This is a genomic window from Pseudomonas gregormendelii (genome assembly GCF_017114825.1).
In the GTDB taxonomy this organism is placed as follows: domain Bacteria; phylum Pseudomonadota; class Gammaproteobacteria; order Pseudomonadales; family Pseudomonadaceae; genus Aquipseudomonas; species Aquipseudomonas gregormendelii.
In genome coordinates, this window is the sequence record NZ_JADEVO010000005.1 from 1 (window position 1) to 114,461 (window position 114,461).

Consider the following 114,461-nt stretch of genomic DNA (forward strand, 5'->3'; position numbering starts at 1 on the left):
GACTCAGTTCAATTTGTTCGTCTTCACTGAGCACGATGTCCTGAGAGTTCATGTGATCACTCCAAGCACTGACTGACCACATAAGCATAGCTCAGGTTAGAAACTTATTTCAGAGACAGCACACTAGGATGGCTCTCATCTGCTTTATGAGGTCTGTCCATGAACCACTCGATCGCAACTGCCCTGACCAACCCCGGCGCCCCGATGAAAGTGCGCGGCGTGCAGAAACGCTTTGGCGCGTTCACTGCGCTGGATAACGTTTCCCTCGACGTGGCAGCCGGCGAGCTGGTTTGCCTGCTCGGTCCGTCGGGCTGCGGCAAGACTACTTTGCTACGCTGCAGCGCCGGCCTGGAGAAACAGGACAGCGGCGAGCTGTACCTGGGCGATCGCGACGTTTCCCACCTGGCGCCCCAGGCCAGGGACTACGGCATTCTGTTCCAGTCCTACGCCTTGTTCCCCAATCTCACCGTCGAGGCAAACATCGCCTATGGCCTAGCCGGCAGTGGTCGCGATGAAGTGCGTAAGCGTGTGGGGCAGATGCTGGAGCTGGTGGGCCTGATCGGCAGTGAAAAAAAGTACCCCGGGCAACTGTCCGGCGGCCAGCAGCAACGCGTCGCCCTGGCGCGGGCATTGGCGCCGGCACCGTCGCTGTTGCTGCTCGATGAGCCGATGTCGGCCCTCGACGCCCGGGTTCGCGAGCATCTGTGCACCGAGCTGCGCCAGCTGCAGCGCAACCTGGGCATTACCACCCTGATGGTCACGCACAACCAGGACGAGGCCATGCTGATGGCCGACCGCATCGCCGTGATGAACAACGGCAAGGTCGAGCAGTACGCTACCGCGCAGGAAATCTACGACCGTCCGGCGACTCCCTTTGTCGCCGAGTTCGTCGGCCAAGGCAACTGGCTGCCGTTCAGCCGCAGCAATGGCAGTCATGCCCAGGTGGGCGGGATGAACATGCGCCTGGCGGAGGGGGGCGCGAAAACCGCATCGGGGCGCTTGTTCTGCCGACCTGAAGCCATCTGCGTCAACCCGACGGTGCATGAGGAAAACCTGTTCCCGGCCAAGGTTCGCGAGATCACTTTCCTCGGCAACCGCTGCCGCATGAGTTTCGAACTCGACCAATTGCCTGGCCATGCGCTGCTCGCCGAGCTGGCGCCTGAAGCCATGCCGCGTCTTGGCGCGCAGCAGATCATGGTGGCTTTGCCACCGCGCAGCCTGCAGGTATTCGCCTGATGAGCGCGAACATCGCCCTGCCGATGCCGCGCAAGCAGGTGCGGCAGACTTCCCGGGCCGAGATTGGCGATAGGCTGTTCGTGGTCGGCGGCAAAGTGGTTTTGCTGGTATTGCTCGGCGTCGCGGTATTGCTGCCGTTGCTGGCGATCTTCTGGCGCGGGTTCAGCGCCGAGGCCGGGCAGGGCGGTGGCCTGGTCGCCGCCCGGGAGTTGGTAACCAGTGCGAACTTCCACTGGCTGTTGGGCAACAGCCTGAAAGTTTCCCTCAGCGTAGCGGCTATTGTCGTCCCGCTGGCCTACCTCTTTGCCTACGCGCTGCAACGAACGCTGATTCCAGGCAAAGGCGTCTGGCGCGGTATTTCCCTGTTGCCGCTGATGGCGCCCTCAATGCTGCCGGGAATCGCCCTGGTCTATCTGTTCGGCAACCAGGGCATGTTGCGCGGCCTGCTCTCGGACAACATCTACGGTTTCTGGGGCATTGTTCTGGGCGAGGTCATCTACACCTTCCCGCATGCCTTGATGATCCTGCTGTCAGCGCTGTCATTGGCAGATGCGCGCCTGTTCGACGCGGCTTCCAGCATGGGCGCCAGTCCGGCGAAAGCTTTTCGCAGCATCACCTGGCCGGCGACGCGTCAGGCCGTGTTCGCGGCGTTCTGCCTGGTGTTCACCCTGACCATTACCGACTTTGGCGTGCCCGTGGTGGTCGGCGGCGATTATCAAGTGCTGGCACTGGAAGCTTATAAGGCGGTGGTCGGCCAGCAACAGTTCGGCCGTGGCGCGTTGATCGGCATGGTCCTGCTGCTGCCGGCACTGCTCAGCTTCGGTGTCGACGCCTGGTTGCGTCGCCGTCACGGCGACTCCATGAGCGGTAGGGCGCAAGTGTTCAAACCGCTGCCATCGCCCCTGCGAGACAGGTGTTACCTGGCGATCGTGATGCTGATCTGCGCGGTGCTGTTGCTGGTATTTGGCATGGCGGTGTTCTCGTCGCTGGTGAAATTCTGGCCGTACAACCTGTCGCTGTCGCTCAATCACTACCAGTTCAACGACACGGCAGGTGGTGGCTGGCTGGCCTACGGCAACAGCGTGAAGATGGCCGTGTGCACAGCGCTGATCGGCAGCGTGCTGATCTTCACCGGCGCCTACCTGATGGAAAAAACCAAGGGCCAGCGCGGCCTGAACCTGACCTTGCGCATGCTCAGCTTTGTGCCGATGGCGGTGCCCGGCCTGGTGCTCGGCCTGGGTTATGTCTTCTTCTTCAATCTCACTGGCAACCCGCTGCATGTGCTGTACGGGTCCATGACGCTGCTGGTGGTGTGCACGATTGCTCATTATTTGACCACCGCCCAGATGACCGCCACCACAGCGCTGCGCCAACTCGATGGCGAGTTCGAAGCCGCTGCGTTGTCGCTCAAGGCACCGCTGTATCGGCACTACCTGCGTGTCACCGTGCCGATCTGCCTGCCCGCGCTGCTGGACATCGTGCGCTACCTGTTCGTCTCGGCGATGACCACCGTCTCGGCCGCGATCTTCCTGTACAGCCCCGACACCATCCTCGCGGCGGTGGCGGTGCTGAACATGGATGACGCCGGTAACGTTGGCGGTGCGGCCGCGATGTCGACCCTGATTCTGTTCACCTCGGCGGGCGTGTCCCTGCTGCTGGCCTGGGCCTCGCGCGGTTTGCTGCGTCGCTCCCAGGCCTGGCGGCAGACCGTGCCCGGAAAATAGATCTGTCCCCATAAAAGGAGCTGCATCATGTTCAAGCCTATGGCCCTGGCCGCTGCTGTCCTCACCGCTTTCAGCCTGAACGCCTTTGCGGCGAAAACCGAGTTGACGGTGTACACCGCGCTCGAAGCGGAACAGCTCAAGACTTACAAAGAGGCATTTGAAAAAGCCAACCCGGACATCGGGATCAAGTGGGTTCGCGACTCTACAGGCATCATCACCGCCAAGCTGCTGGCTGAGAAAGCCCGCCCGCAGGCTGATGCCGTGTGGGGCCTGGCGGCATCGAGCCTGGCGATTCTCGACCAGCAAGGCATGCTGCAGAGCTATGCACCCAAGGACCTGGACAAGATCGGTGGCAACTACCGTGACGCCGCCAATCCACCCGCCTGGGTCGGCATGGATGTCTGGGCCGCGACCATCTGCTTCAACACCGTCGAGGCCGAGAAACAGGGGCTGACCAAGCCGGTAAGCTGGCAGGACCTGACCAAGCCTGAGTACAAAGGCAAAATCGTGATGCCTAACCCGGCGTCGTCCGGCACTGGTTTCCTCGACGTCAGCGCCTGGCTGCAAACCTTCGGCGAGAAGCAGGGCTGGCAGTACATGGACGACCTGCACCAGAACATCGGGCAATACGTCCACTCCGGCTCCAAGCCTTGCAAGCTCGCCGCCTCCGGCGAATTCCCGATCGGCATTTCCTTTGAATACCCGGCCGTTCAACTCAAGCGCCAGGGCGCTCCGCTCGACATCATCCTGCCGAAGGAAGGCCTTGGCTGGGAGATCGAAGCCACCGCGCTGATCAAGGGCTCGCAGCACGAAGAAGCGGCGAAGAAGCTGGCTGATTTCTCTGCCAGTCCGGCGGCGATGGAGCTGTATAAAGAGAACTTTGCGGTGCTGGCTCAGCCGGGAATCGCCAAGCCACAGACCGAGCTGCCGGCGGATTACGAGCAGCGCTTGATCAAGAACGACTTTGCCTGGGCGTCGAAGAATCGCGACGAAATCCTGACCGAGTGGCGCAAGCGCTATGACGGCAAGTCCGAGAAAGTGGCTGCCAAGTAGGATCTTTATCGGCTGACAGGGCCACTTCGCGGGCAAGCCCGCTCCCACAGGTTTCGAGGTGTTCGCGAATTTGGCGTTCACTACAAACCCTGTGGGAGCTGCAGTGAACACCACAGAGCCTGTGGGGCCTGGCAAGCCAGCTCCAATAGGGATTTGTAGTGAACACAGATGTTGTGAACACCAATGAACCTGTGGGAGCGGGCTTGCCCGCGAAGGCTGCTTCGAATTCAGGACAAAACCCATGACACAACACAGCGACATACTGATCGTCGGCGCCGGCATCCTGGGTCTGTCCCATGCCTACGCCGCCGCCAGGCGCGGGCTCAAGGTCAGCGTTTTCGAACGCAGCGAAACACCCCTGGGCGCCTCGGTGCGCAACTTCGGCCAGGCCCTGGTCACCGGCCAGCCACCCGGCCCGATGCTCGAACTGGCCAAGGCCAGCCGTGATATCTGGGGCCAATGGGCGCAACTTGCCGGGCTGCAGCTCAAGCGCAATGGCTCGTACCTGTTCGCCCGCACGGAAGCCGAAGAGGATTTGCTCGAAGCCTTTTGCGCCGGCCGCGCGGTGGAACACGATTACCGCGTCGACCTGCTGCGCGGCTCAGCGCTACGCGATTTGTATGGCGGTCAATTCCGCCATCACCGGGCCGCGCTGCATGGCCTGGAGGATCAGCAACTGTATTCCCGGGAAGCGATCCCGGCATTGATCGACTACCTGCGCCGCGAGCTGGGCGTCGAGTTTCATTTTTCGACGCTGGTGCGCGACATTGAACCGGGCCGCGTGCACAGCACTGCGGGGGTGTTCAGTGCCGGGCAGATCATCGTTTGCTCCGGTCATGATTATCAGACCCTGCTGGCCGGCCCCATCGCCGAGCTCAACCCGCAAGTCTGTCGCCTGCAAATGCTGCGGGCGCGGCCGCAGGTCAACCTCAACCTGCAACATGCGCTGCTCACCGGCCTGAGCTGCGTGCACTACGGTGCTTTTGCCGATCTGCCCGAAGCTGCGGCAGTGCAGGCGCAGATTGTGCGAGAAACACCCTACTTGCACGAAAACGGCATTCACCTGCTGATTAGCCCGACGCCTTACGGCGAATTGATCATTGGCGACTCGCACCATTACGGCAACGATGCCTCACCCTTCAATGCCGAGCAGGTGGATGACTACATGATCGAACTGGCCGAGCAGACGCTTGGCTGCAAGATCAAAGTGGTGGAGCGCTGGCAGGGCGTCTACGGTTCACGTGGGCCGGCGCCCTTTTCGTTCCTGCGTCCTGCCGGCGGGCTGAGTGCAGCGCTGATGCACAGCGGGGTCGGCATGAGCGTCGGGCCGGCCATGGCTGAGCGCAACGTGGCGATCTTGCTGGGGGAATAATCATGGAGCGCAATGAGCAAGTGATTGGCGAGGTTTTCGCCCTGTACGAGCGTTACGGCGCCAGCGACTACATCGGCGAGCCGGTGTCGCAGATCGAGCATATGTCACAGGCCGCCGAACTGGCCATGGCCGAAGGTTTTGACGATGAGGTGGTGCTGGCGGCGTTCTTCCACGACATCGGGCATATCTGCGCTGCCGATGACGCCAGGAACATGGGCGGATTTGGCGTGGTCAGCCATGAGCAGTTGGGTGCCGATTATCTGCGGCGCGCAGGTTTCAGCGAGCGCCTGGCGCGGCTGGTCGAGTATCACGTTCAGGCCAAGCGTTATCTGACCCTCAGGGAGCCTGGGTACTACGAGCGATTGAGTGAAGCCAGTCGCCGGACCCTGGTGCATCAGGGTGGGGTGATGTCCATTGAGGAAGCTGAGGCATTCGAGCGTGATCCCTTGTGCGCCGTGAGCCTGCGCATGCGGCAGTGGGATGAGTTAGCCAAGGAGATGGATGTTCCGGTGATTGATCTGGGGGTGTTGAAGGCCAAGGCGTTGCGGCTATTGGTGATCTAGGGCAGACGGACCGCGTTGCTTTCTTCGTCGAACCGCCGCCCTGAGCAAGCCCGCTCCCACCTGGTTCAGGGTTGGTCACATAGTGTGTGTCCAACACCGATCCACTGTGGGAGCGGGCTTGCTCGCGAAAGGGGCTGTACAGTAACCAGAGGTCTAAAGCTGCTGCGCCAGCACCTCTATCTGCTCCTGCCGCTCCGCCTGATTCAACTTCGCATGGGGGTTGAGCGACGACCACTGGGGATAGGCCCGGGCCTTGTTCAGTGCTTCCGGCAACTTGCCTTCGCGCCAGGTCTTGTCCTGTGGCGTGGCGACCTGGATGCTCTCCAGCGCTGCATGCCCGCGGGCATTCAGGGCCAGCAGCAGTTGGCGCTGGCGTAATGCCAACAGCCGCAGCACGCTGTCGTCGACAGTCAGTTCTCGCTGGCCCTTGATCTTGCCCAGCAGGCGGCTGCCGTAGCTGCGCGCGGTTTGCAGGGCGCCGCCGGCAATGGCGCCGGCCAGTGCCGCGGCGCCCAGCGTCAGACCACCGACCAGCAAATCCACACCGGCACCGGCGGCTGCGCCGGCGGCGATGCCACCGCCAACCCGAACGCCCAGTTGCTTGAGGGTCTCGGGATTGAACAGGTCATCGCCCCAGCGGCCATCAAGCAACGGCAAGTCGCTGGCGGCGGCATCTTGCGGGCGGAAAGCGTAGAGTTTGAGCAAGGCTTCGACGCACCGCTGTTCCCGCTGGCGCACGGCCTTGCGCAGTTCGCTGATCGCCTGCTGTTCCTGCTCGGCCTCGGCGGCGACGCTGCGTCGACACGCGGCGCAGTCGATCAACAATTCGGCTATCAACCGCGCGGCGCTATGCTGGCGGGCCAGGCGCTGGGCTTGCTGATCGGCGATCAGGCGTTCCAGCTGCGGCCGGGCGTTCTCCAGCAGCAGTGCCAGGCTTTCATACAGTCGACGTTCGCCATCTTCCGGCGGGGCGACGCTGTCGAAGCGTACCAGGGCATGCAGACCCAGCCGCGCCAATGCTTCGCGCCAATCCGGTTCACGATGGTTGGCGCTGCTGACGAAGTTCAGCACCGGCAGCAGGGGTTTGCCGCAACTGGCCAGCACTTCGAGCTCGTCGCGGTATTTGGATAACACCGGTTCGCGGGCATCGATGACATAAAGGCCGGCATCACAGGTGAGCAACTGGCGCAGTACCTTGGCTTCCTGCTCGAAACGCTGCCGGGCCTCGCTGCCCTCAAGGAATCGGGCCAGGCGTGCCGGGCCGTCGAGGCGCTCGCCGGGGCGCTCCAGGCGCTCGAGATAATCGAGCAGGGCGATGGCATCTTCCAGGCCCGGAGTGTCGAACAGGTCAAGCAACGGCTCGCCGTCCACCGACAGGCGCGCACCTTCGACATGGCGGGTGGTGCTGGGCCGATGAGACACTTCGCCGAATCCGACATCCCGGGTCAGGGTTCGCAGCAACGAGGTTTTGCCGACGTTGGTGTGACCCACCACCGCGAGTTTCAGCGGGTTTTTTCGTGAATCAGTCATGACCGTTCTCCAGCCAGTTCAATGGCGCGCTGTCGGCGAACGGCAGTTCCAGCTGTTGCAGCGCCACATGCCAATCGCCCAGGCGCTCGGCATCCAGGGCCTCGCCGGGTGGGGCCTGCAGCAGCCAGACACGTGTGGCGCTGGCGTTGCGAGCCAGTTCGGCGATGAGCGCCAGGCTGCCGCGATCCGGCGAGCGGCGTGGATCGCAGGCGATGGCCAGGCGCGCGGGGGGAAACCGACTGAGCTGTTCGAGCAGTTTGTGGCGCGATTCACGACTGTCGAGAATCCCCGCGTTGCTGACATTCTTCGGCAACTGCGGCGGCCACGGGCGTTGATCGTCCAGCTCGATAGCGACCAGTAGCGCGCCCTCGCTTTGCAAGTCGCTGGTGCTGCTTTGCACCCGATGCAACCGCTCGGGCGCAGCATCGCTGATGCCCAGTCGTTCGCTGCTGGGCATCAGCCTTTCGCGAAGTTGCGCATAGCCGGCCAGGTTGAGGTCCAGATGCAATTTTGCCTGGCCGGTTTTCCAGCGCCATAGGCAGAACAACGCCAGGAGCAGGCGTGGAACGACCCCGTAGACCACCAGCACGCCCACCAGCCAGGTGGCCCAGGCTTGCCGGGCGCTTTCGATGTTCAGCGCCGCATCGCCACTGGCGCGGATCATCTCGACCGTGGGTATGTTGAAGCCAAGCAAGGCAGGCAGGGCACCCAGGGTTTGAGTCAAGGCGACGAAGGTGTCGGCGCCAAGCAGGGTGGTCTCCCAGACGAAGCCGTAACGCCGGGTGGCCATCAGGGTCAGCAGCATCACCAGTGCGCTAAGCATCGCCAGCAACCAGAGGCCGTTGACCAGCAAGCCGATCGCCCAGCGATTGAGCTTGTGTCGTTGCAGCAACAGCAGCAGCGCGGGCGGCAGTTGCGCGGCCTTGGCGTCCCGGGCGAGTTTTTCGCTGAGCCACAGCCACAAACGACCGAGACTGGCGCCGTGTTCGCCGGCGAACATCAGGCCCAGGGCCCAGCTCAGCAGCAAAATCAGATTGAGCCCGAGCAGGCTGCCCAAGGCCCAGAACACATTGACCGGCATCTTCCCGTCGCTCAGCGCGGCAAACGCCAGGCCGGCGCCGCTGATCACTGCCAGTGCCGCCAGGACAATCAGCGCCAGTCGCGCACCTTGCAGCCAATGGCTGAGGGCGCTGCTCAGCCCGTCACGTTCCGCCAGCCACAGGGCCCGGCGTTGAATCCGTGTCGGCAGGTCGCCGCCTTCGCTGCGGGCTATTCGATTGGCTTCAAGATCGTCCAGGGCCCCGGCATGTTCTTCGCGCAGGCGGATGGTTTCAGTCAGCCAGAGGTTAGTCAGTTCAGTCACGCGGCATCCCGTCGCTTAATTGAGCCGTGAGCATAACCGCTGCAGCGCTTGTCGGGGGCCTGCGTTGCGAGAAGTTGAGGCTCTGGTATCCTCGCCGACATGACTAAATCACTCCCCCTCAGCCTGATCGCAGCCCTCGGTGAAAACCGTGTGATCGGCATCGACAACAGCATGCCCTGGCACTTGCCGGGGGACTTCAAGTACTTCAAGGCCACCACCCTGGGCAAGCCGATCATCATGGGTCGCAAGACCTGGGATTCCCTGGGTCGCCCGCTGCCGGGACGATTGAATATCGTCGTCAGTCGCCAGGCCGGTCTGCAGCTGGACGGCGCCGAGGTTTATCCGTCGCTGGAGTCCGCAGTGGTTCGGGCGCAGGAATGGGCGAACCAGCAGGGTGTCGATGAGGTGATGTTGATTGGCGGGGCGCAGCTGTATGCGCAAGGCATGGCGCAGGCGGATCGCCTGTACCTGACCCGTGTGGCGCTGAGCCCCGAGGGGGATGCCTGGTTTCCGGAGTTTGATTTGATGCAGTGGACATTGGTGTCCAACACCTCGAATCCAGCTGAAGGCGACAAACCAGCGTACAACTTTGAAGTTTGGGAAAAGGCCTAAAAACATCGCCAGCAGGCTGGCTCCCACAGTGGGTTTGAGGTGAAACACAGATTGTGTGAACACCCAAAATCCCTGTGGGAGCCAGCCTGCTGGCGATGAGGCCAGATCAGACGCTAAAGAACTTAAGCGTGCGCCAACTCCGCATGCTCATCCGCGTCCAGCAACTGCTTATCCGTCTGCTGCATGATCTGGCTGGTCACCGCACCAGCTGCAATCGAACCGCTCACGTTCAACGCGGTGCGACCCATGTCGATCAGCGGCTCAACCGAAATCAGCAAAGCCACCAGTGACACTGGCAAGCCCATTGCCGGCAACACGATCAACGCGGCAAAGGTCGCGCCACCGCCGACGCCGGCCACCCCAGCCGAACTCAAGGTAACAATCGCCACCAACGTCGCGATCCATAGCGGGTCCAGCGGGTTGATGCCCACGGTCGGTGCAACCATCACCGCCAGCATTGCCGGGTACAGGCCGGCACAGCCATTCTGGCCGATGGTCGCGCCAAACGAGGCGGCGAAGCTGGCGATGGACTGCGGGATACCCAGTCGGCTGGTCTGGGCTTCGATGCTCAGCGGAATGGTCGCGGCGCTCGAGCGGCTGGTGAAGGCAAACGTCAGCACCGGCCAGATCTTGCGGAAGAAACGCAGCGGGTTGATCCCGGCCGCCGACACCAGCACGCCATGCACCACAAACATCAAGCCCAGGCCGATGTAGGACACCACCACAAAACTGCCCAGCTTGATGATGTCTTGCAGATTGGAACCGGCGACCACCTTGGTCATCAGGGCCAACACGCCGTAGGGGGTCAACTTCATGACCAGACGCACCAGGCGCATTACCCAGGCTTGCAGGGTGTCGATAGCGTTGATCACTTTCTGACCTTTCTCGACGTCATCCTTGAGCAGTTGCAAGGCCGCAACCCCTAGGAAGGCCGCGAAGATCACCACGCTGATGATCGACGTCGGCTTGGCGCGCGCGAGGTCAGCGAACGGGTTTTGCGGGATGAACGACAGCAGCAACTGCGGCACATTCAGGTCGGCGACCTTACCGGCGTAGTCGGTCTGGATGGTCTGCAGGCGGGCCATTTCCTGGGTGCCTGCGACCAGGCCCTCAGCGGTCAGGCCGAACAGGTTGGTGAGGCCGATACCGACAAGCGCGGCGATGGCCGTGGTGAACAGCAGCGTACCAATGGTCAGGAAGCTTATTTTGCCCAGTGACGAGGCGTTGTGCAGCCGCGCCACTGCGCTGAGGATGGAGGCGAACACCAGCGGGATCACGATCATCTGCAGCAGTTGTACGTAACCGTTACCCACCAGGTCGAACCAGCCGATCGACGCCTTCAGCACCGGGTTGCCCGCGCCATAAATGGTGTGCAGAGCTACGCCAAACGCCACGCTCAGTACCAGCGCAAGCAGGACCTTTTTCGCCAGGCTCCAGTTGGAGTGGCGGGTTTGTGCCAAGCCGAACAGCAAGGCCAGGAACACCAGCAGATTGAGGATCAGCGGCAGATTCATGAAAACTCCGAGAAAGACTTGTGCCCGCTGCCTTGCGGGGCAGCTGCGAACCGGCAAGCCTAACAGCTTGAAAACTAATGAATTAATATCAAAAACGCATGATAACTGTCGTTTTCGGAATAAGCGCATGTCGCTTCCGGGAATGCAGTTGGCGCAATGGAGACGTGAACGGTCGCAGGCGGGCGGGGAATGTCACACTTATTTGATAGCGTCGAGCTCTTTGAATCAGGGAGAACTACGATGAAGCTTGCTCCGAAATTTTTGCTCGCAGCACTCTGCCTGGGCCTTGCTGGCCAGGCCTTCGCCACGGATCTGAAACATTGGCCAGCCGATCAGGCCAAGGCGTTGGACGCGATGATCGCGGCCAACGCCAACAAGGGTAATTACGCGGTGTTTGACATGGACAACACCAGTTACCGCTATGACCTGGAAGAGTCGTTGCTGCCGTTCATGGAGAACAAAGGCCTGATCACCCGCGAGAAGCTTGATCCCTCCCTGAAGCTGATTCCGTTCAAAGACACCGCCGAGCACAAGGAAAGCCTCTTCAGTTATTACTATCGCCTTTGCGAACTCGACGACATGGTCTGCTATCCATGGGTCGCGCAGGTGTTTTCCGGGTTTACGCTCAAAGAGCTCAAGGGTTATGTCGATGAGTTGATGGCATCAGGCAAACCGGTGCCAGCCACTTACTACGAAGGCGACGTGGTGAAGAAACTCGACGTTAACCCGCCGAAAATCTTCACTGGGCAAAAAGAGCTCTATAACAAGCTGATGGAAAACGGCATCGAGGTCTACGTGATGACTGCCGCATCGGAAGAGCTGGTGCGCATGGTGGCGTCAGATCCGCAGTACGGCTACAACGTCAAGCCGCAGAACGTGATCGGCGTGAGCCTGCTGCTCAAGGACACCAAGACCGGCGAACTGACCACTGCACGCAAGCAGATTACTGCCGGCAAGTATGACGAGAAGGCCAACCTGGGCCTGGAGTTGACCCCGTACCTGTGGACCCCGGCGACCTGGATGGCGGGCAAGCAGGCGGCGATCCTGACTTACATCGACGAGTGGAAAAAACCGGTGCTGGTCGGCGGCGATACGCCAACCAGCGATGGTTTCATGCTGTTTCACAGCGTCGACGTGGCCAAGGGCGGTATTCACTTGTGGATCAACCGCAAGGACAAATACATGACCCAGATAAACGGCATGATGGCCAAGCATGCAGCGGCTCAGGCCGAGGAAGGATTGCCGGTGACGGCAGACAAGAACTGGGTGATCGTGAAGCCTGAAGAAATCCAATAATCCCAGATTTGTCGATCCCTGTAGGAGCTGCCGAAGGCTGCGATCTTTTGATCTTCAGAGGTCGCGTCCAAGAAAGATCAAAAGATCGCAGCCTCCGGCAGCTCCTACGGGGGATCTTCTGAAACAACAATGCCCCGCGCTTGGCGGGGCATTGTTTTGTTCGACGGTTAAGCCTTACAGCCCGTCGAGCATCGCCTTGTTACGCACCGCGCCCTTGTCGGCGCTGGTTGCCAGCAGGGCATAGGCCTTCAGGGCAGTGGTCACCTTGCGTGGACGTTTTTCCACAGGCTTCCAGCCTTTCTGATCCTGCTCGGCACGCCGGCCGGCCATTTCTTCATCGCTGATCAACAGGTTGATCGAACGGTTCGGAATGTCGATCAGCACCTTGTCGCCGTCCTGCACCAGACCAATCGCACCACCGGCTGCCGCTTCCGGCGAAGCGTGGCCGATGGACAGGCCCGAGGTGCCGCCGGAGAAACGACCGTCGGTGAGCAGGGCACAGGCTTTGCCCAGGCCTTTGGATTTCAGGTACGACGTCGGGTAGAGCATTTCCTGCATGCCCGGGCCGCCTTTGGGGCCTTCGTAACGGATGATCACGATGTCGCCGGCCTTCACTTCGTCAGCGAGGATGCCGCGTACGGCGCTGTCCTGGCTCTCGAAGATCTTCGCATTGCCTTCAAACACGTGGATCGATTCATCGACGCCGGCGGTTTTCACCACGCAACCGTCCAGCGCGATGTTGCCGTACAGAACGGCCAGGCCGCCTTCTTTCGAATACGCATGCTCAACACTGCGGATGCAGCCGTTTTCACGGTCGTCGTCCAGGGTTTCCCAACGGGTCGACTGGCTGAATGCGGTTTGCGTCGGGATGCCCGCCGGGCCGGCTTTGAAGAAATGATGCACGGCTTCATCGTCGGTCTGGGTGATGTCCCACTTGGCGATGCCTTCGGCCAGGGTTTTGCTGTGCACGGTCGGCAGGTCGGTGTGCAACAGGCCGCCACGGGCCAGCGAGCCGAGGATGCTGAAGATCCCGCCGGCGCGGTGCACGTCTTCCATGTGGTACTTCTGGATGTTCGGTGCGACTTTGCACAGTTGCGGCACGAATCGGGACAGGCGGTCGATGTCGCGCAAGTCGAACTCCATCTCGGCTTCCTGGGCGGCGGCCAGCAAGTGCAGGATGGTGTTGGTGGAACCGCCCATGGCGATGTCCAGGGTCATGGCGTTTTCGAACGCCTTGAAGTTGGCGATATTGCGCGGCAGTACCGACTCATCGTTCTCGCCGTAGTAACGCTTGCACAGCTCGACGATGGTGCGGCCGGCCTGCAGGAACAGCTGTTCGCGGTCGCTGTGGGTCGCCAGGGTCGAACCGTTACCCGGCAACGCCAGGCCGAGGGCTTCGACCAGGCAGTTCATCGAGTTGGCGGTGAACATGCCGGAGCACGAACCGCAGGTCGGGCAGGCGCTGCGCTCGTACTCAGCGACTTTCTCGTCAGAAGCGCTGGAGTCGGCGGCGATCACCATGGCATCGACCAGGTCGAGGCCATGGGAGGCGAGTTTGGTCTTGCCGGCTTCCATCGGGCCGCCAGAAACGAAAATCACCGGGATGTTCAGGCGCAGGGAGGCCATCAGCATGCCAGGGGTGATCTTGTCGCAGTTGGAAATGCAGACGATGGCATCGGCGCAGTGGGCGTTGACCATGTACTCGACGGAGTCGGCGATGATCTCGCGGCTCGGCAGCGAATACAGCATGCCGTCATGGCCCATGGCGATGCCGTCATCCACGGCGATGGTGTTGAATTCTTTTGCCACGCCGCCAGCGCGTTCGATTTCACGGGCGACCAGTTGGCCCAGGTCCTTGAGGTGGACGTGGCCCGGTACGAACTGGGTGAAGGAGTTGGCAATGGCGATGATCGGCTTTTTGAAGTCGTCATCTTTCATCCCCGTGGCGCGCCACAGTGCGCGGGCGCCGGCCATGTTGCGGCCGTGGGTGGATGTTTTCGAGCGGTAATCAGGCATGAAGCACTCCGGGCGGCTAATCAGGTATCAAAGGGGAAGTGAGCTTCTATTGACGTCTGGAACACTCAGAAATGGCCGTGTGTCCGGAAGTTGCCGATAACTTTGCGGGATCGCCGCGCGCTTCAGCTTGAGCTCATAAACCCGCCGGGGGATGACTGGCGATGAATGAGGCGATTCTACACGGCTGGCGGCGAGAGGGAATGCCAGAACGCGCACTGGCCGCGCTCACGAGACGTGCGGCCACCCTGTAGGAGCGAGCTCGCTCGCGAAAAACCAGAGGACGCCGCGGGGTGTCAGGCTGCCAGCGTCATCGTTGACGACCATCGTGAGCGAGCTCGCTCCTACAGATAGTGTTTAGCTGTTTGGCAGCAACCGGCAGGTGATGCTCTTGATGTAGCGCGTCTCGGCAATTGCCGGGTGCACCGGGTGATCCGGACCCTGGCCGCCGCGTTCCAGCAGCTGGATGTTACGGTCCAGGTGACGGGCGCTGGTCAGCAGGATGTTCTGCAGGTCGTCTTCCGGCAGGTGCATCGAGCACGAAGCGCTGACCAGGATGCCGTCCTTGGTCAACAGGCGCATGGCTTGTTCGTTCAGGCGGCGGTAGGCGCCTTCGCCATTTTTCATGTCTTTCTTGCGTTTGATGAACGCCGGCGGGTCGGCCACGATCACGTCGAAACGTTCTTCGCTGGCTTTGAGTTCTTTAAGGGCATCAAACACATCGCCTTCGAGGCAGGTCATCTTCTCGGCGACGCCGTTCAGCGCGGCGTTGCGCTCGACACCATCGAGGGCGAAGGCCGAAGCGTCGACGCAGAAGACTTCACTGGCGCCGAAGGCCGCTGCTTGCACGCCCCAGCCGCCAATGTAGCTATAGAGGTCGAGTACGCGTTTGCCCTTGGCATAAGGCGCCAGGCGAGCACGGTTCATGCGGTGGTCATAGAACCAGCCGGTTTTCTGGCCTTGAATGACCGGCGCTTCGAATTTCACGCCGTTCTCCTCCAGCGCAACCCACTCAGGCACCAGGCCAAACACGGTTTCAACGTAGCGGTTGAGGCCTTCGGCATCACGGGCGGCGGAGTCGTTCTTGAACAGAATGCCGCTTGGCTTGAGCACTTGGGTCAGTGCGGCAATCACGTCTTCCTTGTGCGCTTCCATGGTCGCGGAGGCGATCTGTACCACCAGGATGTCGCCGAAACGGTCGACGACCAGGCCTGGCAGCAGGTCGGAATCACCGTAGACCAGGCGATAGAACGGCTTGTCGAACAGGCGATCGCGCAACGACAGGGCAACGTTCAGGCGGTGCACCAGCAACGACTTGTCCAGCGGCAACTTGATGTCGCGCGACAGCAGGCGGGCGCAGATGAGGTTGTTCGGGCTCATGGCAACGATGCCCAGCGTCTTGCCACCGGCGGCTTCGAGGATCGCCTGATCGCCGGCCTTGAAGCCGTTTAACGGTGTGGCGGCTACATCGATTTCGTTGCTGTAGACCCACAGGTGGCCGTTTCGCAGGCGACGGTCGGCGTTGGCTTTGAGGCGCAGGCTAGGCAGGGACATGACGTCGCTCCGGAAAAAAGAGCAGGAGTATAGCGTGTTGGGGGTGGTGGCGGGCTTGCAGGTGATGAAACGCCGGCTCCCACAGCGCTTTGGTGCCGAATGCAAATTATGCATGCACAGCAGATCCCTGTGGGAGCGGGCTTGCCCGCGAAGGCGGCCTCGAACTAATACTCGGAAAGCGCGGCAATCAACTCCCGATTGAACGCCGGAATATCATCCGGCTGCCGGCTGCTGATCAGGTTACCGTCCTTGACCACTTCCTTGTCGACCCAATTGGCCCCGGCATTCAACAGATCGTCCCTGAGCGTCTTGTAGCTGGTCATGGTCTTGCCGCTGACCAGTCCGGCAGACACCAGCAACCAGCCGCCATGGCAAATCACCGGGATAGGCTTGCCCGCCGAAGTGCCGGTCTTGACCAGATGCTGGGCGTCCTGGTCGATGCGGATGGTGTCGGAGTTCTGCACACCGCCCGGCAGCACAATGGCGTCGTAATGGTCGGCGCTGGCACCCTTGAACGTGCCGTCGACCTTGAAATCATCCGCGGGCTCGTCGTGATTCCAGCCTTTGACCTGGCCTTGCTCGGCCGACAGGATATCGACTTGAACGCCGGCGTCCTCCAGAGCCTGTTTCGGACCTGTGAGTTCAACCTGCTCGAAACCATCGGTTACCAGAATCGCGACACGCTTGCCGTTCAGGGAATGAGACATGATTACAGCTCCTGAGGTGAGTACATGTTTGCCCGTGGGCATTACTCAGTCCGAAGCCGGGACGTGGATGAAAGTTCCTCCGATGTGCCCGCTGGTGTGTCGGATCCAACTTCATAAAGGTTAGAATTGCCGCCTGTCCCAGAGCGCGTACTTATGTCCCAAGAGCTGACCACCGAACAGATTCAACAGACCCTGCAAGGCATTAGCGTGCCGGCCCAGCCGCAGATCATGGTGGATTTGCAAATGGAGCAGTACATGCCGGACCCGGACCTGGAGGTGATCGCCAAGCTGATCTCCCAGGACCCTGGCCTGTCCGGTTCACTGTTGAAGATCGTCAACTCGCCGTATTACGGCCTGAGCAACAAGATCGCCTCGATCCAGCGCGCAGTGAATCTGCTGGGTAGCCGTTCGGTCATCAACCTGATCAATGCGATGTCGATCAAGGGCGAGATGAACGACGACACCATCGTCACCTTGAACCGATTCTGGGACACCGCCCAGGACGTGGCAATGACGTGCCTGACCCTGGCCAAGCGCCTCGGCGGACAGGCGGGCGACGAAGCCTATGCCCTGGGTCTGTTTCACGATTGCGGTGTGCCGCTGATGCTGCAGCGTTTCCCCGACTACATGGGTGTGCTGGAGGAGGCCTACGCCAACGCCAGTGCGGAATGTCGGGTGGTCGATACGGAAAACAGCCGGTTCAACACCAACCATGCGGTGGTCGGCTACTACACGGCGAAGTCCTGGCGTCTGCCGGAGCATGTATCCCATGCGATCGCCAACCACCACAACGCCCTGGCGATCTTCAGCGATGACTCGTCCCGCAACAGTCAGTTGAAGAACCTGCTGGCGATCCTCAAGATGGCCGAACACATCTGCGCGTCGTATCGGGTGCTGGGCAATCAGAAAATCGACCATGAGTGGAACAGCATCAGTCACCTGGTGCTCGATTATGTCGGCCTCTCGGACTACGACTTCGAGACCCTCAAGCAAACCATTCGCGACCTCGGCAATCATCGCTGAGTGCTGATCCCTCTCTGACCCAGTCCTGATTCGAGTGCGCCATGCCTGAACTGCCAGAAGTTGAAACAACTCGCCGCGGGATCGCGCCACACCTTGAGGGCCAGCGCGTCAGCCGGGTGATTGTGCGTGATCGACGCCTGCGCTGGCCGATACCCGAAGACCTCGACGTGCGCCTGTCCGGGCAGCGCATCGTGCTGGTGGAGCGGCGCGCCAAGTACCTGCTGATCAATGCCGAAGTAGGCACCTTGATCAGCCACCTGGGCATGTCCGGCAATTTGCGCCTGGTGGAGGCCGGCACCCCGGCGGCCAAGCATGAGCACGTGGACATCGAGCTGGAATCAGGCCTGGCCCTGCGCTACACCGATCCGCGTCGGTTCGGCGCCATGCTCTGGAGCCTTGACCCGCTCAATCACGAGCTGCTGGTACGCCTGGGGCCGGAACCGTTGACCGAGCTGTTCGACGGCGAGCGCCTGTTTCAACAGTCCCGTGGGCGATCCATGGCGGTCAAGCCGTTCATCATGGATAACGCAGTGGTGGTGGGGGTGGGCAATATCTATGCGACCGAGGCACTGTTCGCCGCCGGAATCGACCCGCGCCGCGAGGCCAAGAGCATTTCCCGGGCGCGCTATCTGAAACTGGCCATCGAGATCAAGCGCATCCTGATCCACGCGATCGAGCGCGGCGGCACCACCTTGCGCGACTTTATCGGCGGTGACGGGCAGCCGGGTTATTTTCAGCAGGAATTGTTTGTCTACGGTCGTGGTGGCGAGCACTGCAAGGTCTGCGGAACCGGGTTGCGAGAAGTAAAGCTGGGGCAGCGTGCGAGTGTCTTTTGCCCTCGTTGTCAAAGTTGACTGGCCCTACGGGCTATAGTCTGTGTTCACTGCTCAGCCGAAGGACCGTGCCATGAATTCGTTTCGAACCCTAGTCGTCGTGTTGTTATTGAGCGTTGCAGCGCCGGTGCTGGCAGCCAGCAATGGCAGCGGCGACCCGCGCTACACCATCCAGAATCCCCCGGCCTACGCCATGATCGGCGACTTGCTGATCGCCCGACCCTTGCTGGTGGTGGCGACGGTGATCGGTGCAGGGGCGTTTGTGGTGTCGCTTCCCTTCACCGCGCTGGGCGGCGGCATTGGGGATGCGGGGCAGGCGCTGGTGGTGGACCCGGCGCGGGCAGCGTTTGTGCGGTGCCTGGGGTGCATTGGGGAGGGGTTTGAGCAGCGGGAGTGAGGCCAGTTGCATCACTCCAGAAATCAGACCTTACCGGTAATCACACGATACTTCGCCATCAACTGCTCTTCAGTTTCCGGATGTGCCTCATCCAGCGGAATGCAATCCACCGGGCATACTTGCTGGCACTGTGGCTCGTCGTAGTGGCCGACGCACTGCGTGCACAGGTTGGGGTCGATCACATAGATCTCTTCGCCTTGGGAGATGGCGGCGTTCGGGCACTCGGGCTCGCAGACGTCGCAGTTGATGCAATCGTCGGTGATGATCAGGGACATGCTAACTCCAGCCAGGGTGGAAGACCCAGGCGCTATAAACCAATGCGCGCAATTGTGCCGTATTGGCGCTGCAGGAGCCAGCTTGCTCGCGATGGACGGGAGAGCGCCAAGTTTACCCAGGCAGCCCGCGCGTCATCGTTAACGTTCATCGCCAGCAAGCTGGCTCCTGCAGCCTGCGTTATTTCTTGAAGCGTTCGGTGAGGGCATCCGCCACCGCAGGGTGCACGAATTTGGTGATATCGCCGCCCAGGGCCGCAATTTCACGGACCAGCGTCGAGGAGATGAACGAGTATCGCTCGGATGGAGTGAGAAACAGGCTTTCCACATCCGGTGCAAGCTGACGGTTCATGTTGGCCAGCTGAAATTCGTATTCGAAGTCCGACACTGCGCGCAATCCACGGAGAAAGACGTTGGCGTTTTTCTCTTTGGCGAAATGCGCCAGCAGCGTCGAGAAACCGACCACTTCCACGTTCGGCAGATGCTTGGTGACCTCGCGAGCCAGCTCCACCCGTTGTTCCAGGGGAAACAAGGGGTTTTTCTTCGGGCTGGCGGCGACGGCAATGATCACGTGATCGAACAGGCGCGAGGCGCGTTCGACCAGATCGCCATGGCCCTTGGTAATAGGGTCGAAGGTACCTGGGTACAACACTCGGTTCATCGCGTCGTCCTGGCGGGAGTCCGTTGGGGAGTCGGATGGTATCGCAGCATTCCCGGTCGGCCAAGTCGCCTGTTGGGTAAGAAAGCACTATAGACGATGGGACTATTCCTCGTTTTCACGGATTTTTTAAACGGTCGGCGAGCGCGGTGGCCAGTTGCGCGGTCAGTCCGTACACCGATAATTGAGGGTTTGCACCAATGCTGGTGGGGAATAGCGAGCCATCATGGATCGACAGGTTGCTGATCTGGTGATGACGGCCGAGGCTGTCGGTCACGGCGTTTTTCGGCTCTTCGCCCATGGCGCAACCGCCCATCACATGGGCACTGCCCAGGCGGGTGCGGTAGAGCTCCAGGCTCAAACTGTCGATCAGCGTGCGCGCTTCGGCCAGGGTTTTGACGTGGCGAGCATCAGCATGCATCGGCATCACTGCATTGGCGCCACCGGCAAACTGGATTTCGGCCATGCTGTGGAACGCCCGGCGCAAGCCGTCCCAGGCATAGGCAGAAACCTGATAGTCGAGCACCGGGGTGTCGTCACCGCGCAATTCGACGCTGCCGCCGGGACTATCCGGGTGAAAGCCGTCACGTAGCAGCGCCAACATGGCGTGGGTGTGCGGCAAATTCTCCATGTGTCGGGAATTCTCTTCGCCGAAGCCGCCCAGCAGCGTGGTGGCGAGCGCCGGGTGCAGAGGTGGTACTTCCAGTTTGTAGGACATCTTGCCGCTGGTACCGTCCTGCCACTGGAAGTGATCGGAGTAGATCGACTGCGGAGCGCCGTAGAACGGGTTGATCACCTCATCGAACAGGGCGGCAGACATGTTCACCAAATGCAGGAACGTGCGTTTGCCCAGGCGCTTGTGCGGATCGGGGGCCGCGGAGCGCAGCAGTAGCGCCGGGCTGTTGATTGCGCCCCCGGCCAGTACGTAATGTCGCGCCTTGACCGTGATCGTCCTGCCCGTGGGCGCAACGCAGCGCTCATCCATCGCGACACAGCTCAGGCCGATGACCTTGTCGTCCTTGATCGAGAGCTTTTCAGCGCGAGCCAGATAGAGCAATTCACCGCCTTTTTCCAGGGTGGCTGGAATGGTCGTCACCAGCATTGACTGCTTGGCATTGGTCGGACAGCCCATGCCGCAGTAACCCAGGTTCCAGCAGCCACGAACGTTGCGCGGAATCACGTGCCAGCTGTAGCCCAGTTTTTCGCAGCCTTTGCGGATTACGTCGTTATTGGCGTTGGGCGGTACCATCCAGGGGGCGACCCCGAGCCGCTGCTCCATTTTCTCGAACCACGGCGCCATGTCGGCAGGGCTGTGGCCCTTTACGTCATGTTCCCGGGCCCAGTGTTCGAGCGTCGGGGGCGGGGTGCGAAAGCTCGATGTCCAGTTGATCAGCGTGGTGCCGCCCACCGCGCGCCCTTGCAGTATGGTGATGGCGCCGTCCTTGCTCATGCGGCCGATGCCTTCCTGATAGAGGCTGGCGTAGGCCTGGTCTTCGAGCATCTTGAAGTCGCTGCTGGTCTTGAGGGGACCTTCTTCGATCAGCAACACCTTGAATCCGGCGGCGCTGAGGATTTCTGCCGTGGTGCCGCCGCCGGCGCCGCTGCCGATGATTGCCACGTCGGCTTCCAGGGTCAGGTCCTCGGTCAGTTGCGAGCCGTTGTAGGTTTTCCAGCCGCGGGCCAGGCCTTCACGGAACGGATCAGGTACGGGCATGTTCGGGTTCTCGTTATTGTTTTGGTTTTGTGGTGAGGCTACCGACGCCATCGCGAGCAGGCTCGCTCCCACAGGGTTACGCGATAAAGGTGGGAGGTGAGCCTGCTCGCGATGGCATCCCCCGGTCTCAGACAGCAGGCGGGCCCGGATACCCGCAATGTGCCCACGACTCTTGCCGGCTATACCAAGCCATCATCACCAGCTGCAGCAGTGAGCTATGGCCCATGCGCAGCAGGCTTAACGAACTGTTTTCCCAGCGATCAAGGAACTGCCGGACTTCATCGGCGCTGGCATTCTCCCAACTGCCCCAAACGCCGGTCAGCGGGCCGCGAGTGACGGTCAAGCCGAGCACGTCGAACAACTGCTGGGTCAGCTTGAGCATCTGCGGCGAGAGATGATTGAGGCCGTTGTCCAGATTTTTCAGGGTGCTATCGACGGCGTGCGGCATTTGCTCGGTAGCCACCGCGCCATCAAGCATCACTGGAATCAGTGCTCGCAAAAACAGCAGGTCCCCTCGGCGCAGTATTGCGAAACCGCTGGCCGGCGTACTTGAGGAGCAGCCGCTGAGGCTTGCGCCCAAACCGGCCGTGGCAAGGAAAGCCGTGGCGCCCAAGCTGAATTTCAGCAGGCCGCGACGTGACAGCGCGGGTGTATCGGACAGGCTGGGATTCATTATTGTTATTACCCGGCGATGATGTTTAGCGGATGAACAGCTTCTGGATGAGCTTCTGGATGGCTTTGCCATAAGGCGGATAGATCAGCTTCGCCGCATTGAAGCGCTGCTTGATCAAAACGCCCTTGGCTTTGCTGAACGTCAGAAAACCCTCGTGGCCGTGGTAATGGCCCATGCCGGATGCGCCGATGCCGCCAAACGGCATGTCGTCCTGTGCGACGTGCAGCAGGGTGTCATTGAGGCAGACACCGCCGGAGTGGGTTTCATGGAGAACGCGCTGCTGTTCGCCCTTGTTGTAGCCAAAGTAATACAGGGCGAGCGGACGGGGGCGCTGGTTGATGTAGGCAAATGCTTGCGCCAGGTCCGTATAGGGCACGATCGGCAGCAGCGGGCCGAAGATTTCGTCCTGCATCACGGTCATGTCATCGCTGACGTTGAGCAGCAGGCTATGGCTCATGCGGCGTCCCTGACCCTGCTCGAACAGCGGTATCAGCAGCGCGCCCTTGCTGGTAGCGTCGCTGATGTAGCCGTTGAGGCGCGCCAGTTGGCGGTCATTGATGATGGCGGTGTAGTCCGGGTTGTCTGCCAGTGTCGGATAAAACCCGCGAACGGCCTGGCGATAGGCTTCAACGAAGCCACCGACCCGGTCGTGCGGCACCAGCACGTAGTCGGGGGCCACGCAAGTTTGCCCGGCGTTTAGCGTCTTGCCAAAGGCGATGCGCTCGGCGGCGTCTTTGAGCGGCACATCGTGGGACACGATCGCGGGGGATTTTCCGCCCAGTTCCAGGGTGACTGGCGTCAGGTTCTCAGCTGCCGCGCGCATCACGTGCTTGCCGATACTGGTGGCGCCGGTGAACAGCAGATGGTCAAAACGCAGCCGGGAAAATGCTACGCCAACATCAGCTTCACCGAGCACGACGCAGACCAGATCCTGGGGGAAAATCCGTCCCAGCAGTTCCTTTAGCAGCAATCCGGTGGCTGGCGTGGATTCGCTGAGTTTGAGCATCACCCGGTTACCCGCCGACAACGCGCCAACCAGAGGCCCAATGGCCAGGTACAGCGGATAGTTCCACGGCACGATCACGCCGACCACGCCCAAAGGCTGGTACACGACTTTGGCTGAAGCAGGCTGGAACGCAACTCCGACTTTGCGTCGCGAGGGCTTCATCCAGCCTTTCAGGTGCTGGCTCGCGTAATGGATGCCATGCAGGCTGGGCATCAGTTCAGCGAGCAGGGTTTCATCGGCGCTGCGGTGGCTGAAATCCTGGCTGATAGCGTCGATCAGGGCCTGGCGCTCAGTGCTGAGCAAATCCCTTAACGCTTTGAGCCATTGCTGACGCTGAGCTGCAGGAGGCATCGGGTTGGCAGCGTACGCAGCGCGTTGAGCATCAAACAGGCTGCGTAGTTCTTCCAACGGCTGCTGCAGGTTTTGCAGGTAGGCGACGTCAGCGGTCATGGTCAGCTCCGGATTTTTATTTTACTGGATAACTTTCTAGAGTCTATGCTCTATAAAGTCAACTGACATCCTGGTGCAGCTTTGTTTTATCCGGTTGCGGATAGGCCGTAAGATGCTCTCCATCGCATTCCTGAATTAAAGCTCAAGCCATGGCCCCTCGAATAAAAACCAGCGAGCGCATCGTGCAGAACAGCCTCGAGCTGTTTAACCAGCAAGGCGAACGCAGCATTAGCACTAACCACATTGCTGCCCATATGGAGATTTCTCCGGGCAACCTCTACTACCACTTCCCTAACAAGCAGGCGATCATTGCCGTGCTCTTCAGTGAGTACGAAAGCCTGGTGGACAGCTTCCTGCGTCCACCCCAGGGCCGCGCCTCCACGGTGGAAGATAAGCGTTTCTACCTCAAGGAACTGCTGGCAGCCATGTGGCGGTATCGCTTCCTGCATCGTGACCTCGAGCACCTGCTCGACAGCGATCCGGAGCTGGCCGGGCGCTACCGACGCTTTTCCCAGCGCTGCCTGATCCATGGCACGCATATCTACGCCGGCTTCGTCGAGGCCGGGATCCTGCGCATGGACAAGGTGCAGATCGAGTCCCTGACCCTCAACGCCTGGATTATCCTGACCTCCTGGGTGCGTTTTCTCTGCACGACGCGGGAAAATTCCAATCACTTGAGTGAGCAAGCCGTCAAGCGTGGGGTGTATCAGGTGCTGGTGCTGGAGGCGGGCTTCGTCACGGATCAGGCGCGTGATGAGGTCAATGCGCTGTATGAAGAATTTTATGTGCCGCTGGGTCAGGCGCTTGAAGAAGCGCATGAGGAATCAGAACCGCTTTAATCACAGGAGCCCGTTATGCCTATTGCGCAGTTGATCAGCCCGCAAGCGTTGGACCTGAAGAAGGAGCAGCCGGGGCTGGTGATCCTGGATTGTCGTTTTGCCCTGGAAGATCCGGACTACGGCCAGCGCAGTTACTCGGAGGGCCATATCGCAGGGTCGAGTTTTGCCGACCTGGAGCGGGATTTAAGCGGGACCGTCGTCAGGGGCGTGACCGGTCGACATCCATTGCCAAACCCCGACGACCTGATTGAACGCCTGCAGGCATGGGGCATCAATCCCGACAGTGAAGTGGTTCTGTATGACGACGGTCCTGGTGCGTTCGCGGCGCGGGCCTGGTGGTTGCTGGCCTGGCTGGGCAAGCGTGACGGCGTGTTCATCCTTGATGGCGGACTCAAGGCCTGGCATGCCGCCGGCTTGCCACTGAGCCTGGATGCGCCCGGCAAAGAGCGCAGCACCTTCACCGGTGAACCGGACGCCTCGTTGGTGCTGAGCAGCGAACAATTGCAGCAGCGTCTCGACCAGCCGGACATGACCTTGCTCGATGCTCGTGCCCTGGTCCGTTTCAAGGGCGAAGTGGAGCCGATCGATCCGGTAGCGGGGCATATTCCCGGGGCGCAATGCGCAGCGTTCACCGATAACCTGGGCGGCGACGGGCGATTCTTGCCGGCTGATCAGTTAAAGCAGCGCTTTGCGGCGAAACTGGCAGACCGTTCGCCGACGGAACTGGTGGCCTATTGCGGCTCCGGGGTGACTGCGTGCCATAACCTGTTCGCCCTGTGCCTGGCGGGTTATCCGTTGGGGGCGTTGTATGCGGGGTCTTGGAGCGAGTGGATCAATGATCCTGCGCGAGGCGTCGCCAGGGGCGAATAATCCAGTACCTGCAGGAGCGAGCTTGCTCGCGATGGAGGTGAACGATAACGCTGGAAATCAGGCACCCCGCAGCGCTCTCGGGTTTTTCGCGAGCAAGCTCGCTCCTACAGGGGATTTGCCAGCCACGCTGGGATGCGCCGCTCCAGGTAGTATCCCGGCTGCCTCACCGAACCCTCGACAAACCCGACATGCCCACCTGCGGCGTGCAACTCGAACTGGGTGCACGTGGATAACTCGTCGGCTCGGGGCAGACTGTGCGGGAATACGAATGGATCGTCAGCCGCCTGGATCATCAGCGTTGGCGTTTGGATCTGCCCAAGGAAATAACGGCTCGACGCTCGGCGATAATAATCTTCGGCATCGGCATAGCCGTGCAGTGGAGCGGTCACCCGGCCATCGAAGTCCCAGAAAGTGCGCATGTTCTCCAGAGAGCCCAAGGCCGCCAGGGACGCCAGTCCATCTTCGCGCCCGTCATGCTGGAACTGGCGTTGCTTGTTCTTGATGTAGGCCAGCATCTCGCGCATGAAATGCGCCTGATAGACCCTTGAAAAACCCTGGCCGATGCGATCTGCACATTGATCCAGGCGAAAGGGCACCGATACCGCCACAGCACCCTGCAAGCCACTGTCACGGCCACTTTCACCCAGGTATTTGAGCAACACATTACCGCCCAGGGAGTAACCAACTGCGTACAACGGAGCGAGTGGCCGCCTGGCGCGCAGGTGCTTGAGGGTTTCGGCCAGGTCTTCGCTGGCGCCGGAATGGTAACTGCGCGGCAACAGGTTCGGTTCCCCCGAGCAACCGCGCCAGTTCAGTGCGACGCTGGCCCAGCCCCGGGCCGCCAGCGCCTTTTGCACGCCCGCGACATAAGGTGAATTCGAAGAGCCGGTCAGCCCGTGCAAAACCAGCACCAAGGGGGTGTCGGGGCCCTGCGGGCCATGCCAGTCGAGGTCAAGAAAGTCCCCATCCTCAAGCCACAGGCGCTCGCGCTCGCGTTCAATGTGGGTGGTTTTACGCCACAGCGGTCCCCACAATGTCTGCAAGTGCGGGTTGCCAAGGCCGAAGGCGGGGGTGAAGCGTTCTGACGGAGGGGACACGATTACTCTCGAGGCGGCGGCGCTTGCCTCTATTGAGGCAGGCACCTTTTCAGGCGGGTCGATTAACCCGCGATCTGTGCCATACGTTGCCACAACGCGTAGTACACCCGCCCGGATTTCTGCTCCCGATGCAGGCGCCAGTTGCCTGGCAAGCCAAGGCTCGATGGCGCGTTTTCGCTCTCGGTGTAGATCCAGGCCTCGTCGGCCAGCCACTGGCGCTCTTCAAGCAGGGTGCACACGGTTGGCAACAGGTTCTGGTTGAACGGCGGGTCGAGGAATACCAGGTCGTAGGCCACGGCGGCCTGGGTTTCCAGGTAACGCAAGGCGTCGGCCGTCTGGATTTGCCCGGTGGTGCAACGCAGCGTGCCCAGGTGCTCCTTGATGCTCGACACGGCAATGTTGCTGGCGTCGAGCGCCTGGCCCATGGCGGCGCCTCGGGACAATGCCTCGAGGAACAGCGCGCCGCTGCCGGCGAAGGGGTCGAACACTTTCGCCCCGGCGACATAAGGCGCGAGCCAGTTGAACAGGGTTTCACGCACCCGGTCCGGCGTCGGGCGCAAGCCTGGTGCGTCGGGGAAGCTCAGCTTTCGGCTGCCCCATTCGCCGCCGATGATGCGCAATTGATTCACGCCGTTATGCACGTTGTGAACAGGTTTTTTAGGGCGAGAACTGGCCATTAATGCTCCGGAACCCCGAGCGGTTGCTCGGCAGGTTTATCAGTAGGGGCCGGTAACGGCTTTTGCGGCACGGTCGGGCCAGCGCTGACGATGACCATTTTGTCCGTGCTCAGGTGTTTGTTCAATGCAGCCTTGACCTGCTCGACGGTCAGGCTTTGCGACTGGCGCATGAAATCGTCCAGGTAACTCAGCGGCAGGTTGTAGAACCCCATGGCGCCCAGTTGGCCAACTATATCGGCATTACTGGCCGTCGACAGCGGGAAGCTGCCGGCCAGTTCGCGCTTGGCGTCGTCGAGTTCTTTCTGGGTCGGACCTGTCTTGAGGTAGTCGGCGAGGACATCCTGCACCAGTTTCAAGGTTCCTTCGCTCATTTCGGCGCGGGTCTGCAGGTTGATCATGAATGGGCCGCGCGCCTGCATGGGCGTGAAGCCGGAGTAGACGCCGTAAGCCAGGCCGCGTTTCTCCCGGACTTCGGTCATCAACCGAGTACCAAAACCGCCACCGCCGAGAATCTGGTTGCCCATGGACAATGCGGCATAGTCCGGATCTTCACGGTCGATGCCCAGCTGCGCGAGCATCAGGTTGGTCTGCTTGGAAGGGAACTCGATGTGGCCGATGCTGGCCTGGGGCTCTACCGGTTGCGCGATTTTCGCCAGTGCCGGGCCTTTTGGCAGGGCGCTGGACACTTGCGCGGCAATGGCCTCGGCATCGGCGCGAGACAGGTCTCCGACCAGGGCAATGACCACGTTGCCAGCGGCATAGGCTTTCTCATGGAAGGCCTTGAGTTGCGCCAAGGTAATTGCAGGAACGGTTTTCGCCGTGCCGTCGCTCGAGTGGGCGTAGGGGTGGTCGCCGTAAAGACGGGTCATCAGCTCCAGGCCTGCAAGTTTGCCGGGGTTCTGCTTCTGGTATTCGAAGCCGGCGAGCATCTGGTTCTTGATGCGCGCAAAGGAGTCGGCGGGAAAGGTCGGTTTGCCCACTACTTCGGAAAACAGCTCCAGGGCCGGCGCGCGTTTATCTGCGGCGCTGAGGCTGCGCAGCGAGGCGAGCGCCATGTCCTTGAATGCACCATTGCCAAAATCGGCGCCCAGGCCTTCAAAACCCTGGGCGATAGCGCCGACGTCCTTGCCTGCAACGCCTTCGTTGAGCATGGCATTGGTCAGCAGGGCGAGGCCGGGCGCGTCGCCGTCCTGACTGCTGCCGGCGGCGAAAATCAGGCGCAGGTCGAACATCGGCAGCTCGCGAGCTTCGACGAACAGCACTTTGGCGCCTTCGGCGGTGTTCCAGGTCTGCACATCCAGGGAGCGGTGGCTCGGCGCCTTGCCATCGAGCTCGGCCAGGGATTGCAGCTTCTGGCTGGACTTGGCCTTGTCGAGGGCCTCGCTGGCTGTCGAGTCGTCGGGCCGCAGCAGGTAGACGGTCGCGGAGCCGATCAGCGCGACAACGACGAGGCCGATCAGCGCCAGGCGCGGTTTTTTACGCTCACTCATGAGTCGTCTCCTGTGGCAGTACGTGGGCGACGCTGAGACGTTCGCGGGTGAAATACAGCTTGGCGGCCTTCTGGATGTCTTGCGGGGTCACGCTTTCCAGGTCGGCGAGTTCGGTGTCCATCAGTTTCCACGACAGGCCTACCGTTTCCAGCTGGCCAATGGAGGTGGCCTGGCTGGTTATCGAGTCGCGCTCGTAGACCAGGCCGGCGATGACCTGTGCGCGCACCCGCTCCAACTCTTCAGTGGCAGGTGCGGTGGTTTTCAACTGGTCGAGCAGTTTCCACAAGCCGGCCTCGGCCTGGGCGATGGTTTTGTTTTTCTGGGTGTTGGGGGTCGCCGACAAGGTGAACAGGCTGTCGCCACGGGTGTAGGCGTCATAGCTCGAAGAACCGCCGGACACCAGTTCTTCACCGCGTTCCAGTTGGGTCGGGATGCGGCCGCTGTAGCCGCCGTCCAGCAGGGCCGAGATGAGGCGCAGCGCGTTGACCGAGCGCTTGTCTTCAGCCGTGGCGATGCTCGGCACATTGAAGCCCAGCATCAGGCTCGGTAATTGGGTCTGCACGTGCAGGGTAATCTTCCGTTCACCGGGCTCGGCCAGTTCCAGAGGCTGCTTGGCTGAAGGCACGTCACGCTTGGGGATCGGGCCGAAATAGCGCTGGGCCAGGGTCTTGACCTCGTCTGGAGTGACGTCGCCGACCACCACCAGGGTGGCATTGTTCGGCACGTACCAGGATTGGTACCAATGGCGCAGCTCCTCGACCTTCATGCGGTCCAGGTCGGCCATCCAGCCGATGGTTGGCGTGTGGTAGCCGCTGGCCGGGTAGGCCATGGCTTTGAAGCGCTCATAGGCCTTGGACATGGGCTTGTCATCAGTGCGCAAGCGGCGCTCTTCCTTGATGACTTCGATTTCACGGGCGAACTCGTCGGGTGGCAGGCGCAGGCTGGCCATGCGGTCGGCTTCAAGCTCGAAGGCGACGCCGAGGCGATCACGGGCCAGCACCTGGTAATAGGCTGTGAAATCGTCGCTGGTGAATGCGTTCTCTTCAGCGCCCAGGTCGCGCAGGATCAACGAGGCTTCACCGGGGCCGATTTTTTCGCTGCCCTTGAACATCATGTGTTCCAGTGCATGGGACAAGCCAGTCTGGCCTGGGGTCTCGTAGCTGGAGCCGACCTTGTACCAGACCTGGGAAACGACCACCGGCGCTCGATGGTCTTCGCGCACTACGACCTTGAGGCCGTTGTCCAGGGTGAATTCGTGGGTGGGTTGGGGATCGGCAGCCAAGGCTGAGAGTGGCAGACAAACTGTGCTGAGCAGCAGGCCTGCAGCGCGGCGGGCAAGAGCATTCATTCGTTTTTAAACCTGTTGGGCGGCCCGCTTGGTCTTAGCGTCGGCGGGCGAGAGGGTGCTAGGATACTGATCCGTTTTAGCGGCGGCCACGCCTATCAAGCCTTGATGCTTGATCAGGTTGTATGGGTTCGCGACGGGAATTCGGCATTTACTGGCAGAGTTCTGCTTTTTCGCCGATTTTGCCGCATCAGTCCTGTGTTAAATCGTTTTCCTGAGGTGTCTCGTACACCTCTACAAAATGTTGCGCGTGAACAAGCTCGATCTATTGCAGTCTGTTCAGCATTGAATATTTATTTGCCGAGGCGCCTGTGGGCGCGTCGCTACCGTGAGATAGCCGTCCTCCATGTTTGGTTCCAACGACGACAAGAAGACCCCAGCTGCGGCTGGCGAGAAGAAAGGCCTGTTTGGATGGCTGCGCAAAAAGCCGCAGGAAACCGTCGTGGAACAGCCACAGCCACTTAATGAGCCGGCTCCAGCGCCGGTACTGGATGAGGAGCCCTCGCCGATTGTCCTGCCGATCGCCGAGCCGGTGCTGCAGCCGATCGTCGAGCCTGAACCTGAAGTCGTGGCTGAGCAACCCTCGACTCCGGTTCCGGTCGCCGAACCCTGGTTAAAATTGCCCGTCGCGGAAGAACCGGTGGCGTTGGTCGAGGATGAACTGGCGCCGCACCTGCCGCCGCCAATCCCGGCACCGACGGTTGTCGCGCCGGAGCCCGCTCAGGCACTGTTTGTGGAGCCGCCTGTCGCCCCCGTGGTGCTGACTGAGCCTGAGCCTGAGCCTGAGCCTATTGCAGTTCCAGTTCCAGTTCCAGCGCCAGCTGCGGTGCCAGCACCAGCGCCAGTGGTCGAGACGTCGGTTGCCGTCATTGAGCCTGTTGCAGAGCCTGTGCGTACCGAAGAATCCAAGGCGGGCTTCTTCGCCCGGCTCAAACAGGGCTTGTCCAAGACTAGCGCCAGCATTGGCGAGGGCATGGCCAGCCTGTTCCTGGGCAAGAAGTTCATCGATGACGAATTGCTCGAGGACATCGAAACCCGCCTGCTGACAGCCGATGTCGGCGTCGAAGCTACCTCGGTGATCATCCAGCGCCTGACCCAGAAGGTCGCGCGCAAGGAGCTGGCCGATGCGGCTGCGCTGTATAAATCGCTGCAGGCGGAGTTGGCCGCGATGCTCAAGCCGGTTGAGCAGCCGCTGAAAATCACCTCGCAGAGCAAACCGTTTGTCATTCTGGTCGTCGGCGTCAACGGCGCCGGCAAGACCACCACCATTGGCAAGCTGGCCAAAAAGCTGCAGCTCGAAGGCAAGAAAGTCATGCTGGCCGCCGGTGACACCTTCCGCGCCGCTGCGGTCGAGCAGTTGCAGGTCTGGGGCGAGCGCAACAAGATCCCGGTGATCGCCCAACACACTGGCGCCGACTCGGCATCGGTTATCTTTGACGCCGTGCAGGCCGCGAAGGCCCGGGGCATCGATGTATTGATAGCCGATACGGCCGGGCGCCTGCATACCAAAGACAACCTGATGGAAGAACTGAAGAAGGTTCGCCGGGTGATCAGCAAGCTCGATGCGGACGCGCCTCACGAAGTGTTGCTGGTGCTCGACGCGGGGACCGGCCAGAACGCCATCAACCAGGCCAAGCAATTCAACCAGACCGTTGAATTGACCGGGCTGGCGCTGACCAAGCTCGATGGCACGGCCAAGGGCGGGGTGATTTTCGCCCTGGCCAAGCAGTTCGGCTTGCCTATTCGCTACATTGGCGTCGGCGAAGGCATCGATGACTTGCGTACTTTTGAAGCAGAACCCTTTGTCCAGGCATTGTTTGCCGAGCGGGAGCGTTCATGATTCGTTTCGAACAGGTCGGTAAACGCTATCCGAACGGTCACGTCGGCTTGCACGAGCTGAGCTTTCGGGTCCGTCGGGGCGAGTTCCTGTTTGTAACCGGGCATTCCGGCGCCGGTAAAAGTACATTGCTGCGGCTGTTGTTGGCCATGGAGCGCCCGACTACCGGCAAGTTGCTGCTGGCCGGGCAGGACCTGGCCACCATCAGCAATGCGCAGATCCCCTTTCTGCGGCGTCAGATCGGGGTGGTGTTCCAGAATCACCAGCTGCTGTTCGATCGCACGGTGTTCAACAACATTGCCTTGCCGCTGCAGATCCTCGGCTTGTCGAAGGCCGAGATCGTCAAGCGCGTCGACTCCGCCCTTGAGCGTGTGGCGCTTTCCGACAAGACCGACCTGTACCCGGGCGACCTCTCCACCGGTCAACAACAGCGCGTCGGCATTGCCCGGGCCATCGTCCATCGTCCGGCTTTGCTGCTGGCGGATGAACCCACCGGTAACCTCGACCCGCGCCTGGCGGCAGAGATCATGGGGGTATTTGAAGACATCAATCGCCTCGGTACCAGCGTGCTGATTGCCAGTCACGACCTGGCATTGATCGCCCGCATGCGTCACCGCATGCTGACCCTGCAGCGCGGTCGATTGATCGGTGACGGGGAGGCCGGCGTATGAGTGCGACTCGCAGCCCCAAGGTTTCCGAGCGCGTTGCCCCGAAGGCCGCCGATCCGCAGCCGCAGAAGAAAAAACGCGACGACGATGACGGCCCCGATTTTGCCACGCTGTTCCATGCCTGGATTGAAAGCCATCGGGCCAGTCTGATGGACAGTCTGCGTCGTTTGGGCAAGCAGCCTATTGGCAGCTTCTTCACCTGCATGGTCATGGCGGTCGCCCTGAGCCTGCCCATGGGGCTGTCACTTCTGCTCGGTAACGTCGAGCGTCTAGGTGGTTCCTGGCAGCGTGCGGCGCAGATTTCCCTTTACCTGCAACTCGACGCCAGCCCCGAGCAGGGGGAAGCATTGCGTGAGCAGATAAAAGCTATCCCCGGCGTCGCCGATGCTGAATACGTAGGCCGCGACCAGGCGCTAGAAGAGTTCCAGCAGCAGTCCGGCTTGGGCGACGCGCTCAAGGAGCTGCCGGAAAACCCGCTGCCTGGCGTGGTACTGGTTACTCCGAATGAGGTCGACAAGCCCGCTCTTGAAGCATTGAGACAAAAACTTTCCGAGTTGCCCAAGGTACAGCAGGCGCAACTTGATCTAGTCTGGGTCGAGCGTTTGGCCGCGATCCTGAAGCTGGGCGACCGTTTTGTCTTCGGTCTGACCGTGCTGCTGGTTTCTGCATTACTTTTGGTGATAGGCAATACCATTCGTCTTCATATTGAAAACCGCCGCACAGAGATAGAAGTGATTAAACTCGTGGGCGGCACTGACAGTTATGTACGCAGGCCCTTTCTGTACATGGGCGCGCTGTATGGCTTCGGTGCAGGGATTTTTTCGTGGGGCTTGTTGGCGTTTGGCCTGGACTGGCTGAACGATGCGGTGGTCGGCCTGGCCGGTTTGTACGGCAGTGATTTCGCCTTGGCCGGGGTACCTGTTGCCGATGGTCTGTCACTCTTGCTTGGCGCGGTGCTGTTGGGGTATATCGGTGCATGGATTGCAGTCGCACGCCACCTGCGGGAGCTTGCGCCGAAGTAATATCATTTTGCTCGTATTGACCTTTCAGCGTTTATGGGAACTTATTCTTCGGTTTCCGGTCAATTTTCGCAGTGCTGAACTGCACGAGTTATGTAAGATGGAGGTTTTTTCGTATGACCAATTCTTTGCAACCTGCATATGCTCTGGTCCCGGGTGCGAACCTGGAGGCCTATGTGCACACGGTGAACAGCATTCCATTGCTGACGCCGGAGCAGGAGCGTGAACTGGCCGAGAGTCTCTATTATGAGCAGGATTTGGGGGCGGCTCGGCAGATGGTGCTCGCCCACCTGCGTTTTGTCGTACACATTGCCCGTAGCTATTCCGGCTACGGTCTGGCTCAGGCTGACCTGATCCAGGAAGGCAACGTCGGCCTGATGAAGGCCGTGAAGCGCTTCAACCCGGAAATGGGTGTGCGTCTGGTTTCGTTTGCCGTGCACTGGATCAAGGCTGAGATTCACGAGTTCATCCTGCGCAACTGGCGCATCGTGAAGGTCGCGACCACCAAGGCCCAGCGCAAGCTGTTCTTCAACCTGCGTGGCCAGAAGAAACGTCTGGCATGGTTGAATAACGAGGAAGTTCACCGCGTGGCGGAAAGCCTCGGCGTTGAACCGCGTGAAGTGCGCGAGATGGAAAGTCGCCTGACCGGCCATGACATGGCCTTCGACCCGGCTGCCGAAGCAGACGACGACAGTGCTTTCCAGTCGCCAGCCAACTATCTGGAAGACCACCGGTACGACCCGGCACGTCAACTGGAAGACGCTGACTGGAGTGACAACTCCAACCATAACCTGCACGAGGCGCTGGAAGTGCTCGACGACCGCAGTCGTGACATTCTCTATCAGCGCTGGTTGGCTGAAGAGAAAGCCACGCTGCATGACCTGGCGCAGAAGTACAACGTGTCGGCCGAGCGTATTCGTCAGCTTGAGAAGAGCGCGATGAACAAGCTCAAGTTGTCTATCGCGGCGTAACTCTCGCGAACGCGATGAAAAACGCCCCGATCAGCGATGATCGGGGCGTTTTTGTTCATAAGATCAAAAGATCGCAGCCTTCGGCAGCTCCTACGGACAAATGTGTAGACCTGTGGGAGCTGCTGAAGGCTGCGATCTTTTGCTCTGGGCGTTCATTGCGCCCAAGGCGGCCGACGCGAGCCGTTCAGGCCCAGCAGATAGCTGTCGCCACCCAGCTGGCTCATCTGTTGTCGAACCCATCCTGCGCGTCGCGCAACATAGCTGGTGGGATGGCTCGCGCTCCAGGCTCGCGGGTTTGGCAGGACCGCCGCCAGCAGGCTGGATTGCTGACGACTGAGCCCTTTTGCGCTGACACCAAAGTGGTGCCGCGCTGCCGCCTCTGCGCCAAACACGCCCTCATCCCACTCCACACTGTTGAGGTAAACCTCAAGAATCCGCTGCTTGGGCCAGAGCACTTCTATCAACCCGGTAAACCACGCTTCCAGGCCTTTGCGCAGCCAGCTGCGGCCGGACCACAAGAACAGGTTCTTCGAAACCTGCTGGCTCAAGGTGCTGGCGCCCCGAATCGAACCGCCGAGCTCGTTGTGAGCCAGGGCTTTTTGAATCGCGCCAAAATCGAATCCCCAGTGCTCCGGGAATTTCTGGTCTTCACCGGCAATCACCGCAAGCTTGAGGTCGTCGGAGATCTCATCCCAGGGTTTCCAGGTGCGTTGCAGGTCAATGGGCTCGCCGTCGAACCATGACTCGATCTTGCGCTCGACCATCAAGGCCGTTCCCGGAGGCGGCACCACGCGAAATATCAGCACCAGCAATACGCTGCCGCCCGCGAACCAGAGCACGGCCTTGGTGAATCTTCGTACAATTAAACGCAGCATAGAGATGGCTTGGCCGAACCCGTTGAGCGGGCCATTATACAGACCCTGTTGATCGAGTCTGACTGGAGTTCTCATGCTGCGTGGCTTTCTGATGCTGGCCGCTTTTTTTGGCTTTACCGGAGTTGCCCTGGGCGCATTCGCTGCCCATGGCCTGAAGAGCCGCCTGACGCCTGAATACCTTGCGATATTCCACACCGGCGTCACTTATCAATTGGTGCATACCCTGGCGTTGCTGGGCGTGGCGCTGCTGGCCACACAAATGCAGGGACGCCTGGTCACGTGGGCAGGTGCTTCGTTTGCGATCGGCATCCTGCTGTTTTCCGGCAGCCTGTATGTGTTGACCATGACGGGCATCAGCAAACTTGGGATCATCACCCCGTTTGGCGGGCTGGCGTTTCTGGTGGGCTGGTTTTGCCTGGGTCTTGCCGCCTGGCGCCTGGCCTGAGGTAACCAAACCTCGGTAGGAGCTGCCGCAGGCTGCGATCTTTTGATCTTCAAAAAAGCCAGATCAAAAGATCGCAGCCTGCGGCAGCTCCTACCGGGAGGATTGCGTTTCAAGACGAATGGCTTGGGTCGATCTGGTTGATCGGGCTAGAATGCCAGCCCCTTAAAATGATGGTGGCCTGCGGCATGCGCATTCAGTTGAACGGCGAATCCCTTGAACTGCCCGACGGTGAAACCGTTGCGGCCCTGCTCACCCGTCTGGAACTTACCGGACGCCGGGTAGCGGTCGAGCTCAATCTGGACATCGTCCCGCGCAGCCAGCATGCCGAAACCACCTTGAACGACGGTGATTCAGTCGAAGTTGTGCACGCCATCGGCGGCGGCTAGTCGCCCGGCCCGCAAGGGCACAGAATTCTGCAAGAACCTCACCCCAACAGAGGATTTCCCATGAGCATCGTTCGTAGCGACAAGCCCTTCGTCCTGGCCGGTCGTACCTACCAGTCGCGTTTGCTGGTAGGCACAGGCAAGTACCGTGACATGGAAGAAACCCGCCTGGCCATCGAAGCCTCGGGTGCCGAGATCGTGACCTTCGCCGTGCGCCGTACCAACCTCGGCCAGAACCCGGGCGAACCGAACCTGCTTGAAGTCCTGTCGCCGGATCGCTACACCTTCCTGCCGAACACGGCAGGCTGCTTCGATGCCGCCGAGGCCGTGCGCACCTGTCGGCTGGCCCGGGAGCTGCTGGGCGGCCACAACCTGGTGAAGCTTGAAGTGCTGGCGGACCAGAAAACCCTGTTTCCCAACGTGATTGAAACCCTGAAGGCTGCCGAAGTGCTGGTCAAGGAAGGTTTTGACGTGATGGTCTACACCAGCGATGACCCGATCATTGCCCGTCAGCTGGCGGAAATCGGTGTGATCGCGGTGATGCCGCTGGCCGGTCTGATCGGCACGGGACTGGGGATCTGCAACCCTTACAACCTGCAGATCATCCTCGAAGAAGCCAAGATTCCCGTACTGGTGGATGCTGGTGTGGGTACCGCTTCCGACGCTACGATTGCCATGGAACTGGGCTGCGAGGCGGTGCTGATGAACTCGGCTATCGCCCATGCCCAGCAGCCGGTCATGATGGCCGAAGCCATGAAACATGCGATCGTCGCGGGCCGTCTGGCCTACCTCGCCGGTCGCATGCCGAAAAAACTCTATGCCAGCGCCTCCTCGCCGCTGGATGGTCTGATCAAGTAAGAGCCATTGATGACTGAATCAAAAGAAACGCCTATCCAGCCGGAAGAAGGCGAAGAGCGCCAACACCGACGTATCAAGAGTTTTGTGATGCGCGCCGGGCGCATGACCGAAGGCCAGCAGAAAGGCCTGGAGCAGGGCACGCCACTGTTCGTGCTGCCGCTCGCCGATGCGCCGGTGGACTTCGATCAAGTGTTTGGCCGCTCTGCGCCGCGCTCCCTGGAAATCGGCTTCGGCATGGGCCATTCCTTGCTGGAAATGGCTGCGGCTTCGCCGGAGCAGGATTTCATTGGCGTTGAGGTGCACCGTCCGGGTGTTGGCGCGCTGCTCAATGGCGTGCTGACCCAGGGCCTGACCAACCTTCGAGTCTACGATTGCGATGCGATCGAAGTGCTCAACCGCTGCGTGGCGGATAACAGTCTCGATCGCCTGATGCTGTTTTTCCCTGATCCATGGCACAAGAGTCGTCACCACAAGCGTCGCATCGTTCAGGCGTCGTTCGCTGAGCTGGTGCGTAGCAAGTTGAAGGTCGGCGGCGTGCTGCACATGGCCACGGACTGGGAGCCGTACGCCGAGTACATGCTGGAAGTGATGAACGTCGCGCCGGGTTATCGCAACCTGGCCGAAGACGGTAAGTGCGTACCGCGCCCGGCCGAGCGGCCGATCACCAAGTTCGAACGCCGTGGCGAACGTCTTGGGCATGGCGTGTGGGATCTGAAGTTCGAAAAGCAGTCCTGAACGGTAATACAAAAACCTGTGGGAGCGGGCTTGCCCGCGACAGTGGTCTGACAGTCAACGTGGATGTTGAATGTTACGGCCTCATCGCGGGCAAGCCCGCTCCCACAATGTTTTGTATGTGCTCAAATTCAGCGGCGGTCGGCCACTACGCCGATGAGCACCAACACCACCAACAACACCGGCGCCAGGCTGTAGTTGTTGAACTGGCTCAGGCCTTTGATGATCCACGGCGTGGCGTAGATCAGCGCGAGGCCGCTGCCGACCATGCACACCAAGGCCATCAGCGGGACGCGCAAGGCGCCGGCGATGCTGCCCAGGCGTTGGTCGATCCAGCCCTTGATGTCCGCGCCAAACAGCACCAGCAAACAGCCCACCAGCGCCAGAGAGATCTCCGACAGGTTGCTGCGGCTCCAGCGGGAGACGGTGGCGAGCAGGTCGAGTATCAAATCCATTCGTTTTCCCTTAAGGCTGAAATCAGCTCAGAAATTTCTGCAGCAAGTCATTGAGGAACAGTTGCCCGCGCTCGGTGGCCGCCAGACGTGACGGTTCGACCTGCAACAAGCCGCTTTGTTCGGCCTCGAGGCGGCCTTCGGCGAAGCTTTCCAGACTCAGGCCGGTACGCTCCGGGTACAGCCGCGATTCGACGCCTTCGGTGAGGCGCAAGGCGTTCATCAGGAACTCGAACGGCATTTCTTCATTGGTCAGCGCTTTCTCGCCCGCCTTGAAGCTTTTCGCCGGGTTCAGGTAGTCCTTCGGCAGGCGCGTCTTCCAGGTGCGCACGATGCGCCCGTCCGGATGACTGAGCTTGCCGTGAGCGCCGGCGCCGATGCCGATGAAGTCACCGAAGCTCCAGTAATTGAGATTGTGCCGCGCCGGGCGCCCGGGTTGGGCATACGCCGAGACTTCGTATTGCGCGTAACCGTGCTCGGCGAGCAACGCCTGGCCGGCTTCCTGAATGTCCCACAGTGTGTCGTCTTCCGGCAGCGTCGGCGGCTGGTTCCAGAACACCGTGTTCGGTTCCAGGGTCAGTTGGTACCAGGACAGGTGAGTCGGCTTAAGGGCGATGGCCTGGCGCAGGTCACTCAACGCATCGTCCAGGGACTGATCGGGCAAGCCGTGCATCAGGTCCAGGTTGAAGTTGTCGAACCCGGCCTGACGCGCCATGCCGGCAGCGCGGAGGGCTTCGTCACCGTTATGAATGCGGCCCAGGGCCTTGAGTTTCTCTTCCTGGAAGCTCTGGACGCCGATCGACAGGCGATTGATGCCCAGCGCGCGGTAAGCCATGAACTTTTCCTGCTCGAAGGTCCCGGGATTGGCTTCCAGAGTGATTTCGATGTCTGCGGCGAACGTTATGCGCTGCTCGACGCCCTTGAGCAGTCGGCCCAGGGCCGCAGCGCTGAACAGGCTCGGCGTGCCACCGCCAAAGAAGATCGAACTCAGCTCGCGGCCATACACCGCGTGCAGATCCTGATCGAGATCGGCCAGCAAGGCATCGACGTATTCCTCTTCCGGCAGCACCGGGCTGGCCGTGTGGGAATTGAAGTCGCAATAAGGGCATTTGCGTACACACCACGGGATGTGGATGTACAGCGCCAGGGGCGGCAGTACGGCAAGCGCTGCCCGAGGCGGTTGTGCAGCGCCGCCGTAAATCAGCGGCGATGCGGAGGAGTCGTGGGTCATTTCAAGCCCAGACGCAGGCGCAGCAGTTCCATTGCACGGGCGCGGTGGCTGATCAGGTTCTTGTCGCCAGGGCTCAGCTCTGCGCTGGAGCAGTCGCGTTCCGGCACCCAGAACAGCGGATCATAGCCAAAACCATGCTCGCCACTGGCCTGGGTCAGGATGCGCCCTTGCCACAAGCCTTCGCAGAGTATCGGCAGCGGATCATCGGCGTGCCGCACCAGGGCCAGTACACAGACGAATTGCGCGCCGCGTTCGGTTTCAGGTACGTCTTTCAAGGCGTCGAGCAGCTTGGCGTTGTTCGCCTCATCGCCTTGGCCATCAGCGTAACGGGCCGAATAGATGCCCGGTGCGCCACCGAGGAAGTCCACTGCCAGGCCCGAATCATCGGCCAGTGCCGGCAGGCCGGAGATGCGCGCGGCGTTGCGGGCCTTGAGAATGGCATTCTCGACAAACGACAGGCCGGTTTCTTCAGGCTCGACAGTGCTGAATTCGCCGATCGAGCGCAATTGCACCGAATCGCCGAGCATGGCCTGGAGTTCCTTGAGTTTGCCGGCGTTGTGGCTGGCCAGTACGAGTTGGGTGAAGTTCATCATTGGCCGGGGAAAAGCTCTTGGTTGAAATTGATGGTGTTGATTTTATCGCCAGTCTGCACCTGAATATTAAAGGTGCGGGTCTCCTGCTGATCGACCGGGTATTGGGCGATATAGTAAATCGCACCCTGTTCGGTGATCTGGCGGAAGTTGAGCTTTACGCTCTGGCTGGTCAGGTCCTTGATGGTGCCGCTGACCTGGGCCATCAGCGGCTTGCCGTCCTTGAGCACCGAAATGTTGATCACGCCCTGGTTCTTGCTGCGGGTCAGTTCCGCGGCTTTGGCAATGTCCGGCGTCAGGAAGGTGGAATTGAAGGTGTTGTAATGCACCGTCACGTCACCGAATTTTTCCTGGCGTTCACCCTTGATGGCGTCGGCGGCCATGGCGGTCACGCTCAGGCAGGCAGTAAATAGAAACAGCGCTAGACGACCCATGTTGGTTCTCCTCGAAATGTCGTGTTTCACACCGCGATCTTGTGATCCTGCAGGCCGGGGCTGCTGACGCGGTAGATGCCGATTTCACCTAATAGATTAGGCCATAGCTTGCTGGCCCACCCGTGGCGATGCTGTTGATCGACAGCCAGCCGATCAATGACCTTGGCTTCACGTTCGCGACACAACTCTTCAAAGTCGCCGAAAGTGCAGAAGTGGATGTTCGGCGTGTTGTACCAAGTGTATGGCAGGAAATCGGAAACGGGCATCCGCCCCTTGCTCGCGAGGTACCAGCGGCAGCGCCAGTGGCCGAAATTCGGGAAGGTGATGATGCACTGGCGACCGACCCGCAGCATCTCGTCGAGGATTCGGTCCGGGTAGTGCACCGCCTGCAACGCCTGGGTCATGACCACGATGTCGAAACTGTTGCTGGCGAAGTTGCCCAGGCCCTTGTCCAGGTCCTGCTCGATGACGTTGATGCCTTTGGCGACGCATTCGGCAATATTGTCCGGGTCGTTTTCCAGCCCGTAGCCGGTCACCTGCTTGTTGTCGCGCAGCCAGGTCAGCAGTTCACCGTCGCCGCAACCCAGGTCGAGTACGCGGCTGCCGGCGGGGATCCATTCCTGGATGATTTCCAGATCGGCTCTCATGATGTCCTCAAAGCGAAATTCGGTTCATGTAGTTGCTGAACGCCTGCAGGTAACGCGGAATCGGAATCAGGAAGGCGTCGTGGCCTTGCGGAGCGTCGATCTCGAGGTAGCACACGTCTTTCTTGGCGGCCATCAGCGCATCCACCAGCTCCCGCGAGCGGGCAGGGGAGAAGCGCCAGTCGGTGGTGAACGACATCACGCAGAATTTGGCCTGGGCGTTGGCGAAGGTTTTCGCCAGGTCGTCGTCGAAATTCGCCGCAGGATCGAAGTAGTCCAGCGCCTTGGTCATCAACAGATAGGTGTTGGCGTCGAAGCGGCCGGAAAACTCCTCCCCCTGGTAACGCAAGTAGCTTTCAACCTGGAACTCGACGCTGTGGAAGTCGTAGTTGAGCTTTTCACTTTTCAGGCCGCGGCCGAATTTCTCGCCCATGGAGTCATCGGAAAGATAAGTGATGTGCCCGACCATCCGTGCCAGCATCAAGCCGCGCTTGGGGATTACGCCTGCTTCCTGGAACGAGCCACCGTGGAATTCGGGGTCGGTCAGGATAGCCTGGCGCGCCACTTCGTTGAACGCGATGTTCTGTGCCGACAACTTGGGGGCCGAGGCGATTGCCAGGCAGTGCCGGATGCGATCGGGGTAGGTAATGCTCCATTGCATCGCCTGCATGCCGCCCAGGCTGCCGCCGATCACGGCGGCCCATTGGTTGATGCCGAGCACGTCCGCCAGGCGTGCCTGGCTGTGCACCCAATCCTCTACCGTGAGCACCGGGAAGTCGGCTCCAAATGGCTTGCCGGTCTCCGGGTTGATGCTGCTCGGGCCGGTGGAGCCATTGCAGCCGCCCAGGTTGTTCAGGCTGACGACAAAAAATTTAGTCGTATCAATGGGCTTGCCGGGGCCGATGCAGCTGTCCCACCAACCGGGTTTGCGGTCGTCGGGGCTGTGGAAACCGGCGGCGTGGTGGTGGCCGGACAAGGCGTGGCAGATCAGCACGGCGTTACTCGCCGTGGCGTTCAGCGTGCCGTAGGTTTCGTAGATCAGGTCATAGGCTGGAAGCGAACGGCCACAGGCCAGGGCCAGGGGTTCACTGAAGTGCGCCACTTGCGGCGTCACCAGGCCAACAGAATCGGCGGGAAAGGCAGTTGGCATCGACCCTGCTCTCGTTGAAATGAGGCGTAAGTCTAAAGACCGGTGGGGTTAGCGGCAAGCAAAGGCCGGGGCTGTTTGTTACTTGTCATACCGAGGCGTTGCCATCGCGGGCAAGCCTTGCTCCCACAAGTCTGCACTTTACCTGTGGGAGCGGGCTTGCTCGCGAAGAACGATACTGCAGTGAGCCTGGGAGTTAGATGAGCAAGCGCAGGATCTGCGGCATCATCGTCATCTCGGCCAGGTTGTTGATGACCAGCATGTCGATCAGCTTCAACACCATGAAGGCGAGGATCGGCGAGATATCCAGGCCGCCGAGGTTTGGCAGGATCTTGCGGAACGGTGCAAGGGCCGGTTCGCAGATCTGGTTGACCAGCTCGGCGCCAGGGTTGTGGCTACCCGGTGCAACCCACGACAGGATCACACTGATGATCAGGGCAAAGAAGAAAATCTTCAGGAACAGCGCGGTCACGCCGATCAGCGACCAGATCAGCAGTTGCAGCGGGTTGCCGGTCGTGCCGTAGGTCAGCAGCAGTGTCAGCGCCATCAGTGCCAATTGCACCAGGATCGCCAGCACCAGGGACGACATGTCCAGGCCAAACATGCTCGGGATAATCCGGCGCAGGGGCTTGAGCAGCGGTTGGGTGGCTTTTACCGCGAATTGACAGAGCGGGTTATAGAAGTTCGCCCGCACCAGTTGCAGCACGAAACGCAACAGTACGATCAGCAGATACAGACTGCCGAGGGTTTGCAGCACGTAGACCGCTGCAGTGTTCAATCCAATCATGTAAGGCTCCTTATTGACCCAATTGTTCGGCCATTTCGGCCGAGCGGTGCGCAGCGGCGCCGAGTGCTTTTTCTACCAGCGCTTCAAAGCCGCCAGCCTGGAACGACTTGATTGCAGCTTCGGTGGTACCTGCAGGGGAAGTCACGCGGCGACGCAATTCAGCCGCGTCGACGTCACTGGCAACCGCCATGTGCGCAGCGCCCAAGGCCGTTTGCACGGTCAGTTGAGCGGCGATATCTGCTGGCAGGCCGAGTTTCACGCCGGCAGCGGTCATCGCTTCAATCAGCAGAAAGAAGTACGCCGGGCCGCTGCCGGACACCGCAGTGACCGCGTCCAGCTGCTGTTCTTCGTCAAGCCACAGGGCGATGCCGACGGCGGACAGCAACTCTTCGGCTTGCTGGCGTTGCTCGGCGCTGACTTCGGCCGTAGCGAACAACCCGCTCACACCCTGGCGCAGCAGCGCCGGGGTATTGGGCATGCAGCGCACGATAGGCTGTGCGCCGAGCCAGTTGTTCATGCTGGCGCAGGTAATGCCGGCAGCGATGGACACCACCAGTTGGTTCGGCTTCAGGTTCGGGCGAATCGCTTCGCACACGGCCTTCATCGCCTGGGGTTTGACCGCCAGGACGACCACTTCGGCGTCTTTGATCGCCTCGGCGTTGTCGGCAAATACAGCAATGCCGTGTTCAGCGGCGACTTTCGAGCGGGTTTCAGCGCCCGGATCGCTGGCGCGGATCAGCTCGGCTTCCAGACCTTTGGCGCGCAGGCCGCCGATCAGGCTGGCGGCCATGTTGCCGGCACCGATAAAGGCAATACGAGTCTTGCTCATGTCAGGTCCTTACAAAGAGAGCCATCAAGGCTGCATTGGTTGAGAGCCGCGGGCGCCAAACAGGGCCGTACCGATACGGACCCAGGTGGCGCCCATGGCGATGGCCGACTCGAGGTCGTGGCTCATGCCCATGGAAAGTGTGTCGAGCGGCAGGTTCAAACTGGCTTGCAGTTGCTGTACGGCAGCAAAGGCGGCGTCCTGGGCGGCGCGATCTTCAGTTGGCTCGGGAATCGCCATCAGCCCGCGCAAGCGGATGCGCGGCAATTGGCTGATGGCTTGCGCCAGCGCCGGCAGATCTTCAGGGGTGCAGCCGGATTTGCTGGCTTCACCGCTGACGTTGACCTGGATGCAGATATTCAGTGGAGGCAAATCGGCGGGACGTTGCTCGGACAGGCGTTGTGCGATTTTCAAGCGATCCACGGAATGCACCCAGGCGAAGTGCTCGGCGATAGCGCGAGTCTTGTTCGATTGAATGGGGCCGATGAAGTGCCAGATCAAGGGCAGGTCGGCCAATTCGAGCTGTTTGCCCAGGGCTTCCTGCAGATAGTTCTCGCCGAAGTCGCAGATCCCGGCGGCGTGTGCTTCGCGCAACGCTTCGGCGGGCTTGGTCTTGCTCACGGCGAGCAACTGCACGCTGTGCTCGTCGCGGTGAGCGGCTTGGGCCGCAGCATGGATGCGCGAACTAACCTGTGCGATGTTGTCTGCTATCGTGGACATTCAAGAGGCGCCAGCGGTTCTGAGGTTGGCGGCATTCTACTGGAATTGAGGAGCGCTATGGATATCACTGAGCTGCTGGCCTTCAGCGCCAAACAGGGCGCGTCCGACCTGCACTTGTCCGCCGGCCTGCCACCGATGATTCGCGTCGATGGCGATGTACGCCGCATCAACTTGCCTGCCCTGGACCACAAACAGGTGCAGGAGCTCATCTACGCGATCATGAACGACACCCAGCGGATGGATTTCGAGAAGCATCTGGAGACCGACTTTTCCTTTGATGTGCCCGGCGTGGCGCGCTTTCGCGTCAATGTCTTCAACCAGAACCGCGGCGCTGGTGCGGTTTTTCGTACCATTCCCTCAAAAGTCCTGAGCATGGATGACCTGGGCATGGGGGAGGTATTTCGCAAAATCACCGAGGCCCCGCGCGGCCTGGTGTTGGTGACCGGGCCTACCGGCTCCGGCAAGTCGACCACCCTCGCGGCCATGATCGATTACCTGAACAACCATCGTCATCACCATATCCTAACCATTGAGGACCCTATCGAATTCGTTCACGAATCACGCAAATGCCTGATCAATCAGCGCGAAGTTCACCGTGATACCCGAAGCTTTGCCACGGCCCTGCGCTCGGCCCTGCGCGAGGACCCGGACGTGATTCTGGTGGGTGAAATGCGCGATCTGGAGACTATTCGGCTGGCCTTGACGGCGGCGGAAACCGGGCATCTGGTGTTTGGCACGCTGCACACCACGTCGGCGGCGAAAACCATCGACCGGGTGGTGGACGTGTTTCCGGGAGACGAGAAGTCGATGGTGCGTTCGATGCTCTCCGAGTCCCTGCTGGCCGTGGTCTCGCAGGCGCTGATCAAGAAAGTCGGTGGCGGCCGGGTTGCCGCGCACGAGATCATGATAGGAACGTCGGCGATCCGTAACCTGATCCGTGAGGACAAGGTGGCGCAGATGTATTCGTCGATTCAGACCGGCGCGTCGTTGGGGATGCAGACGCTGGATATGTGCTTGAAGGATCTGGTCAACAAAGGGCTGATCAGCCGCGAGCATGCGCGGGAGAAGGCGCGGTTGCCGGATAACTTCTGAGGGAGATTGGTGGCGCTTTCAAGTATGCCATCGCGAGCAGGCCCGCTCCCACAGCGGAATGCATTCCAACGTGGGAGCGAGCCTGCTCGCGATAGGGCCGTAATGTCCGGCGAAGATGTTTTGGCTTCAGATCAGCGCTGAACAACCCGCAACGCGCTCTGTTCTTTCGGCAGTACCCGCTTGGCCACTACGTAGTGTTTTTCCCAATACGGTTTTTTCAGCGTATCGATACTCACCGACTTGCCACGACGCGGTGCGTGGATGAAGCGGTCGTTGCCCAGGTAAATGGCGACGTGATTGACCCGACGGCTCTTGATGTTGAAGAAAATCAGGTCGCCAGGCTTCAGATCCTTGCGATCGACTTTCTCGCCATGACCACTGGCCATGGCGTTCGACGTGCGGGGCAGGTCGAATGTCGCGTCGTTGAACGCGTATTTCACCAGGCCGCTGCAGTCAAACCCTTTACTTGGGCTGCTACCGCCCCAACGATAAGGAGTACCGAGCACATTCACCGCACGGCTCAGCACGTTGCTGCTTTCCTTGCTCGCCATTGGCGGAACCAGGCTGCTTTTACTGGTCAGGGTTGGAGCTGTTTTTTTGCTTTTGCTCGAAGGAGCAGAAGCATGGGATTTCGGGGTGTAACCATTAACGTTGGGAAGACGTTGCTCACGATTGGTGGCGTGGGCGGCCAGTGGCATCAAAAGGCAAATGGTTAGCCATGTCTTGAAAATTGGACGCATTAGGCAGGGCTCATATTGGTTAGCGCGCAACTTTATAACAGCTTTTTTGTCCATTCCGGGTCCGTTGGTCGATTCGCAAAAGTCTCAAGGGAACCAAATTGGCGCCAGATGTACGAGGGTCTTCAGGCAAATGCCTTATGCGACAAGACTTTAGAGAACAGAAGGATAACATTTGCCATTTGTCGGCCACGCGTAAAAAAGTCACAAAGAATTAAAGAATATTTATCTATCGTCTGAATCGAGGTCGTTCATGAATACCTATCAGCACCCTGTTCCGCATCAGGACACCCATAGCAAGCTCATTGGCTACCTGCTGTGGATCCTCGGATTTACCGGTGCTCACCGCTTTTATTACGGCAAGCCGGTGACCGGGACGATCTGGTTCTTCACCTTCGGTTTGCTGGGTATCGGCTGGCTGATCGACGTGTTCCTGATCCCGGCCATGGATCGCGAGGCGGACCTGCGCTTTACCGCTGGGCCGATCGAATACAACGTCGCGTGGATTCTGCTGACCTTCCTCGGAGTGTTCGGTGTACACCGCATGTACCAGGGGAAATGGATCAGCGGGTTGCTGTACCTGGTGACGGGTGGGTTGTTCTTCCTGGGGGTGCTGTATGACTTCTGGACGTTGAATGACCAGGTTTCCGTGCGTAACGCGCAGAGCCGTTAAGCAAGATCAAAAGATCGCAGGCTTCGCCAGCTCCTGCACAGGGATATGCGTTTCCCTTTAGGAGCTGCCGCAGGCTGCGATCTTTTGGTTTTCAGGCCTGGTGGCTGATCCGTCCATCCACCAGGGTGTACCGCACCACACTCGGCAGGCTGTGGCCAATGAACGGGCAGTTCTCGCCTTTGGACAGCCAATTTTCACCGGCTACGGTCGAAGCCGCCGGATCGAACAGCACGATATCCGCCGCACCTCCCACCGCCAGCTTGCCTGCCGGCAGGCGCAACGCTTCGGCGGGCCCGGCGCTCAGTCGCGCCAGCAGTGTCGGCAGGTCGAGCAATCCATCCTCCACCAACGTCATGGCCAGCGGCAGCAGTAACTCGACGCTGCTGATGCCTGGTTCGGTCGCGCCGAACGGCGCCAGTTTGGCATCGCGCTCGTGGGGCTGGTGGTGGCTGGAGATGGCCGACACCACGCCAGACTTCACCGCCTCCCGCAGGCCGTCGCGGTCAGCGCGGGTGCGCAGCGGCGGCTGGACGTGATAGAGGCTGCTGAAGTCGATCAGCGCTTCATCCGTCAGGATCAACTGATACAGGGCCACATCGGCGGTCACCGGCAGACCACGGGCCTGGGCCTGGGCGATCAGGGCTACGCCGCGGGCGCTGGTGAGCTGGCTGAAGTGCGCGCGTACGCCGCTTTGCTCGACCAGTAACAGATCACGGGCCAGGGCCACGGTTTCGGCGGTTTCCGGAATGCCTGGCAAGCCTAGGAAGCTCGCGGTCGGGCCTTCGTGGGCCAGGCCGCCTTCAGCCAGGTCATGATCCTGGGAGTTGAAGATTACCGTCAGGTCGAACGTTGCCGCATATTCCAGTGCCCGGCACAAGGTGCGGGTGTTGCGGAAACTCTCCAGACCGTTGCCGAAGGCCACGCAACCGGCATCGCGCAATGCGACCAGCTCTGCAAGCTGTTCGCCATCAAGGCCTTTGCTCAGGGCGCCGATCGGGAAGACTTTGGTGTTGCCGGCCTCACGGGCGCGGTCGAGGATCAGTTCGGCGACGGCCGAGGTGTCCAGGACCGGTTTGGTTTTCGGTGGGCAGCACAGGCTGGTGACGCCGCCTGCAGCCGCTGCGCGGGTTTCGCTGATGATCGAGCCTTTGCGGCTATAGCCTGGCTCGCGCAGGGCAACGTTCAGGTCGACCAGGCCGGGAGCGGCCACCAGGCCCTGGGCGTCTATGGTATCGACTGCGACGAAACCGGCAGGTGCGGCACCGAGGGCGACGATCTTGCAGGCTTCAATGTGGATATCGGTGACTTGATCCCGCCCGCTGACGGGGTCGATGACGCGTGCGCCGAGAATGCTGAGCTTCACTGGGCGTTCTCCTGCTCGAATTGGCGCTGGGCGGTTTGTCCGCTCATGGCCATGGACAAAACGGCCATACGAATGGCAATCCCGTAGGTCACCTGATTGAGGATGACCGAGTGCGGACCATCGGCCACTGCGGACTCGATTTCCACCCCGCGATTGATCGGTCCCGGGTGCATGACAATGCAATCGGGCTTGGCGCCGGCGAGGCGTGCTGTCGTCAGGCCGAACAGGCGGTAGAACTCGCCCTCGCTCGGCAGCAGGCCGCCAGTCATGCGTTCTCGCTGCAGGCGCAGCATGATCACCACGTCGACGTCTTTCAGGCCTTCGGTCATGTCGGTATAGACCTTGACGCCGTATTGCTCGATGCCGATCGGCAGCAGGGTCTTCGGCGCAATCACGCGGATGTCCGGGCAGCCGAGGGTTTTGAGCGCCAGCATGTTCGAGCGCGCGACCCGCGAGTGCAGGATGTCGCCGACAATGGCCACCGAGAGGTTTTCGAACCCCCCCTTGTGCCGACGGATCGTCAGCATGTCGAGCATGCCCTGGGTCGGGTGCGCATGCCGGCCGTCGCCGCCGTTGATGATCGCCACTTGCGGGCAGACATGCTCGGCAATGAAGTGCGCCGCGCCGGAGTCACCGTGGCGCACGACGAACATGTCGGCGGCCATGGCTTCGAGGTTGCGCAGGGTGTCGAGCAGCGTTTCGCCCTTGCTCGCCGAGGAAGTCGACACGTTCAGGGTGATGACATCCGCCGACAGGCGCTGGGCCGCCAGTTCGAAGGTGGTGCGGGTACGGGTAGAGTTCTCGAAAAACACGTTGCACACGGTCTTGCCGCGCAGCAGCGGGACTTTTTTCACCGCCCGGGCGCCGACTTCGAGGAACGAGTCGGCAGTGTCGAGGATTTCCGTCAGCAGCTCGCGGCGCAAACCGTCGAGCGAGAGGAAGTGGCGCAGCTGGCCCTGATCATTGAGCTGCAGCGGGCGCTTGGTGTCTAGAGGCGTCATCGCGAGGGGGACTCTCAATAGGGCGGATTAAAGGGCGAAATCTTGCAGTTCCAGCACGAGCGGCAATGGCCCGGACAGTTTCACCCGTTCATGGGCGGCCAGCGACAGGGTTGCGCCGACTACGTTCGGGCGGATCGGCAGCTCACCGGCGTCGAGGTCCAGCAGACAGACCAGCGTCACGCTGGCCGGGCGGCCGTAGTCGAACAGCTCATTGAGCGCGGCGCGAATGGTCCGGCCACTCATCAGCACGTCGTCGATCAGCACCAGGTGCTGGCCTTCGATCTCGAACGGCAGGGCAGAAGGGCGGACCTGCGGGTGCAAGCCGTTCTGGCTGAAGTCGTCGCGATAGAAGGAGACGTCCAGGGTGCCGAGTGGCGAGTCGCTGCCCAGTTCATCGAGCAAGGCCTGGGCGACCCAGACGCCGCCGGTGCGAATGCCGATGTAGCGTGGCTCGCTGATGCCGCGATGTTCCAGGTGCGCCTTGAGACGGGTCGCCATCTGGCTGATCAGTTCGGCGGGATTGGGCAGGCTCATGGTTGCTCCTTCTTGGACCCGGGCCAGATTCTGCTTGAGCAATGGCCCGGGTTGCAGCTTAGAGAGTCGCGTGGCGGCTCTTCAGGATAGGGTTTGATCAGGATTCGAACAGTGCGGTATTTTCGTCGAGCCAGCCTTGCAGCAGCAGGGCGGCGGCGATGGCGTCCACCGGGTTGTCGCGGTAGCTGCCCTTTTGTCCGCCCCGATCCCGCCGCTCGCCTTTGGCCTCAAAGGTGGTCAGGCGTTCATCGTGGGTATAGAAGGGCAGGTTGTAGCGGCCATTGAGGCGGCGGGCGAATTTTTCCGCGCGCAGGCACATGTCGCTGGGCGTTCCGTCCATGTTCAGGGGTAGGCCGACCACGACAGCGTCGGGTTTCCATTCCTTGATCAGGGCTTCGACCTGGTTCCAGTCGGGTATGCCGTTCTGCGCCTTCAGGGTGCACAGCTCGCGAGCCTGGCCGGTAATCACCTGGCCGACCGCCACGCCGATCTGTTTGGTGCCGTAGTCGAAGCCGAGAATCAACCGCAGAGCCATCAGGCGTGCCCCGCCTGGCTGGTCAGCAGGCTGAGATTGATCCCCAGGTGCCGGGCCGCCGCTTCCAGGCGCAGTTCGCTGCTGGTATTGAACAGGATGTCGGCGCTGTACGGGCAGGTCAGCCAGGCGTTGTCAGCCAGTTCCGACTCCAGTTGCCCGGCTTCCCAGCCGGCGTAACCGAGGGTGATCACGCTTTTCCCGGGACCGACGCCGTCTGCAATCGCGAACAGCACGTCCTGGGACGTGGACAGCGACAGCTCGCCTTCCAGATCAACGGTCGCCTGGTAAGTCTGGCCTGAGGGGTGCAGGACAAAACCGCGATCGGTCTGCACCGGGCCGCCCATGAAGATCGGTACGTGCTGGCATAGCGCCGGTGGTTCGATATCCGGGCGCAATTGCTCGAGGATATCAGCCAGATTCAGATCTTGCGGACGGTTGACCACCAGCCCCATGGCACCATTGGCCGTGTGCTCGACGATGTAGGTCAAGGTGTGGGCAAAGTTCGGGTCGGCCATGTGCGGCATGGCGATCAGGAAATGATGCTTGAGGTAACTGGGGCTGACGTTTTTCATGAGCGCTAGTGTGGCGTTGGAGGGGCAAACTGACAAGCTGGGGATGCACAGGAAATACCGCAAATCTCGACAACCACTGCCCCCGTAGGAGCGAGCTTGCTCGCGAGAAACCCGAGAGCGCCGTGGGTGTCTATTTTTCAGCGTTATCGTTGACGACCATCGCGAGCGAGCTCGCTCCTACAGATGGGGGTCAGTTGCTGGAAAGTCTGTCACCGCGGGCAAATTTCCAGGTGCGGATGATTTCCAGGCGGTCGATGTCCGACAGGTCCCCGGTAAACGGCGCAAACGGCGCCGCGAGCCGCACGATGCGCTGGGCGGCCTGGTCCAGCAGCGGCTGGCCGGAGGATTCCAGTACCAGCACTTCATACAGCGAGCCGTCGCGGTTGATCGAGACCATCAGGCGCAAATTGCCATAGATTTGCTTGCGTCGCGCTTCGTCCGGGTAGTTCAGGTTGCCGATGCGCTCGACTTTCTTGCGCCATTCATCCTTGTACCAGGCACCCTTGTCGCGCATGGTAGAGGCGGCGCTCAGGCGGTGTATACGCGGGCGCTTGGCGTACAGCTGTTGTTCGTTGGCCAGTTCGGCTTCGAGGCTGGCGATGTCACTGGACAGCTGTTCACTGTCGAACGTCGGCGCGGCCACCTTGGGTTTGGCATCGATCTTGGGCGCTTCGGTTTTTGCCGGTGCTTTCTTCGGTTTCGGCGCAACCGTGGTCACTGCGGCCTTGGGCGGCGCTTCCTGGACTTCAGGTTTAGCGGCAGGAGGCGGCGTGACTTTCTTGACCTTGTTGTCCTGGAAGGGCGCGACCTCGGTGGTCTTGGGGGTCGCCTTTTTATCCAGGGTGCCGCTGCCTTGCTGGTTTTCCTGGGCGAGGAAATCGGCTTTCTCGGGCTTCTTTTCACTTTTGAAAGTGGCGAGGGTGATTTCCAGGGTTTTGCTGATCTGCTTGGGCTCGACCATGGTGAAGCCCACGCCCAGCAGCAACGCCAAATGAATTAACGCTGCGAGAAACAGGGTAAATCCGAGGCGATCGGCCGGGCGCACACCGCGGTGGGCGAGTTCGGCAGGCAGATCGGACGGAAGTGTCATGGTGAAAAAACCAACATCGCGTTTTTAAGGGCTCGGCATGATAACGCAATGTTGGTTTTTAGCTTCAAGCTTGAAGTTTCAAGCGACAGGCTGCATTGAGCGAATCTCACTTGCAGCTTATGGCTTGCTCTGCAACTTCTTCTCGATGGCGTCCATCAGCAGGCCGCCAATGTCGGTGCCAAAGGCATTATCGATCTCGCGGATGCAGGTCGGGCTGGTGACGTTGATTTCCGTCAGGTGCTCGCCAATCACGTCCAGGCCGACGAACAGCAGGCCTTTTTCGCGCAGTGTCGGGCCGACCTGAGCGGCGATCCAGCGATCCTTGTCGGTCAATGGGCGGGCTTCGCCACGACCACCAGCCGCGAGATTGCCGCGGGTTTCACCGGCGGCCGGAATCCGCGCCAGGCAGTAATCCACAGGCTCACCGTCGATCATCAGGATGCGCTTGTCGCCGTCCTTGATCGCCGGCAGGTAGGCTTGGCCCATGATTTGCTGGGCGCCCAGCGCGGTCAGGGTCTCGAGAATGACCGACAGGTTCGGGTCGCCAGCGCGATGACGGAAGATCGAGGTGCCGCCCATGCCGTCCAGCGGCTTGAGGATCACGTCGCCATGCTTGGCGGCGAACTCACGCAGCACGTCGGCGCGGCGGCTGACCACGGTTGGCGGGGTGCACTGGGGAAACAGTGTGGCGAACAGCTTTTCATTGCAGTCGCGCAGGCTCTGCGGTTTGTTGACGACCAGCACGCCGGCGCGCTCGGCTTGCTCCAGCAGGTAGGTGGAGTAGACGAACTCCATGTCGAAGGGCGGATCCTTGCGCATCAGAATCACGTCCAGATCGCTCAGGAGCGCGTCAGTCTCGGCCTCCAGTTCGAACCACTTTTCCGGGTTGGCGAAGACTTTCAGCGGACGCATGCGCGCCCGGGCTTCGCCTTCGCCCTGATACAGGTCGCGCTGCTCCATGTAGAACAGTTCCCAGCCGCGCTTTTGCGCGGCCAGCAGCATGGCCAGCGAGCTATCCTTTTTATAGGAAATGCCGGCAATGGGATCCATGACAATCCCGACGCGAACGCTCATGGGTTTTTCCTCGAATTTGGGCTTTGTCGATCCCCTGTGGAAGCGGGCCGCAGGGCTATATAAAAGTGGCGTCAGATTGGCGCCGGGCGTGTTTGCGGTCAAGGGAAAACCACAGTGCCAGTCACCCGATAGATTGGATTTGGAGACTGTGCTAAAAAGGCTTTGCCCTTGAACATCAAGGGTTTCGAGCCCTGGAAGATCCGAAAACGGACAATTTGATTCGCAAAGGCGACGGTAGAGTAAATATGGATCAGCATTCCAGCGCCTTGAAGGTCATGGTGATCGACGATTCGAAGACGATTCGCCGCACCGCCGAAACGTTGCTGAAAAATGTAGGTTGCGAGGTCATCACGGCCATCGATGGTTTCGATGCGCTGGCGAAAATCGCCGACAACCATCCCGGCATCATCTTTGTCGACGTCATGATGCCGCGTCTGGATGGTTATCAGACCTGCGCCCTGATCAAGAACAACAGCGCGTTCAAATCCACGCCAGTGATCATGCTGTCGTCCAGGGACGGGCTGTTCGACAAGGCCAAGGGGCGCATCGTCGGCTCCGATCAGTTTTTGACCAAGCCTTTCAGCAGGGAAGAATTGCTGAACGCGATCCAGGCCCATGTTCCAGGGTTTGCCGCCGTTTTGCCGCAGTAGGACACGCACAGTGACGCTCGGCCAACGGGCCCGGCGTCGACAAGAATGGGGAAGACCATGGCACGAATTCTGATCGTCGACGACTCGCCGACCGAAATGTACAAACTGACGGGCATGCTGGAAAGGTATGGTCACGAAGTGTTGAAAGCCGAAAACGGCGCCGACGGCGTGGCCCTGGCCCGCCAGGAAAAACCTGACGCGGTGCTGATGGACATCGTCATGCCCGGCCTCAATGGTTTTCAAGCCACCCGGCAGTTGACCAAGGACCCGGAAACCGGGCACATCCCGGTGATTATCATCACCACCAAGGATCAAGACACCGACAAGGTCTGGGGCACGCGCCAGGGCGCCAAGGATTACCTGACCAAGCCGGTCGACGAAGACACCCTGATCAAGACCCTCAACAACGTGCTTGCCGGCTGATCATCGGACCATGAGTGAATCGCTGACTGCCTTCGAACTGCTGCTGCAACTCGATCAGCGTTGCCGTCTGCTGGCGGCAGACCTGCCTTCCCAGCCGGCCCGCCAGGACAGCTGGAGCGGTATAGGATTTCGATTGGGCGAGCACTGGTACGTCGCTCCCATGGGCGAGATCAGTGAAGTCTTGCACGAACCGCGATTCACGCAGTTGCCCGGGGTAAAACCCTGGGTCAAGGGCGTGGCCAACCTGCGGGGGCGCTTGCTGCCGATCATGGATGTCTGCGGCTTCTTCGCCCTGGAGCTGTCGGCGGTGCGCAAGCAGCGTCGGGTGTTGGTGGTGGAGCACAACGAGGTGTTTGCCGGGTTGATGGTCGACGAAGTTTACGGGCTGCAGCATTTTGCCCAGGGAAGTCTGGAGCCGGTGGATAACTTGAGCGGGGCGATTGCGCCGTTCATCAAGGGCCGGTTTAAGCGCGAGCAGGATTGGCAGGTGTTCAGCCCGTTTGCGCTGGCGCAGTCGCGGGCGTTCATGCACGTCGCTTTGTAAACGCAGACCCCACAAAGCGATCTGTGGTGGGTAGGTAGATGTGAGTTAACAGGCGAGGACCGATGATAAAAGCAAAAGCAGGCAAGCCAATGGAAGGGTCGCGCAGCCGGTCGCAGATCATCGTGCTGTTTATCGCGCTGATCATCTTCATCATGCTGTTGTTCGCCAATTTCGCGTACCTCAACACCCAGGCTACGTACGATAAACAGTACATCGGCCACGCAGGCGAGTTACGCGTGCTGTCCCAGCGTATCGCCAAGAATGCTACGGAAGCCGCTGCCGGCAAGGCTGCCGCGTTCAAGCTGCTCAGTGATGCGCGCAATGATTTTGCCCGGCGCTGGAGTTATCTGAAGCAAGGCGACCCCTCTACCGGTCTTCCCCCTGCGCCGTCCGCCGTGCGCCCGGAAATGCGCGCAGTGCAAACGGACTGGGAGCGCCTGCTGAAAAATACCGACGCCATCCTCACCAGCGAACAGACCGTACTGTCGCTGCACCAGGTCGCCGCGACCCTGGCCGAGACTGTGCCGCAACTGCAGGTTGAGTATGAAAAAGTCGTCGAGATTCTGCTGCAGCGGGGCGCTCCCGCCGCCCAGGTCGCGATGGCTCAACGGCAATCCTTGCTGGCCGAGCGAATCCTGGGGGCGGTGAATACCGTGTTGTCCGGGGACGAGAATTCGCAACAGGCTGCCGACGTCTTCGGGCGTGACGCGGCACGCTTCGGCCAGGTCCTGACGGGCATGTTGCAAGGGGATCCGGCGCTGAAAGTCAGCCAGGTCGAGGACCGCGATGCCCGGGCCCGCCTGCTCGAGATTTCCGAACTGTTCGAGTTCGTCTCGGGTTCCGTCGATGAAATTATCGAAACCTCGCCTGAACTGTTAAAGGTCCGGGAGTCAGCAACCAACATCTTCGGCCTGTCGCAAACGCTGCTGGACGAAGCCTCGCACCTGGCCAATGTTTTTGAAAACCTTGCCGGCGGTCGTCACACCGACACCATCGGCGGCTATGTCCTGGGCTTGCTGGCGCTGACGTCGATCATCCTGATCGGCCTGGTGATGGTGCGCGAAACCAATCGCCAGCTGCGTGAGACCGCCGAAAAGAACGAACGCAACCAGACGGCGATCATGCGCCTGCTCGACGAGATTGAAGACCTGGCAGACGGCGACCTGACGGTGACGGCCTCGGTGACGGAAGATTTCACCGGCTCCATTGCCGACTCTATCAATTATTCCGTCGACCAGTTGCGCGACCTGGTGGCAACCATCAACCTGACCGCCGGCCAGGTCGCCGCCGCCGTGCAGGAAACCCAGGCCACCGCCATGCACCTGGCGCAAGCCTCCGAGCATCAGGCGCAGCAGATATCCGAAGCTTCCACGGCCATCAACGACATGGCCCAATCCATTGACCAGGTGTCGGCCAACGCGGCCGAGTCCTCGGCGGTGGCTGAGCGGTCGGTGGAAATCGCCAACAAGGGCAACGAGGTGGTGCATAACACCATCCACGGCATGGATAACATTCGCGAGCAGATCCAGGATACCGCCAAGCGAATCAAGCGCCTTGGTGAGTCTTCCCAGGAAATCGGCGATATTGTCAGCCTGATCGACGACATTGCCGATCAGACCAACATTCTGGCCCTCAACGCTGCGATCCAGGCCTCGATGGCGGGTGACGCTGGTCGCGGTTTCGCCGTGGTAGCCGATGAGGTGCAGCGCCTGGCCGAGCGCTCATCCGCTGCGACCCGACAGATAGAGACCCTGGTGCGGGCAATTCAGACGGACACCAATGAAGCTGTGATTTCCATGGAGCAGACCACCACCGAAGTGGTGCGTGGCGCACGTCTGGCGCAGGATGCCGGGGTGGCGCTGGAGGAAATCGAAGGCGTATCCAAAGTGCTCGCGGCGCTGATCCAGAGTATTTCCAATGCCGCCCAGCAGCAGACGTCCTCGGCCGGACAGATCTCCCTGACGATGAACGTGATCCAGCAGATCACCTCGCAGACCTCCTCCGGCTCCACTGCAACCGCCGAAAGCATCGGTAACCTGGCGAAGATGGCCAGCCAGCTGAGGCGTTCGGTGTCCGGTTTCACCTTGCCCGCGGCGAGCGCGCAGGCTGCTGATAAAGTATAGGGCGTGGCAGGCGCAGGTTTTTTCCAGTGGAGTGGTTATGGGTGATCGGCACGACTATGTGGCCCTCGAGTGGGTCAAGGGCGAGATTGCCGAAACGCTGAGGCAGGCGGCGCTCCATCTGGAGAGCATGGCGATGGACGAAGAGCAGACGCCCCTGGCGCTCGCTGAATGCCTGGCGTGCATCCACCAGGTTCACGGCAGTTTGCAGATGGTCGAATTCTACGGCGCGGCACTGCTGGCCGAAGAAATGGAACAGCTGACCCAGGCGTTGCAGCAGAACCGTGTGAGCCATCGTGAAGAAGCGATCCACCTGCTGTTGCAGGCGCTGGCGCAGTTGCCGGTGTACCTCGACCGGGTGCAAGGTGCGCGCCGGGACTTGCCGCTGGTGGTGCTGCCCCTGATCAATGATTTGCGCAGTGCCCGCGGCGAGGGGCTGTTGTCGGAAACCAGCCTGTTCAGCCCGCAAATGCCGGATTTGCCCCCGCTGGACGACGCAGCGCTGGCGCAGCTGGAGCCGCCAGAGTTGGCCAATGTGTTGCGCAAGTTGCGGCAAATGCTGCAGATGGCACTCGTTGGATTGCTGCGCGAACAGGCTGACGACACTCACCTGGGTTACCTGGCAAAGGTGTTCGCGCGACTCGAAAGTATCTCCGGTCAGGCGCCGCTCAGCCCGTTGCGGCAGGTGGCCTCGGCGCTGGTGGAAGGCATGCGTGGCGGTGCGATCGCCAACAGTCCGGCGCTGCGAAGCCTGTTCAAGGAAGCTGACACGGAACTCAAGCGCTTGCTCGAAGAAGGCATGCGCGGCATCAATCAACCGGCACCACCAGAGCTGCTCAAGAGTTTGCTGTTCTACATTGCCAAGGCCGAACACCCCACCGGGCGCATGCTGACCATGAAAGATCGCTACTCCCTAGAGGACGCGTTGCCTGACAGCGCAATGGTTGATGACGAGCGCGCGCGCCTGGGCGGTCCCGACCGCGATGCGATGCGCTCGGTGCTGGTGGCGCTGTGCGAAGAGCTGGTGCGGGTCAAGGAACGCCTGGACCTGTTCGTGCGCAGTGACCGCCAACACATTGCCGATCTCGACAGCCTGCTGTCGCCCCTGCGGCAAATCGCCGACACCCTGGCGGTGCTGGGTTTTGGCCAGCCGCGCAAGGTGATCATCGATCAGTTGGCGGTGGTCCTGAGCCTGGCCCAAGGCCAGCGTGAGCCCACGGACGCCATCCTGATGGACGTCGCGGGCGCCTTGCTCTACGTCGAAGCGAACCTGGCCGGCATGGTCGGCAACCTGGAACCGGAAAGCCAGGAAGACAGCCGCTTGCCGACCACCGACCTGACACAGATTCACCAGATCGTCATCCGCGAAGCGCGCATCTGCCTGCAACAGGCCAAGGACATGATCGTCGACTACATCGACGCCGACTGGGACCGCCAGCACCTGCAGCCCTTGCCTGCCTTGTTGACGCAGATCCGCGGCGCACTGGCGATGATCCCGTTGAGTCGCGCTGCCAGCCTGGTCGAAGCGTGCAACCAGTTCATCCGTGAACACCTGCTGCTGGATCCTGGCCAGCCGGGATGGCAGGAGCTCGACAGCCTGGCCGACGTGGTGACCAGCATCGAGTATTACCTGGAGCGCCTCAGCGACGACCCCGAGGCAGCCGGGGAACAGGTGCTCGACGTCGCCGAGAAAGGCCTCGCCGCACTGGGGTTTTTCCCCCGCGCCCGGCATGCCCCGGAACTCGAAGAAGTGCCGGAGCCGACTGAGGCGCATCTCATTCAGGAGTTGCAGGCGTACGGTGCTCCTGAGTTGGTGCAGACCCTCGCGGACGTGCTCGCCAATCCTGTGTCTGCGGTAAATCCCCCGGCGCTGCATACCCCGGGTAGCCTGCTACCGCCGCCTGCGGGCGAAGAGCCGGTGGACGATGAACTGCGTGAAGTGTTCCTGGAAGAAACTGACGAAGTACTGCAAGTCCTCCGTGAATACTTGCCCCGCTGGACTGCCGACCCGCAGAACACTTCGGCCCTGAGTGAGCTGCGCCGGGCCTTCCATACCCTCAAAGGCAGCGGCCGGATGGTTCGGGCGCTGATCCTGGGCGAGCTGGCGTGGGCGGTGGAAAACCTGCTCAATCGAGTGCTCGAACACAGCGTGAAGCCGGGCCCTGGCGTGCAGCAACTGCTGGCTGATGTGCTGCAGCTGTTGCCGGAGCTGGTCGCGGAATTTGCCTGCAATGCCCAGCGCCAGCGCAACGATGTCGACCAGGTGGCGGCCCGTGCGCATGCCTTGGCCAAGGGCGAGCAACCGTTGGTGGATGAGGATGCAGAGGACGTCATGGCACTCGATCCGCTGCTGCTGGAAATTTTCCGCAACGAAGCCGAAACCCATCTGGCCAGCGTCAATCGCTTCCTCGACCAGGCCGCCGAGCATGTGCCCTTGCAGGCCAGTGACGAGTTGCAGCGCGCCTTGCATACGCTCAAGGGCAGCGCCTCAATGGCCGGCGTGGTGCCGATCGCCGAACTGGCCGCGCCGCTGGATCAACTTGCCCGCGAGTACAAGGCGCACCTGCTCGCACTGGACCTGGACGAAGTGGAACTGTTACTGGAGGCCGAAGGGCTGTTCCGGCTAGGCCTGCGCCAGCTAAAGACGGATCCGCTGGCCGAGATAACGGGCGCGCAGCATCTGATCGAGCGAATCCATGCACTGCTGGCCATGCGTCTGCAAACCCTGATGAGCGCACCCCAGAGTCGGCCACGTATCAAGCGCGACCCGCAATTGATCAACAATTTTCTGGCCCAGGGCATGGACATCCTGCTAGACGCCGAGAGCTTGCTGCAACGCTGGCAGCAACACCCCGGTGAACGCCAGGAACTCAGCGCGCTGCTGGACGAATTGACGACCTTGGGTGAAGGCGCACACCTGGCTGATCTGCATCCGGTGGATGAGCTGTGTGAAGCCTTGCTCGATCTGTACGGTGCGGTGGAGGAAAGCAGCCTGGCGGTCAGCCCGACGTTTTTCCATGAAGCGCAAAGTGCCCATGAAGCGCTGATCAACATGCTCGACGAGCTGGCAGCCGGCCAGGAAGTCAGCCCGCAACCGGCGCGAGTGCGAGCCTTGCGCGATTTGCTGGATGAAAGCCTGGACCCGTCGGCCACCGGCCTGATTCGCAGCGACGGCAGCCGCGCCCTGAGCATTCGCGAGCTGGGCAGCGCCACTGCCGAACTGGCGCAGGCAGAACCAGACGACGCTATCGTGTCGATCTTCCTGGAAGAGGCTGTGGATATCCTCGAAAGCTCGGGCCAGGCCCTGCAACGCTGGTTGAGCGATCCGGATAACGCCGCACCGCTGCTGTCGTTGCAACGTGACCTGCACACGCTCGAGGGCGGGGCGCGGATGGCCGAGGTCGAACCCGTGGGTGATCTGGCCCATGAATTGGAAGGGCTGTACGAAGGCCTGGTGGATCGCCGTTATCAGCACACCGATGCCTTGGCGCAGCTGTTGCTGCGCAGCCATGATCGCCTCGGGCAGCTGCTTGAGCAGTTGCAGGACCAGCATCCCCTGGATGAGCCAGATGAGCTGATCGAGGCCATCCGCGAGTTTCGCCAGAACAACCTCGGCAGCGCTGAAGTGGCCGAACCGCTGCCGGTCAGCGATCACCCAGGCCATGATCCGGAGCTACTGGAGATCTTCCTGGAAGAAGGTTTCGACATCATCGAAAACTCCGGGACGGCGCTGGTGCGCTGGCAGGCCGACCCGGCGAATCGCCAGGAAGTGGAAAACCTGCTGCGTGATCTGCACACCCTGAAGGGGGGCGCGCGGATGGTCGAAATCACACCGATCGGTGATCTGGCCCACGAGCTGGAATTTCTCTATGAAGGTTTGTCGGCAGGCTTACTGCAACCGACCCAGGCCTTGTTCGCGCTGTTGCAGAGCAGCCATGACCGACTGGCACAAATGCTCGACGCGGCGCGCGCCGGTCAACCCATGCCGCCTGTCGATCAGTTGATCGACTCGATCCGCAATTTCAGTCACCCAGTGTTGCCGGCAGATCCTGTCACGGCACCTGCGGTGATCAAGCTCGAACCTCCTGCACCGCAGCCTGACGCCGGCGCCGACATGGTCAAGGTCTCGGCAGAGTTGCTGGATGATTTGGTCAACCTGGCCGGTGAAACCTCGATTTTCCGCGGGCGCATCGAACAGCAGGTCAGCGATGCACGGGTGGCCCTGAGCGAAATGGAAACCACCATTGAGCGCATGCGCGACCAGTTGCGGCGCCTCGATACGGAAACCCAGGGGCGGATCCTCAGCCGCCAGCAGGTGGAAGCCGAACGTCTGGGGTACGAGGAATTCGATCCGCTGGAAATGGACCGGCATTCGCAGCTGCAACAGCTGTCGCGTGCGCTGTTCGAGTCCGCGTCCGACCTGCTTGACCTCAAGGAAACCCTCGACCGGCGCAATCAGGACGCCGAAAACCTGCTGCAACAACAGGGGCGCATCAATACCGAGTTGCAGGAAGGCCTGATGCGTACACGCATGGTGCCGTTCGAACGGATGCTGCCGCGCCTCAAGCGCATCGTCCGTCAGGTTTCCGGCGAACTGGGCAAGGATGTGCAATTCATCGTCGGCAACGCCGAAGGCGAGATGGACCGTAACGTCCTCGAGCGCATGGCCGCGCCGTTGGAGCACATGCTGCGCAACGCCGTGGACCACGGCCTGGAATCCTCCGAGGTGCGCATCGCTGCGGGCAAACCCGCTCAGGGAAAGATTACCCTGGACCTGTCGCGCGAGGGTGGGGACATCATTTTCGATATCCGCGATGACGGCGCCGGCGTGCCCCTGGACGCGGTACGCCGCAAGGCGATCAAGCGTGGCCTGCTGGCGCCTGACAGCGATATCAGCGACCGCGATGTGCTGCAATTTATCCTGCAACCGGGATTTTCGACGGCGGAAAAAATCACCCAGATTTCCGGGCGTGGCGTGGGTATGGACGTGGTCCACGAAGAGGTGCGGCAGCTGGGCGGGACCATGAACATTGACTCGGTGTCCGGGCAGGGCGTGCATTTTCGCATCCGCCTGCCGTTCACCGTGTCGGTCAACCGGGCGCTGATGGTGCAATGCGCGGAAGATCAGTATGCGATCCCGCTCAACACCATCGACGGCATCGTTCGTGTCTTGCCCAATGAACTTGAAGGCCACTATCGCCTGGATCCGCCAACCTACAAATATGCCGGGCAGCACTATGAGTTGTGTTACCTCGGCGAACTGCTGAAAACCAGCAGCCGCCCGAAGCTGCTGGGACAAAACCTGCCGCTGCCGGTGTTGCTGGTGCAGTGCAACGAACGCCACATCGCCGTGCAAGTCGACGCCATGGCCGGCACTCGCGAGATCGTGGTCAAGAGCCTCGGCCCGCAGTTCGCTGCCGTGCAAGGTTTGTCCGGAGCAACGATCCTGGGGGATGGCCGGGTGGTGCTCATTCTTGACCTGTTGGCGCCGATCCGCGCCATGCAGACCCGCTTGCCGCGTCAGGCCCTGATGCAAGACGCCGAGCCAGAGTCGCACAAACCCCTGCTGGTGCTGGTGGTTGATGATTCGGTCACGGTGCGCAAGGTCACCAGTCGTTTGCTGGAACGTCACGGCATGAACGTACTGACCGCCAAGGATGGAGTCGACGCGATGTTGCTGCTGGAAGAGCACCTGCCCGACCTGATGCTGCTGGACATCGAAATGCCGCGCATGGATGGCTTCGAAGTGGCCACCCAAGTGCGCGCGGACGAGCGTACGCAGCATCTGCCGATCATCATGATCACCTCGCGCACCGGACAGAAACACCGCGACCGCGCCATGGCCATTGGCGTCAACGATTACCTTGGCAAGCCGTATCAGGAATCGGTATTGCTCGAAAGCATCGCCTTCTGGAGCAAACCCCATGCTTGAACACCGCACCAGCAACCTCACCGGGCTGCTGTTGCCCCTGGCCGATCGCCACCTGATTCTGCCCAATGTGGCGGTCGCCGAACTGATCGACTACCAGCCGGGCACGTTCGACCTGGATACGCCGCCCTGGTACCTGGGGCGGGTAGGGTGGCGGGACCGGCAGATTCCAATGCTCAGTTTCGAGTCGGCCTGTGGTCAGAAAATCGTCATGGGCGAGCGGGTGCGGATCGTGATCCTCAATGCCCTGGGTGGGCGCCCGGAGTTGAAGTTCATCGCACTGTTGGTGCAGGGCATTCCACGGTCCTGCAAGCTCGACAGCCAGTTGAGCTATGTCGATGTGCCCTTGTGCGCGCTGGAGCAAGCCGCGGTGCAAGTGGGCGATCAAGTGGCCAGGGTCCCTGACTTGCTGGCGCTGGAAGGTTTGCTGGTGGAGGCGGGGCTGGTCTGACGGGGCCTGGAAGCATTGTGGGAAGGCTCCTGGATGTCGCCGAACGCTCCTGCAACGATGTGTAGTGATGCCGCCAGCGGATTTTTAATGCGAATGATGCGGTCTGAAGCGTTGCGTTTTCAGGCTTCAAGCCGGAGCCTTGCGCACTGTCGTAATGGGTTTTGAGGTAGGCAATACATGTATCACGGGGAAAAACTCAACGCCTGGACGCATCTGGTGGGGGCGGTGGCGGCCTTTGTCGGCGTGGTATGGATGCTGGTGATTGCCAGCATGGACGGCAGTCCGTGGAAAATTGTCAGTGTGGCGATCTATGGTTTCACCTTGCTGGTGCTGTACAGCGCCTCGACCGTTTACCACAGCGTGCGGGGACGCAAGAAAGCGATTATGCAGAAGGTCGATCACTTTTCGATCTATCTGTTGATCGCCGGCAGCTACACGCCGTTTTGCCTGGTCACGCTGCGCGGTCCCTGGGGCTGGACCTTGTTCGGGATCGTCTGGGGGTTGGCGCTGATTGGCATCCTGCAGGAGATCAAACCGCGGTCGGAAGCGCGGGTGCTGTCTATCGTGATTTACGCGGTGATGGGCTGGATCGTGCTGGTGGCGGTCAAGCCATTGTTAGCCGCGCTGGGTTCGACAGGGTTTGCCTGGCTGGCATCGGGCGGGGTGTTGTACACCGTGGGGATCGTCTTTTTTGCGCTGGACCACCGGCTGCGGCATGCGCATGGGATCTGGCATTTGTTTGTGATCGCGGGAAGCTTGCTGCACTTTGTGGCGATTTTCTTTTACGTGCTTTGAACAACGGATCAACAGATCTCAGAAGCTTCTACAGGGAAATATGATCCCCTGTGGGAGCTGCCGCAGGCTGCGATCTTTTGATCTTTTGATCTTTTGATCTAGAAATCCCCCCAAAGCTGCTGAGCCACCGCCAGCGCCACAACCGGCGCCGTCTCAGTCCGCAACACTCGCGGGCCAAGCCGTGCCGCGTGAAAGCCTGCGCCCTTGGCCTGATCAACCTCGGCATCCGACAGCCCGCCTTCTGGCCCGATCAGAAACGCCAGCGTGGCGGGCTTGGCGTGACTCAGCAACGGCTCGGCCACCGGATGCAGCACCAGCTTCAGCTGCGCTTCAGTCTGCTTGAGCCAATCAGCCAATAACTGCGGCGGATGAATCACCGGGACCCTCGACCGTCCGCATTGCTCACAGGCACTGATTGCCACCTGGCGCCAGTGCATCAGGCGTTTGTCGGCACGTTCGTCCTTGAGGCGCACTTCACAACGGTCGCTGAAGATCGGGGTGATCTCGCTCACGCCCAGTTCAGTGGCTTTCTGGATCGCCCAGTCCATACGCTCGCCACGGGACAAACCCTGGCCGAGGTGGATCTGCAAGGGGGATTCGACCTGCCCGGCGAAACTCTCATCGATCTGCACCACCACGCGCTTCTTGCCGACCTCTACCAGCCGGGCGCGGAACTCTTGTCCCGAGCCGTCGAACAGCTGCAACGCATCACCTTCGGCCATGCGCAGCACGCGGCTGATGTAGTGCGCCTGGGCCTCGGGTAGCTCGTGCTCACCGGTGCTCAGGGGGGCGTCGATAAAGAAGCGGGACAGTCTCATGCGGGTTCTCTGGAAAGGGAGTGAATCATAAAAGGTGGTGCCTTCTGTGGGAGCGAGCCTGCTCGCGATTCGGTCTCGCATTCGCGATGAGTGCTGGCTGACCGATTGCTATCGCGAGCAGGCTCGCTCCCACAGTGCTTTCATTTTCGGGCCAATCAACCCGGATCGCGGAATCCCGGGTGAAAGTTTTCCGGCACTGACACACTGACGCTGTCGCGTGTTGCAATGTCGATCCCTTCGCTGGCCACTTCAGCCAGAAAGTCTATCTGATCAGGCGTGATCACGTACGGCGGCAGGAAGTACACCACGCTGCCCAGGGGCCGCAGCAGGGCCCCGCGTTCCAGCGCATGCTGGAACACTTTCAGGCCGCGTCGCTCCTGCCACGGATAGGCTTCTTTGGTGGCCTTGTCCTTGACCATCTCGATCGCCAGTACCATGCCGGTCTGGCGTACTTCCGAGACGTTCGGATGGTCGGCCAGGTGCGCGGTGGAGGAGGCCATGCGTTGGGCCAGGGCGTTGTTGTTCTCGATGACGTTGTCTTCTTCGAAAATATCCAGGGTCGCCAGCGCCGCCGCACAGGCCAGCGGGTTGCCGGTGTAGCTGTGGGAGTGCAGGAAGGCGCGCAGGGTCGGGTAGTCGTCGTAGAAGGCGCTGTAGACATCGTCAGTAGTGACGCAGGCCGCCAGCGGCAGATAGCCGCCGGTGAGGGCCTTGGACAGGCACAGGAAGTCTGGGCGGATGCCTGCCTGTTCGCAGGCGAACATCGTGCCGGTACGGCCGAAGCCGACGGCGATTTCGTCGTGGATCAGGTGCACGCCATAGCGATCACAGGCCTCACGCAACAGCTTGAGGTATACCGGGTGGTACATGCGCATGCCGCCGGCGCCCTGGATCAGGGGCTCGACAATCACTGCCGCAACCGTGTCGTGATGTTCGGCCAGGGTCTGTTCCATGGCCGCGAACATGTTGCGCGAATGCTCCTCCCAGCTCATGCCTTCAGGGCGCAGGTAGCAATCCGGGCTCGGCACCTTGATGGTGTCGAGCAGCAGCGCCTTGTAGGTTTCGGTGAACAGCGGCACATCGCCAACCGACATCGCCGCCATGGTTTCGCCGTGGTAGCTGTTGGTGAGGGTGACAAATCGTTTTTTGTTCGGCTGACCGCGGTTGAGCCAGTAGTGAAAGCTCATTTTCAGCGCGACTTCGATGCAAGACGAACCGTTATCGGCATAGAAGCACCGGGTCAGGCCTTCCGGCGTCATCTGCACAAGGCGCTCGGACAGCTCGATCACTGGCTGGTGGCTGAAACCGGCGAGGATAACGTGTTCGAGCTGGTCGACCTGATCCTTGATGCGCTGGTTGATGCGCGGGTTGGCGTGGCCAAACACGTTGACCCACCAGGAGCTGACGGCGTCGAGGTAGCGTTTGCCTTCGAAGTCTTCAAGCCATACGCCTTCCCCGCGCTTGATCGGGATCAGCGGCAGCTGTTCGTGGTCTTTCATCTGGGTGCAGGGATGCCACAGCACCGCGAGATCGCGTTGCATCCACTGATTATTCAGGCCCATATTCAGTCTCCTCGAGGCAGTCCGTGACAAACGCGGACCTGCAATCGCGCAAGCCTATGCAATGACTGGCCCTGGAACAACCCATTGGGTCAATTGAGCTACATTGGATGGGGCGATAGACGTCGCTGGCGGCCATTTGATGGCTGACGTATTCTTCGCCATTCCTTGAGTCGTCTGACTCGCAAAACTGATTTTTCCTCGTGTATTTCCGGAGTTCGCTGAATGTCTGCTGGTTGGCTGCGCGCCTGTGCGCTGGTGATGTTGGGCCTGTTCAGCGTATCTGCGCTGGCCAAGGATAAAACAGCGATCGTGATCGGCGGCGGGCTGTCCGGCCTGACGGCGGCTTACGAGCTGCAGAACAAAGGCTGGCAGGTCACCCTGCTGGAAGCCAAGCCGAGCCTGGGAGGTCGCTCCGGCATGGCCACCAGTGAGTGGATCGGCAACGACAAGACCCAGCCGGTGCTGAACAAGTACGTATCGACGTTCAAGCTTGGCACCACGCCGGCTCCGGAGTTCGTGCGCACCCCGAGCTACCTGATCGATGGCGTGTATTACAGCGCTGCCGACCTGGCGATCAAGGACCCGACGACTGCCGAAGCGCTCAAACGCTACGAGAAGACCGTTGACGACCTGGCCCGCTCGATCGAAGACCCGCAGAACCCGGCAGCGAACAACACGCTGCACGCCCTCGACCAGATCAACGTCTCCAACTGGCTCGACCGCCTGACACTGCCTGCCACGGCCCGTCAGCTGATCAACCAGCAGATTCGTACCCGCTACGACGAACCGTCGCGCCTGTCACTGCTGTACTTCGCGCAGCAGAGCCGCGTTTACCTGGGCGTTTCCGACCGTGACTTGCGCGCGTCGCGCCTGATCGGTGGCAGCCCGGTGCTGGCACAGGCATTCGTCAAGCAACTGAAGACCATCAAGACCAGCTCGCCGGTGTCGGCGATCGTCCAGGACAAGGATGGCGTGACCGTCAAGGTCGGCAGCGTTGGCTATCAGGCTGACTACGTCGTGGTGGCTGTGCCATTGCGCGCACTGAACAAGATCCAGTTGACCCCCGCACTGGATGCCCAGCACCTGGGCGCGATCAAGGGCACCAACTACGGCTGGCGCGACCAGATCATGTTGAAGTTCAAGACGCCTGTGTGGGAAAGCAAGGCGCGCATGTCCGGCGAGATCTACAGCAACACTGGCCTTGGCATGTTGTGGGTCGAGCCGGCGCTGAAGGGCGGCGCCAATGTGGTGATCAACCTGTCCGGCGACAACGCCCGCGTGATGCAGGCCTTCGGCGACAAGCAGATGGCCGATCAGGTGCTGATTCGCCTGCACGCTTTTTACCCCCAGGCCCGCGGCTCGTTCACCGGCTATGAAATCCGCCGCTACAGCACCGACCCTTCCATGGGTGGCGCTTACCTGGCCTTTGGTCCTGGCCAGATCAGCAAATACTGGCGCCTGTGGGAGCGCCCGCTGCAGCGTGTAGCTTTCGCTGGCGAACACACCGACACCTTGTACCCGGGCACGCTGGAAGGCGCATTGCGCACCGGTCAGCGAGCGGCCGGCCAGGTTGAAGACCTGGCGGCAGGCAAGTCGTTTGAGCCAGCGAAGGTTGTACCAGTGGCGGCTGCTGCGGCGGCAGGCGCGGTTGCGGCGAAGAAGGGCAACTTCTTCACCAACCTGTTTGGTGGTTCGGATGATGAGAAGAAGCCGGAACCTGTAAAGGCGCCAGCCCCCGTCGCTCCTGTTGCCCCAACCCCGGCGCCGGTACCAGCGCCTGCGCCTGCTCCGGTTGAAGCGCCGAAGCCTGCGGCACCGGTGAAAGCCGAGCCGGTTAAAAAGGCCCCGGCGAAGAAGCCGGCAGCCAAGGCCGAGACAAAAAAGGCGCCGGCCAAAGCCCCGGCAAAAAAGGCTGAACCGGCCAGGAAGCCTGCGGCTAAACCGGCAGCAACCACTGAGACCAAGGCTCAGTAAAATTTGCTGTTGAACAGAAGCGCGGCTCAATGGCCGCGTTTTTTTTTGCCCGCACTATCGCCGTCGCGGGCAAGCCCGATCCCACAGGGTTTTGTGTCGTACGTGATTTCTCGGTTTACGCATCTCCTGTGGGAGCGGGCTTGCCCGCGAAAGCGTCTTCACGATTACCACTTAATTTCCGGTCCGCCACTAACATCCCGCCACGCTTTGGACTTTAATCTTTCCTTAACTCATCCGTCTCACACTCTTGATCGTATTTCTCGATATTTCAAAGCAAAATTTTCCGCTTTAATTCGATAGATAAGTCGATAGTCTTGGTCGCAGTTCTCACAGGATTTGGGCAATGCAGCTACGTAACTCTTCTTCGCGCTACGGTTGGATCAGCGTCTTCTTGCACTGGAGTGTGGCACTGGCAGTCTTTGGATTGTTTGCGCTGGGCTTGTGGATGATCGACCTGGACTACTACAGCACCTGGCGCAAAGACGCGCCGGAGCTGCACAAGAGCATTGGCCTGGTGCTGTTCGCCGTGATGTTGCTGCGGGTGCTTTGGCGTTTCGTCAGCCCACCGCCGCCTACCCTGGAAAGCTACAGCCGCATGACGCGCCTTGGCGCCAAGTTTGGCCACTCGTTCCTGTACCTTGGTTTGTTCGCTGTGATGATTGCCGGTTACCTGATTTCCACCGCAGACGGTGTCGGGATTCCGGTGTTTGGCTTGTTTGAAGTGCCTGCACTGGTCTCCGGGCTACCGGACCAGGCAGATACCGCCGGTTTGATTCATTTCTACCTGGCATGGGCGCTGGTCATTTTTTCCGGCCTTCATGCGTTGGCAGCATTGAAGCACCACTTTATCGATCGTGATGCGACCCTTAAGCGAATGCTCGGCCGCAAAGCCTGATGTTCAACCTCGACTCCAAAGGAATAGAAAGCATGTTGAAAAAGACTCTCGCCGCTCTGGCAATCGGTTCCGCGCTGCTGTCCGCCAACGTAATGGCGGCCGACTACACCGTGGACAAGGAAGGCCAGCACGCCTTCGTCGACTTCAAGATCAGCCACCTGGGCTATAGCTTCATCACAGGTACCTTCAAGGACATCGACGGCAAGTTCAGCTTCGATGCGGCCAAGCCTGAAGACAGCAAGATCGAGTTCAATGTAAACACCGCCAGCGTATTCACCAACCACGCTGAACGTGACAAGCACATCGCCAGCGCCGACTTCCTGAACGCCAGCAAATTCGGCAAGGCGACCTTTGTTTCCACCAGCGTCAAATCCACCGGCAAAAACGCTGCTGGTCAGGAAACTGCTGATGTCGCGGGCGACCTGACTCTGGCTGGCGTGACCAAGCCAATCGTGGTCAAGGCCACTTTCCTGGGTGAAGGCAAGGACCCATGGGGCGGCTACCGTGCCGGCTTCGAAGGCACCACCAGCATCAAGCGTTCCGATTTCGGCAAGCAGAAAGACCTGGGTCCGAAGTCCGATGCAGTCGAGCTGTACATTTCGTTTGAAGGTGTGAAAGCGAAATAACATTCGCCGCTGACACAAAGAACGCCCCCGATCTCGCGATCCGGGGCGTTTTTATTGCCTGGCGCAATCTACGCAGGTGGTGAAATCCAGTGTGGGAGCGGGCTTGCCCGCGATGGCAGCGTGTCAGTCAATATCAATGTCTGCAGGACTGACGCCATCGCGGGCAAGCCCGCTCCCACAGGGTTTGCTTTAGCCAGAAAAAATGCCCCGAATCTCGCGATCCGGGGCATTTTTTATTGCAGCGTTAACTCAGCGATTACGAGTCAGCAGCGCTGGTTTTTCGCCGCGAGGACGGCCTGGCAATTGATCAAGCTGTTCAGGTGTCGGGAAACGATCGGTTTTCGACTCCTTGTGAATGATCTTCGGTGCCGGGCCGCGCGGGTTCTGCACCGCTGGTTCCGAGCGAGGCTGATCGTCACGCGCCGGACGGCGATTGCGACCTTCTTCGCGACGGGCTTGACCGTCACGTGGAGCACCGCTGCGTGGGCCACTGCGCTTGGCCGGCGGAGTGCCAGTGGTGGCGCCGTCGCTGCTGCGCGGACCGCTCTGGCGACCCTGTGGCTTACCGCCGTTGCGCGGTGCACCGGCACCGGCACCGGCACCTGCGCCGGCTGCCGCACCCGGTGCCGGAGCACCTGGACGACGGCCACGGCCCTGAGCCGGCTTGGCTTGCGGCACGTAGTCGACGCGATTACCGAAGTTATCGATGTCGTCGTCCAGGAACTCGTCCGGTGCGCGATCAGCGGAAGCACGAGGTGCCGGGCGCTGTTGCTCGCGAGCTGGCGTGCCTTCACGTGGCTTGTGCTCACGGGCCGGGCGATCGCCACGGCCAGTGGTTGCAGGTTTTTCCTTGCCGCCCTTGTCCTTGCCCTTGTCTTTACGACCGCCGCCACCGCCACCGCCGCCGTTTGGACCGTCGCCGCGCGGGCCACGTGGGTTGCGCGGGTTACGCACATCCGGACGCTCGCGCACTTCAGGCTTCTCGGCCTCTACAGCGCTGGAGTCGAAGCCCATCAGGTCGCCGTCGGCGATTTTCTGCTTGGTCATGCGCTCGATGCTTTTGAGCAGCTTTTCTTCGTCCGGAGCCACCAGCGAAATGGCCTCGCCCGAACGACCGGCACGGCCAGTACGGCCGATACGGTGAACGTAATCTTCGTCGACGTTCGGCAATTCGAAGTTGACCACGTGTGGCAACTGGTCGATGTCGAGGCCGCGAGCCGCGATGTCGGTGGCAACCAGGATGCGCACTTCACCGGCCTTGAAATCGGCCAGGGCTTTGGTGCGGGCGTTCTGGCTCTTGTTGCCGTGGATGGCGACGGCGCTGAGGCCGTGCTTGTCCAGGTACTCGGCCAGGCGGTTGGCGCCGTGCTTGGTGCGGGTGAAGACCAGGACCTGTTCCCAGGCGCCTGCGGTGATCAGGTGCGCCAGCAGCGAACGCTTGTGGTTGGCTGGCAGACGGAACACGCGTTGCTCGATGCGCTCGACCGTGGTGTTCGGCGGAGTGACTTCGATGCGTTCCGGGTTGTGCAGCAGCTTGCCGGCGAGATCGGTGATGTCCTTGGAGAAGGTCGCCGAGAACAGCAGGTTCTGACGTTTGCTTGGCAAGCGAGCCAGCACCTTCTTCACGTCATGCACAAAGCCCATGTCGAGCATGCGGTCTGCTTCGTCCAGCACGAGGATTTCCACGTGGGACAAATCGACGCTGCCTTGGCCGGCGAGGTCGAGCAGGCGGCCAGGGCAGGCCACCAGCACATCAACGCCACGGGACATGGCCTGAACCTGTGGGTTCATGCCGACGCCGCCGAAAATGCAGGCGCTGACAAACTTCAGGTCACGGGCATAGACCTTGAAGCTCTCATGGACCTGGGCCGCGAGTTCACGGGTAGGGGTCAGGACCAGTACGCGCGGTTGGCGCGGGCCGTGACGCTGGGATTTGTCCGGGTGACCGTTAGGGAACAACCGCTCCAGAATCGGAAGGGCGAAGCCACCGGTTTTACCAGTACCTGTCTGTGCCGCAACCATGAGGTCGCGACCTTGCAACACGGCGGGAATGGCCCGCTGTTGCACCGGAGTAGGCTCGGTATAGCCCGCCGCCTCGATGGCGCGGACTAAAGCCTCGGAGAGACCGAGGGAAGCAAAGGACATGAGTAATCCTGTTTTAGTTAGGGCTTGGCCCAATGGGAGTCTTGCCTGGCGCGAATGGCGTTTAAGAAGAACGCAATCCCGTCCGGTCCTGCTGGGTCTGAAAAGCTCGTCTGGAGCGCTCGCGCGGGCTGAAAAGCTGCGCTGTAGCGGGGTCGAGATGCCTTGAACAAGTCCGAGCGTCCGGGCGTGAGCCTGGCGGGAAGGCCGGAGTATAACAGAGCAATCACTGCGCGCCGCTTTCCTGCTGCTCAACGGTTTTGCCGCGTACGGTAGTCAGGCCGTTTGCGGGTACTTCGACGGCAGGTCCCGCGCCATATCGGGCACTCAGCTCGGCATAGGCAGGCTCGCGCTTAAAGCGCTTGAGCTCGGCGCCGAACCGCTGCACCAGCAAGTCCATGCCGCCACTGCGACGCACCGCGAGGAATTGGCTTTGTTCACTGATGATAAGCGGATTTTCAGTGATCTTGTCGCGAATGCCCAATTCATCCAGGAGGTGCTGGCCCACTCGGCGGTCGGTGATCAACAGGTCGACGCGCCCGCGCAGCAGTTTCCCGAAGTTTGCTTCATGACTGGGTGCGGGCTCCCTGGTAAACAGCGTCGATTGGCTGAAGTCGGTGCTGTACAGGTAGCCCGGCGAGGTGCCGATGGTCAGGCCGCGCAGGGCGTTCAGGGAGGTGAACGGGTGCGGGCGGTCGTTGGCGTAGAACATCACGAACTGTACTTGCGACAGGGGTTCGCTGGGGTAAAGCAGGGTGGCGTCGCGTTCGTCGCTGTGAAAAATGTCCAGCGCACCATCGGCCTGGCCTTGTTCGAGCATCGACAGGCAGCGCTTCCAGGGCAGGAACTGCCACTGCACTTCAATGCCCAGGCGCTTGAAGACGATGGCGGTGGTTTCATAGTCCAGCCCCAGCGCCTTGCCGTTCTCTTCATAGACGTAAGGTGCCCAGGGCTCGGTGACAATGCGCAGTTTCTCGCCCCGGGCTGTAAAGCTCAGGCACGTGAATAAAATCACCGTCAGTAACTGTGAGATCAAAGGCATGGCCTGAGATTACGACGAGAAGCCGCAAAGAGCCAGAAACTGCATGGAGAAGCTCTATCTCCGTGGATTAGCGCACAGAAAAAGGGCGTTAAAAGCAAAAGATCGCAGCCTTCGGCAGCTCCTGCACCGGGTTTGTTTATTCCCGGTAGGAGCTGCCGAAGGCTGCGATCTTTTGATCTTGCTCTTTGCTTAGCGCGGCAACTTCAAATTGTTCCACACCGCCAGACTCGGCTCGGCCTGGTTCAACGTATAGAAGTGCAACCCTGGCGCGCCACCCTGCAGCAGACGCTCGCACATCTCGGTGATGACTTGCTCACCGAAGCCCTGAATGCTGCGGGTGTCGTCGCCGTAGGCTTCCAGCTGCTTGCGGATCCAGCGCGGAATTTCCGCACCGCAGGCATCAGAGAAGCGTGCCAGCTTGCTGTAGTTGGTGATTGGCATGATGCCCGGCACGATCGGGATGTTAACGCCCAATGCCCGCACCCGCTCGACGAAGTAGAAGTAGCTGTCGGCGTTGAAGAAGTACTGGGTGATCGCGCTATCGGCGCCGGCGTTGGCTTTGCGCACGAAGTTGGCGAGATCGTCTTCGAAATTTCGCGCTTGCGGGTGCATTTCCGGATAAGCGGCGACTTCGATGTGGAAATGATCGCCGGTCTCTTCACGAATGAATTCCACCAGGTCATTGGCGTGACGCAATTCGCCGCTGGCCATGCCCATTCCCGAGGGCAGGTCGCCGCGCAAGGCGACGATACGGGTAATGCCAGCCGCTTTGTACTGAGTCAACAGGCCGCGCAGATCGTCCTTGCTGTCACCCACGCAGGACAAATGCGGGGCGGCAGGGACTTTGACTTCGCTTTCGAGCTGCAACACGGTGTTGATCGTGCGATCACGGGTTGAGCCACCTGCGCCGTAGGTGCAGGAGAAGAAATCAGGGTTGTAGGTAGCCAGCTGGCGGGCAGTGGCGAGCAGCTTTTCATGCCCAGCGTCGGTCTTCGTAGGGAAGAACTCGAAGCTGTAGCGACGGTCTTGGGACATGGTCATATCCTTGGAAACGCGTAAGCCTGGAAGGCACCGTGCACCCTGTGGGAGCAAAGCTTGCTCGCGATAGAGACGCTGCGGTCTTCAGTCAGACCATGGCGACGCCATCGCGAGCAAGCTTTGCTCCCACAGGCCTGCATTAAACCGCTCCCCATGGGAGAGCGGAGCAGGACCGATCAGTAGCGGTAGGCGTGCGGCTTGAACGGACCTTCAACAGTCACGCCGATGTAGTCAGCCTGCTGCTTGGTCAGTTGCGTCACAACACCACCGAAGCCGCGAACCATTTCCAGAGCCACTTCTTCGTCGAGTTTCTTGGGCAGTACTTCAACGGTCAGGCGCTCGGCTTTCTGGGCTGGCGACAGGTCGGCGTATTTCTGGCCGAACAGGAAGATCTGTGCCAAAACCTGGTTGGCGAACGAACCGTCCATGATGCGGCTTGGGTGACCTGTGGCGTTGCCCAGGTTAACCAGACGGCCTTCAGCCAGCAGGATCAGGTAGTCATCGTTCTGGGCATCGAATGCGCCAGGACCGGTGCGGTGGATCTTGTGCACCTGCGGCTTCACTTCTTCCCATGCCCAGTTCTTGCGCATGAAAGCAGTGTCGATCTCGTTGTCGAAGTGGCCGATGTTGCAGACAACAGCGCGCTTCTTCAGGGCTTTTAGCATGTTGGAGTCGCAGACATTGACGTTGCCGGTGGTGGTCACGATCAGGTCGATCTTGCCCAGCAGTGCTTTGTCGATGCTCTCTTCAGTACCGTTGTTGATACCGTCGATGAATGGCGAAACCAGTTCGAAACCATCCATGCAGGCTTGCATGGCGCAGATCGGATCGACTTCGGAAACCTTGACGATCATGCCTTCCTGGCGCAGGGACTGGGCCGAACCCTTACCGACGTCGCCGTAGCCGATAACCAGTGCTTGCTTGCCCGACAGCAGGTGGTCGGTGCCACGCTTGATCGCATCGTTCAGGCTGTGACGGCAGCCGTACTTGTTATCGTTCTTGCTCTTGGTGACCGAGTCGTTGACGTTGATGGCCGGGATTTTCAGTTCGCCCTTGGCCAGCATGTCCAGCAGGCGGTGAACGCCGGTGGTGGTCTCTTCGGTGACGCCATGGACGCGGTCCAGGATTGCCGGGTATTTCTTGTGCAGCAACTCGGTCAGGTCGCCGCCATCGTCGAGGATCATGTTGGCATCCCAAGGCGCGCCATCTTTAAGGATGGTTTGCTCAAGGCACCACTCGTACTCTTCTTCGGTTTCGCCTTTCCAGGCGTATACCGCGATGCCGGCAGCGGCGATAGCAGCAGCGGCCTGATCCTGAGTCGAGAAGATGTTGCAGGACGACCAGCGCACTTCGGCACCCAGGGCAACCAGGGTTTCGATCAGCACGGCAGTCTGGATGGTCATGTGGATGCAGCCGAGGATCTTCGCGCCTTTGAGCGGCTGCTCGGCAGCGTATTTGCGACGCAGACCCATCAGGGCCGGCATTTCCGATTCGGCGATGATGGTTTCGCGACGACCCCAGGCGGCCAGGGACATGTCGGCAACTTTGTAATCGTTAAAATCTGCAGGCGTGATAACAGCGCTCATGAAGAGCCTCCATTCGTAATGTATGCGAATGGGCGCCGTTGTGCGTTTAGTGTCCGGTCGCTGGGACCAGGCAACGCCCCATCCGAGCCTGACAGGTTGAACCTGCTGCAGCGCCCCTCGGACAGGTGGCGGGAAAACGGTAGCAAACGATCTTTACCGTTTTGAAACGGTGGCGATTATAGCGGGCTATGCTGATCTTCCAAAGCCTTTCTGCAGGTCAATGTCTGAACGGTAATCGATGCCATAGTCGATGGCGAATAGAGCTCTAGCCCGGGCTCTGCCATGATGGTAACCATCATTCGGCAAGACGCTCAGGAGTGAATATGAATTTCCACACCCGCAAATGGGTAAAACCCGAAGACCTCAACCCCAACGGCACGCTGTTCGGCGGCAGCCTGTTGCGCTGGATCGACGAAGAGGCGGCCATTTACGCCATTGTCCAGCTGGGCAACCAGCGCGTGGTCACCAAGTACATTTCGGAAATCAACTTCGTCAGTGCCTCGCGCCAGGGTGACATCATTGAATTGGGCATTACCGCCACCGAGTTTGGCCGCACGTCCATCAGCCTGACCTGCGAAGTGCGCAACAAGATTACGCGCAAGAGCATCCTGACGGTGGAGAAAATGGTGTTCGTGAACCTCGGCGAAGACGGCTTGCCTGCGCCGCACGGCCGGACCGAAATCAAATACGTCAAAGATCAGTTCCAGGACGAGTAACACGAGTTCGTGGGAGCCGGCTTGCCGGCGATGGCGTCGCTAGCATCACCGGAAAAATCCGAGTTCATCTCGGTTCCTGGTGTCGCTAATGACCCCATCGCGGGCAAGCCTTGCTCCCACAGATTGATGCTCCCACAGGCTCCACACATGGCTCCCACAGGCCGCACTACCACAGGACTGATGTTTCGTTAGTGTGAGCAGTGAACAGCTCCGAACCGCGCCTGTCGTACGTACATCTCACGCCACCGGTTCCGGAGCACTATGGACACGCAAAAAGACGGCAAGACCCCGAACCTTTCGGCCCAGGAAAAACACGACGTCGACAAAAGCCAGCCGCCGCGCGCTGCCGTGCTGCATGAAATCATCCGCACCCAGGGTGATCAGGAGCTGGAACGCAGCGTCGCCGCCCTTTGGTGGTCCGCCCTCGCGGCCGGCCTGACCATGGGCTTGTCCCTCATGGCCATGGGCTTGCTCAACTCTCGCCTGCCGGACGCAGAAGGGTTCAAGGTAATCGCCAGCTTCGGTTACTGCGCCGGCTTCCTCGCGGTGATCCTTGCCCGTCAGCAATTGTTTACCGAAAACACCCTGACGGCAGTGCTGCCGGTCATGACCAAGCCGACCCTTAACAATTTCGGGCGGCTGCTGCGGCTGTGGACGGTGGTGCTGGTGGGCAACCTGTGCGGTACCTTGCTGGTGGCTTATGTGATGCTCCACCTGCCGATTTTCGACACCAAGACCGACATGGCCTTTCTCGACATCGGGCGCAAGGTGATGGAGAACGACGCGAGCAAGATGTTCGCCAAGGGCATCGTCTCGGGCTGGATGATCGCCACTATGGTCTGGATGATCCCTTCCATGGAAAGCGCGAAGATGTGGATCATCATTCTGATCACCTACCTGATGGCGCTGGGGGATTTCACCCACATCGTGGTCGGCTCGGCCGAGGTGTCGTACCTGGTGTTTGCCGGCGAGTTGTCGTGGAGTGATTTCTGGCTGGTGTTTGCCGGGCCGACGCTGGCGGGGAATATCATCGGAGGCAGCTTCATTTTTGCGCTGCTGAGCCATGCACAGATTCGCAGCGAAAGCGGGCCGCCCAAGGAGGATGCGGATCAGCAGCCTGATCCGCAAAAGCTCAAGAAGTAATCAGTGATGACCCGCCTGTGCCGCTGGCGCAGGCTCATCACGGGTGACGTGCTTGACCAGTTTGCCGATGCTCAGGCCCTGCAGCAGGATCGACGACAGCACCACAATGTAGGTAATGCTCAGCAACAGGTCGCGCTCCGGCCCCAGCGGAAGCGCCAGCGCCAAGGCTACCGAAACACCTCCACGCAGCCCGCCCCAGGTCAGAATCCTGATTGTCCCGCGCGGGACTGTGCGCCAGCGACGCAGCAGCAGGATGGCCGGCGCCACGGTCAGCAGGCGTGACAGCAAGATTGCCACGGCCAGCAAACTGGCTGCCAGCACGTGCAGCCAGTTGAATGGCAGCAGCAATAGCTCCATGCCGATCAGGGCAAACAGCAGGGCGTTGAGCATGTCGTCGAGCAGCTCCCAAAAACCGTCCAGGTACTTGCGGGTCATGTCGTTCATCGCCAGGTTGCGGCCCAGGTTGCCGATGATCAGGCCGGCAACCACCATCGCGATCGGCGCGGACACGTGCAACTCCGAGGCCATCGCCGAACCACCGATCACCAGCGCCAACGTCAGCATCACTTCGATCTGATGCTGCTCGATGCTCTTGATCATCAGGTACACCAGATAACCGATCAGCGCGCCAAACAGCACGCCGCCAACAGCTTCATGCACGAACAGCATGGCGGTTGCGCCGACGGTTGGCGTCTCACCCAGTTGCGCGATACCCAACAGTACGGTGAACACCACCACCGCCGTGCCGTCGTTGAATAGCGACTCGCCGACGATTGTGGTTTTCAGCGGCTTGGAGGCGTTGGCCGTCCGTAATACGCCGAGCACCGCGATTGGATCTGTCGGCGAAATCAGCGCGCCGAACAGCAGGCAGTACAGGAAGCTCACGTGCCAGCCGAACAGGGCAAAGATGTAATAGGCCAGGCTACCGATCACGGCGGTGGCGATCAGGACGCCGAAAGTCGCGAGCAGGCCAATGGGCCAGCGATAGCTGCGCAGGTCATTGAGATTGACGTGCAGGGCGCCGGCAAACAGCAGGAATGACAGCATCCAGTTCATCAGCAGATCGCCGAAGTCGATCTGTCCGATCAGTTGTTGAATGCGATCTTCAAGACCGGGATAACCCAGGAAGCTCAGTCCTTGCAGGAGCAGGGAAAACAGCAGGGCAGTGACCATGACGCCGATGGTGGGTGGCAGGCCGATAAAGCGGAAATTGACGTAGGTGAGCAGCGAGGTAAGGCAGATAAATGCAGCGACAAGCTCAAGCATTCGGGGTCCTTTGGCAGGTGGTGGAAAGACTGTTAAAAGCAAAGCGTGATCGATTATCGCCTGGATGGCGGGCTTGGGTTCTACGTTCGCCTGGAGACTTCATACGTCAGTCGGTGATGCCGGCCAGCGGTGCTTCACGTCGTTGCCGGTAGATGAAGTACAACGCCGTCACCACGGTCAGGCCGCTGACCAGCGCGCCGGTCCAGGGCAGGTCGGCGAGGTCGGCGCCGCTGGCGACTACCAGCCCGCCGATCCAGGCGCCGGCGGCGTTGCCCAGGTTGAATGCGCTCTGGTTCAGGGTCGAGCCCAGGTTCGGTGCCTCATGGGCCTGGTCGATGATCAGCAGTTGCAGGATTGGGCACAGCGCGAAAGCAAAAATTCCCCACAGCACCAGCGTGATGGCTGCCGGGATGACCGAGTGGCTGGTCTGCGTGAAAGCTGCAAGCACCACCACTACCGCCAGTGCCATGCCCACCAATGACGGCAGCAGGCGGCTGTCCGCCAGCCGGCCGCCGAGCATGCTACCTGCCGTGAGGCCTACGCCAAACAACAGCAGCATGATGGTCACGCCATGGGGGCTGACGCCAGTGATGTCCTGCAGGATCGGCGCAATGTAGGTGAACACACTGAACAGGCTGGTCGACGCCAGCACGCTCATGCCCAGCGCCATCAACACATTGGCCTTGCCCAGCACCTTGAACTCGCTGGCAAGGTTGGCCTTGTCCATGGCGATGTCCTTAGGCAGCCACGCCCACTGGGCGATGGCCGCAATCACGCCAATCACCGAGACGGCCCAGAACGTCGAGCGCCAGCCGGCGTATTGTCCGAGGGCGGTGCCCAGTGGTACGCCCAACACATTGGCCAGTGTCAGGCCGGTAAACATCATGGCAATCGCCTGGGCACGTTTGTTCGGTGCTACCAGGCCGGCGGCCACCACCGAACCAATGCCGAAAAACGCCCCGTGGCACAGGGCGGTGACCACGCGAGCGGCCATCAGCGTCGCGTAGTTCGGCGCCAGGGCACACAGAATGTTGCCGAGAATGAACATCAGCGTCATGCCCAGCAGCGTCGCCTTGCGCGGCATGTTGGCGGTGCCGATCGCGAGGATCGGCGCGCCGAACACCACACCCAGGGCGTACCCGGTGATCAGCAGGCCGGCGTGGGGGATGCTTACCGCAAGGTCGCGGGCGACGTCGGGCAGCAGCCCCATGATGACGAATTCAGTGGTGCCGATGCCGAATGCGGCAACAGCGAGGGCGAATAACGCGAGTGGCATGCGCAAGTTCTCTGTCGGTAGTCTTGACGCTGTAATCAGGCATACGCATGCCAGAGACCGCTCTGGAACAGAGCGGGTCGCGGGCAAAAATTATTGGAATTGGTCTGTGCGCAACTGAGTGCGGCGTGGTCGCTTGCAGTATAAACAGCTGCTGACATATGGCGAATCAATTCTCCCGTTTCCCTTAGGAGCGAGCTTGCTCGCAAAAAAACGTGATGGCGATGCGTTAATCCAGAAGGCGCGCGTTATCGTTGACGTCCATCGCGATCGAGCTCCTACAGGGGAGTGGGTCACAAAAGGAGCATGCCGTGCTTGCAACGGCTTTGGTGTTAGTGGCGGCGCTGTTGCACGCGGCGTGGAATACCTTGATCAAATTCAGCGCCGAACGGCTGCTGGTAGTTGCCTGCATGGACAGCGTGGCCCTGTTGTTCGTGGCCGTCATGTTGCCTTTCGTGGAGTGGCCGCCGCAGGAGATCTGGCCATGGATTCTTGCGTCGGCGGCCTTCGAGTTGCTTTATCGTTATCTGCTGATCCAGGCTTACAGGGTCGGTGACCTCGGGCTGGTGTATCCACTGATGCGCGGATTGTCGCCGTTGGTGGTGCTGGCGCTGACACTGATTTTCGCCGCAGAGGTACTGACCCATCAGCAGATCTTCGGCATCTTGCTGATCCCGCTCGGCATGCTGTGCCTGCTGTGGCAAGGCGGAGGCGGGGCGCGGCTGCCGTGGTCGATGTTGCCGGTGGTGGCGTTGATCGGCCTGTGTATTGGCTGCTACACCTTCATCGACGGCCAGGCTTTGCGGCGCTGGTCACATCCACTGGATTACCTGGTGTGGGTGACGCTGATCAGCGCCTGGCCTTTTCCATTGCTGGCACTGGTGCGCAAGCGACCGGCGTTCATGCTGTTCTGGCGCGAACAATGGCGGCTGGGATTGGCAGTCGGATTCTGCGTGTTGTTCAGCTACGCTCTGGTGCTGTGGGCCATGCAGCTGGGCTCGATTGCCGAAGCGGCGGCGTTGCGCGAGATCAGTGTGATCCTGGTGGTGCTGTTCGGCATGCGCTACCTGAAAGAACCTTTCGGCCGGCCGCGGCTCTTAGCCTGTGGGCTGGTACTGATCGGCATGCTGGTGATGAAGTTTTAACGCTGATAACAATTCTGGAACTTGAAAAGGGACTGCTTTATGACGGTTGCTCTGTGGTGCATCTTGATCGCGATATTTCTGCCCTACGTCTGCGTCGGCGTGGCCAAGATCAGTGGTGGGTACAGGTTGAAAGACAACCACGACCCTCGGGACTTTCTTGAATCGTTGAATGGGTTTGGTCGACGCGCGCACGCGGCGCAACTGAACAGCTTCGAAGTGGCCCCAGCGTTTGCAGCTGCGGTGATCGTGGCGCACCTGGCCGGCAACGCGGAGCTGGTGACGATCAATGTGCTGTCGGTGTTGTTTATCACCAGCCGCTTGCTCTACATCATCTGCTACCTGGCAGATTGGGCGATCTTGCGGTCGTTGGTGTGGTTTGTTGGGATGGGCCTGATTATCAGTTTGTTTGTGGTGTCGGCGTAAGATCAAGAGATCGCAGCCTCGGAGCCCTCGACAGCTCCTACGCAGATCCCTGCAGGAGCTGTGTTGAAGGAGCTGTGTAGGAGCTGTCGAGTGCAACGAGGCTGCGATCTTTATCTTTGTTCGCGCTCAGGGTTTGTCAGCCACCTGAGGCACCTGCGGCAACGCCGCGCCCTTGGGCCATAACATCCAGATCTGACCCTGCTGTTTCATATCCCCGGCCAACTGCCCGGCAGCTTCACCGGTGCCCCAGAACAGGTCCGCGCGTACTTCGCCGGCAATCGCTCCGCCAGTATCCTGTGCCGCTACCGGTCGAACCAGCGCCGTTCCGTCAGGTCGGGTGGTGGAAAGCCACAACAGGCTGCCCAGCGGGATCACCTTGCGATCAACCGCCGCACTGTAGCCGGCTGTGAGCGGTACGTTGAGCGACCCGCGAGGGCCTTCGTTGCTGTCCGGGTTGCGGGTGAAAAACACGTAGCTCGGGTTGCTGCCAAGCAGTTCCGGTATGCGAGCCGGATTGGCCTTGGCCCAATCACTGATGGCGCCCATCGTCACATCTTCTTTTTTCAGCTCGCCCTGTTCCACCAGCCAGCGGCCGATCGGTCGATAGGGGTGGCCGTTTTGATCGGCGTAAGCAATGCGCAACTGACGGCCATCATCGAGCTGGATGCGACCCGAACCCTGGATCTGCAGGAATTGCAGATTCATCGGGTCGGTCAGCCAGGCCACGACGGGTGCCTTCACCCCTTTGGTTTCGATGGTGGCTGCATCGTCGTAGGGCTTGAGTACGCGACCTTCGAGCCTTCCGCGCAGGCGTTTGCCTTTGAGTTCCGGATAGATGCTGTCCAGCGAGACAATGATCATGTCCTCCGGCACGCCGTACACCGGAATACTCGCCACCGCGGTCTGAGTCAGGCTGCCAGGGTAGACCGGTTCGTAGTAACCGGTGATCAGGCCGTTGGGGTTGTCATTGGCAGCGCGCAAGCCGTAGACGTCCAGGTGTTGCTTGAGGAATCCGCGGATTTCGTTGGCGGTTGCCGGGACGTTGGCGGAGGCCGCACAAGTGGCGCCCCAGACCGCGTCGGCCTTGAGTCGGTTACAGGCGCTGCGCCACGAACCGAAGCCGGCGATCAGGTCGTTGTCCGACACCGTTGGCAACGCTTCCCAGGTGGCGCTGGAGTAAGTCGCCAGCGCGTGGGTTTTGGGTGGGGCGTTTTCGCCCCCGGTGCAGCCGGCGAGCACGGCGACTATCGGGAGAGTCCAGGACAGGCGAGGGCGCCATGCCTTGATGCAGCTGATCATGGAGTAATTCCTTTGCTGGTTGCCTGAGTGCTCCATGCGCTCGAACAACCCATATTGATAATAGGGCTATTGGTCTTTACGGATGACGCGAGGATACTGGCCGCCGTTCCCGTGACCTGAAGCCACCATGACTCTTAAAAGACTTTCCGTTGTATTGCTGGCCTGCCTGACGTTGACTGCTTGTGGCGGCGTCGACCCGAATTCGCCGCTGGGCCAGCGCAAGGCGATTTTCAAACAGATGCTCAAGACCGGTGAAGACCTGGGTGGCATGTTGCGGGGTCGCATTCCATTCGATGGCGCGAAGTTCGCTGACGGTGCCGTGAAGCTCGATGCCTTGTCCCATGAGCCCTGGAAACATTTCCCGCAGGTGCGCGAAGAAGATCACACCAGCGCCAAGGATGATGTCTGGCAGAAACAGGCACGCTTCCAGGAAATGGCTCGCACGCTTGAAGCCGCCACCGGTGAATTGGTGGTTGCCAGCAAGGTTCAACCCTACAAGGCCAGCAATCTGGGGCCGGCGGTGCAGAAGGTCGAAGATGCCTGCAGTGCGTGCCATAAAGAATTTCGGGATCATTGATTTGCGGCGCTCTGGCTGACGATTCGACTTGCTCGCGAAGAGGCCAGTCAGAGCAACCGAAAGCTTCGGTCATTCTTTATATTTATTTATCCAGCTCATCCAGCGCTTCCTGCAATTCCTTGCGGGACTCGGCGAGCTTGTCTTTGCGTTTGTTGATCTTCTCCGGGTCGCCTTTCTTCATGGCCTTGTCCAGGTCTGCCTGGCGCTTGCTGACTTCATGCTTGGCGTCCAGCACCTTGTTTTCCCGTTCTTTCTGCAGCGATGCGTCGGTGCAGTGGGTGGTGACTTCGCTCAGGGCTTTTTCCAGGCCGGCCTGTTGATCAGCATTACCGTGGGACTTGGCCAGTTCGATCTGGTTGATGATGCCCTGTTTCTTGGCCGCGCAACCGGTCAGGCCGGGAGCCTCTTCAGCGGCCATCAGTGGAGCGGCCATGACGCTGCAAAGCGTCAACAGGGCGAGTGGAGAAAGAAATTTCATAAAAGCTCCATGTGTAAAGGCAATCGTGTCGGTGTGACGACGGGCCGTTTGAGCCGGATCGGCACCTATGGGTTCCCGTATGCACGGTATTGCCGGCCGCTAAAAACCGTCAACGCCCGCCATACGTAATGTTTCGCTCAAGGCCAGGACCTGCGGGTCACGGAAAAACGCGCTTAATTGCGCCGCGCGTCCCGGGCCTATACCGGCCTGGGCCTGCCATTGTTCGGTTTCACGTTGCGCCAGTTCCCGCCACGAATCAGCAAGCTGTGCCTGACCGATTGGCGGCATGCCCAACGCATTGAGCCAGCGTGCGAACGGACGTTGTCGGGCGCTGTTGAAGCTGTTTAAAAGCTGAGCCGTGCTGCGCTCGCCGAAACCGTTAATGTTAGCAAGCTCTTGAGCATCGAGGGTCAACCAATCCAGCAGTCCCTTCAGTCGGCCTGTTTCCAGAAGTTTCTCCCAGGTGCCCGGGCCGATGTTTGGCATGTCCAGCCCTTGCTTGCCGCTGAGCCAGGTCAGTCGCGCGAGAAACTGGCTTTGACAGCCCTGAGTGGGTTGCCAGCAACTGAGCTGATGAAAATCCGCAGCTTCTGGAACCTCCATGTGAACGCGCTCGACGCTACGCAGTATGACGCCGTCCAGCCTTGGAATGGTCAGGCCGGCCAGGCTGATGGACACCTGGTCGCCAGGGCGGATATCCAGCGCTTGCCAGCGTGGCAGGGAACTGACGCTGACGCGCTTGATCTGGCGATCATCGAGCCATATCGGCGCTACATCCAGCACTGGAGTGATCCGGCCAGTGCGTCCGATGTTGAAATGGACCTTGCGAACTTCGGCCAGCGCCTGGGCGAAAGGGTATTTCCAGGCCACGATCCAGTAGGGCGCCTTGGCTTGCCAGCGATCGGCAGAGGGGCGCTCGTCCTGGCGCAGGACAATGCCATCGCTGGCGAAAGGCAGGGGTGAGCGGTACCAATGCTCACGCCAGCGCACGACGTCGGCCAGTTCCGCGATCGGGTGGCTCAAGGGCGCGGTGCTATCGAATCCCAATGCGTCCAGGGCGGCAATGCGCGCGGAAAGACTGGCTGGGCCTTCTGGCCATTCCCACACGAACAGGCCGATGCCTGCGGCGTCCTGCGCGCTTAGTTGTTTGCGCGCCATCAGTCCGGCGACGTTGCCCCGAGCATTGAGGCTGCCGGCACTGGCTTGAACGTGGCCATCCAGGCGCCAATACAGTTCACCTTGCACCACCAGGTCCCGGGGTTGCGAAAGCTGTTGCGGGATGCCGCCAATCCGCCGCGCCGATGCGGTCCAGTCCTTGCCCTGCACCCCGTTGCCGCGACTGATCGCGCGCACCAGTACACCTTTCTCATACACCAGGCTCACTGCCACGCCATCGACCTTGGGTTGAACCCAGACTTGGTTGCGATTTTTCAGCCAGTCTTCAATGGCTGCGCCATCAATGAGTTTGTTCAGGCCGGTGTGGGGGATGGGGTGTGGAATCGAGCCACCTGCGGTGCGCAGTGGATCTGCCGGCGCGTCCAGATTGAAGCATTGCTGCCAGTCGGTCAGTTGAGCGCGGGCTTGATCGTAAAGTTCGTCGGCGACCATGGACTGGCCTTGGCGATGGTAGCTGTCGTCCCACAGGTCGATCTGTTTTTGCACGGCGCTGATCTCTTCCTGGGCTCGCCCGGGGGGCCAGTCGGGGCATTGGGCTGCGTGGACGGAGAGCGAAAGGAAGGTCAGGAGAATAGCGATCAACAAGCGCATCGTGAGCGTCCTTGCTCATTGGGGGTTGTTGAAGATTAGTCAGTATTGCCAGGCCCGGAGGGTGAGTGTTTTGCCTGGTATTTCCCGCGGTGAATGGGCCGGCCCCATCGCGAGCAGGCTCGCTCCCACAGTGCTGAGCTTGAGACACAGCCACAAAAAAGCCCCGCACGGCGAACCGTGTGGGGCTTCGGGTACCGCCGGGGAAGTCTTACAAACCAGCAGCGGAACGCAGGGCGTCGGCGCGGTCGGTTTTTTCCCAGGTGAACGTGGTGAAGGTGTCTTCGCCCACGGTCTTGGTTTCCGGAGTACGGCCGAAGTGGCCGTAAGCGGCGGTCTCCTGGTACATCGGGTGCAGCAGGTCTAGCATGGTGGTGATGGCGTAAGGACGCAGGTCGAACACTTCACGCACCAGGTTGATGATTTTCTCATCGCTGATCTTGCCGGTGCCAAAGGTGTTCAGCGAGATCGACGTAGGCTGGGCCACGCCGATTGCGTAGGAAACCTGAATCTCGCAACGCTCGGCCAGGCCTGCAGCCACAATGTTCTTGGCCACGTAACGACCGGCGTAGGCGGCCGAACGGTCAACCTTGGAAGGATCCTTGCCGGAGAACGCACCGCCACCGTGACGAGCCATGCCGCCGTAGGTGTCGACGATGATCTTGCGACCGGTCAGGCCGCAGTCGCCAACCGGGCCACCAATGATGAACTGGCCAGTCGGGTTGATGTGGAACTGGGTGTCCTTGTGCAGCAGCTCGGCAGGCAGTACGTGCTTGACGATCAGCTCCATCACGCCTTCGCGCAGGTCTTTGTACGACACTTCAGGGTTGTGCTGGGTCGACAGGACCACGGCATCGATGCCCACGACTTTGCCATTTTCGTAACGGCAGGTGACCTGGGACTTGGCGTCCGGGCGCAGCCACGGCAGCAGGCCGGATTTGCGCGCTTCAGCCTGACGCTGTACCAGCTGGTGAGAGAAGGTGATTGGTGCCGGCATCAGCACGTCGGTCTCGTTGCTGGCGTAGCCGAACATCAGGCCCTGGTCGCCGGCGCCCTGATCTTCAGGCTTGGCACGGTCGACACCCTGGTTGATGTCAGGGGACTGCTTGCCGATGATGTTCATCACGCCGCAGGTCGCACCGTCGAAACCAACGTCGGAGCTGGTGTAGCCGATGTCGGTGATCACATCACGAACGATCTGCTCCAGGTCAACCCAGGCCGAGGTGGTGACTTCGCCGGCGATGATCGCCACGCCCGTTTTCACCAGCGTCTCGCACGCCACGCGGGCGAACTTGTCTTCAGCAATGATTGCGTCCAGCACCGCATCAGAAATCTGGTCGGCGATTTTGTCCGGATGCCCTTCAGACACGGACTCGGAGGTGAAGAGGGAGTATTCGCTCATCTCGATGTTTTCCTGAATTTACCGATGGTGAGTGTCGCCAGCCGGCCGCTGAAAGTGGCGGACCTGAATCTGGAAACCATTACGTAAGCCTACATAGAGGCTTTCCCCGGGAACGAGTCCCGCAGCGGTGGCCCAACGGGCCAGATCGTCCTGTTCAAACCCCAACCAGAGATCACCGCAGGCCTCCTTGGCCCAACTCTGGTTGTGGCTACATAACTCTGTCACTAACAGGCTACCGCCTGGTTTCAGCAAAACGGCCATGTGCCTTAGGGCATCAGCCGGCGCGGCAAAATGGTGCAGTACCATGTTCAATACAACGCAATCAGCCGTGAGGCTGACGCCGTTCAACGCATCGGCGAGCTGCAGGCTGACGTTGCCCAGGGCTTCGCGTTCACAGACCTGGCGTGCCAGTTCAAGCATGGCCGGGCTGTTATCCAGTGCCGTTACGTGCATGAAACGCCGCGCCAGTTCCGGCAGGAAGGCGCCGTCACCGGGGCCGACTTCGATCGCCGTGGCGCTCTCGCCGAAACCCAGCTTGTCGAGCAGTGCTACCACGCTGTCGCGGTACTGCGGCAAGCCGGCAATCAGGTCCTGCTGGGCGCGAAATTTTTCCGCGACCCGCGAGAAGAAGTCCTGGCTGGCAGCTGCTCGTTGCCCATGGACCTGACCGATCCGCGACTGCACATCGGCAGGCAGGGTCAGGTTATCCACTTCTTCGAGCAGGGCGGCATGCAGCTTGCCGCCCAGCAGTTCAGTGTGGGGCAGGGCGCGACGATAGAAAATCGCATTGCCTTCACGGCGAGTCGCCACCAGTTCGGCCTGGGCCAGTACTTTGAGGTGGTGACTCATGCCCGACTGACCCATGCCGAAAATCTGCGCCAGTTCCAGTACGCCAAACGAATCGTTGGCCAGCACGCGCAACACATTCAGACGCAAAGGATCGCCGCCGGCCTTGCAAAGGGCCGCCAGCTCGTCGCAATCGTCATGTTGAATGGATGGCACGCGTAAATTCATAAGGCCGGCAGTCTAGTCACGGGTCGAAAACACCGCAAGAGCAATATCAAAAAGTTTTGATATTGCTCGATAGATGGCACTTCCCGGCGCCTGCTTTACTCTACAAACGTACAGCGGAAAGGTTTCACCAAGCGAAACCGCCGCCTGTCATGGGAAAAACGTCCTCATATGACTATCTGTCATTGCCCCGAGGCCGGTCGGTGAGGGAAAATGCTCGCCTTTTTTCCGATTCGTTTTATTCACTCTCGATTCAATATCCGCAGGAGAACAGCGATGCCCAGCCGTCGTGAGCGTGCCAACGCCATTCGTGCCCTCAGCATGGATGCCGTGCAAAAAGCCAACAGCGGCCATCCCGGTGCCCCTATGGGTATGGCGGATATCGCCGAAGTACTTTGGCGTGACTACCTGAAGCACAACCCGAGCAATCCATCGTTCGCTGACCGTGACCGCTTCGTGCTGTCCAACGGCCATGGCTCGATGTTGATCTACTCGCTGCTGCACCTGACCGGCTACGACCTGTCGATCGATGACCTGAAAAACTTCCGCCAACTGCACAGCCGCACCCCGGGCCACCCGGAATTCGGCTACACCCCTGGCGTTGAAACCACGACCGGTCCACTGGGCCAAGGCCTGGCCAATGCCGTTGGTTTTGCCCTGGCAGAAAAAGTTCTGGCCGCGCAATTCAACCGTCCGGGCCACAACGTTGTTGATCACCACACCTACGTATTCCTGGGTGATGGCTGCATGATGGAAGGCATTTCCCACGAAGTCGGCTCCCTGGCCGGTACTTTGGGCCTGGGCAAGCTGATCGCCTTCTACGATGACAACGGTATTTCCATCGACGGCGAAGTCGAAGGCTGGTTCACCGACGACACGCCAAAGCGTTTCGAAGCCTATAACTGGCAGGTGATCCGCAACGTCGATGGTCACGACCCTGAAGAAATCAAGACGGCCATCGACACCGCTCGCAAAAGCGACCAGCCGACGCTGATCTGCTGCAAGACCACGATCGGCTTCGGTTCGCCGAACAAGCAGGGTAAAGAAGACTGCCACGGTGCCCCGCTGGGTGATGCGGAAATCGCTCTGACCCGCACCGCGCTGAACTGGAACCACGGTCCGTTCGAAATCCCGGCTGACATCTACGCCGAGTGGGATGCCAAAGAAGCCGGTCTTGCCGCTGAAGCCGAGTGGGATCAGCGTTTTGCCGCCTATTCCGCTGCCTTCCCTGACCTGGCCAACGAACTGGTTCGTCGCCTGAGCGGTGAATTGCCAGCTGACTTCGCCGAAAAAGCCTCGGCCTACATTGCTGAAGTCGCGGCCAAAGGCGAGACCATCGCCAGCCGCAAGGCCAGCCAGAACGCCCTGAATGCCTATGGTCCGCTGTTGCCTGAACTGCTGGGCGGCTCCGCTGACCTGGCCGGTTCCAACCTGACCCTGTGGAAAGGTTGCAAAGGTGTCACCGGCGAAGACGCCAGCGGCAACTACATGTACTACGGCGTTCGCGAATTCGGCATGAGCGCGATCATGAACGGCGTCGCCCTGCACGGCGGTCTGGTGCCTTACGGCGCGACCTTCCTGATGTTCATGGAATACGCACGCAACGCAGTGCGCATGGCCTCGCTGATGAAAAAGCGCGTGGTGTTCGTCTACACCCACGACTCCATCGGCCTGGGCGAAGATGGCCCGACTCACCAGCCAATCGAGCAACTGACCAGCCTGCGCAGCACCCCGAACCTCGATACCTGGCGTCCAGCGGATGCCGTTGAATCGGCGGTTTGCTGGAAACTGGCAATCGAGCGCAAGGACGGGCCTTCGGCGCTGATCTTCTCGCGTCAGAACCTGCAGCATCAGGATCGTGATGCCGGCCAGATCGCCGACATCGCCCGTGGCGGCTACGTGTTGAAGGACTGCGTGGGCGAGCCTGAGCTGATCCTGATTTCCACTGGTTCGGAAGTGGGCCTGGCTGTTCAGGCGTACGACAAGCTGACTGCGCAAGGTCGCAATGTGCGTGTGGTGTCTATGCCTTGCACCAGCGTGTTCGATGCCCAGGATGCCGACTACAAGCAATCGGTATTGCCGTTGCAGGTCAGCGCCCGTATCGCCATCGAAGCCGCGCATGCGGACTACTGGTACAAGTACGTGGGCCTGGAAGGCCGCGTCATCGGCATGACCACCTACGGCGAGTCGGCGCCTGCCCCTGCCTTGTTCGAAGAGTTCGGTTTTACCCTGGAAAACATCCTGGGTCAGGCTGAAGAGCTGCTGGAAGACTAAAGCAGTGCGCGGTAGCCCAGGCTGCCGCGTCCCCTGTAGGAGCTGCCGGAGGCTGCGATCTTTTGATCTTGTTTTTAAGCTCGAGATCAAAAGATCGCAGCCTTCGGCAGCTCCTACAGGGGTTGTGTTGTTAGCGAACATTATCGAGAACCCCATGCCCCAACCGCGTCCTTACAAAGTTGCACTCAACGGCTACGGCCGGATTGGTCGTTGCGTCTTGCGTGCGTTGTTCGAGCGAGGCGACAAGGCCGGGTTTGAGATTGTCGCGATCAACGATCTGGCCGACATGGCCAGCATCGAATACCTGACACGCTTCGACTCCACGCACGGGCGTTTTCCCGGCGAAGTGAAAGTCGACGGCGATTGTCTGCATATTAATGGCAACTGCGTGAAGGTCCTGCGCAGTGCTACGCCCGAAGGCATCGACTGGGCGGCACTGGACGTCGATCTGGTGCTTGAATGCTCCGGTGCCTACCACACCCGCGAGGATGGCCAGCGTTTCCTCAATGCCGGTGCGCCGCGGGTGCTGTTTTCCCAGCCGATGGCCAGCGAGGCCGACGTTGACGCCACTATCGTCTACGGTGTGAACCAGGATTGCCTGACCGGCGCCGAGCTGCTGGTGTCCAACGCGTCCTGCACCACCAACTGCGGCGTGCCGCTGTTGCGCCTGCTGGACAAGGCCATCGGCCTGGATTACGTGTCGATCACCACCATTCACTCGGCGATGAACGATCAGCCAGTGATCGACGCCTATCACCACGAAGACCTGCGCCGCACCCGTTCGGCGTTTCAGTCGGTGATTCCGGTGTCCACTGGTCTGGCGCGTGGCATCGAACGCCTGTTGCCGGAACTTGCCGGCAGAATTCAGGCCAAAGCCGTGCGGGTGCCGACGGTAAACGTCTCCTGCCTCGACATTACGATGCAGACCGCTACCGCTACTGATGCCACCGAGATCAACCGGATCCTGCGCGAGGCGGCCACCAGCGGTCCGCTCAAGGGCTTGCTCGCCTATACCGAGTTGCCTCACGCAAGCTGTGATTTCAACCACGACCCACATTCTGCCATCGTCGATGCCAGTCAGACTCGGGTCTCCGGCCCCAAGCTGGTGAACATCCTGGCCTGGTTCGACAACGAATGGGGTTTTGCCAACCGAATGCTGGACGTTGCAGAGCACTATCTGCAAGCAGCTTCTCCACTCTCTGCTTCTCAAAAGCCGTAACTCAGGAAATGCGACCCATGACCGTGTTGAAGATGACCGACCTCGATCTGCAAGGTAAGCGCGTACTGATTCGCGAAGACCTCAACGTCCCAGTCAAGGACGGTGTTGTCACCAGCGATGCGCGAATCCTGGCTTCGCTGCCGACCATCAAGCTGGCCCTGGAGAAAGGTGCAGCCGTGATGGTCTGCTCGCACCTTGGCCGTCCGACCGAAGGCGAGTTCTCGGCCGAGAACAGCCTCAAGCCAGTCGCCGATTACCTGAGCAAGGCCCTGGGCCGCGAAGTGCCACTGGTTGCCGATTACCTGGGCGGCGTTGACGTCAAGGCCGGCGACATCGTGTTGTTCGAAAACGTGCGCTTCAACAAGGGCGAGAAAAAGAACGCTGACGAACTGGCCCAGCAATACGCCGCACTGTGCGACGTGTTCGTGATGGACGCCTTCGGCACCGCTCACAGAGCCGAAGGTTCGACCCATGGCGTGGCCAAATTCGCCAAAGTCGCCGCTGCAGGTCCGCTGCTCGCTGCTGAACTGGACGCACTGGGCAAAGCCCTGGGTGCACCAGCCCAGCCAATGGCCGCCATCGTCGCCGGCTCGAAGGTGTCGACCAAGCTCGACGTACTCAACAGCCTGAGCCAGATCTGCAACCAGCTGATCGTCGGCGGCGGCATTGCCAACACGTTCCTGGCCGCAGCCGGCCATCCGGTTGGTAAATCCCTGTACGAGCCGGACCTGCTGGACACCGCTCGCGCAATCGCCGCCAAGGTCAGCGTGCCGCTGCCGGTAGACGTAGTGGTGGCCAAGGAGTTCGCCGAAAGTGCGACCGCCACCGTCAAGCTGATCGCCGACGTGGCCGCCGATGACATGATTCTGGATATCGGCCCGCAGACCGCGGCGAATTTCGCCGAGTTGCTGAAATCGTCCAAAACCATCCTGTGGAACGGCCCGGTGGGCGTGTTCGAGTTCGACCAGTTCGGCAACGGCACCAAGGTCCTGGCCCAGGCCATCGCCGAAAGCTCGGCCTTCTCCATTGCCGGTGGCGGAGATACCCTGGCCGCTATCGATAAATATGGCGTTGCCGACCAGATCTCCTACATTTCTACCGGCGGCGGTGCGTTCCTCGAATTCGTCGAAGGCAAAGTGCTGCCGGCGGTTGAAGTCCTGGAAAGCCGGGCCAAGGCCTGAGGTCTGCTCTGTTGACCAGGAAAGGGAGTGTTCACATGGTCAAGACACTGGCGCTGTTGGTCGTCGTGGCATCGCTGGCCGCCTGCGGGAGTAATCCCAAGGCCAAGCCGGAGCCTGCACCGTCCGAGGTGGAAAAAGGCTGTTACCAGGCTGACTGGCAGGCCGAGACCAACCCGGTGATCAACAAGCGTTCCGGGCCTGATGGCCTGGAGAAATATGAGACCCGGACGCCGGCCAAGGAACATGGTTGCCCTTGACGGGTCTGACTCTTTACCCAGCGCTGGCGGCGCGTGCCGCCAGTCGAGGAACATGGATGAAAGGTTTTATCGCCGTTACGGCATTGGCACTGCTGGCAGGTTGCTCGAATTTCAACCTGTTCACGCCTGCCGAACCGACTGACAGCTGGACGAGCTGGACCTGTGACAGCCAGGCCAAGGTGCTGTGGCGCTATACCGATGCCAGCCGTGAGGCGGTGGATGTGCGCCTCGGCGGGGCAGATCAGGTCTATCGCCTGAAGCAGGAACAGGGCGCCTCGGGTGCGCTGTACAGCAACGACATGCTGGCGTTTCACATGAAAGGTGAGGAAGGCCTGGTGTACTGGGTCGCCACCAATGATTTGATTGGCCGCGGTTGCCATCTGTAGGAGCGAGCTTGCTCGCGATGGTCGTTAACGATAACGCTGGGTGCCTGAGTGCCCGCGCTGTCTGGGCCATCTTCGCGAGCAAGCTCGCTCCTACAGGGGGCCGATGCAACACCGAATTCGCAGGCAGGGCCAACCCCCGATCTGCAATAACTTGAATAGCCGCCGCCGCTACGGCAGGCTGGCACGATTAACGACCCAAACCGGGAGAGACACACACAATGGCACTTATCAGCATGCGCCAGATGTTGGACCACGCAGCCGAGTTCGGCTACGGCGTTCCAGCCTTCAACGTCAACAACCTTGAGCAGATGCGCGCCATCATGGAAGCCGCTGACAAGACTGACTCCCCGGTGATCGTCCAGGCTTCGGCCGGTGCTCGCAAATACGCCGGCGCGCCGTTCCTGCGTCACCTGATCCTGGCGGCTATCGAAGAATTCCCGCACATCCCGGTGTGCATGCACCAGGACCACGGCACCAGCCCTGACGTCTGCCAGCGCTCGATCCAGCTGGGCTTCAGCTCGGTGATGATGGACGGCTCCCTCGGCGAAGACGGCAAGACCCCAACTGACTACGACTACAACATTCGTGTCACCCAGCAAACCGTTGCCATGGCTCACGCCTGCGGTGTTTCGGTTGAGGGCGAGTTGGGTTGCCTGGGCTCCCTGGAAACCGGCATGGCCGGTGAAGAAGACGGCATCGGCGCCGAAGGCGTACTGGATCACAGCCAGATGCTGACCGACCCGGAAGAAGCTGCTGACTTCGTCAAGCGCACTCAGGTCGACGCCTTGGCAATTGCCATCGGCACCAGCCACGGCGCCTACAAGTTCACCAAGCCGCCTACCGGCGACGTGCTGGCGATCGATCGTATCAAAGAGATCCACAAACGCATCCCCAACACTCACCTGGTGATGCACGGCTCGTCTTCGGTGCCTCAGGACTGGCTGGCGATCATCAACCAGTACGGTGGCGACATTAAAGAAACCTACGGCGTACCGGTTGAAGAAATCGTCGAAGGCATCAAGCATGGCGTGCGCAAGGTCAACATCGACACTGACCTGCGCCTGGCTTCCACTGGTGCGATGCGTCGCCTGATGGCTACCAACCCAAGCGAGTTCGACCCGCGTAAATTCTTCGGCGCCACCGTCACCGCCATGCGCGACGTGTGCATTGCGCGCTACGAAGCCTTCGGCACTGCCGGCAACGCTTCGAAGATCAAGCCGATCTCCTTGGAAGGTATGTACCAGCGTTACCTGAAGGGCGAGTTGAACGCCAAGGTCAACTGAGTCAGGCTTCAGTCAGCACTGAAAAACCCGCAGCGATGCGGGTTTTTTTTGCCTGTCGTTCCGAGGTTCCGGGATGTCCTGCGCTCCAGCGCATGCAAGGCCCCCGACACAACACAGAATGTGTTCGCACTACTTGTCGTGATCAATATCCAGTTTGCTGAACGTCACCTTGGCACCTTCGCTGGTGTACCCCGTATTGTCCTGGACATAAACACCCGCCTTGAAATACAGCGGCTTGTCGCGCCAGGTGGCGCTGATGTTGGTGTCCCATTGATATCCCGCAGCACTGATACCCAATGCGCCGCCGGGGCTGAGGTGAATGAGGTAGGAAAACTGCCGGTCGAGCTTGATGCCGGTCGCCAGTGTAATGACCCGACCTTCGCCGTCATCCGGGTGCATGCGCACTTTGGCAACGATATTCCCGGTTTGCGTCTTGGTCTTGTACTGGTATTCGAGTTTTACCATGGGTTTCTGGCTGTCGTAGGCATGGATCTGACCGATGACCAACTTGCCTGAACTGGGCACCTGATTGACCGCCAGGGTTGCGCGCAGGGAGTTGTCGGCGTCGGGGTAGTACCAGTTGCGAAGCGTGCCATTGCTATAGGTTTCACGAAGTTCAGTGCGCGGGTATTTGGCATTTTCAGTGCGTGAACCGGTCACCGGGGACCAGAAAAATAATGTGCCGGTGTCGGAGTGGAAGTATTGATCCTTGAACCCCTTCACCAATTTGGCTGTTTCAACGGTGTAGGGCGGATTGCCGACAGGAACACTCAGGTTCCAGGTTGCGAGATCGATCATAGACAAAGCTTCCACAGTTTTCTTGCACGCACGTACCAGACGCTCTGGCACGCAGCTCGGAGGTGGGTCTTTATAGGCGCGTAAGCCCGCCTTGTTAACGCAAAACTGACAGATGGGTGACGTCAAAATCCTGTCAAAAAGCCATCTTCCCCGGTTTCAGGGGGCTACAGCCGTGACCGTTAGTCGGTGAATTAACGCTTTAGTTAGATGATGGCGCTCTGACAGCTACTGCTTTGTTGGATCCAGGTCTAGAGTGAGGGCTTAGTATTTGTCCGGTTTTTCAAAAAAACCGGCCTGACTCCCCGAACGAAGAGAAGCAGCATGGAATGCGGGCCACTTACGCCAGGTGAAGGCAATTCGATTCTGTTAATCGTCGATGATTACCCCGAAAATCTGATTAGCATGCGGGCCTTGCTCGAACGTGAGGATTGGCAGGTCATGACCGCCACCTCGGGTTTCGAGGCCTTGGGGTTGATGCTGGAGCATGATGTCGACCTGGTGCTGCTGGATGTGCAGATGCCAGGCATGGACGGTTTTGAGGTCGCGCAGTTGATGCGGGGCAGTCAGCGAACCCGTCTTACCCCGATCATCTTCCTCACGGCCAACGAACAGTCTCAGGACGCCGTGCTCAAGGGCTATGCCAGCGGCGCGGTGGATTACCTGTTTAAGCCCTTCGACCCGCAGATCCTCAAGCCAAAAATTCAGGCGCTGCTCGAGCATCAACGCAATCGCCGGGCGCTGCAACGCCTGAGCCATGATCTGGAGCTCGCTCGCGCGTTTAATGCGTCGGTGCTGGATAACGCCGCCGAAGGCATTCTGGTGGTCGATGAGGGCGGTCTGATTCGCTTTGCGAATCCGGCGATGTCGCGGATGCTCAGTGCTACTGTGCAGGAACTGGAGGGCAAGGAGTTTCTGGACTTCCTGCAAAAACCGCATATTGCCCTGTGGGCCGATTCCGAACTGCTGGCCGGCTACAGGCGCGGTGAAACCCTGCGCCTGCACGATGCGCTGCTGCGAACGGCCCCCAATCAGCAGGTGCCGGTTGCGCTGTCGTGTGCACCATTGCCTGCTGAACAGCGCGCTATGGTGGTGACGGTGCTCGACATGTCAGTGGTGCGCCATCTGCATAAGCAACTGGAGTTCCAGGCCATTACCGACCCCCTTACCGGGCTGCTTAATCGTCGAGGTTTCTATCAGACGGTTGAGAATCTGCTGCTGCGCGGTGAGCGCTCCGACAGCGCCTGGGTGTTGTTGTACCTGGACCTTGATGGCTTCAAACGGGTGAACGATTCGCTCGGTCATGATGCCGGGGACAGGGTGCTGCGCTGGGTTTCCGAGCAATTGAAGGCCTGTTTGCAACCCTTGGATATTCTCGCCCGCATGGGCGGCGACGAGTTCACGGCGCTGCTGGACCTGGAGTTTCCCGAGCAGGCAGCGCGGATCGCCGAAAAGCTGATCGAGCGGGTCTCGGTCTGTCAGCAGATTGATGGCCTGGACGTCGCGTTGGGTGCCAGTATCGGCATCGCCACATTCCCGGACTGCGGTTCCAACCTTGATGGTTTGTTGCGTGCGGCGGACATCGCCATGTACGAAGCCAAGCGTGCCGGTCGCCAGCAGTACCGCTTTTATGACCATGAAATGAACGGCCGCGCGCGCTCACGATTGATGCTTGAGGAGAGCGTGCGCGACGCCATCGAGAACCGTGATTTCAACCTGGTCTACCAGCCCCAGGTGGCCATTAACGGTGGGCAGATTCGCGGGTTCGAAGCCCTGTTGCGCTGGCAGCACCCCAGCGTTGGTGACGTGCCGCCCGGGCTGTTTTTGCCGTTGCTGGAAGAAGCGCGGCTGATCAGTCGCCTGGGCAGCTGGATCTACCAGCGCGGTGCGGGACAGCGCAAGGCGTGGGAAACCCTGTTTGCCGAGGACCTGGTACTGGGAGTGAGTTTGAGCAGTACCCAGTTCGGCATGCCGAACCTGGCCACCGAGTTGCGCCAGGTGCTGGAGCGTCATGGGCTCAAGCCTCGCCATCTGGAAGTCGAAGTCACCGAGGCGGCGTTGGCACAAAACCCCGAGGAAACTCGCAAGCAACTGCGTTTGCTGCGCAACCTGGGGGTGCGGGTCGCTTTGGATGACTTCGGCTCTGGCGCATGTTCGTTGTCGAATCTGCGCGACCTGGAGCTGGACACCTTGAAAATTGACAGGCATCTGATCGCCCGGTTGCCGCAGTCGTCCCGGGATGCGGCATTGGTGAGCAATGTGATTGATTTGTGCCGCCAGTACGGGATTCTGGTCATTGCCGAAGGCGTGGAAACCGTCGCGCAATATGAATGGCTGCAGGCGCACGGTTGCGAATATGTGTAGCGCGACCGATGGTGGCCGAGGACGTCGGCGAATTTGTCCTGCCGTTCGACTGGAACACGCTGGCATCGTGAATTCGCTACACTGGCGGCCTGTTCGTCATTGATGTTGCCCTTTTCATGACCGCGTTGAAATACCTCCAGGCCTATCCCGCCGCGCTGCAGGATCAGGTTCGCCAGCTGATCGCCGAGAAGCGGCTGGGCGAGTACCTGACCCGGCGCTACCCGGACAAACATGGTGTGCAGAGCGACAAGGCGCTGTACACCTATGCGCTGGACCTCAAGCAGGAATACCTGCGTAACGCCCCTGCGATCGACAAGGTGCTGTTCGACAACCGTCTGGACCTGACCCATCGCGCCCTCGGCCTGCACACCACCATTTCCCGAGTGCAGGGCGGCAAGCTCAAGGCGAAGAAAGAGATCCGGGTGGCTTCGTTGTTCAAGGAGGCTCCGTCCGAGTTCCTGAAGATGATCGTGGTGCACGAACTGGCGCACTTCAAGGAATCGGATCACAACAAGGCTTTCTACAAGTTGTGTGAACACATGTTGCCTGGGTATCACCAGGTGGAGTTTGACCTGCGGGTGTACCTGACTTGGCGGGATATGCTGTAGGAGCTGCCGAAGGCTGCGATTCTCTGATCTTCCAATAACAAGGACCGAACGTGAGCAAGACCAAAACCAGTTTCTACCGCCGCCTGTATGTGGCCTACCTGATCGACAGCGGACTCGCCAGCAGCGTTCCGGCGCTGACCGAGTCAACAGGCATGCCCCGGCGTACGGCGCAGGACACCATCGCAGCGCTGGCCGACCTGGATATCGTCTGCGAGTTCGAGCAGGAGGAGGGCGCGCGCAATCATGCCGGCCGCTATCGCATTCGCGATTGGGGGGCGATTGATCGGGGGTGGATTGAGCGCAATTTGCAGCAGGTCAAGGCGGTGCTTGAGTATCCCTGATTGTGCGGTGCTGGTGCTGACCTCTTCGTGAGCAAGCCCGCTCCCAAAATGATGTGCGCAACGCCGCAGATCCCGAACCCTGGCAAAAAACTGTGGGAGCGGGCTTGCTCGCGACTATCCTAAGGACGACGCATGCCTATGTGTGGAATGTCATCCTCCAGGTATTCTTCACCTGCCACCACAAACCCGTACCGCCCATAATACCCCTGCAAATGCGCCTGGGCCGAGAGATAGATCGGCACATCCGGCCAATGCTTTTCTGCCTGTTTCAGCGCCTGGGCCATCAGGTCATGACCCAGCCCGGTGCCGCGCACCTGAGGTGCAATGATCACCCGCCCGATCACTACATCGCCGCCCTGCAGCTCCGGGTCGAGCAGGCGCAGATAGGCCACCAGCCGGTCGTCGCTCCAGGCCATCAGATGGCGAGTGTCGCCTTCCAGGTCCTGGCCATCGATGTCCTGGTACACACACTTCTGCTCGACCACGAAGACTTCCGCCCGCAGTTGCAAGATGGCGTACAGCTGCTCTTTACCCAGATCGCTATGGTGTTTGCAGACCCATTCAACTGTCATCTTCAAATTCCTTGTTCAACGTTGCTCTGATACTAAGCGCCCTGAGGGAAGATGTCTTGATGACGCAGAATTCTGTGACAAAGGCCAAAATGCCATCATTCAATTCGTGCGGCTCACTCTTCTTTGTGTAATCTTCGATGACAGCCCGCCCGCCAAGGATTTTCCAGCATGCCGCGAGTGCCTCATGCCTTTGCTCTGATCGGATTGCTGTTGTTGTTTCAGAATGCTCAGGCGGAAAAGCTGCGGCTGGTGGCGGATGCCTGGCCGCCGTTTACCGATGCCACGCTGATCAATGGCGGCTTGGCCACAGACATTGTCAGCACTGCACTGGCGCGCGCCGGTTATGCCAGCGACTTCGAGCAGGTGCCTTGGGCGCGGGCCATGCTCGGGGTTGGCGAGGGGCGTTATGACGTGCTGGTCAATGCCTGGTACAACGAGGAACGCACCCGGATCGGGCAATTTTCCGGTGAGTATCTGTTGAACCGGGTGCGCTTCATCAAGCGCAAAGACGCCCCCATCGAATACAACAACCTGCAGCAGCTGCACACCTACCCGATCGCGGTGGTGCGGGGTTACGCCTATTCCAGGGCATTCGACGACGATGTGTCGCTGCAGAAAGTCCCGGTGCACAGCTTTGCCATGGCGGTGCGGATGCTCGCTGCCGACCGGGTAAAACTCACGCTGGAAGATGAGTTCGTGGCGCGTTACTACCTGTCGCGCGAATCCGCCAAGGTACGCAACTCAGTGGAGTTCCTGCCCAAGCCTTTGAGCGAGAACAGCCTGCATATCCTGGTCAGCCTGAAGAACCCCCAGCATGAGCAGATCGTTGCGGGATTCGATCGGGAGATTGCGGCAATGAAGGCGGATGGAAGCTATGCGCGGTTGTTCAAGCAGCATGGCATGTGAAGGCGGAGGCCGCTCCAGGCTTCAAACTTCGCTGCCGTCCTTGATCAAATGCGCCGCCAAGGTCCGTAACGGCCCGAGCTGACGGCAGATCAGTGCCAATTGAGTCTGCACCAGGCGCTGCCCTTCATCGATCTCGTCCGGCATCTGTTCGAGCTCATTGGCCAGCGCTTCTTCTTCATCGCTCTGAATTGCGATGGGCGTCTTGCTTGCCAGACCCTGGGCGATTTCGTCGATGCTGGCGGCCAGCTTGATGCCGGCGCCCTCGATCAAGTACTCGCGCATCTCCGCTGGCAACAGCGTCTCGCGGTGGGCGCCGAGGCCGGACAGATAACTGAGCAAGGTGTGCGAGAGCACCAGGAAGCGGAAGCCGACATCGGCCTCCTTACGGAAATGCCCAGGCTCCATCAGCATATTGGCCAATGTCGTGGACAGGGCCGCATCGGCGTTGTGGGCATTGCGTCGGGCCAGGCGATAGGCCAGGTCATCGCTCTTGCCGGCGGCATACTGCTGCATGATCTGACGCAGATAGATGCTGTTGCAGGTGAGGGTGTTGGCCAGGACTTGGTTCAGGCGTCGACCCTGCCAGTCCGGCAGGAACAGGAACACCGCCAGGCCGGCGATCAGGCTGCCCAGCAAGGTATCGAACAGCCGGGGCAGGAACAAACCGTAACCGTCGCCGACCTGATTGAAGCAGAACAACACCATCAGGGTGATCGCGGCGGTTGCCAGGGTGTAGCGGGTGGTGCGGTTGATAAAGAACACCACGCCTGCGGCGATCGCGAAGCACGACTGCACCAGCGGGTTGGGAAACAGGTCGAACAGCGCCCAGGCCACGGTCAGGCCAATGGCAGTGCCGATAATCCGCTGACCGAGCTTGCGCCGGGTGGCGCCATAGTTGGGCTGACAGACAAACAGTGTCGTGAGGATGATCCAGTAACCCTGGGACGGGTGGATCAAATGCACCATGCCGTAGCCGATACTCAAGGCCAGGGGCAATCGCAAGGCGTGGCGGAACAGCAACGAGGTGGGTGTCAGCTGCGTGCGCAGGCGAATCCAGACATCCTTGAGGCTGCGGGGCGAACGGTCGAGCAGGCTACTGTCGGTTGCGTCGGCCAGGGCGTCGGGATTACTGGCGTCGCTGAGCAGGCGGTCGAGGGTGCCGAGATTGGCCGCCAACGCCCGCAGCGAGCGCAGCAGGCCGCGCCAGGCCGGGTTACTCTGCACTCGCAGGTGTTCGAGAGAAGCGTGCAGGTCGCTCAGGGCCTCGGCGAAACTGGCGTCGTAGACGAACGGCTGGCGCATCTGGATCGACTCGGCCAGGGCGCGGCAGGCTTTGCCTTGCTGGCGCAGCAGACGCTGGCAACGGAACAGCACGTCGCTGTGGAAGAACGCGTCCGCCAGGGCGTTGTAGGGATAATGCGAGGAACTGGCGCGCTCGTGGATGTCCTGCGCGAGGAAGTACAGCTTCAGGTAGCGGCTGACTTTCGAGCCGGGGCGACCATTGCCGACCCGATGCAGGATGATTTCCTTGGCGGCGTTGAGGGCGGCGACCACCCGACCATTCTGCTGTGCCAGTTCCAGGCGACGAGCTTCCACGTCCATTTGCCGTATCGGTTCGAACAGCGAAGATTTCAGCTTCAGGTAGAAACCCAGTTCACGGAACAGTCGCGCCAGGCTCTGTTGCACTGGCTGATTGGAAAACATCGCCTGCCACAGCACCGAGAGCAGGCCGTACCATGCCGCACCGGCCACCAGCAGCAGCGGTTCATGCCAGAAATCGGTGACCGCGCCCCCGCGCTGGTCCACGCCGATCATGGTGTAGACCGACAGAATCAGGGTCGCCGAGGCAATCGCCCCATAGCGTTCGCCCAAGGCGCCGAGCATGGTCAGGCCGAAGCTGGCGAGGGCCAGGGCGATGACAAAGACAATGGGATAGGGGAACAGCAGCTCGACCGAGAGTGCGGCAACACTGAAGCACACCAGCGTAACCGCCAGGGCATTGAGGCGGCCTTGCCAACTGTCGTCGGTCTCGGCCAGGGCGCTGGCGATGATCCCCAGGAACAGTGGAATCAGCAGGCCCATTTCATCCTCATACCAGCACAGCGCCATGCTGCCGGTCAGGGCAATGAACACCCGCACGCTGTAGCTGAATTTATCCAGTGCCCAAAGGCGGCGCAGAGACTGACGAAATGAACTTGATGGCATGAAGTGCGAAGGCCTTCCGAGGCAATGACGCTAAATTGAGCCAGTAATGACGTTGACGCAATGGCGTCGATCACATCTGACAGCAAAATCTGTTCCTTGTCCGGCAGAACACGGTCCCGTAGGAGCTGCCGAAGGCTGCGATCTTTTGATCTTGATCTTGATCTTGAAGATCAAAAGATCGCAGCCTCGTTTCTCTCGACAGCTCCTACGGGGTGCGTTGCGCGGTGTTTCAGACGTACTGCGCGGCGGCGTAGCCTGAAGCCCAGGCCCACTGGAAGTTGAAGCCGCCCAGGTGGCCGGTGACATCCAGCACTTCACCGATGAAATACAGACCAGGGCTTTTCAGTGATTCCATGGTCTTCGACGACACCTCGTGGGTGTCGACGCCGCCCAGGGTCACCTCTGCCGTTCGATACCCTTCAGTCCCTGCCGGTACCACCTTCCAGCTGGCCAGTTTCTCGGCAATCTCGGCCAATTCCCCGTGGGTGTACTGCTTCATCGGCTTGGAGACGAACCAGTTGTCGGCCAGCAGGTTGGCCATCTTCTTGGTGAAGATTTCCCCCAGCAAGGTCTTCAGCTCACTGTTCGGGCGTTCGGCTTGCTGTTGCTGCAACCAGGCCGGTACATCATGGTCGGGCATCAAGTTGATCTCGACGGCGTCGCCAGACTCCCAGAACGAGGAAATCTGCAAAATCGCCGGCCCGCTGAGGCCGCGATGGGTGAACAGGATGTTCTCGCGAAAGCTTTGCTCGTTGCAGCTCACCAGGCAATCCACCGACGTGCCGGACAGCTCGGTGCACAACTCCTTGAGCTGATCGGTGATGGTGAAGGGCACCAGGCCGGCGCGGGTAGGCAGTAATTGGTGGCCGAATTGCCTGGCCACCTGATAACCGAAACCGGTAGCACCCAGCGTCGGAATCGACAGGCCGCCCGTGGCGATGACCAGGGATTGGCAGCTCAACTGGCCCAGCGTGGTGTCCAGCAGATAGCCGCTTTCGATTTTCTCGATGGCCTGGATCGAGGTGTCCAGGTGCAGGCTGACGCCGACCTGGTCGCACTCGTTGAGCAGCATCTCGAGGATGTCGCTGGATTTGTTATCGCAGAACAGCTGGCCGAGCTTTTTCTCGTGGTACGGCACGCCGTGCTTGGCGACCATAGCGATGAAATCCCACTGGGTGTAACGCGCCAGTGCGGATTTGCAAAAATGGGGATTCTGGGACAGGAAATTGCCCGGTTCCGTGTACATGTTGGTGAAATTGCAGCGACCACCGCCCGACATCAGTATTTTCTTGCCGGCCTTGTTCGCGTGGTCCAGCAACATCACTTTGCGCCCGCGCCCGGCGGCGGTCAGCGCACACATCAAACCTGCGGCGCCAGCGCCAATGATCACGACTTCGGTAGAGCGCAAAACGGTGTCCTCTAGATATGTCACCACAAAACAAACTGTGGGAGCGAGCTTGCTCGCGATGGCGGATTGACAGACAACATTGATGCTGAATGTGCTGGCCTCATCGCGAGCAAGCTCGCTCCCACAGGGGATATTCGTTGGGCAGATGATCTCTTACAAGATACGCACGCGCAGCGAGCGGCCTTTGATCTTGCCGTCGTTCAGGCGCTGCAAAGCCTGCTTGGCGATGCCGCGTTCCACTGCCACGTAGGCCTGGAAATCGAAAATGGCGATCTTGCCGACCTGGGCGCCGGGGATGCCGGCGTCGCCTGTCAGTGCGCCCAGAATGTCACCAGGGCGAACTTTGTCTTTACGGCCTGCGCCAATCACCAGCGTGCTCATCACCGGCAGCAGTGGGGCGCCGCCCTGGGATTTGAGGTTGTCCAGCTGATCCCAGCTCAACGGCGATTTCTGCAGTTGTTCGATGGCCTGGGCGCGGTGCGCTTCGGACGGGGCGACCAGGCTGATTGCGATACCCTTCTCGCCAGCACGACCGGTACGGCCAACGCGGTGAATGTGGATTTCCGAGTCACGTGCCAGCTCGACGTTGATCACCATGTCCAGTGCATCGATGTCCAGGCCGCGTGCGGCGACGTCGGTGGCAACCAGTACCGAAGTGCTGCGATTGGCGAACATCGCCAATACCTGGTCGCGATCGCGCTGTTCCAGGTCGCCGTGCAGGCCGACGGCGGAGATACCTTTGGAGGTCAGGTGATCAACCGTTTCCTGAACTTGCTGCTTGGTGAAGCAGAAGGCTACGCAGGAAGCCGGACGGTGATGCGCGAGGACTTTGACGACCGCGTCCATACGCTCTTCCGGGGAGATTTCGTAAAAGCGCTGCTCGATCTGCGTGTCGTCGTGGAATGCCTCGGCCTTCACTTGCTGAGGGTTGCGCATGAACTTGGACGCCAGCTGCTTGATGCCGACCGGGTAGGTAGCCGAGAACAGCAGGGTCTGGCGACGTTCCGGGGCCTGCATGATGATTTCTTCGATGGAATCGTAGAAACCCATGTCCAGCATGCGGTCGGCTTCGTCGAGAATCAGCGTATTCAGGCCATGCAGCACCAGCGAGCCCTTGCGCAGGTGCTGCTGGATGCGACCCGGTGTGCCGACGATGATGTGCGCGCCGTGCTCCAGCGAGCCGATCTGCGGGCCGAATGCCACGCCGCCGCACAAGGTCAGGACCTTGATGTTGTCTTCGGCACGGGCCAGGCGACGGATTTCCTTGGCCACCTGGTCGGCCAGCTCGCGAGTCGGGCAAATGACCAGTGCCTGGCAACCGAAGAAGCGCGGATTGATCGGGTTCAACAGGCCGATACCGAAGGCTGCGGTCTTGCCGCTGCCGGTCTTGGCCTGGGCGATCAGGTCCATCCCCTTGAGGATCACCGGCAAGCTTTGCGCCTGGATCGGCGTCATCTGGGCATAACCGAGGGAGTCGAGGTTAGCCAGCATGGCGGCGGACAGCGGCAAAGTATTAAAAGCGGTGGCGATGGTGGTCACGGGACTGGCCTGCAAAACAAAATGTCGCGTAGTGTATCAGTCCCGTGGCTACTGGCCTGTATTTTCCGGACGGAAAGTCGCCAGGCCCAGCCACTTGTCGTCCGCAAACTAAGGTTCGATGTGCTCCTCTGGACGTTTGACACGCCGTCCGTCTTCCTTCGATAGCTGCGAGAAGATGGCAGCCGCCAGCATCGCCATGATGCCCACGGTCACGAAGGTCAGCTGGAAGGCGCCCAGCACCGTGTCCACGCCGTCATTGCCGACTTCGGCGGTGAAGCCGCCGAGCAATGCGCCGGCGCAAGCAACTCCCAGGCTCAGGGACAATTGCGCAACCACGGACAGCAAGCTGTTGCCGCTGCTGGCGCTGGCGTCGTCCAGGTCGATCAGGGTCACCGTGTTCATTGCAGTGAATTGCAGCGAGTTGATTGCACCCAGGATCGCCAGCATGCCCAACAGCAGCCAATAGGGCGTCTGCTCGCTGACCAGGCCCATGCTCGCGAGCATCACCCCCAGGGCCAGGGTGTTGCCAGTCAGCACGATGCGATAACCCAGGCGTTCGATCAGCGGCCGAGCCACCGACTTGGCGACCATGGCTGCGGCGGCCAGTGGCAACATGCTCATGCCGGCCTGGGAGGGCGAGTAGCCCAGCGCCACTTGCAGCAGCAGCGGTACAAGGAACGGCAAGGCGCCGCTGCCGAGGCGGGCGAACAGATTACCGAGGATGCCCACGGCAAAGGTCCGGGTCTTGAACAGCGAAGGCGCAAACAGCGGATTGTCGATGTGCCCGGCTCTTAGCCAATACGCAGCGAGGCAGGCCATGCCGGCGAACAGCAGCAACATCACGCGCAGGTGCGGCAGGTGCAGCTCGCCCAGGCCTTCCATGGCGATGGTGATCAGCACCATCGCGGCGCCAAACAGCAGGAAGCCAAGGCTGTCGAAGCGGGTACGCTCGGTGCCGCGCAGGTCGGGAATGAATTTCCACACGGCGTAGCAACCGATGACACCCACCGGCAGGTTGAGCAGGAAGATCCAGTGCCAGGACAAATACTCAACCATCCAGCCGCCAGTGGTGGGGCCCAGCAGTGGGCCGAGTAGACCGGGGATGGTGATAAAGCCCATGATCCGCACCAGCTCTGACCGCGGATAGGCGCGCAGCACTACCAGGCGACCGACCGGCAGCATCAGCGCGCCGCCCAGGCCCTGGATGACCCGGGCGCCGATCAGCATGCCCAGGCTATTGGACAGTGCGCACAGCAACGAGCCGATGCTGAACAGCAGGATGGCGCCGAAGAATATCTTGCGGGTGCCAAAACGATCGGCGATCCAGCCCGAAGCCGGGATCAGCAAGGCGACGGTGAGCATGTAGGCAATGATCACGCCTTGCATGCGCAACGGATCTTCCGCCAGATCGCGGGCCATGGCCGGCAGTGCGGTGTTGAGGATGGTCCCATCGAGGGACTGCATGAAAAAAGCGATGGCCACCACCCAAGGCAGCCAGCGGGCGGTGACGGGATCCAGAGGCGGGCGATTGGGCATGGGACCTCTTGTCAATTGGAACAACGCACCTGTAGAAGCGAGCTTGCTCGCGATGGTTGTCAACGATAACGCGGGGCATCTGATGCCCCTCAGCGCTCTCCGGTTTTTCGCGAGCAAGCTCGCTCCTACAAGGATTTGTGGATTTACAGGGTCAGGGTTAACCGACTGATCAGCGCGCCCGGCAACAACGCCGAGGCCGTTGCCCGCTGACTATAGGTGCTGGCGGACAGCAGGAGTTCCCGCTCCTGCGTCAACGCTTCCAACTGAGAACCGAGCAAGCTGTAGGCCGTGTCATCAAAGCGCATGGTGCTCACCGGTGCCTGTATCTCGCCGTTCTCGACCCAGAACGTGGCGAACCGCGTCATGCCGGTCATGCGGGCGCCTGGCTGGTCCGAGTAATTCAGATACCACAGGTTGCTGATGTACAGGCCGGTCCCCAATTGCTTGAGAATGTCGGCGTCCGGCAACGTACCAGCCGCCATGTTCACGGCGCTGGGCGATTCACCGCTGCCGGCGCCGTTGGCGGCCAGGCCATATTCGGCGGCGCTGCGTGAGCCCACCAACTGCTCGCCCGCCCGGCCTTCGACGATCAGCTTCAGGTCGCTGCGCGGATAACCTTCGCCGGAAAACGCCGGGCTCAACGAACCGCTCACGTGTTCATCCAGCGACACCAGCGCACTGAATGCCTGGTCGCCGGCATAGAGCTTCTGCAGCGGGCTGCTCTTGCTGGCAATCGACTGCGCGGAAAACCCGCCCCAGCACAGCATGCCGATGATTTCTTCCAGCGCAGCAGGTGCGAGGTAGGCGCGGTACTGACCCGGCGCCAGGGTGCGTAGCGGGCGGCCGAGAAATTCAAGTTGCTCGCGGGCTTGCTCGAAGCGTTTGGCAAAACCCTCGCTGTTCCATTCATGCCCGGCATAGCTGGCTTTTACCGCCTGGCCGTTCTCGTGAAACAGGCTGAAATCGAAATTGAAACTGTTCGCCTGATGCCAGCCGAACGCTCCCGAAGAGCTGGCGAAACCGCGGCTGATCGGACCCGCTGCGTAAAAGCCCACAAGGTCCAGGCCTGCCGCCGCGCGGGTGATTTCAGCCACGGCCTGCGCTGTCTCCGGTAGCGGATGATCCTGCACGTTCTGGCTCTGCCAGTCGTTGAAGTTGAGCAGCAGGTACGGGTCTTCCGGTAATAGCGGCAGGGTGTCGCGCAGCTGCTGCAGGCCCTCGGCCAGACGCTGGATATCTGCCCGGAGGTCATCCGACAGGGTGATGTCGAGGTCGGCGTGGCGGCCCTGGTCGATCAGCTTGAAGCCGATGCTGGCCTGCTGCACCTGTCCGGCCTGGCGCACCTTGCCATGGTTGAACCGCACGAAAGCCGAGGACTCGGCGGCGTAGCTCAGGGTGAACTGTTCCGGCTGGCGAATGGCGCCCTGCAGCCAGGTCACCAGGGCCTTGAACGACTCGGCCTGATTGATTGGAATACTCATCAGGCGTCTCCCCCGAATACATCCACGTTGCTGAATACACAGGCGGGCGAGGCATGGCCTACGCGGATCACCTGATTCGGTTCACCTTTGCCGCAGTTCGGTGTGCCTAATACCTTGAAGGTGCTGGCGTCGCCGACGGCGCTGAGGTTTTTCCAGAACTGTGCAGAGATTGCCCGGTAATTAGGGTTTTTCACCACGCCCTTGAGTTCGCCATTCTCGATCAACTGGCCCCACTCGCAGCCGAACTGGAATTTGTTGCGTGCATCGTCGATCGACCAGGAGCGGTTGGTGCTCATCAGGATGCCGTGCTCGATATTGCCGATGAGTTGCTCCAGCGGTTGATCCCCAGGCTCAATGTTCAGGTTGGCCATGCGATCGATCGGCGGACGGTTCCAGCCACAGGCGCGACTGTTGGCTACGCCCTCCATGCCCGCACGAAACTGCGAGAGGGCACCACCCAATGGCCGCAGCAACAAACCTTGCTTGATCAGAAACTGCTTGCTGGCGGCGCTGCCATCGTCGTCATGCCCGTAGCTTGCGAGTTGTTCGGGAATGTCCGGGTCGAAGGTCACGTTGAGCAGGTGCGAGCCGTACTGCAGTTGACCGAAGTCTTGCGCCTTGACGAAGCTGGTGCCCGCGTAATTGCGTTCATCGCCCAGGATGCGGTCCAGCTCCAGGGGGTGACCGATGGACTCGTGGATTTGCAGCATCATCTGGTCGGGCATCAATAGCAGGTCACGCGTGCCTTGCGGGGTGTTGGGTGCCAGCAGCAACTGCAGGGCCTGATCCGCTACTTGCGGACCGGCGCCGATCAGTCCGCAGCGGCTGATCACGTCGGCACCGCCCTGCTGGCCAAAGTTCTCGTGGCCCAGGCTGCGGGTCTGGCTGTCGTTCCCATCGTAGGCAGTGACGTCGAGGCCCGGGTAAACGAAGCGCTGGGCCTGGCGCAACTCGGCGCCGGCGCTGTTGAGGTAGATCTGCTCGACGTGGGTGACGCCGATGCTGACCTGCCAGTTCACCAGCCGCTCATCCTTGGGTACAGCTGCGGATTCGGCGCCGAGCAGCTGATAGCAATCACTGAGAGAGGGGAAGGGCTGATCGAGATTGGGCGAAAAGTAGTCGGCGCGATCACTGGAAACGGCCTGCTCGCGAAGGTCGAGCAAGGCATGAGGCTTGAATAGTCGGGCTTGTTGCTCGGCTTTCTCGAGTGCTGCTTGCAGGCCTGGTTGCGACAGGTCGTTGGTCGCCGCATAGGCTTCAACGCCATTGACCCGCACCGTCAGCATGGCCCCTTCGTCGCGGCTCAGGCTCGGCGGTTCGGCGACGTTCTTGCGCACTGACAGGTACTGGCCGGACTCGCGCACATAGCGTAGCGAAAAGAACTCGGCGCCCGTGCGCAAGGCAGCAAAGCGCTGCTTGAGCTGGGGGTGGAAATCGAACATTCGGGAACCTCCCTGGATGGAGTGGCGGTGACGCGGTGTGGCGAAGGGGGTGAAACGTTTGCGTGGCGCTAGATTAGGCCTGGGCGTGGGGTAGATCAAGGGCGTGGGCAGAGGGGGTAGGGATTGCCGGGTGTATCAGGGTGCAGATGTGTGGTTGTTGGGCCGGGCCCTTTCGCGAGCAAGTCGAACGGCGCACCGCCGCTCCCACATTGGATATTCAGTGAGCACAGATTATGTGAACACCCGAGATTCCTGTGGGAGCGGCGGTGCGACGTTCGACTTGCCCGCGATGGCCGCGCCGCAGTCTGACTGTCTTACTGAGCAGTCAGGCTCACATCCCGCATCGGCTTGCCACGTACCGGAGCATCACCGGCCACATAGTAATCCGCCGTGCTGCGCGGCAGAGGCTGGCGGCCGCGGATCTTGTCGGCGATTTTCTCGGCGATCATGATCGTTGGCGCATTCAGGTTACCGGTGGTGATGATCGGCATGATCGAGGCATCGACCACTCGCAGACCCTGCATGCCATGCACGCGGCCTTCGCCATCGACCACAGCCATTTCGTCGGTGCCCATCTTGCACGAGCAGGACGGGTGGAACGCGGTTTCAGCGTGTTCGCGGATGAACTTGTCGAGCTGCTCATCGGTTTGCACTTCGATGCCCGGGCTGATTTCACGGCCACGGTACTGGTCCAGCGCCGGCTGTTGCATGATTTCACGGGTCAGGCGAATGCCGTCGCGGAATTCCTGCCAGTCCTGCTCGGTGGCCATGTAGTTGAACAGGATGCTCGGGTACTCGCGCGGATCCTTGGACTTGGCCTGGATGCGACCGCGGCTCGGCGAACGCATGGAACCCATGTGTGCCTGGAAACCGTGCTCTTTCACACCGTTGCTGCCGTTGTAGTTAATCGCCACCGGCAGGAAGTGATATTGGATGTTCGGCCAATCGAAATCTTCGCGGGTACGAATGAAACCGCCGGCTTCGAACTGGTTGCTGGCGCCGATGCCGGTGCCGTTGAACAGCCACTCGGCACCGATGGCTGGCTGGTTGTACCAGAGCAGCGATGGGTACAGCGAAACCGGTTGAGTGCAAGCGTACTGCAAGTACAGCTCGAGGTGATCCTGCAGGTTTTCGCCAACGCCTGGCAGGTCGTGGACCACCGGGATGTCGAGCTTGTTCAGCAGTTCGGCCGGGCCGACGCCGGAGCGTTGCAGGATTTGCGGCGAGGCAATGGCGCCGGAGCACAGCAGCACTTCCTTGCGGGCACGGGCTTCAACGCGCTCTTCTGCAGCGCCGATCAGGTAACGCACTCCGACCGCACGCTTGCCTTCGAACAGGATCTTGTCGGTCAGGGCGTGGGTGACGATGGTCAGGGTCGAACGCTTCTTGGCCGTGTCCAGGTAGCCGCGAGCGGTGCTGGCGCGACGACCGTTCGGCGTGACGGTGCGGTCCATCGGGCCGAAGCCTTCCTGCTGGTAACCGTTCAGGTCTTCTGTGCGCGGGTAACCGGCTTGCACGCCTGCTTCAACCATCGCGTGGAACAGCGGGTTGTTGCCGGCTTTTGGCGTGGTCACGCTGACCGGGCCCTCGCCACCGTGGTAGTCGTTCGGACCGATGTCACGGGTTTCCGCCTTGCGGAAATACGGCAGGCAGTTCAGGTAGTCCCAGTCTTCCAGGCCAGGCAGCTTGGCCCAGTTGTCGTAGTCCATGGCGTTGCCGCGGATGTAGCACATGCCGTTGATCAGCGAAGAGCCACCCAGGCCCTTGCCGCGACCGCATTCCATCCGGCGACCGTCCATGTGTGGTTCAGGATCGGTTTCGTAGGCCCAGTTGTAGCGACGGCCTTGCAGCGGAAACGCCAGGGCGGCTGGCATCTGCGTGCGGAAGTCCAGACGGTAATCCGGGCCACCGGCTTCGAGCAGCAGGACGGTGACGCCTTCGTCTTCAGTCAGACGGGTCGCCAGGGTGTTACCGGCAGAGCCGGCACCGATGATGATGTAATCGAATTCTTGGGACATTGAATGCACCCTCTTTGAAGTAGGTCAGGTCAGACCGTTGCGAGTGCTGCGCACTCGATCGCCAGCAGGCTGGCTCCCACATTGGAATGCGTACTCCTGTGGGAGCCAGCCTGCTGGCGATGACGGCCTCGCAGGCGAAGCAGATGCCGCCTTAGAAAACCGAGGCGTAATCGCCCAGTTCGACCTGTACCGATTTGATGCGCGTGAAGTTGTTCAGCGAGCTGATGCCGTTCTCACGACCAACACCCGACTGCTTGTAGCCACCCACCGGCATCTTCGCGTCGGACTCGCCCCAGGCGTTGATCCAGCAGATACCCGCTTCCAGTTGATGAATCACACGGTGAGCGCGGTTCAGGTCCTTGGTGACAATGCCGGCGGCCAGGCCGAAGTCGGTGTCGTTGGCACGACGGATCACTTCTTCTTCGCTGTCGTAGGTCAGGATCGCCATCACCGGCCCGAAGATTTCTTCGCGAACGATGGTCATCTCGTCGGTGCAGTCGGTGAACACTGTCGGTGCCACGAAGGCGCCTTTGGCGAATTCGCCTTCGGTCAGACGGCTGCCGCCGCACAGAACGCGAGCACCTTCTTCTTTGCCCTTGGCGATGTAACCCAACACGCTTTCCATGTGGGCGAAGCTGACCAGCGGGCCGAAGTTGGTGTTCTCGTCTTCCGGATTGCCGATGCGGATGCGCGCTACACGCTCGGCGATCTTGGCTTCGAACGCAGCTTTCAGATGGGTCGGTACGAACACGCGAGTGCCGTTGGTGCAGACCTGGCCGGAGCTGTAGAAGTTGGCCATCATCGCGGTGTCGGCGGCACGATCGAGGTCGGCGTCGTCGAAAATGATCAAAGGCGATTTGCCGCCCAGCTCCATGGTCACTTCCTTGAGCGACGAGCTCGAAGCGCTGGCCATGACTTTCTTGCCGGTGTCGGTGCCGCCGGTGAAGGACACTTTCTCGATGCGCGGGTGCTCGGTCAGCCAGGTGCCGACTTCACGGCCGCTGCCGGTCAGAACGTTGAACACGCCAGCCGGAACGCCGGCTTCAGTGTAGATTTCGGCCAGTTTCAGGGTCGTCAGGGAAGTGACTTCACTTGGCTTGAAGATCATTGCGTTGCCGGCTGCCAGGGCAGGGGCAGATTTCCACAGGGCGATCTGGATCGGGTAGTTCCAGGCGCCGATACCAGCCACCACGCCCAACGGCTCGCGACGGGTGTAGACGAAGGAAGTGTCGCGCAGCGGGATCTGCTCGCCTTCGATGGCCGGTACCAGGCCTGCGTAGTATTCCAGCACGTCCGCACCGGTAACGATGTCGACGTACTTGGTTTCGGAGAACGATTTGCCGGTGTCGAGGGTTTCCAGGGCTGCCAGTTCATCGTTGCGCTCGCGCAGGATGTCGACGGCGCGACGCAGGATGCGCGAACGCTCCATCGCGGTCATCGCGGCCCAGATTTTCTGGCCCTTTTCGGCGCTGACCACGGCGCGTTCCACGTCTTCCTTGGTCGCGCGCTGGACGTTGGCGAGGACTTCACCGTTAGCCGGGTTGATGGCTTCGAAGGTAGCGTCGCTGCTGGCATCGCTGTAGCCGCCATCAATGTAGAGTTTTTGCAGTTCGAAACGGGCCATAAAGTCCTCGCAAGAGCATAAGTGGGTTGGCGGTAACCACTGCTGGTAAAGCCAGTTCCCCTAAGGTTGTGGCAACACCGATCAGTAGCAGTTCAGGGGTTGAGCGTTTATGTGTGCTCTAACTCACCTGCTTGGCCAATTGGAAATCCATGTATTCGTAAGCGATCTGGTGCGCCTGGGCAGTGTCGAAAGCATCTCCGGACAGCGCACCGCGCAACCACAAACCGTCAATGAGCGCCGCCAGGCCGCGGGCTGCACTGCGCGCGTCATCCAGCGGCAGTACGCGGCGGAACTGGCAACACAGGTTGGAATACAGACGGTGATCGTTGATCCGCTGCAACCTGTGCAATGACGGGTGGTGCATGCTGGTGGCCCAGAAGGCCAGCCAGGTTTTCATTGCCGGGCCATTGACCTGGCTGGCGTCGAAGTTGCCTTCGATGATCACCTGCAGATGGGCCCGCGGGCTGTCATCTGTCAGCGCCTGACGGCGTGCGGTGACGTTCTCGCTGAGGACACTCATCAGATACTGCGCCGTGGCAGCGATCAGGCCATTCTTGTCCTGAAAATAGTGACTGATTATGCCGTTCGAGACACCGGCCAAACGGGCGATCAGCGCAATGCTGGCGTCCCCCATTCCAACCTGATCGACAGCCTGCAAAGTGGCTTCGATCAACTGCTGACGGCGGATGGGTTGCATACCGACCTTGGGCATCTTGCACATCTCCTTAGGCCTTCCGGCAGACGTGGAACGTCTATCGG

103 protein-coding genes, 1 pseudogene and 1 riboswitch are annotated in these 114,461 nt (G+C 60.6%); of the genes and pseudogenes, 47 read left to right on the forward strand and 57 right to left on the reverse strand.

Annotation, left to right across the window (positions count from 1 at the left end; genetic code table 11):
- Positions 1-159 precede the first annotated feature (159 nt).
- From IMW75_RS05150 to IMW75_RS05170, 5 genes are all read left to right on the forward strand, one after another.
- A complete protein-coding gene (locus IMW75_RS05150; protein WP_205892036.1) occupies positions 160-1,236 on the forward strand; it encodes a putative 2-aminoethylphosphonate ABC transporter ATP-binding protein in 1,077 nt (358 codons plus the stop codon).
- Positions 1,236-2,960 carry a putative 2-aminoethylphosphonate ABC transporter permease subunit gene (locus tag IMW75_RS05155; RefSeq protein ID WP_205892037.1) on the forward strand — a complete coding sequence of 575 codons (1,725 nt, stop codon included), beginning with the start codon at positions 1,236-1,238 and terminating at the stop codon, positions 2,958-2,960. Before IMW75_RS05150 ends, IMW75_RS05155 begins: the two co-directional genes overlap by 1 nt.
- Before the next feature lie 27 nt (positions 2,961-2,987).
- Complete coding sequence (locus tag IMW75_RS05160) at positions 2,988-4,013, forward strand: putative 2-aminoethylphosphonate ABC transporter substrate-binding protein (protein WP_045059787.1); 1,026 nt, start codon at positions 2,988-2,990, stop codon at positions 4,011-4,013.
- A gap of 241 nt (positions 4,014-4,254) precedes the next feature.
- On the forward strand, positions 4,255-5,385 hold the full coding sequence (locus tag IMW75_RS05165) for a TIGR03364 family FAD-dependent oxidoreductase (RefSeq protein WP_205892038.1): 1,131 nt from the start codon (positions 4,255-4,257) through the stop codon (positions 5,383-5,385).
- 2 nt (positions 5,386-5,387) lie between these two features.
- A complete protein-coding gene (locus IMW75_RS05170) occupies positions 5,388-5,948 on the forward strand; it encodes a phosphonate degradation HD-domain oxygenase (RefSeq protein WP_205892039.1) in 561 nt (186 codons plus the stop codon).
- Between the two features lie 153 nt (positions 5,949-6,101).
- On the opposite strand, the gene IMW75_RS05175 is transcribed toward IMW75_RS05170, so the two are convergent.
- Both IMW75_RS05175 and IMW75_RS05180 read right to left on the reverse strand, forming a co-directional pair.
- Positions 6,102-7,478, reverse strand: coding sequence for a GTPase/DUF3482 domain-containing protein (locus IMW75_RS05175; protein WP_045059790.1), 1,377 nt, complete (start codon positions 7,476-7,478; stop codon positions 6,102-6,104).
- Entirely contained in the window at positions 7,471-8,841 is a 1,371-nt protein-coding gene (locus tag IMW75_RS05180) for a DUF2868 domain-containing protein (protein WP_205892040.1), read from the reverse strand. The genes IMW75_RS05175 and IMW75_RS05180 overlap by 8 nt, the downstream gene beginning before the upstream one ends.
- A gap of 99 nt (positions 8,842-8,940) precedes the next feature.
- Between IMW75_RS05180 and IMW75_RS05185 the strand changes: the two genes are divergently transcribed.
- On the forward strand, positions 8,941-9,453 hold the full coding sequence (locus tag IMW75_RS05185; protein WP_045059792.1) for a dihydrofolate reductase: 513 nt from the start codon (positions 8,941-8,943) through the stop codon (positions 9,451-9,453).
- 122 nt (positions 9,454-9,575) lie between these two features.
- Here the strand turns inward: IMW75_RS05185 and IMW75_RS05190 are convergent, their stop codons facing one another.
- Positions 9,576-10,967: an L-cystine transporter gene (locus IMW75_RS05190; RefSeq protein WP_205892041.1), complete on the reverse strand. Its 1,392-nt coding sequence runs from the start codon at positions 10,965-10,967 to the stop codon at positions 9,576-9,578.
- Between the two features lie 240 nt (positions 10,968-11,207).
- Between IMW75_RS05190 and IMW75_RS05195 the strand changes: the two genes are divergently transcribed.
- Complete coding sequence (locus IMW75_RS05195) at positions 11,208-12,263, forward strand: HAD family hydrolase (RefSeq protein ID WP_205892042.1); 1,056 nt, start codon at positions 11,208-11,210, stop codon at positions 12,261-12,263.
- A gap of 174 nt (positions 12,264-12,437) precedes the next feature.
- Here IMW75_RS05195 and ilvD read toward each other — a convergent pair whose 3' ends face one another.
- The 3 genes from ilvD to IMW75_RS05210 form a co-directional block, all read right to left on the reverse strand.
- A complete protein-coding gene (gene ilvD, locus IMW75_RS05200; RefSeq protein ID WP_045059795.1) occupies positions 12,438-14,279 on the reverse strand; it encodes a dihydroxy-acid dehydratase in 1,842 nt (613 codons plus the stop codon).
- Positions 14,280-14,633: 354 nt separating this feature from the next.
- Positions 14,634-15,830, reverse strand: a complete 1,197-nt coding sequence (locus IMW75_RS05205) for a class I SAM-dependent rRNA methyltransferase (protein WP_205892043.1) — start codon at positions 15,828-15,830, stop codon at positions 14,634-14,636.
- A gap of 164 nt (positions 15,831-15,994) precedes the next feature.
- Positions 15,995-16,537 carry a type 1 glutamine amidotransferase domain-containing protein gene (locus tag IMW75_RS05210; RefSeq protein ID WP_205892044.1) on the reverse strand — a complete coding sequence of 181 codons (543 nt, stop codon included), beginning with the start codon at positions 16,535-16,537 and terminating at the stop codon, positions 15,995-15,997.
- A gap of 207 nt (positions 16,538-16,744) precedes the next feature.
- Between IMW75_RS05210 and IMW75_RS05215 the strand changes: the two genes are divergently transcribed.
- Genes IMW75_RS05215 through IMW75_RS05225 form a run of 3 tightly spaced genes read left to right on the forward strand, consistent with a single transcriptional unit; the run spans position 16,745 to position 18,790 of the window.
- A complete protein-coding gene (locus IMW75_RS05215) occupies positions 16,745-17,560 on the forward strand; it encodes an HDOD domain-containing protein (RefSeq protein WP_177328558.1) in 816 nt (271 codons plus the stop codon).
- A 41-nt stretch (positions 17,561-17,601) separates the two neighbouring features.
- Positions 17,602-18,414, forward strand: coding sequence for a bifunctional DNA-formamidopyrimidine glycosylase/DNA-(apurinic or apyrimidinic site) lyase (gene mutM, locus IMW75_RS05220; protein ID WP_045059799.1), 813 nt, complete (start codon positions 17,602-17,604; stop codon positions 18,412-18,414).
- A 52-nt stretch (positions 18,415-18,466) separates the two neighbouring features.
- A complete protein-coding gene (locus IMW75_RS05225; RefSeq protein ID WP_045059800.1) occupies positions 18,467-18,790 on the forward strand; it encodes a hypothetical protein in 324 nt (107 codons plus the stop codon).
- Between the two features lie 23 nt (positions 18,791-18,813).
- On the opposite strand, the gene IMW75_RS05230 is transcribed toward IMW75_RS05225, so the two are convergent.
- The 5 genes from IMW75_RS05230 to IMW75_RS05250 form a co-directional block, all read right to left on the reverse strand.
- Positions 18,814-19,065, reverse strand: coding sequence for a YfhL family 4Fe-4S dicluster ferredoxin (locus IMW75_RS05230; protein ID WP_028621174.1), 252 nt, complete (start codon positions 19,063-19,065; stop codon positions 18,814-18,816).
- Positions 19,066-19,243: 178 nt separating this feature from the next.
- Positions 19,244-19,723, reverse strand: coding sequence for a pantetheine-phosphate adenylyltransferase (gene coaD / locus IMW75_RS05235; protein WP_045059801.1), 480 nt, complete (start codon positions 19,721-19,723; stop codon positions 19,244-19,246).
- A 115-nt stretch (positions 19,724-19,838) separates the two neighbouring features.
- Positions 19,839-21,434 carry a GMC family oxidoreductase gene (locus IMW75_RS05240; RefSeq protein WP_205892045.1) on the reverse strand — a complete coding sequence of 532 codons (1,596 nt, stop codon included), beginning with the start codon at positions 21,432-21,434 and terminating at the stop codon, positions 19,839-19,841.
- Positions 21,435-21,561: 127 nt separating this feature from the next.
- A complete protein-coding gene (locus IMW75_RS05245) occupies positions 21,562-22,107 on the reverse strand; it encodes a hypothetical protein (RefSeq protein WP_045059803.1) in 546 nt (181 codons plus the stop codon).
- 25 nt (positions 22,108-22,132) lie between these two features.
- Positions 22,133-23,563 carry a coniferyl aldehyde dehydrogenase gene (locus IMW75_RS05250; RefSeq protein ID WP_205892046.1) on the reverse strand — a complete coding sequence of 477 codons (1,431 nt, stop codon included), beginning with the start codon at positions 23,561-23,563 and terminating at the stop codon, positions 22,133-22,135.
- A 149-nt stretch (positions 23,564-23,712) separates the two neighbouring features.
- Between IMW75_RS05250 and IMW75_RS05255 the strand changes: the two genes are divergently transcribed.
- A complete protein-coding gene (locus IMW75_RS05255) occupies positions 23,713-24,402 on the forward strand; it encodes a TetR/AcrR family transcriptional regulator (protein ID WP_045059805.1) in 690 nt (229 codons plus the stop codon).
- A gap of 15 nt (positions 24,403-24,417) precedes the next feature.
- Positions 24,418-25,272 (forward strand): sulfurtransferase, encoded by an 855-nt coding sequence (locus IMW75_RS05260; protein WP_205892047.1) that lies wholly within the window; start codon positions 24,418-24,420, stop codon positions 25,270-25,272.
- A gap of 104 nt (positions 25,273-25,376) precedes the next feature.
- Here IMW75_RS05260 and IMW75_RS05265 read toward each other — a convergent pair whose 3' ends face one another.
- The 4 genes from IMW75_RS05265 to IMW75_RS05280 all read right to left on the reverse strand — a co-directional run bounded on the left by IMW75_RS05265 (position 25,377) and on the right by IMW75_RS05280 (position 29,884).
- Positions 25,377-26,369 carry a hydrolase gene (locus tag IMW75_RS05265; protein WP_205892048.1) on the reverse strand — a complete coding sequence of 331 codons (993 nt, stop codon included), beginning with the start codon at positions 26,367-26,369 and terminating at the stop codon, positions 25,377-25,379.
- 62 nt (positions 26,370-26,431) lie between these two features.
- Positions 26,432-27,046: a 16S rRNA (guanine(966)-N(2))-methyltransferase RsmD gene (gene rsmD / locus IMW75_RS05270; protein ID WP_045059808.1), complete on the reverse strand. Its 615-nt coding sequence runs from the start codon at positions 27,044-27,046 to the stop codon at positions 26,432-26,434.
- Positions 27,046-28,536 (reverse strand): M16 family metallopeptidase, encoded by a 1,491-nt coding sequence (locus IMW75_RS05275; RefSeq protein ID WP_045059809.1) that lies wholly within the window; start codon positions 28,534-28,536, stop codon positions 27,046-27,048. The genes rsmD and IMW75_RS05275 overlap by 1 nt, the downstream gene beginning before the upstream one ends.
- Positions 28,529-29,884 (reverse strand): M16 family metallopeptidase, encoded by a 1,356-nt coding sequence (locus tag IMW75_RS05280; RefSeq protein ID WP_045059810.1) that lies wholly within the window; start codon positions 29,882-29,884, stop codon positions 28,529-28,531. Before IMW75_RS05280 ends, IMW75_RS05275 begins: the two co-directional genes overlap by 8 nt.
- A gap of 343 nt (positions 29,885-30,227) precedes the next feature.
- Here IMW75_RS05280 and ftsY point away from each other — a divergent pair, with 343 nt between their 5' ends.
- The 4 genes from ftsY to rpoH all read left to right on the forward strand — a co-directional run bounded on the left by ftsY (position 30,228) and on the right by rpoH (position 34,376).
- A complete protein-coding gene (gene ftsY / locus IMW75_RS05285; RefSeq protein ID WP_205892049.1) occupies positions 30,228-31,721 on the forward strand; it encodes a signal recognition particle-docking protein FtsY in 1,494 nt (497 codons plus the stop codon).
- On the forward strand, positions 31,718-32,389 hold the full coding sequence (gene ftsE, locus IMW75_RS05290) for a cell division ATP-binding protein FtsE (RefSeq protein ID WP_045059812.1): 672 nt from the start codon (positions 31,718-31,720) through the stop codon (positions 32,387-32,389). The genes ftsY and ftsE overlap by 4 nt, the downstream gene beginning before the upstream one ends.
- The gene (gene ftsX, locus IMW75_RS05295) at positions 32,386-33,408 is read left to right on the forward strand and encodes a permease-like cell division protein FtsX (RefSeq protein ID WP_045059813.1); all 1,023 of its coding nucleotides are present in this window, start codon (positions 32,386-32,388) and stop codon (positions 33,406-33,408) included. The genes ftsE and ftsX overlap by 4 nt, the downstream gene beginning before the upstream one ends.
- 113 nt (positions 33,409-33,521) lie before the next feature.
- Entirely contained in the window at positions 33,522-34,376 is an 855-nt protein-coding gene (rpoH, locus tag IMW75_RS05300; protein ID WP_045059814.1) for an RNA polymerase sigma factor RpoH, read from the forward strand.
- A gap of 152 nt (positions 34,377-34,528) precedes the next feature.
- Here the strand turns inward: rpoH and mtgA are convergent, their stop codons facing one another.
- The gene (gene mtgA, locus IMW75_RS05305) at positions 34,529-35,251 is read right to left on the reverse strand and encodes a monofunctional biosynthetic peptidoglycan transglycosylase (RefSeq protein WP_045059815.1); all 723 of its coding nucleotides are present in this window, start codon (positions 35,249-35,251) and stop codon (positions 34,529-34,531) included.
- A gap of 73 nt (positions 35,252-35,324) precedes the next feature.
- Between mtgA and IMW75_RS05310 the strand changes: the two genes are divergently transcribed.
- The 4 genes from IMW75_RS05310 to trmB all read left to right on the forward strand — a co-directional run bounded on the left by IMW75_RS05310 (position 35,325) and on the right by trmB (position 37,672).
- A complete protein-coding gene (locus tag IMW75_RS05310) occupies positions 35,325-35,696 on the forward strand; it encodes a DUF423 domain-containing protein (protein ID WP_205892050.1) in 372 nt (123 codons plus the stop codon).
- A gap of 185 nt (positions 35,697-35,881) precedes the next feature.
- A complete protein-coding gene (thiS, locus tag IMW75_RS05315; protein WP_007897898.1) occupies positions 35,882-36,082 on the forward strand; it encodes a sulfur carrier protein ThiS in 201 nt (66 codons plus the stop codon).
- Positions 36,083-36,142: 60 nt separating this feature from the next.
- A complete protein-coding gene (locus tag IMW75_RS05320) occupies positions 36,143-36,937 on the forward strand; it encodes a thiazole synthase (protein ID WP_122841137.1) in 795 nt (264 codons plus the stop codon).
- Positions 36,938-36,946: 9 nt separating this feature from the next.
- Complete coding sequence (trmB, locus tag IMW75_RS05325) at positions 36,947-37,672, forward strand: tRNA (guanosine(46)-N7)-methyltransferase TrmB (protein WP_045059818.1); 726 nt, start codon at positions 36,947-36,949, stop codon at positions 37,670-37,672.
- Positions 37,673-37,800: 128 nt separating this feature from the next.
- Here trmB and IMW75_RS05330 read toward each other — a convergent pair whose 3' ends face one another.
- The 9 genes from IMW75_RS05330 to IMW75_RS05370 all read right to left on the reverse strand — a co-directional run bounded on the left by IMW75_RS05330 (position 37,801) and on the right by IMW75_RS05370 (position 44,500).
- Positions 37,801-38,124 (reverse strand): DUF3392 domain-containing protein, encoded by a 324-nt coding sequence (locus IMW75_RS05330; protein ID WP_205892051.1) that lies wholly within the window; start codon positions 38,122-38,124, stop codon positions 37,801-37,803.
- Positions 38,125-38,146: 22 nt separating this feature from the next.
- Positions 38,147-39,352 carry a radical SAM family heme chaperone HemW gene (hemW, locus tag IMW75_RS05335; RefSeq protein ID WP_237142233.1) on the reverse strand — a complete coding sequence of 402 codons (1,206 nt, stop codon included), beginning with the start codon at positions 39,350-39,352 and terminating at the stop codon, positions 38,147-38,149.
- Positions 39,349-39,945, reverse strand: coding sequence for an RdgB/HAM1 family non-canonical purine NTP pyrophosphatase (gene rdgB, locus IMW75_RS05340; RefSeq protein ID WP_205892052.1), 597 nt, complete (start codon positions 39,943-39,945; stop codon positions 39,349-39,351). The genes hemW and rdgB overlap by 4 nt, the downstream gene beginning before the upstream one ends.
- Positions 39,942-40,376, reverse strand: a complete 435-nt coding sequence (locus tag IMW75_RS05345; RefSeq protein ID WP_045059821.1) for a DUF4426 domain-containing protein — start codon at positions 40,374-40,376, stop codon at positions 39,942-39,944. The genes rdgB and IMW75_RS05345 overlap by 4 nt, the downstream gene beginning before the upstream one ends.
- A 26-nt stretch (positions 40,377-40,402) precedes the next feature.
- On the reverse strand, positions 40,403-41,023 hold the full coding sequence (metW, locus tag IMW75_RS05350) for a methionine biosynthesis protein MetW (protein ID WP_045059822.1): 621 nt from the start codon (positions 41,021-41,023) through the stop codon (positions 40,403-40,405).
- Positions 41,024-41,030: 7 nt separating this feature from the next.
- A complete protein-coding gene (gene metX, locus IMW75_RS05355) occupies positions 41,031-42,170 on the reverse strand; it encodes a homoserine O-succinyltransferase MetX (protein WP_045059823.1) in 1,140 nt (379 codons plus the stop codon).
- A gap of 193 nt (positions 42,171-42,363) precedes the next feature.
- The gene (locus IMW75_RS05360) at positions 42,364-42,954 is read right to left on the reverse strand and encodes a YggT family protein (RefSeq protein ID WP_045059824.1); all 591 of its coding nucleotides are present in this window, start codon (positions 42,952-42,954) and stop codon (positions 42,364-42,366) included.
- A 10-nt stretch (positions 42,955-42,964) separates the two neighbouring features.
- On the reverse strand, positions 42,965-43,783 hold the full coding sequence (gene proC, locus IMW75_RS05365) for a pyrroline-5-carboxylate reductase (protein ID WP_205892053.1): 819 nt from the start codon (positions 43,781-43,783) through the stop codon (positions 42,965-42,967).
- Between the two features lie 24 nt (positions 43,784-43,807).
- Positions 43,808-44,500, reverse strand: coding sequence for a YggS family pyridoxal phosphate-dependent enzyme (locus tag IMW75_RS05370; RefSeq protein WP_045059826.1), 693 nt, complete (start codon positions 44,498-44,500; stop codon positions 43,808-43,810).
- A 57-nt stretch (positions 44,501-44,557) separates the two neighbouring features.
- Between IMW75_RS05370 and IMW75_RS05375 the strand changes: the two genes are divergently transcribed.
- The gene (locus IMW75_RS05375) at positions 44,558-45,592 is read left to right on the forward strand and encodes a type IV pilus twitching motility protein PilT (protein ID WP_205892054.1); all 1,035 of its coding nucleotides are present in this window, start codon (positions 44,558-44,560) and stop codon (positions 45,590-45,592) included.
- 131 nt (positions 45,593-45,723) lie between these two features.
- On the opposite strand, the gene IMW75_RS05380 is transcribed toward IMW75_RS05375, so the two are convergent.
- On the reverse strand, positions 45,724-46,332 hold the full coding sequence (locus IMW75_RS05380; RefSeq protein WP_045059828.1) for a C40 family peptidase: 609 nt from the start codon (positions 46,330-46,332) through the stop codon (positions 45,724-45,726).
- 250 nt (positions 46,333-46,582) lie between these two features.
- On the opposite strand from IMW75_RS05380, the gene IMW75_RS05385 reads away from it, so the two are divergent.
- Entirely contained in the window at positions 46,583-47,002 is a 420-nt protein-coding gene (locus IMW75_RS05385; RefSeq protein WP_045059829.1) for an NINE protein, read from the forward strand.
- A 91-nt stretch (positions 47,003-47,093) separates the two neighbouring features.
- Here the strand turns inward: IMW75_RS05385 and IMW75_RS05390 are convergent, their stop codons facing one another.
- The 7 genes from IMW75_RS05390 to gshB form a co-directional block, all read right to left on the reverse strand.
- The gene (locus IMW75_RS05390; protein WP_045059830.1) at positions 47,094-48,365 is read right to left on the reverse strand and encodes a dihydroorotase; all 1,272 of its coding nucleotides are present in this window, start codon (positions 48,363-48,365) and stop codon (positions 47,094-47,096) included.
- Positions 48,362-49,366, reverse strand: coding sequence for an aspartate carbamoyltransferase catalytic subunit (locus tag IMW75_RS05395; protein WP_007913665.1), 1,005 nt, complete (start codon positions 49,364-49,366; stop codon positions 48,362-48,364). Before IMW75_RS05395 ends, IMW75_RS05390 begins: the two co-directional genes overlap by 4 nt.
- 27 nt (positions 49,367-49,393) lie before the next feature.
- Positions 49,394-49,900, reverse strand: a complete 507-nt coding sequence (gene pyrR / locus IMW75_RS05400; RefSeq protein ID WP_205892055.1) for a bifunctional pyr operon transcriptional regulator/uracil phosphoribosyltransferase PyrR — start codon at positions 49,898-49,900, stop codon at positions 49,394-49,396.
- 97 nt (positions 49,901-49,997) lie between these two features.
- Positions 49,998-50,435 (reverse strand): Holliday junction resolvase RuvX, encoded by a 438-nt coding sequence (gene ruvX / locus IMW75_RS05405; RefSeq protein ID WP_005792259.1) that lies wholly within the window; start codon positions 50,433-50,435, stop codon positions 49,998-50,000.
- Entirely contained in the window at positions 50,435-51,007 is a 573-nt protein-coding gene (locus tag IMW75_RS05410) for a YqgE/AlgH family protein (RefSeq protein WP_045059832.1), read from the reverse strand. Before IMW75_RS05410 ends, ruvX begins: the two co-directional genes overlap by 1 nt.
- A gap of 190 nt (positions 51,008-51,197) precedes the next feature.
- Entirely contained in the window at positions 51,198-52,097 is a 900-nt protein-coding gene (locus IMW75_RS05415) for an energy transducer TonB (protein ID WP_045059833.1), read from the reverse strand.
- Positions 52,098-52,214: 117 nt separating this feature from the next.
- Positions 52,215-53,171, reverse strand: coding sequence for a glutathione synthase (gshB, locus tag IMW75_RS05420; RefSeq protein WP_045059834.1), 957 nt, complete (start codon positions 53,169-53,171; stop codon positions 52,215-52,217).
- 245 nt (positions 53,172-53,416) lie between these two features.
- Here gshB and pilG point away from each other — a divergent pair, with 245 nt between their 5' ends.
- The 7 genes from pilG (at position 53,417) to trhA (ending at position 64,083) form a co-directional block, all read left to right on the forward strand.
- Positions 53,417-53,821 (forward strand): twitching motility response regulator PilG, encoded by a 405-nt coding sequence (pilG, locus tag IMW75_RS05425; protein WP_045059835.1) that lies wholly within the window; start codon positions 53,417-53,419, stop codon positions 53,819-53,821.
- Between the two features lie 57 nt (positions 53,822-53,878).
- The gene (pilH, locus tag IMW75_RS05430) at positions 53,879-54,244 is read left to right on the forward strand and encodes a response regulator (protein WP_205892056.1); all 366 of its coding nucleotides are present in this window, start codon (positions 53,879-53,881) and stop codon (positions 54,242-54,244) included.
- Between the two features lie 10 nt (positions 54,245-54,254).
- Positions 54,255-54,788, forward strand: a complete 534-nt coding sequence (locus tag IMW75_RS05435; protein ID WP_045059837.1) for a chemotaxis protein CheW — start codon at positions 54,255-54,257, stop codon at positions 54,786-54,788.
- 62 nt (positions 54,789-54,850) lie between these two features.
- Positions 54,851-56,911 (forward strand): methyl-accepting chemotaxis protein, encoded by a 2,061-nt coding sequence (locus tag IMW75_RS05440; protein WP_205892057.1) that lies wholly within the window; start codon positions 54,851-54,853, stop codon positions 56,909-56,911.
- 37 nt (positions 56,912-56,948) lie between these two features.
- Positions 56,949-62,840 carry an Hpt domain-containing protein gene (locus IMW75_RS05445; RefSeq protein WP_205892058.1) on the forward strand — a complete coding sequence of 1,964 codons (5,892 nt, stop codon included), beginning with the start codon at positions 56,949-56,951 and terminating at the stop codon, positions 62,838-62,840.
- Positions 62,833-63,288: a chemotaxis protein CheW gene (locus tag IMW75_RS05450; RefSeq protein ID WP_205892059.1), complete on the forward strand. Its 456-nt coding sequence runs from the start codon at positions 62,833-62,835 to the stop codon at positions 63,286-63,288. The genes IMW75_RS05445 and IMW75_RS05450 overlap by 8 nt, the downstream gene beginning before the upstream one ends.
- Before the next feature lie 177 nt (positions 63,289-63,465).
- Positions 63,466-64,083: a PAQR family membrane homeostasis protein TrhA gene (gene trhA, locus IMW75_RS05455; protein WP_045059841.1), complete on the forward strand. Its 618-nt coding sequence runs from the start codon at positions 63,466-63,468 to the stop codon at positions 64,081-64,083.
- 98 nt (positions 64,084-64,181) lie between these two features.
- Here trhA and IMW75_RS05460 read toward each other — a convergent pair whose 3' ends face one another.
- Positions 64,182-64,901, reverse strand: a complete 720-nt coding sequence (locus IMW75_RS05460) for a 16S rRNA (uracil(1498)-N(3))-methyltransferase (protein ID WP_045059842.1) — start codon at positions 64,899-64,901, stop codon at positions 64,182-64,184.
- Positions 64,902-65,056: 155 nt separating this feature from the next.
- Complete coding sequence (locus IMW75_RS05465; RefSeq protein WP_205892060.1) at positions 65,057-66,463, reverse strand: adenosylmethionine--8-amino-7-oxononanoate transaminase; 1,407 nt, start codon at positions 66,461-66,463, stop codon at positions 65,057-65,059.
- Between the two features lie 222 nt (positions 66,464-66,685).
- On the opposite strand from IMW75_RS05465, the gene IMW75_RS05470 reads away from it, so the two are divergent.
- The 3 genes from IMW75_RS05470 to IMW75_RS05480 all read left to right on the forward strand — a co-directional run bounded on the left by IMW75_RS05470 (position 66,686) and on the right by IMW75_RS05480 (position 69,958).
- Positions 66,686-68,437 carry a flavin monoamine oxidase family protein gene (locus IMW75_RS05470; RefSeq protein WP_045059844.1) on the forward strand — a complete coding sequence of 584 codons (1,752 nt, stop codon included), beginning with the start codon at positions 66,686-66,688 and terminating at the stop codon, positions 68,435-68,437.
- A 343-nt stretch (positions 68,438-68,780) separates the two neighbouring features.
- A complete protein-coding gene (locus tag IMW75_RS05475) occupies positions 68,781-69,332 on the forward strand; it encodes a cytochrome b (protein ID WP_045059845.1) in 552 nt (183 codons plus the stop codon).
- 32 nt (positions 69,333-69,364) lie between these two features.
- Entirely contained in the window at positions 69,365-69,958 is a 594-nt protein-coding gene (locus IMW75_RS05480; RefSeq protein ID WP_045059846.1) for a YceI family protein, read from the forward strand.
- A 249-nt stretch (positions 69,959-70,207) separates the two neighbouring features.
- Here IMW75_RS05480 and IMW75_RS05485 read toward each other — a convergent pair whose 3' ends face one another.
- From IMW75_RS05485 to ahcY, 4 genes are all read right to left on the reverse strand, one after another.
- Positions 70,208-72,103 (reverse strand): RNA helicase RhlE2, encoded by a 1,896-nt coding sequence (locus tag IMW75_RS05485; RefSeq protein ID WP_045059847.1) that lies wholly within the window; start codon positions 72,101-72,103, stop codon positions 70,208-70,210.
- A 223-nt stretch (positions 72,104-72,326) separates the two neighbouring features.
- Positions 72,327-73,142, reverse strand: a complete 816-nt coding sequence (locus IMW75_RS05490; protein WP_045059848.1) for a substrate-binding periplasmic protein — start codon at positions 73,140-73,142, stop codon at positions 72,327-72,329.
- 189 nt (positions 73,143-73,331) lie between these two features.
- Positions 73,332-74,177 carry a methylenetetrahydrofolate reductase [NAD(P)H] gene (gene metF / locus IMW75_RS05495; protein WP_045059849.1) on the reverse strand — a complete coding sequence of 282 codons (846 nt, stop codon included), beginning with the start codon at positions 74,175-74,177 and terminating at the stop codon, positions 73,332-73,334.
- A gap of 179 nt (positions 74,178-74,356) precedes the next feature.
- Positions 74,357-75,766 (reverse strand): adenosylhomocysteinase, encoded by a 1,410-nt coding sequence (gene ahcY, locus IMW75_RS05500; protein ID WP_045059850.1) that lies wholly within the window; start codon positions 75,764-75,766, stop codon positions 74,357-74,359.
- A gap of 23 nt (positions 75,767-75,789) precedes the next feature.
- Positions 75,790-75,891, reverse strand: a riboswitch (S-adenosyl-L-homocysteine riboswitch).
- A 198-nt stretch (positions 75,892-76,089) separates the two neighbouring features.
- Here ahcY and IMW75_RS05505 point away from each other — a divergent pair.
- On the forward strand, positions 76,090-76,482 hold the full coding sequence (locus IMW75_RS05505) for an acyl-CoA thioesterase (protein WP_045059851.1): 393 nt from the start codon (positions 76,090-76,092) through the stop codon (positions 76,480-76,482).
- A gap of 261 nt (positions 76,483-76,743) precedes the next feature.
- Positions 76,744-77,625: a formate/nitrite transporter family protein gene (locus IMW75_RS05510; protein WP_045059852.1), complete on the forward strand. Its 882-nt coding sequence runs from the start codon at positions 76,744-76,746 to the stop codon at positions 77,623-77,625.
- On the opposite strand, the gene IMW75_RS05515 is transcribed toward IMW75_RS05510, so the two are convergent.
- A complete protein-coding gene (locus IMW75_RS05515) occupies positions 77,626-78,891 on the reverse strand; it encodes a cation:proton antiporter (protein ID WP_045059853.1) in 1,266 nt (421 codons plus the stop codon). It lies immediately after the preceding gene.
- Positions 78,892-78,997: 106 nt separating this feature from the next.
- Positions 78,998-80,167, reverse strand: a complete 1,170-nt coding sequence (locus IMW75_RS05520; protein ID WP_045059854.1) for an MFS transporter — start codon at positions 80,165-80,167, stop codon at positions 78,998-79,000.
- A gap of 308 nt (positions 80,168-80,475) precedes the next feature.
- On the opposite strand from IMW75_RS05520, the gene IMW75_RS05525 reads away from it, so the two are divergent.
- Positions 80,476-81,309 (forward strand): EamA family transporter, encoded by an 834-nt coding sequence (locus IMW75_RS05525; protein WP_205892061.1) that lies wholly within the window; start codon positions 80,476-80,478, stop codon positions 81,307-81,309.
- Between the two features lie 39 nt (positions 81,310-81,348).
- On the forward strand, positions 81,349-81,732 hold the full coding sequence (locus tag IMW75_RS05530) for an MAPEG family protein (protein WP_045059856.1): 384 nt from the start codon (positions 81,349-81,351) through the stop codon (positions 81,730-81,732).
- Between the two features lie 126 nt (positions 81,733-81,858).
- Here the strand turns inward: IMW75_RS05530 and mltA are convergent, their stop codons facing one another.
- The gene (gene mltA / locus IMW75_RS05535; RefSeq protein ID WP_205892062.1) at positions 81,859-83,031 is read right to left on the reverse strand and encodes a murein transglycosylase A; all 1,173 of its coding nucleotides are present in this window, start codon (positions 83,029-83,031) and stop codon (positions 81,859-81,861) included.
- A gap of 127 nt (positions 83,032-83,158) precedes the next feature.
- Here mltA and IMW75_RS05540 point away from each other — a divergent pair, with 127 nt between their 5' ends.
- On the forward strand, positions 83,159-83,608 hold the full coding sequence (locus IMW75_RS05540; RefSeq protein WP_205892063.1) for a c-type cytochrome: 450 nt from the start codon (positions 83,159-83,161) through the stop codon (positions 83,606-83,608).
- Positions 83,609-83,690: 82 nt separating this feature from the next.
- On the opposite strand, the gene IMW75_RS05545 is transcribed toward IMW75_RS05540, so the two are convergent.
- The 4 genes from IMW75_RS05545 to IMW75_RS05560 form a co-directional block, all read right to left on the reverse strand.
- Entirely contained in the window at positions 83,691-84,086 is a 396-nt protein-coding gene (locus IMW75_RS05545; RefSeq protein WP_045059859.1) for a DUF1090 domain-containing protein, read from the reverse strand.
- A 99-nt stretch (positions 84,087-84,185) separates the two neighbouring features.
- Positions 84,186-85,853: an NAD-dependent DNA ligase LigB gene (ligB, locus tag IMW75_RS05550; protein ID WP_045059860.1), complete on the reverse strand. Its 1,668-nt coding sequence runs from the start codon at positions 85,851-85,853 to the stop codon at positions 84,186-84,188.
- A 208-nt stretch (positions 85,854-86,061) separates the two neighbouring features.
- On the reverse strand, positions 86,062-87,252 hold the full coding sequence (metK, locus tag IMW75_RS05555; RefSeq protein WP_045059861.1) for a methionine adenosyltransferase: 1,191 nt from the start codon (positions 87,250-87,252) through the stop codon (positions 86,062-86,064).
- Between the two features lie 18 nt (positions 87,253-87,270).
- The gene (locus tag IMW75_RS05560) at positions 87,271-88,266 is read right to left on the reverse strand and encodes an ArsR/SmtB family transcription factor (RefSeq protein WP_045059862.1); all 996 of its coding nucleotides are present in this window, start codon (positions 88,264-88,266) and stop codon (positions 87,271-87,273) included.
- Positions 88,267-88,539: 273 nt separating this feature from the next.
- Here IMW75_RS05560 and tkt point away from each other — a divergent pair, with 273 nt between their 5' ends.
- The 6 genes from tkt to fba all read left to right on the forward strand — a co-directional run bounded on the left by tkt (position 88,540) and on the right by fba (position 94,863).
- A complete protein-coding gene (gene tkt / locus IMW75_RS05565) occupies positions 88,540-90,537 on the forward strand; it encodes a transketolase (RefSeq protein ID WP_045059863.1) in 1,998 nt (665 codons plus the stop codon).
- 154 nt (positions 90,538-90,691) lie between these two features.
- Positions 90,692-91,756 (forward strand): erythrose-4-phosphate dehydrogenase, encoded by a 1,065-nt coding sequence (gene epd / locus IMW75_RS05570; RefSeq protein WP_122841285.1) that lies wholly within the window; start codon positions 90,692-90,694, stop codon positions 91,754-91,756.
- Positions 91,757-91,773: 17 nt separating this feature from the next.
- Complete coding sequence (locus IMW75_RS05575; protein ID WP_033060390.1) at positions 91,774-92,937, forward strand: phosphoglycerate kinase; 1,164 nt, start codon at positions 91,774-91,776, stop codon at positions 92,935-92,937.
- Between the two features lie 35 nt (positions 92,938-92,972).
- Entirely contained in the window at positions 92,973-93,194 is a 222-nt protein-coding gene (locus IMW75_RS05580; RefSeq protein ID WP_045059866.1) for a lipoprotein, read from the forward strand.
- A 56-nt stretch (positions 93,195-93,250) separates the two neighbouring features.
- A complete protein-coding gene (locus IMW75_RS05585) occupies positions 93,251-93,580 on the forward strand; it encodes an MliC family protein (RefSeq protein ID WP_122841176.1) in 330 nt (109 codons plus the stop codon).
- 218 nt (positions 93,581-93,798) lie between these two features.
- Positions 93,799-94,863 carry a class II fructose-bisphosphate aldolase gene (gene fba / locus IMW75_RS05590; protein ID WP_008151974.1) on the forward strand — a complete coding sequence of 355 codons (1,065 nt, stop codon included), beginning with the start codon at positions 93,799-93,801 and terminating at the stop codon, positions 94,861-94,863.
- Positions 94,864-94,992: 129 nt separating this feature from the next.
- Here fba and IMW75_RS05595 read toward each other — a convergent pair whose 3' ends face one another.
- Positions 94,993-95,661: a polysaccharide lyase family 7 protein gene (locus tag IMW75_RS05595; protein ID WP_205892064.1), complete on the reverse strand. Its 669-nt coding sequence runs from the start codon at positions 95,659-95,661 to the stop codon at positions 94,993-94,995.
- Positions 95,662-95,982: 321 nt separating this feature from the next.
- On the opposite strand from IMW75_RS05595, the pseudogene IMW75_RS05600 reads away from it, so the two are divergent.
- The 3 genes and pseudogenes from IMW75_RS05600 (at position 95,983) to IMW75_RS05610 (ending at position 98,971) form a co-directional block, all read left to right on the forward strand.
- A pseudogene (locus tag IMW75_RS05600) lies at positions 95,983-98,093 on the forward strand (putative bifunctional diguanylate cyclase/phosphodiesterase).
- 45 nt (positions 98,094-98,138) lie between these two features.
- The gene (locus tag IMW75_RS05605) at positions 98,139-98,630 is read left to right on the forward strand and encodes a M48 metallopeptidase family protein (RefSeq protein ID WP_045059870.1); all 492 of its coding nucleotides are present in this window, start codon (positions 98,139-98,141) and stop codon (positions 98,628-98,630) included.
- A gap of 50 nt (positions 98,631-98,680) precedes the next feature.
- Entirely contained in the window at positions 98,681-98,971 is a 291-nt protein-coding gene (locus IMW75_RS05610; protein WP_045059871.1) for a winged helix-turn-helix domain-containing protein, read from the forward strand.
- Between the two features lie 119 nt (positions 98,972-99,090).
- On the opposite strand, the gene IMW75_RS05615 is transcribed toward IMW75_RS05610, so the two are convergent.
- Positions 99,091-99,543, reverse strand: a complete 453-nt coding sequence (locus IMW75_RS05615; RefSeq protein WP_205892065.1) for a GNAT family N-acetyltransferase — start codon at positions 99,541-99,543, stop codon at positions 99,091-99,093.
- Between the two features lie 168 nt (positions 99,544-99,711).
- Between IMW75_RS05615 and IMW75_RS05620 the strand changes: the two genes are divergently transcribed.
- Positions 99,712-100,449 carry a substrate-binding periplasmic protein gene (locus tag IMW75_RS05620; protein ID WP_205892066.1) on the forward strand — a complete coding sequence of 246 codons (738 nt, stop codon included), beginning with the start codon at positions 99,712-99,714 and terminating at the stop codon, positions 100,447-100,449.
- A gap of 21 nt (positions 100,450-100,470) precedes the next feature.
- Here IMW75_RS05620 and yccS read toward each other — a convergent pair whose 3' ends face one another.
- The 9 genes from yccS to betI all read right to left on the reverse strand — a co-directional run bounded on the left by yccS (position 100,471) and on the right by betI (position 114,414).
- Positions 100,471-102,654 (reverse strand): YccS family putative transporter, encoded by a 2,184-nt coding sequence (gene yccS / locus IMW75_RS05625; RefSeq protein ID WP_205892067.1) that lies wholly within the window; start codon positions 102,652-102,654, stop codon positions 100,471-100,473.
- A 229-nt stretch (positions 102,655-102,883) separates the two neighbouring features.
- Positions 102,884-104,062, reverse strand: a complete 1,179-nt coding sequence (locus tag IMW75_RS05630; protein ID WP_205892068.1) for a BaiN/RdsA family NAD(P)/FAD-dependent oxidoreductase — start codon at positions 104,060-104,062, stop codon at positions 102,884-102,886.
- Positions 104,063-104,215: 153 nt separating this feature from the next.
- Positions 104,216-105,553, reverse strand: coding sequence for an ATP-dependent RNA helicase DbpA (gene dbpA, locus IMW75_RS05635; RefSeq protein WP_236695861.1), 1,338 nt, complete (start codon positions 105,551-105,553; stop codon positions 104,216-104,218).
- Between the two features lie 156 nt (positions 105,554-105,709).
- Entirely contained in the window at positions 105,710-107,137 is a 1,428-nt protein-coding gene (mdtD, locus tag IMW75_RS05640; RefSeq protein ID WP_045059877.1) for a multidrug transporter subunit MdtD, read from the reverse strand.
- Between the two features lie 143 nt (positions 107,138-107,280).
- On the reverse strand, positions 107,281-108,618 hold the full coding sequence (locus IMW75_RS05645) for a TldD/PmbA family protein (RefSeq protein WP_205892069.1): 1,338 nt from the start codon (positions 108,616-108,618) through the stop codon (positions 107,281-107,283).
- Entirely contained in the window at positions 108,618-110,060 is a 1,443-nt protein-coding gene (locus IMW75_RS05650) for a TldD/PmbA family protein (protein ID WP_205892070.1), read from the reverse strand. Before IMW75_RS05650 ends, IMW75_RS05645 begins: the two co-directional genes overlap by 1 nt.
- A 314-nt stretch (positions 110,061-110,374) precedes the next feature.
- Positions 110,375-112,078, reverse strand: coding sequence for a choline dehydrogenase (betA, locus tag IMW75_RS05655; RefSeq protein ID WP_045059880.1), 1,704 nt, complete (start codon positions 112,076-112,078; stop codon positions 110,375-110,377).
- 151 nt (positions 112,079-112,229) lie between these two features.
- Positions 112,230-113,702 (reverse strand): betaine-aldehyde dehydrogenase, encoded by a 1,473-nt coding sequence (gene betB / locus IMW75_RS05660; protein ID WP_045059881.1) that lies wholly within the window; start codon positions 113,700-113,702, stop codon positions 112,230-112,232.
- 118 nt (positions 113,703-113,820) lie between these two features.
- Positions 113,821-114,414: a transcriptional regulator BetI gene (gene betI / locus IMW75_RS05665; RefSeq protein ID WP_045059882.1), complete on the reverse strand. Its 594-nt coding sequence runs from the start codon at positions 114,412-114,414 to the stop codon at positions 113,821-113,823.
- Positions 114,415-114,461: the final 47 nt, after the last annotated feature.

Coding starts and splice junctions, on each gene's coding strand:
- IMW75_RS05440 (WP_205892057.1), top strand. CDS start 54,851: ATGATAAAAGCAAAAGCAGGCAAGCCAATGGAAGGGTCGCGCAGCCGG.
- ligB (WP_045059860.1), bottom strand. CDS start 85,853: ATGCGCTTGTTGATCGCTATTCTCCTGACCTTCCTTTCGCTCTCCGTC.
- rpoH (WP_045059814.1), top strand. CDS start 33,522: ATGACCAATTCTTTGCAACCTGCATATGCTCTGGTCCCGGGTGCGAAC.
- IMW75_RS05380 (WP_045059828.1), bottom strand. CDS start 46,332: ATGCGTCCAATTTTCAAGACATGGCTAACCATTTGCCTTTTGATGCCA.
- mtgA (WP_045059815.1), bottom strand. CDS start 35,251: ATGCTGCGTTTAATTGTACGAAGATTCACCAAGGCCGTGCTCTGGTTC.
- IMW75_RS05275 (WP_045059809.1), bottom strand. CDS start 28,536: ATGAGTGAGCGTAAAAAACCGCGCCTGGCGCTGATCGGCCTCGTCGTT.
- betA (WP_045059880.1), bottom strand. CDS start 112,078: ATGTCCCAAGAATTCGATTACATCATCATCGGTGCCGGCTCTGCCGGT.
- ftsX (WP_045059813.1), top strand. CDS start 32,386: ATGAGTGCGACTCGCAGCCCCAAGGTTTCCGAGCGCGTTGCCCCGAAG.
- IMW75_RS05480 (WP_045059846.1), top strand. CDS start 69,365: ATGTTGAAAAAGACTCTCGCCGCTCTGGCAATCGGTTCCGCGCTGCTG.
- IMW75_RS05230 (WP_028621174.1), bottom strand. CDS start 19,065: ATGTCCCTGATCATCACCGACGATTGCATCAACTGCGACGTCTGCGAG.
- IMW75_RS05165 (WP_205892038.1), top strand. CDS start 4,255: ATGACACAACACAGCGACATACTGATCGTCGGCGCCGGCATCCTGGGT.
- yccS (WP_205892067.1), bottom strand. CDS start 102,654: ATGCCATCAAGTTCATTTCGTCAGTCTCTGCGCCGCCTTTGGGCACTG.
- IMW75_RS05320 (WP_122841137.1), top strand. CDS start 36,143: ATGAGCATCGTTCGTAGCGACAAGCCCTTCGTCCTGGCCGGTCGTACC.
- IMW75_RS05245 (WP_045059803.1), bottom strand. CDS start 22,107: ATGAATCCCAGCCTGTCCGATACACCCGCGCTGTCACGTCGCGGCCTG.
- IMW75_RS05155 (WP_205892037.1), top strand. CDS start 1,236: ATGAGCGCGAACATCGCCCTGCCGATGCCGCGCAAGCAGGTGCGGCAG.
- ftsY (WP_205892049.1), top strand. CDS start 30,228: ATGTTTGGTTCCAACGACGACAAGAAGACCCCAGCTGCGGCTGGCGAG.
- IMW75_RS05585 (WP_122841176.1), top strand. CDS start 93,251: ATGAAAGGTTTTATCGCCGTTACGGCATTGGCACTGCTGGCAGGTTGC.
- IMW75_RS05205 (WP_205892043.1), bottom strand. CDS start 15,830: ATGTCCCTGCCTAGCCTGCGCCTCAAAGCCAACGCCGACCGTCGCCTG.
- IMW75_RS05345 (WP_045059821.1), bottom strand. CDS start 40,376: ATGGGTCGTCTAGCGCTGTTTCTATTTACTGCCTGCCTGAGCGTGACC.
- IMW75_RS05150 (WP_205892036.1), top strand. CDS start 160: ATGAACCACTCGATCGCAACTGCCCTGACCAACCCCGGCGCCCCGATG.
- IMW75_RS05490 (WP_045059848.1), bottom strand. CDS start 73,142: ATGCCTTTGATCTCACAGTTACTGACGGTGATTTTATTCACGTGCCTG.
- IMW75_RS05460 (WP_045059842.1), bottom strand. CDS start 64,901: ATGAGACTGTCCCGCTTCTTTATCGACGCCCCCCTGAGCACCGGTGAG.
- IMW75_RS05470 (WP_045059844.1), top strand. CDS start 66,686: ATGTCTGCTGGTTGGCTGCGCGCCTGTGCGCTGGTGATGTTGGGCCTG.
- pyrR (WP_205892055.1), bottom strand. CDS start 49,900: ATGAGCCTGCCCAATCCCGCCGAACTGATCAGCCAGATGGCGACCCGT.
- IMW75_RS05650 (WP_205892070.1), bottom strand. CDS start 110,060: ATGTTCGATTTCCACCCCCAGCTCAAGCAGCGCTTTGCTGCCTTGCGC.
- mutM (WP_045059799.1), top strand. CDS start 17,602: ATGCCTGAACTGCCAGAAGTTGAAACAACTCGCCGCGGGATCGCGCCA.
- IMW75_RS05545 (WP_045059859.1), bottom strand. CDS start 84,086: ATGAAATTTCTTTCTCCACTCGCCCTGTTGACGCTTTGCAGCGTCATG.
- IMW75_RS05540 (WP_205892063.1), top strand. CDS start 83,159: ATGACTCTTAAAAGACTTTCCGTTGTATTGCTGGCCTGCCTGACGTTG.
- IMW75_RS05260 (WP_205892047.1), top strand. CDS start 24,418: ATGCCTATTGCGCAGTTGATCAGCCCGCAAGCGTTGGACCTGAAGAAG.
- metX (WP_045059823.1), bottom strand. CDS start 42,170: ATGCCAACTGCCTTTCCCGCCGATTCTGTTGGCCTGGTGACGCCGCAA.
- IMW75_RS05505 (WP_045059851.1), top strand. CDS start 76,090: ATGAATTTCCACACCCGCAAATGGGTAAAACCCGAAGACCTCAACCCC.
- proC (WP_205892053.1), bottom strand. CDS start 43,783: ATGAGCAAGACTCGTATTGCCTTTATCGGTGCCGGCAACATGGCCGCC.
- IMW75_RS05175 (WP_045059790.1), bottom strand. CDS start 7,478: ATGACTGATTCACGAAAAAACCCGCTGAAACTCGCGGTGGTGGGTCAC.
- IMW75_RS05240 (WP_205892045.1), bottom strand. CDS start 21,434: ATGCCCGTACCTGATCCGTTCCGTGAAGGCCTGGCCCGCGGCTGGAAA.
- IMW75_RS05435 (WP_045059837.1), top strand. CDS start 54,255: ATGAGTGAATCGCTGACTGCCTTCGAACTGCTGCTGCAACTCGATCAG.
- IMW75_RS05445 (WP_205892058.1), top strand. CDS start 56,949: ATGGGTGATCGGCACGACTATGTGGCCCTCGAGTGGGTCAAGGGCGAG.
- IMW75_RS05225 (WP_045059800.1), top strand. CDS start 18,467: ATGAATTCGTTTCGAACCCTAGTCGTCGTGTTGTTATTGAGCGTTGCA.
- hemW (WP_237142233.1), bottom strand. CDS start 39,352: ATGACCCACGACTCCTCCGCATCGCCGCTGATTTACGGCGGCGCTGCA.
- IMW75_RS05280 (WP_045059810.1), bottom strand. CDS start 29,884: ATGAATGCTCTTGCCCGCCGCGCTGCAGGCCTGCTGCTCAGCACAGTT.
- IMW75_RS05250 (WP_205892046.1), bottom strand. CDS start 23,563: ATGACCGCTGACGTCGCCTACCTGCAAAACCTGCAGCAGCCGTTGGAA.
- IMW75_RS05580 (WP_045059866.1), top strand. CDS start 92,973: ATGGTCAAGACACTGGCGCTGTTGGTCGTCGTGGCATCGCTGGCCGCC.
- IMW75_RS05520 (WP_045059854.1), bottom strand. CDS start 80,167: ATGCCACTCGCGTTATTCGCCCTCGCTGTTGCCGCATTCGGCATCGGC.
- trhA (WP_045059841.1), top strand. CDS start 63,466: ATGTATCACGGGGAAAAACTCAACGCCTGGACGCATCTGGTGGGGGCG.
- IMW75_RS05560 (WP_045059862.1), bottom strand. CDS start 88,266: ATGAATTTACGCGTGCCATCCATTCAACATGACGATTGCGACGAGCTG.
- IMW75_RS05530 (WP_045059856.1), top strand. CDS start 81,349: ATGACGGTTGCTCTGTGGTGCATCTTGATCGCGATATTTCTGCCCTAC.
- metW (WP_045059822.1), bottom strand. CDS start 41,023: ATGAGAGCCGATCTGGAAATCATCCAGGAATGGATCCCCGCCGGCAGC.
- IMW75_RS05465 (WP_205892060.1), bottom strand. CDS start 66,463: ATGGGCCTGAATAATCAGTGGATGCAACGCGATCTCGCGGTGCTGTGG.
- IMW75_RS05210 (WP_205892044.1), bottom strand. CDS start 16,537: ATGTCTCATTCCCTGAACGGCAAGCGTGTCGCGATTCTGGTAACCGAT.
- pilH (WP_205892056.1), top strand. CDS start 53,879: ATGGCACGAATTCTGATCGTCGACGACTCGCCGACCGAAATGTACAAA.
- IMW75_RS05595 (WP_205892064.1), bottom strand. CDS start 95,661: ATGATCGATCTCGCAACCTGGAACCTGAGTGTTCCTGTCGGCAATCCG.
- IMW75_RS05575 (WP_033060390.1), top strand. CDS start 91,774: ATGACCGTGTTGAAGATGACCGACCTCGATCTGCAAGGTAAGCGCGTA.
- metK (WP_045059861.1), bottom strand. CDS start 87,252: ATGAGCGAATACTCCCTCTTCACCTCCGAGTCCGTGTCTGAAGGGCAT.
- IMW75_RS05395 (WP_007913665.1), bottom strand. CDS start 49,366: ATGACGCCTCTAGACACCAAGCGCCCGCTGCAGCTCAATGATCAGGGC.
- ruvX (WP_005792259.1), bottom strand. CDS start 50,435: ATGGCTCTGCGGTTGATTCTCGGCTTCGACTACGGCACCAAACAGATC.
- IMW75_RS05360 (WP_045059824.1), bottom strand. CDS start 42,954: ATGATTGGATTGAACACTGCAGCGGTCTACGTGCTGCAAACCCTCGGC.
- betB (WP_045059881.1), bottom strand. CDS start 113,702: ATGGCCCGTTTCGAACTGCAAAAACTCTACATTGATGGCGGCTACAGC.
- tkt (WP_045059863.1), top strand. CDS start 88,540: ATGCCCAGCCGTCGTGAGCGTGCCAACGCCATTCGTGCCCTCAGCATG.
- fba (WP_008151974.1), top strand. CDS start 93,799: ATGGCACTTATCAGCATGCGCCAGATGTTGGACCACGCAGCCGAGTTC.
- IMW75_RS05475 (WP_045059845.1), top strand. CDS start 68,781: ATGCAGCTACGTAACTCTTCTTCGCGCTACGGTTGGATCAGCGTCTTC.
- mltA (WP_205892062.1), bottom strand. CDS start 83,031: ATGATCAGCTGCATCAAGGCATGGCGCCCTCGCCTGTCCTGGACTCTC.
- IMW75_RS05645 (WP_205892069.1), bottom strand. CDS start 108,618: ATGAGTATTCCAATCAATCAGGCCGAGTCGTTCAAGGCCCTGGTGACC.
- rsmD (WP_045059808.1), bottom strand. CDS start 27,046: ATGGCCAGTTCTCGCCCTAAAAAACCTGTTCACAACGTGCATAACGGC.
- ilvD (WP_045059795.1), bottom strand. CDS start 14,279: ATGCCTGATTACCGCTCGAAAACATCCACCCACGGCCGCAACATGGCC.
- IMW75_RS05170 (WP_205892039.1), top strand. CDS start 5,388: ATGGAGCGCAATGAGCAAGTGATTGGCGAGGTTTTCGCCCTGTACGAG.
- dbpA (WP_236695861.1), bottom strand. CDS start 105,553: ATGCTGGCTAACCTCGACTCCCTCGGTTATGCCCAGATGACGCCGATC.
- IMW75_RS05620 (WP_205892066.1), top strand. CDS start 99,712: ATGCCGCGAGTGCCTCATGCCTTTGCTCTGATCGGATTGCTGTTGTTG.
- metF (WP_045059849.1), bottom strand. CDS start 74,177: ATGTCCCAAGACCGTCGCTACAGCTTCGAGTTCTTCCCTACGAAGACC.
- IMW75_RS05160 (WP_045059787.1), top strand. CDS start 2,988: ATGTTCAAGCCTATGGCCCTGGCCGCTGCTGTCCTCACCGCTTTCAGC.
- IMW75_RS05385 (WP_045059829.1), top strand. CDS start 46,583: ATGAATACCTATCAGCACCCTGTTCCGCATCAGGACACCCATAGCAAG.
- IMW75_RS05195 (WP_205892042.1), top strand. CDS start 11,208: ATGAAGCTTGCTCCGAAATTTTTGCTCGCAGCACTCTGCCTGGGCCTT.
- ahcY (WP_045059850.1), bottom strand. CDS start 75,766: ATGAGCGCTGTTATCACGCCTGCAGATTTTAACGATTACAAAGTTGCC.
- IMW75_RS05330 (WP_205892051.1), bottom strand. CDS start 38,124: ATGGATTTGATACTCGACCTGCTCGCCACCGTCTCCCGCTGGAGCCGC.
- coaD (WP_045059801.1), bottom strand. CDS start 19,723: ATGAACCGAGTGTTGTACCCAGGTACCTTCGACCCTATTACCAAGGGC.
- IMW75_RS05485 (WP_045059847.1), bottom strand. CDS start 72,103: ATGTCCTTTGCTTCCCTCGGTCTCTCCGAGGCTTTAGTCCGCGCCATC.
- IMW75_RS05605 (WP_045059870.1), top strand. CDS start 98,139: ATGACCGCGTTGAAATACCTCCAGGCCTATCCCGCCGCGCTGCAGGAT.
- IMW75_RS05615 (WP_205892065.1), bottom strand. CDS start 99,543: ATGACAGTTGAATGGGTCTGCAAACACCATAGCGATCTGGGTAAAGAG.
- IMW75_RS05185 (WP_045059792.1), top strand. CDS start 8,941: ATGACTAAATCACTCCCCCTCAGCCTGATCGCAGCCCTCGGTGAAAAC.
- IMW75_RS05190 (WP_205892041.1), bottom strand. CDS start 10,967: ATGAATCTGCCGCTGATCCTCAATCTGCTGGTGTTCCTGGCCTTGCTG.
- IMW75_RS05510 (WP_045059852.1), top strand. CDS start 76,744: ATGGACACGCAAAAAGACGGCAAGACCCCGAACCTTTCGGCCCAGGAA.
- IMW75_RS05310 (WP_205892050.1), top strand. CDS start 35,325: ATGCTGCGTGGCTTTCTGATGCTGGCCGCTTTTTTTGGCTTTACCGGA.
- IMW75_RS05450 (WP_205892059.1), top strand. CDS start 62,833: ATGCTTGAACACCGCACCAGCAACCTCACCGGGCTGCTGTTGCCCCTG.
- thiS (WP_007897898.1), top strand. CDS start 35,882: ATGCGCATTCAGTTGAACGGCGAATCCCTTGAACTGCCCGACGGTGAA.
- rdgB (WP_205892052.1), bottom strand. CDS start 39,945: ATGATGAACTTCACCCAACTCGTACTGGCCAGCCACAACGCCGGCAAA.
- betI (WP_045059882.1), bottom strand. CDS start 114,414: ATGCCCAAGGTCGGTATGCAACCCATCCGCCGTCAGCAGTTGATCGAA.
- IMW75_RS05415 (WP_045059833.1), bottom strand. CDS start 52,097: ATGACACTTCCGTCCGATCTGCCTGCCGAACTCGCCCACCGCGGTGTG.
- IMW75_RS05410 (WP_045059832.1), bottom strand. CDS start 51,007: ATGAAAAACGTCAGCCCCAGTTACCTCAAGCATCATTTCCTGATCGCC.
- ftsE (WP_045059812.1), top strand. CDS start 31,718: ATGATTCGTTTCGAACAGGTCGGTAAACGCTATCCGAACGGTCACGTC.
- epd (WP_122841285.1), top strand. CDS start 90,692: ATGCCCCAACCGCGTCCTTACAAAGTTGCACTCAACGGCTACGGCCGG.
- IMW75_RS05370 (WP_045059826.1), bottom strand. CDS start 44,500: ATGTCCACGATAGCAGACAACATCGCACAGGTTAGTTCGCGCATCCAT.
- trmB (WP_045059818.1), top strand. CDS start 36,947: ATGACTGAATCAAAAGAAACGCCTATCCAGCCGGAAGAAGGCGAAGAG.
- IMW75_RS05255 (WP_045059805.1), top strand. CDS start 23,713: ATGGCCCCTCGAATAAAAACCAGCGAGCGCATCGTGCAGAACAGCCTC.
- mdtD (WP_045059877.1), bottom strand. CDS start 107,137: ATGCCCAATCGCCCGCCTCTGGATCCCGTCACCGCCCGCTGGCTGCCT.
- pilG (WP_045059835.1), top strand. CDS start 53,417: ATGGATCAGCATTCCAGCGCCTTGAAGGTCATGGTGATCGACGATTCG.
- IMW75_RS05375 (WP_205892054.1), top strand. CDS start 44,558: ATGGATATCACTGAGCTGCTGGCCTTCAGCGCCAAACAGGGCGCGTCC.
- gshB (WP_045059834.1), bottom strand. CDS start 53,171: ATGAGCGTTCGCGTCGGGATTGTCATGGATCCCATTGCCGGCATTTCC.
- IMW75_RS05515 (WP_045059853.1), bottom strand. CDS start 78,891: ATGCTTGAGCTTGTCGCTGCATTTATCTGCCTTACCTCGCTGCTCACC.